We start from the raw sequence: 115343 nt of genomic DNA on the forward strand, positions 1-115343 counted from the left end.
GAATACAGCAACCCAAAACCGCTGGAGCGAACTCAAAACTGGATAAAACTTGGGGCAACGTCACGATCCCTATTGGAACTTCCGAGGGTCGCACGCGCGCAAGCTGAGGCATCAGGGCATTATGTGAGCAGTGTTTTCCTGCAGGATCAAATTGAAAGTTTTGCTCCGGTGGCGTGAACTAAGGGTCGTACTGAGACCTGATAGCGAAATCGCCCATCCGGAACGAACAATTAGTATTTTCATCAAGAAGGAAGCTACAGGGGTCGCAATCGTATTGAGTGTATGTTCCGTATGCTCAAACAGTTTCGACGGATCGCAACCTGATACGATAAGACTGGCAAATTCTTCGAGACATTCCGGTTATTCGCAGTAGCACACATTTGGCTGTCATACTTTATCAACAGAAGCTTCAACCATAGGGGCAGGCTGTTTACCTATTTCCCGCCACACCTCGGACAGATAAGCCGCGTCGACCGCATATACGAATTTACGCGCGTTACCTATTGCCAGCTTAATGAATACTCCTAGGGTTTGCCCAGTCGACCAGAAGAAAATTGATCCGGAACCCGCAGCGAACGCTCGCCCATGAGGAGCCTAATGTCAAAAATGGCTGGAGGACTTGACGGAGTTGGTTTCGCAGCATATTTATACAGAAAACAGTATAGTTATTGAGATGCGAAAAATGACAGAGAAGCTCGAATACACTAATATTTTCGAGTCGATCACGGAAGATGCTTCGCTTGCCGCTGATCTGCAGTTCAGATCTGATTTGCTAATGACCTTGATCGACTTATTCGATGATAAAGGCTGGAAACAGACTCAGATAGCGGAAGCCTTGGATATTCCCCAACCGCGTGTTAGCGAACTGTTGCGTGGAAAGATCAATTTGTTCTCATCAGACCGCTTGATTGGTTATCTGGCGAAACTTGGATACCGGCTAAGGCCATTGATGACAGCCGATCACAAAGTTATTTGTGAAGTGGAAATGGAGGCGGCTTAACTGCCTCCACGATCATTTTTTTACGCCTTTTTTTGCAGTCTTATCCGCTTCACGTATGATTTTCATCATTTCTTTGTAGCGTGCTTTCACCGTGGACATTGCGGCCCGATCGACACCATTAGTCGTTTTAGTGAAGGCATGCAGTACGTAGACGGTGTCATTGTACTTAGCGCAATACATCACTCTATAGGCCGGGGAACCATTTTCAATTAGTTCAATGACCCCCGGACCGACCGATTGCAAAGGCTTGAAATCGGATCTGGGCTCTTTTCCAGCAGCAACGAAATTCAGATCGTTGAGAAAAGCTGTTGCAATGTCTTTTGGTAGATTCTGGACTGCTTTTTTAGTTGCGTTGTTTATGTATGATATTTTTTCGTGTCATTCGCTCTCTTAATTTCTGACATAAGTCTCCTATCTCCTGCCCACCATGGACAGGACTGGTGTTTGTCGGCTTCTTTTTTCGAAGAAATCCGAACGCTAAGGGGTATAAGGCAACTCGGAGCGGTTGCAAGTCCGTTATCTTGCCCTACTACGTCGGCCGATGCGGACTTACTCTGAGTTCCAGTTTTGGGAGGGATAGCGAGGAAAGTCTTTCGTCCCCTTTGAAAAGATGTGTCCCGGGATGTGTAAGCCAAACTCAATCGCTACTTTTCTTCAAAATAGCGATTTTTTCATGAATCGGACAAATCAAACGCAACGAAATGCCCATACCAGGGCGCAGGGGGACAAACCAAGGCGGCGTTTACAATTTCCAGAAAAGCAGCGGTGCACGAATAAGTGTAATTTTTGACGTTTACGGAAACGTCAAAGTGCGCTAGTTTTGCCCCGGATTTGGGCTCTGGTCTTCAAAAAATGAGAAGCTAGATGTCTGAAAATGGCAAAAATGGCTGGTTTTTCGAGTTTTAGAACCCATTTTTGTCAGTAAGGATATGCTGTCATGCATTTGAGTGCTTCATGTGACAGACATGTCAAAACACAGGTGGGAGCCTGTTCCGCTTCGTGCGGGATTGAGCGGGTTATTGATTTGGAGGATTTCTATGCCGAGCTATCGCGCGCCAGTTGAGGATACGAATTTCGTTCTCAATGACGTTCTGAATTATCAGCGCTACAACAATCTGCCGGGCTTTGCCGACGCGTCGCCCGATGTCGTCGAGGCAATCCTGTCTGAAGGCGCGAAGCTTGCCGAGGGCACCCTGTTTCCGGTCAACCAGACCGCTGATCGCGAAGGCTGCAAGCGTCATTCGGACGGTTCGGTGACGACGCCGAAAGGCTACAAGCAGGCTTATGATCTCTATCGCGAAGGCGGCTGGCTCGGCCTCGCCGTGCCGGAGCAATATGGCGGGCAGGGACTTCCTTATCTGCTGCATACGGCTGTCGGCGAATATATGTCGTCAGCCAATATGGCGCTCACCATGTATCCGGGCCTGACGCAGGGTGCGATTGCCGCGATCCTGACCCACGGCACCGATGAGCAGAAGGACACCTATCTGCCGAAGATGGTGGAAGGCACCTGGACCGGCACGATGAACCTGACCGAGCCGCATTGCGGTACGGATCTGGGCTTGCTGCGCACCAGCGCCGCGCCGCAAAAAGACGGTTCCTATAAGATTTCCGGCCAGAAGATTTTCATCTCGGCTGGCGAACACGACATGTCGGACAACATCATCCATCTGGTGCTGGCCCGTATCGACGGCGCGCCGGAGGGCGTGAAAGGCATTTCGCTGTTCATCGTGCCGAAGTTCATTCTCGATGAAAACGGCAATCCGGGCGCGCGTAACGGTGTGTCCTGCGGTTCCATCGAAGAAAAGATGGGCATTCACGGCAATTCCACCTGCGTGATGAACTACGATGATGCGACGGGCTTCCTGATTGGCGAAGCACACAAAGGCCTGCGCGCCATGTTCACCATGATGAATGAAGCGCGTCTTGGTGTGGCTTTGCAGGGCCTTTCGATTGCCGAAACCGCTTACCAGAATGCCGCCATCTATGCGCGCGAACGTATTCAGGGTCGTGCGCTTTCGGGTGCCGCGGCACCGGACAAGAAGGCCGATCCGATCATCGTGCATCCGGATATCCGCCGCAACCTCATGAATATCCGTGCTTTCAACGAAGCCGGTCGCGCGCTTATCCTCTGGACGGCACTCAACTCCGATATCGCCCATCGTGCAGGCGATGAGGCGGAACGTCAGGCAGCAGACGATCTCGTTGGTCTTTTGACGCCGGTTCTGAAAGGCGTTCTGACCGACAAGGGATTTGAACACGCCGTCATGGCGCAGCAGGTCTTCGGCGGGCACGGCTATATCGAAGAACACGGCATGAGCCAGTATGTGCGCGATGCGCGCATCGCGATGATCTATGAAGGTGCAAACGGCATTCAGGCGCTTGACCTCGTCGGTCGCAAGCTGGCGCTTAACGGTGGCCGCGCAATCACCGCCTTCTTCAAGGAAGTGGGTGATTTCTGCGAAGCCAACCGCGAAAATGAGAAGCTTTCCTTCTTCACGAAGCATCTGAAGAAGGGCCTCAACGATCTTCAGGCCGCCACCATGTGGCTGATGCAGAATGCGATGGCCAAGCCCGACAATGCCGGTGCTGCCTCCAACGACTATATGCATCTCTTCGGACTGGTGGCGCTCGGCTTCATGTGGGCGCGCATGGCTAAGATCGCGGAAGAAAAGCTTGGCAGTGGCGAAGGCAACAAGGTGTTCCTTGAAGCCAAGCTTGTTACCGCGCGCTATTATTTCGAACGGATCATGCCGGAAAGCGCAGCACATCTCGCACGCATCCAGTCGGGCGCGGATTCGATGATGGCGCTTAACGCGGACACATTCTGAGTTAGAGATCAGGCTGAGTTAGAGATCAGGCTAAGTTTTCGAACTTGGCGGGAAGGAGCAAAAATGGCTGAGGCTTATATTTACGATCACGTGCGCACACCGCGCGGACGTGGCAAGAAGGATGGTAGCCTGCACGAAGTGCCTGCCGTTCGTCTGGGCGCGAAGGTTCTGGAATCCCTGCGCGACCGCAACGGTATCGACACGGCAAAGGTCGATGACATTATTTTCGGCTGCGTCGATCCGGTCGGCGAAGCTGGTGCGGTCATCCCACGTTCGTCGGCTTTTGAAGCCGGTTACGACTTCAAAGCGCCGGGCATCCAGATTTCGCGCTTCTGCGCTTCCGGCCTCGATGCGGTCAATCTGGCAGCAGCCAAGGTCGCCTTCGGTTCCGACGATCTGGTGATTGCCGGCGGCGTGGAAAGTATGTCGCGCGTCGGCATGGGCATGTCGGGCGGTGCCTGGTACATGGACCCATCGGTCGGCTTCCCCGGCTATTTCATGCCGCAGGGTGTTTCTGCCGATCTGATCGCCACCAAATATGGCTTCAGCCGCGATGACGTCGACGCTTATGCTGTCGAAAGCCAGAAGCGCGCTGCCAAGTCGTGGGAAAAGGGCTATTTCAAGAATTCGGTCATTTCGATCAAGGACCAGAATGGCCTGACTATTCTCGACCATGACGAGCACATGCGGCCGACGACGGATATGCAGGCGCTGGGCCAGCTCAATCCATCCTTCGTGATGCCGGGCGAAATGGGCGGCTTCAATGCGGTCGGCATTCAGGCGCATCCGGAAATCGAAACCGTCAACCATGTCCACCATGCCGGTAACTCGTCGGGCATCGTCGACGGTGCAGCTGGCGTCCTCGTCGGCTCCAGGAAGGCTGGCAAGGCATTCGACATCAAGCCGCGTGCGCGTATCCGCGCTTTCGCCAATATCGGCTCCGAACCAGCACTCATGCTGACCGGCCCGGTCGATGTGACGGAAAAGCTTCTCAAGCAGGCCAAGATGAAAATCTCGGACATCGACCTGTTCGAGCTGAATGAAGCCTTTGCTGCCGTTGTTCTGCGCTACATGCAGGCCTTCGACATTCCGCACGACAAGATCAACGTCAATGGTGGCGCCATCGCCATGGGCCATCCGCTCGGCGCAACCGGCGCAATGATCCTCGGTACGGTGCTGGATGAGCTGGAACGCCGCGATCTTAACACCGCGCTGGTGACCTTGTGCATCGGTGCCGGCATGGGCACGGCGACAATCATCGAGCGCGTGTAAGGGGAGGTTTAGACAATGGCTTATGTAAATTTCAAAGTTGAAACCGACGCCGATGGCATTGCTCTCGTCACTTGGGACATGCCTGAAAAGTCGATGAACGTCTTCACCGTCGAGGCGATGCAGGAATTGAATTCCATCATCGACGCGGTGACTGCCGACGATAAGATTAAGGGCGTTGTTATTACGTCAGGTAAGGACAGCTTCTCTGGTGGCGCCGACCTGACCATGCTGGAAGGCATGTTCAAGGAGTTCCAGAAGCAAAAGGCCAAGGACCCGCAGGGCGCGGTCCAGACCTTGTTCGACAATGTCGGCAAGATGAGCGGTCTTTTCCGCAAGCTTGAAACTTGCGGCAAGCCTTGGGTTTCGGCCATCAACGGCACCTGCATGGGCGGCGCTTTTGAAATGTCGCTCGCCTGCCATGCCCGCGTGGCATCCGATGCGCCGGGCGTGAAAATGGCCCTGCCGGAAGTGAAAGTCGGCCTGTTTCCAGGTGCTGGCGGCACGCAGCGCGTTCCGCGCCTTGCCAATCAGCAGGACGCTTTGCAGATGATGACGACGGGTTCCAGTCTGACCGCTCAGCGCGCCAAGGCAATGGGTCTCGTCACCGAGATTGCTCCGGCCAAGAAGCTGGTCGAAACCGCAAAGAAGCTCATCAAGGGCGGTCTCAAGCCGGTTCAGCCGTGGGACGAAAAGGGCTTTAGGCTGCCGGGTGGCGCGATCTACTCGGCTGCCGGTGCGAATCTTTGGCCTGCAGCAACAGCAATTCTGCGTCGCGAAACCTCTGGTAATTATCCGGCGGCCCTTGCCATCCTGAAGTCAGTTTATGAAGGCCTTCTGGTCCCGTTCGATACCGGCCTCAAGATCGAGCAGCGCTATTTCACCGAAATCCTCCAGACGACCGAAGCGGGCATGATGATCCGTTCGCTCTTCGTGTCGCTGCAGGAACTGAACAAGGGCGCACGCCGTCCGGTTGATGAAAAGCCGACCAAGCTTAAGAAGATCGGCGTTATCGGCGCTGGCTTTATGGGTGCAGGCATCGCCTATGTGACGGCCAAGGCAGGCATCCCGGTTGTGCTGATCGACCGCGATCAGGAGTCTGCCGACAAGGGCAAGGCGCACACGGCTGACCTCATCGCCAAGGAAATGCAGAAGGGCCGCGCCACCGAGGCTGACAAGGAAAAGCTCCTGTCGCTTATCACGGCAACGCCGGACTATGCAGAACTTGAAGGTGCTGATCTGGTGATCGAAGCCGTGTTCGAGGACCGCGAAGTCAAGCGCGTGGCGACTGAGAAGGCCGAGGAAGTGCTCAAGACTTCCGCAGTCTTTGCTTCCAACACCTCGACCCTGCCGATCACTGGTCTTGCGAAAGTCTCGAAACGTCCGAAGAACTTCATCGGCATCCACTTCTTCTCGCCTGTCGACAAGATGATGCTGGTGGAAGTGATCCTAGGCAAGAAGACGTCCGACAAGGCACTGGCCGTAGCCCTTGATTACGTTCGTGCGATCAAGAAGACGCCGATTGTCGTCAACGATACACGTGGCTTCTACGTCAATCGTTGCGTGCTGCGCTATATGTCGGAAGCCTACAACATGCTCGTTGAAGGTGTGCCTGCTGCGATGATCGAAAATGCCGCCCGTATGGCTGGTATGCCGGTTGGTCCGCTTGCGCTCAACGACGAAACCGCTATCGACCTGTCGCAGAAGATCCTCAAGGCAACCCTTGCCGATCTCGGTGACAAGGCTGTCGATCCGCGTCATGTGGAACTGGTGGATCGTCTCGTCAACGAGTTCGACCGCAAGGGCCGCAAGAACGGCAAGGGCTTCTACGATTATCCGGCCAAGCCTGCCAAGAAGCACCTGTGGCCGGGCCTCAAGGATCTCTATCCGCAGCAGAACCCGGACAAGATCGACGTGACGGAGCTGAAGGAACGTTTCCTCGTCACCATTGCTCTGGAAGCTGCCCGCGTGATGGAAGAAGGCATTGTCACCGATCCGCGTGAAGCCGATGTCGGCTCCATTCTGGCCTTTGGTTTCGCGCCTTATACCGGCGGTACGCTGTCTTATATCGACGGCATGGGCGCGAAGAAATTCGTCAAACTCGCCAAGGATTTGCAGAAGAAGTACGGCCAGCAGTTCAAGGCGCCTAAACTTCTGCTCGATATGGCCGAAAATGGTGAAAGCTTCTATAAGCGCTTCAATCCATATAAAAGCGAGGCCAAGAAAGCAGCTTGATCTGTTTTCTAATCAATTATTGAAAAACGCGCGGCATTTCGATGTCGCGCGTTTTTGTTTGCGAGTAAGAAAATTTTCCCTGTAAAATAGCACATCTTGCGTAAAATCAGGTTTTAAGCTAGGTTTGGCACAATATAGGATGGGTGGTTAGGTTTAAAATCCTCTTTGGCGGGTTGTGACAATGTTTTCTCATGATAGCGTATGGGCTGCGATCGATGCCTTGGCGGAGCGCAATTCTTTAAGTGCGTCCGGTCTTGCGCGCCGTGCGGGGCTTGATCCGACCACGTTTAACAAATCCAAGCGTTATGCCTCTGATGGGCGCGCGCGCTGGCCATCAACAGAATCGCTTGCCAAGGTGATGGAAGCGACGGGAGCGACGTTTGACGAATTTACCCGATTGATCCGCGGTGAAATCGGAACGCCCCACTACGGTGAATATTTGCAGGAGCCGAGCGCCATTCCTCTGCTTGGTATGGCAGAAGCAGGAACGGGCGGCTTTTTCGACGATGCCGGGTTCCCGGCCGGGCAAGGCTGGGATGTCGTTCAGTTTCCTGCTTCGCCAACGGATAATGTCTATGCGCTGGAAGTTTCAGGCGACTCCATGTTGCCGCTTTATCGTGATGGCGATACGCTGGTCGTAGCGCCCAATGCCCCGGTCCGCCGTGGCGACCGCGTGGTTGTTCGTACCAAAGACGGAGAGGTTATGGCCAAAATCCTACATCGTCAGACACCGCGCACAATTGAACTTCATTCGTTCAATCCCGAATTTCCAAACCGTTCCTTTGAGACCAAGGATGTCGAGTGGATCGCCCGTATTCTATGGGCGAGTCAGTAATGGTAAAGCAGCAGACAAAGAGCCATGCACGCATTGTTTTTGGTGTTTTTGCAGGCATAACCGGCGCCATTCTGGTGGCTGCGTTTGTTGCGCCGTTTTATGGCGTGCTTGATCGTCCGGTAACGGTGGTCGAAAGCGGTGATGGTCAAAGTAAACCGGATGCTGGTGCAGGTAATGGGATTGTTGTTGAACAATTCGATTACAACGAGCCTGATACGGGTTCTGGAGCTGATCAATCAGCATCGCAGAATGGCGTACCCGCTCAAGAAACAGCCCCGGACGATGAAAGCCGGAATACGAATAGCCAGACAGATCAGAATCCGCTTGAGCGCGAATCCGCTCGTCCGCCTTTAAGCGATCTCGGGCTTGCCTCAACGCCGAAGCCACCAGAACCTCTGGCACCGAGTGCGCCGGTCGATGAGAGCGAGCCGATGCAGTTGCTGCAGCGTCCAGTTGCTTTGGCTGCTGGAAAACTCGAAAGCCAGGGGCGTATCATCGATCTGCAGGGTATCGAGACTGTACCGCTTGAGCAAACTTGTCAGTCTTCATCAGGTGAAACATGGCCTTGTGGCATGCAGGCGCGAACCGCTTTCCGCCAATGGCTGCGTTCGCGTGCAATTATGTGTCGTCTGCCGCAAAACGACAGCGAAGCGGCTGTCGCAACCCAATGCAGTGTCGGCAATGATGATGCAGCCCTTTGGCTCGTAGCGAACGGTTGGGCGAAAGCTGCGCCCGGCGGCACCTATGTAAAGGCGGGACAGAAGGCAGAAGAGGCAAAGCTTGGTGTATATGGTGACAAGCCAGATACATCATTGCCCAATCTGGGTTCCGATATCGGAGATCCTCTGCAAAACCCTTCGTCTCTGGCTCCGGAAACTGAACCGCAACCGTCTTCACCATCGCCCCAGCAAGGAGAGTTTCCGCCGGCTCCTGCACCTATGGAGCCCATGGTGCCAGCACCCGCAAATTAGAGCATGTCTCCCAAAGGTGGGAACCGGTTTTGGGATAAAGACATGTGTTAAAACAAACAGTGAGACGCATTTCTAACGATTCATCTTAAACAGGAAAGCTCTAAGCGTTCTCTGCGAGATAACGAGCGGTTTATTCAGCCGTTCGTTCCTGGTTCTGACGGGGTGAACCGTTGCGTGGCAGTGTTATGACCACGAGACAGGAGATGATCAGCGCCACGCCTAGCCAACCCATCGGAGCGAGGTGTTCTCCTACGATGACTACGGCGAGCAGTGCCGCGACTACGGGTTCTATCAGCGTGATCGTCGTGGCCATGCTTGCTGAAATTCGTGCAAGACCTATGCCGAAGCAGAGGTAGCCGACAAACATCGGTACTATAGCCATGTAGAGACCGACGGCTGCGTTGCTCCATGAAGCTATAAAGGGGGCGCCGGTCATAAACAAAACTGGCATCAGCAACAGTCCGCCAATTCCAAATGTTGCACCCATTGCGACGGATGAGTGTATTCCGCGTAACATAAGGCTGCGTGCCGTCCAGGAATAAAAAGCGTAGGTCAAGCCTCCAAGCAGACCAAGGCAGATACCGATCAGAACCGAGTTGCCTGTCGGGGTGCCGTTATACATCGAACCCTCCGCGATGCATAACAGGATCATTCCAAACAGGCCGATAAGTGCGCCCCACAGCCATTGTTTTGACAAACGCGTTCCATCGAACAGATATTCGATAAGGGCCGATAGCAACGGCGCTGAACCAATGGTCACAACCGTTCCGATGGTGACGCCCGCCATGCGCATAGAGGCGTAAAAAGCGAGCGGATAGATAGCGACCGCCAGCCCACCCAGAACCAGATTGCGCCAATGTTTCGAGAGATGCGGCAGCGCGCGCAATATTCCACGCCCGGCCAACAGTGCTTGCAATAATCCACCAATGCCCATCGCTGCAGCACCAATTGCAATAGCGCCGACTTCCGGCGCGAAAGTGGCAGCTGTGCCAGTGGTTCCCCAGACGATGGCGGAAAAGAGAACGGCGGCGACGCCGATTGTATAATCACGGGATGAAGTGTTCACAGAAGCTCCAGCATCTCGGATGCCATAGCGCGAGCTTCCTCAACGCATCCGCTATTGCCTTCCAGCCCGGCTCTCGACATGGCGCCTTCGAGCAGAAAGGCCATGTGCTTGGCCAGCGCCGTGAGGCGGGCGGGATCATGCGGTAAAAGCTCCGTCAGGTGGGCAGCGAGCAGAGCCTCAACTTCGCGCTTATGATGCTTTACAGCTTGCCGTCCAATGTCGTCTGCTGAGAGCTCAGCCGCCGCATTCAGCAGGCCGCAACCGCGAAAACCACGCTCATATTCGTGCTCGGCATGATCCTGATAAGCATCGAAAACAGCAAGAACTTTGTCTTTAGCTGTCGACGCATGTTGCAATCGCACCCGATAGAGCTCCAGCCATTCGGCGTGGCGCGCTTCGAGATATTGATTGACCAGATCCGCCTTTGAGGCGAAGTTGTTGTAAAGGCTCTTCTTGGCAACGCCTGCTTTTTCAACAATGGCATCAATGCCGGTGCTGCCAATCCCGTTATTATAAAAGAGAGTGGCAGCGGCCTTGAGCAGCTTGTCGCGTGCGGTTTCCGAGGATGGTTGCTTGTTGTTCATCTTGAAATCTCATTAGTAGTTAGGTCGTACTACCTACTAATGAAATGGAAGTCAATTGGAAGCGTTTTAACCATGGGCGAACGTGTTGAGCGCAGTCTGCATTTCCTTCATGGAAAGCGGACCGCCGTGCCCTTCTGTTTCCATGATGCGCAACTGGCTTGCAGGCCATGCCTTATGCAGTCGCCAGGCGGTTATTGCAGGTCCGCTAAAATCGCGTCGACCACAGATCAGAACAGCCGGAATATGGGCGATCTTTTCCATGCCATTGAGGATTTCATGACCATCGTGCAAAAAGCCGTCATTTGCCCAGTAATGGGTAACGAGAGTTGCGAAAGCGAGACCAGTCATCTCGTCAAAATGGCTCTCGATTGGTGTCCAGTTGGGATCGAGTGAAATATGTGTCGTCTCCCATCGGTTCCAGTCGCGTGCTGCCTGCAGGCGATCCTCCAGACAGTCGCTTGCCAAGCGTCTGGCATAGGCTTCAACGATGCGTTCGCCGTCGCATCGCAATGAGGCCTTCTCGAACTCGTCCCATGCTTCTGGAAATAGCGATCCCACACCTTCGGTGATCCAGTTTACTTCCTCCCGACTGGTGGTTGTTACCGCGACAAGTACCATTTCGGAAACATGGTCTGGATGCGCCTGCGCATAAGCGAGCGCAAGCGTTGCGCCCCATGATGAACCTGCAATAAGCCACTGATTGATGCCCAGATGTTTGCGGACGGCTTCAATATCTTCAATCAGGGTCTGGGTCGTATTGCGATGGAGCCGGTCGAGATCATCAATCACCAGCGGACGGCTACGCCCGCAACCTCTCTGATCGATACCGATGATACAGTATTTTTCCGGATTAAAGCGCTGCCTATAGCTGCCCGTGCGCAAGCCGCTTCCCGGACCACCATGTAAGTAAAGCGCAGGCTTGCCCTCTGGATTACCCGATGCCTCCCAATAGATTTCATTGCCGTTTGATGCAGCAAGCAAGCCGTTGGCGAAGGGTTCGTATTGGGGATAAGGCATCTGTGCTCCGGTTATTACCGGGCATAAAAAAGCCTCACCCGATGGGATTCCGGGTGAGGCTTCTCATAAAAATATCAAGCGTTTATGACAGCGTTCCAGCAAGAGCTTTCTGGATCAGCGCGCGGGTTTCATCGATGCCATAGAGAGCGACGAAAGAACCAAAGCGAGGGCCGCGTTCCTGTCCAATCAGCACTTCATAAAGCATTTGGAAGAAGGAAACCGATACGCCCGGTCCACCTTCGGGGCTCTTCTTGGTGTGATCCTGATAACGCTCGATTGCGCGGGCGACATCCAGAATAGCATTCTGAATGTCGTTGCCATCGCTGCCAGCAGGCAAGGTTGCAAGCTTCTCATCCAGCGCTGCAAGTGCTGCGCGTTCCACATCGTCCGGCGCACGGAATTGTTTGGTTGGCTTGACGAAATCGTTGAAGTAACGGATCGCGTAGCCAACAAGTGCATTGAGTTCCGGGTTGTTTTCCGGCGTTACACCCGGCACATGGCGGGAGATAAAGCCCCACAGCACGCCCGGATTCTCCGCATTCGATGCGCTCACCAGATTGAGCATCAGCGCGAAGGTAATCGGCAGGTTCACCTTTGGCGGGTTACCGTAGTGGATGTGCCAGACCGGGTTATTTAGACGATCCTTCCATTCCTGACGCTCATAAGCGGAGAGATATGTGAAATACTCGTCTACAGCTTTCGGGATCACGTCGAAATAAAGCTTTTTCGCGGTCTTAGGCTTCTGGAAATTGTAGAGTGCAAGGCTTTCGGTCGGCGCATAGGCCAGCCATTCGTCAATGGCAATGCCATTGCCCTTCGACTTGGAAATCTTCTGGCCGATCTGATCGAGGAACAGTTCATAGACAAAATGTTCCGGTGCGCGACCGCCCAGAATTTCACAGATGCGGTCGTAAATGCCCGCATTGGTCTGATGATCCTTGCCGAACATTTCGAAGTCGACACCGAGAGCCGCCCAGCGCATGCCGAAGTCTGGCTTCCATTGCAGCTTCACATTGCCGCCGGTGACGGGCAGTGTGGTTTCAACGCCGTCTTCATCGTCAAACGTGATGGTGCCAGCCTTGGTATCCACGCTCTTCATAGGCACGTAAAGCACGCGACCGGACTTTGGCGAGATCGGCAGGAATGGGCTGTAGGTCGCCTGACGCTCTTCACCGAGCGTCGGCAGCATCACTTTCATGATGTCGTCATAACGTTCCACGGCCTTTAGCAGTACTGCATCGAACTTGCCGGACTTGTAATAGTCAGTCGCGCTCGCAAATTCGTAATCGAAGCCGAAAGTATCAAGGAAGCGGCAGAGCATGGCATTGTTATGTTCTGCAAAGCTTTTGTATTCGCCACCAAATGGATTTGGTACGGCGGAAAGCGGTAATTGCAGGTAAGGCTCAAGCGCTGCCTTGTCCGGAACATTGTCCGGGATCTTACGCATGCCGTCGAGATCGTCGGAGAAGCAGATGAGGCGCGTCTTGACCTTATCGTCTGTCAGGATGCGAAACGCATGGCGAACCATCGAGGTGCGAGCCACTTCGCCGAATGTGCCGATATGCGGCAGACCCGACGGGCCATAGCCGGTTTCGAAGATTACCGTTTCCGGCATGCCGGTCTTTGCATAACGCTTCAGGATTTTTTTAGCCTCTTCAAAAGGCCATGCTTTCGCTTCCGCGGCCGCCGCGGTCAGTTCCGGGGTCAGCGTAATTTCGGGAAGACGATGCGAAGTCATGGTTTTATCCTGATATCCTGTGAAGGGCTTTATTCGTTGAAAACGGTGTATGTATACACGCTTATGCTCTATGGCGCGCCCCGGCGCGCGCGTCAATCTTTGCTAACCTTATTGCGACCGAATTTCCTTGCGCAAGTGCGATAGGCTTCCTACGTTTCCTGTCGATTGATCTTCAGTTTTGATTCCGATCGCATGATGCAGGAGCATTTGATGAACAAGATTTCACCGCAGGACGCTCTCGTCTACATCATGGTGACGACATCCGCAGCCGATACGGCTATGACTGACGCAGAGCTTGCCTCTATTGGTAATGTGGTATCGCGCTTGCCCGTATTTCAGGGGTTTGATCCCAAGCGCCTGCCGAAACTGGCAAGTGATTGCTATGCGCTGCTGGCCGATGAAGACGGATTGGAAAAAATTCTCGATCTTGCGCATGATGAGCTGCCTGAGAGGCTTTACGAGACAGCCTATGCATTGGCTGTTGAAGTCGCTGCCGCCGATTTGCATGTCGAGCAGGAAGAGCTGGAGTTTCTTCAAATGCTGCGCGATCGCTGGGATCTCGACGAGTTGACGGTTGCGGCGATCGAGCGTTCGGCACGCGTTCGTTTCCGCAAGCTCTGAAGTATTCATGATTTCAAATTAGAGCGCCACGCGCCCTATTGGGCGCGCAAAGGTCGCTCTAACACTTTAAAATTAGAGCATAATTCCCTAAACTGATCCAAGTTTAAGGAATTATACTCTAGGCCGTGGTGACGATTTAACTTTTGCAGCAGTATGAGGGAAAATCGTTCGGCTTTAGGAGTAAAACCGAAGGTGGAGTATTCTCCATCGAGGTTTTACGATAACAAGATGGGCGATTTTCACCATATCCCTCAAGGGACGCGACGGATTTCCCCTCTGGCTTTGTCGAAGTTCGCTCAAGGAGGAATAACTCCTCATCGCTCACTTCTCCTCGCCAGCGTCAAAATCCCGCTCGCGCCGCTGATAAGTTAAATCGTCACCACGGCCTAAAGCGGGCGGGGTAAAACCCGCCCGCTGCATAAGTTGGACCGGATTAACCGACGGCTGGGACGCGTCGGGCTTTGCGCCATTCGATCGCTGTCCGCATCAGATGGGCAGCATCCGCGAATGTTGCATTTTCCTTCCAGCGTTCCGTGTGGATGAGATTGGACGGAACGATGTCTTTCAATGCTTCAAGCGTATGGCGAGGCACTGTGTCGGTACAGCTCCACAAGCGCCGAAAAACGACACTTATACGCGTGACCTTGCCATTGATTGCTACGACTGGTTCTGCTGATTCCAGATTCCAGTGCTCATAAGCATCCACTGCGTCCTGAAATGCATGATGCAAATAGATCGGTGCGTGACCGTCATGAAGTGGGGGCAGCAAACTGGGCATTTCTGTTTCCTCTCTTCCAATGGTGGTTCAGCTTCAGGCATTTACGGAAACTTCAATACAGGACTCCGCAAACACGGTTCAAAAAGAGCTCAGACCGGCTCCTTATGCATATGCCGTATCGATCTTATCCTCACGAAATACGACAACACATAATTAACCATGATCCATGGAAGAGTGGGTGTTTGGCAAGGAGGAAATTTCTTTAAACAGGCAAGAATGGGAAAATCAGTTCAGCTTACGCTTAGCCAACAGAACCCCTCATACCCACGTTTTTAGAGGCTTTTTGCTGCTTCCGAAATTGGGTTTACTTTGGAAAAGAGAAACAGTTTTCAATATTTATTGCCACGGTGACACAATTTGCCCTGTAATTGTTTCGACGTCGGTGTAGACAAGAAAAACGGGAATTGAATTTCAGAGGCAGTGACATGGCTCGGTTTGTTGCATCACGTAGAGCGTTTCTGGTTGGCTCGACTTCACTGGCACTTTTGCCTCTTTTGTCGCGATGGGCGATGGCGGAAGACAAGGCGCAAAAGGGTGGGCGACTGGTCATTGCGGCAGATTCTGAACCGCGCAATCTCAACCCGGCCATTGTTGCCTCCAACGGCGTCTTTTTCGTTGCAAGCAAGGTGATTGAACCGCTCGCGGAAGCTTCTTTTGATGGTGAAAATGGTCTTGAGCCGCGTCTTGCAACAAGCTGGAAAGGCTCTAATGACGGTCTGAGCGTCACCTTCCATTTACGTGAAGGTGTAAGATGGCATGATGGTACGCCGTTCACTTCAGCGGACGTGGCATTTTCTGCGATAGAAGTCTGGAAGCCATTACAAAATCTCGGACGCGTTGTGTTTAAGACGCTTGAAAAAGTTGAAACGCCTGACGAACATACGGCGGTTTTCCATTTCAGCGAGCCAACCCCGTTCCAGCTTATCCGTAATGCGCTGCCCGCGCTCACAGCTGTCCTGCCAAAGCATGTATTTGATGGCACCGATATTGCTGCCAATCCGGCCAATGAAAAGCTCATAGGAACTGGACCTTTCAAATATGCCGAACACAAGACCGGTGAATATTATCGGCTTGCGAAGAATGAGAATTACTGGGGTGAGGGCGAACCCCATCTCGACGAGATCATCTATCGTGTATTGCCGGATCGCGCTGCGGCTGCGGGCGCGTTGGAAGCCGAAGAGATTGATCTGGCCGCGTTTTCCGCCGTACCTCTGGCCGATCTCGACCGTATCTCGAAAGTACCGGGACTGACGGTTATTTCCAAGGGCTATGAGGCGTTGACTTATCAGCTGGTCGTAGAGATCAATCATCGGCGCAAGGAACTGGCAGATATCAAAGTTCGTCGGGCGATTGCACACGCCATTGACCGCGATTTCGTGGTGAAGACGATCTTCCTCGGATATGCCAAGCCTTCGACCGGACCTGTTCCGCAATATGATAGCCAATTTTATACTGGCGATGTGCCTGCCTATGCTTTCGATATAGAGAAGGCCAACGCCCTTCTGGATGAAGCCGGCTATAAACGTGGCAGTGACGGCACGCGTTTTGTGCTGAAACTGCTGCCAGCCCCTTATTTCAATGAAACCAGGCAGCTCGGCGATTATCTGCGACAAGCGCTGGCGGAAATCGGCATCGATGCGCGTATCGTCAATAATGATTCAGCAGCGCACCAAAAGGCGGTCTATACGGACCACGATTTCGATCTGGCAATCGCACCGACCGTCTATCGCGGTGATCCAGCTATTTCGACAACCATTCTGGTTGAAAGTGGAGTTCCTTCCGGTGTCCCGTTCTCCAATCAGGGCGGTTATGCCAATCCGGAACTGGATGCCTTGATTGCCAAAGCCGCGCACGAAATCGATGAGAAGAAGCGTACTGCGCTTTATCATCAGTTCCAGCAATTGGTGGAGGCCGATCTGCCGCTTGTCAATGTGGCCGAGTGGGGCTTTATAACAGTTGCTAACGAGCGTGTGAAAAATGTCTCCAACAATCCGCGCTGGGCGGTATCCAACTGGGCGGATGTCTGGATTGCGCAGTGACGAAACATCGCTTTGATTGTACGCTCAAAGCGTGGCGCAGATTCTAACTCTTTTCAGGAAACGACTGATCGGCAGCATGATCGTGCTGCTGATTGTTATTATTGGCTGTTTTCTGATGCTGGAAATGGCACCCGGAGACGCCGTGGATGCCTATGCCGTAAGTTTTGGCGGAGATGCGGCAGCCATTGCCGAAATGCGTGCGCGTTGGGGGCTGGATCAGTCAATTTGGCACAGACTTGGCGCATATCTTATCGCCCTTGTTCAAGGCAATCTTGGCTGGTCAGTTAGTTTCAACCGTCCCATTCTCGATGTCATTCTTGAACGCCTGCCTAACACACTTTTACTGATGGGTGCTGCGACCGCGCTGTCTTTTGCCTTGGGGTCAGCTTTGGGTATTGTGGCGGGTGCAAAGCCCGGCAGCTTCCGCGACCGTTTTCTGTCTGTCGCTTCGCTTGTGCTTTATGCCATTCCCGGATTCTGGCTTTCGCTTGTGTTGGTGATCCTTTTTTCGATCCAGTTGCGCTGGTTGCCGTCGAGCGGGATCGAAACCATTGCCTCTGGTAAAGAGGGGGTAGCGCGCGCTATGGACATAGCACGCCATTTAGTGCTGCCGGTTGCTTCGCTCTCGCTCGTTTATCTGGCGCTTTATCTCCGCGTTATGCGTGCTTCAATGGCTGACATATGGCGGATGGATTTTGTGCGCGCATTGAAAGCACGCGGTATCTCGTACCCGCGGATCGTGTTGCGCCATGTGGCACGCAACGCGCTTCTGCCGCTTGTGACCATGCTCGGCCTGCAAGCGGCTTCCATGCTGGGTGGTAGCGTGGTGATTGAAAGCGTCTTCGCTGTCCCCGGCCTAGGGCGGTTGGCACAGGAAGCTGTTGCAAGCCGTGACACACCTCTGCTGCTTGGGGTTATTCTCATAAGCGCCATCATGGTGATTGCAGTCAATTTCGTCGTCGACCTTCTTTATTTCTGGCTCGATCCGCGCATTGTTGCCGGAAAGGCCGGAACATGAGTGGGGTCAAACGGTATTTCGGAACTGCTGAGGGCATGGCAGGGGCAATTATTCTGCTGGTGTTGATCGCGGCAGCACTCTTTGCACCGCGGCTCTTCCCCGGCGATCCTCTGCGCCTTGTTGCGACGCCTTTGCTCGCGCCTTTCGACGATGCGTCTTTTCCGCTTGGAACGGATCGGTTGGGCCGTGATGTGCTGGCCGAGCTTTTTCACGCAAGTCGCACATCGCTGATCGTTGGGCTGGCTGCCGCTGGAGCGTCAATCCTCATAGGCAGCATTGTTGGCACGCTCGCAGGCTTTGCTGGTGGACTTGTCGATGAAATATTGATGCGGATAACGGAAGCATTTCAGACTGTGCCGGGTTTTCTTCTGGCGCTCGCCTTGGTCAGTATTGCCGGACCTTCGCTGCCGGTACTGGTTGCGGCGATTGCGCTATCAAGCTGGACGCAGGCCGCGCGTCTCACGCGTGGGCAGGTGCTTTCTATCCGCGAACGCGACTATGTCGCGTCTGCTCGCGTTATCGGTATGCATCCGCTGGAGATAGCTTTTCGGCAGATATTGCCCAATGCTTTGCCACCGGTTTTGGTTCTTGTTCCAGTGATCGTGGCTTCAGCAATCCTGATCGAAGCTGCTTTATCGTTCCTCGGATTGGGGGATCCCAATCGCGTTACATGGGGAAGTATGATTGCTGAAGGACGCACGGTCCTGCGCTTGGCTCCGTGGCTTTCAATCCTGCCGGGACTGGCGCTGGCATTCACTGTTGTTGGTGTCTATCTTGCAGGCGAGGGGATTACCAATGCGGCTGCACGACGTGAGATGCAGTCATGAAGCCACTTGTAAGTCTTGAAAACCTCAACATTCACTATGGTAGGGATGCGGCTCTCCGGGATGTTGACCTTCATATAGAGGCTGGTGAAATCTTTGCCGTTATCGGTGAAAGTGGTTCCGGAAAGAGCACGCTGGCATTGGCATTAGCCGATCTTCTGCCAGCCAATGCTACGGTTTCCGGACGTATCAATTGGCAAGAAGGGCCGCCGAAGCCAGGTCGCGATATCGGATTCGTATTTCAGGATCCAGCGTCGAGCTTCGATCCGCTTATGTGCGTTGGCGCGCAACTGGTCGAGACGATCCGTTCCCACGAAAAGATTGACAGCAAAGCTGCAAAAAGCATAGCGATCAGGCTGCTTGAACGGGTTCATATTCCTGAACCGGAAGACAGTTTCTCACGATATCCGCACCAGTTTTCTGGCGGGCAGAAACAGCGCATCGCCATAGCGCTTGCCATCGCTGCAAATCCGCGCGTGTTGATTGCCGATGAGCCAACAAGTGCGCTCGATACAATTGTGCAAAAGGAAATCGTGACGCTCCTGCGCGAACTCGTGCACACCGATGGCATGACGTTGATTTTCATCACACACGACATTGCACTGGCCTCAAACCTGGCAGATCGCATCGCCGTTTTCCGCCACGGCGAGCTTCTGGAATGCAGTGTCGCGCGTGAAATCATTGGCGATCCACAAAGTGACTATACCAAGGCTCTCATCAGTGCCGTTCCCACGCTGGAGCCAATTCATGGTTAAGGCTCTGTTGCAGGCAAACGAAGTGAGCACGCACTACGGCGACAAGCGCGCACTTGACCGGGTAAGCCTTGAAATCTTCCAAGGTGAAACGCTGGCACTTGTTGGCCCATCAGGCAGCGGAAAATCGACACTGGCGCGTGCATTGTTGCGACTACAACCACTCGATAGTGGTTCAATTCATTTCGAGGACGAGGACTGGCTGAAACCACAAGGCTCTGCCCTCCGCAAACGTCGCGCACGTATGCAAATGGTGTTTCAGGATCCGCTATCCGCTTTTAATCCGCGTGCAACTGTACATGATCTGATCAGTGAGCCGCTACGTATTCATGGGTTGAGAAGAGATATTTCGGAGCTTCTGCAAAAGGTCGGGCTTGATCCAAAGTTGGGCAAACGCGGAGTGCATGAGATTTCGGGCGGCCAGCGGCAGCGTGTAGCGATCGCCCGTGCACTTGTCACATCGCCCTCTCTCATCGTTTTGGATGAAGCTGTGTCCGCACTTGATGTGACGGTGCGTGGCGCAATTCTGAAATTGTTGCAGGAGATACAGGAGGCCGAGGGAACAGCCTATCTGTTCATCACACATGATCTGGCGGTTGCAGCGCAGATGGCTGATCATATTGCTGTGATGGAGCGAGGGCGGATTGTTGAATGCCGCCCAACACGGGAATTGATTGCAGCACCGCAAGCGCCCGTAACGAAGGCGCTTATAGATGCCGTACCGAGGGTTTTGGTTTAGGCCTTGCCAAGCTCGATAGAACGCTTGCGCGCCGCATCGACAGCTTCGGCGATCAAATTCTTCAGACGGTCTTCACCCATCAGTACATCCAGTGCTGCGGCTGTTGTGCCATTCGGGCTTGTAACCTGCTCGCGCAGCTTGGTTGGGCTGTCGCTGCTTGCTGCAGCAAGAGCGCCGGCGCCCATGACGGTCTGCATCGCAAGAAGTGCCGCGGTTTCGCGCGGAAGACCGGCAGTGACGCCTGCATCAGTCAAAGTCTCGATGAAATGGAACACATAAGCAGGGCCGGAACCGGAAACGGCGGTCACAGCATCCATCTGTACTTCATCATCAATACTCGCGACCTTGCCGGACGTTTTGAGCAAGGTCTTCACAAAAACCGCATCGTCTTCGCGTACATTGGCGTTCTTGTAGGTGACAAGCATACCCTTGCCGATTGCAGCCGGCGTATTGGGCATACAGCGCATGATCCGGGCATCGCTGCCCAAATGTTGCTCGAAAAATGAAACTGGGATGCCTGCTGCCACGCTGACGAAAGTCGCGTTAGGCGCAAACCGCTTATAAGCGGGCAACACATCGCCCATGACCTGCGGTTTGACCGCGATAAGGATCATGCGTGGGTTCAAATCGTCGGACAGGGAATCTGCACTTGAGCAGGCATTCACGCCCACACCTGCAGCTCGGCTTTGAAGCGCTTCTGATGGTTCAACAACATGCACATTCTCGGGTTGCAAAATGCCGCTGTCGAGCCAGCCTTTCAACATGGCAAAACCCATATTGCCGCAACCGACGAGAATAACCGTATCTTGCATGAGAATGTTCCGCCTTCATGAACCGAGTGTTTAAGCACTGTCGTTTGTTGCTTTCGATATAGCCTTCCATAGATATAAATCGCAAGACTGGAAGGCGAAAACACAACCGAAGATGCTGACTTGTTGTATCAAACTTGGAAGCAGTTCGCTGTTGAACAGATGCGGTTTTATAGGTAGGTCTCTTTCCGGAAATTAATTACGGCCTCATAAAATCTGTTGTAAAACATTGCTTTAAAGGTGAGCAAATGCTTGAAAAAGCTTTCCATATCGTGCGTGTCGCCGCAATCGCGGCTGGTGTTATGACTGCAGGTGCTGCAGCAGCTGAAACGCCAAATGCTCCTGATTGGGGTATCAAGGCAATCAGCAAGCTATCGGATGCTGATCTTGTTATTACGTCCCCTGCGGGTAAAGCCTTTATGGATAAGCTTGCTCCCGATCATGACAAGGCCTGTGGTAAGCCAGACGAAAACCGTCCGGATTTTGACGAGTTTTGCTCTTGGGCGTTCAATAATGATGAGGCTGACTTTGATATCCTGCTTGGCCTTAAGGACAACAAGATCGTCAGCATCGTAGCATCCGCTGTGCCTGAAAATAACGATGTCTGGGTATGTGAAAAGACACAGAAGGATATTCCAGAAAGCGATTTGCAAACCTGCAATATTCGCTCTGCCGATGAGAAAAGCCGCACCCATTGGTCGGAAAGCTGGGAAAGCTTCCTGAACTCGATCAACTAAGCTTTTTGCATTGTTAATGGTTATATTGAGCAGTGCTGTTGAAAGTTCGCACTGCTCAATTTTTATATTTTTACTGTGATTTATTGATTTCTTACTTTTCTGTTCCAAGATGTTGAGCGCATAGCATTGAGGGGAACAATGGATCCGGCATTAACGATTGGCGTGCCACCTGCGGAAGCTTTTACGCATGTTCGCATCATCATCGGCATTATTCTCGGTCTTTGCGTATCCCGCCTTCTGACGGGCTTTGCCCGTTTCATCCAGCATCCTGACAAGCAGAAAATCTATCCGGTTCATCTGGCGTGGGTGGCTTTCATTTTGCTCTCGGTCATCCATTTCTGGTGGTTCGAATTCAGCCTGAGAACCATTCATCTTTGGACATTTGAAAAGTATTTCTTCGTTATTTTCTATGCCGGGCTGTATTTCCTGCTCTGTACGCTGCTCTTTCCCGACAGCATGGGGGAGTATACGGGCTATCGGGATTATTTCATTTCTCGGCGCAAATGGTTCTTTGGTATTCTCGCGCTGGTTTATGTTGCCGATGTCATCGATACGCTTATCAAAGGCATGGAGCATTATAACCTTTACGGGATCGAGTATCCTATTCGAGTCGGTGCGCTGATCGTGGGAAGTCTTGTCGCGATGTTCACCGATAATCGGCGTTATCATGCGATCTTTGTCACCATTGCATTGCTATACGAAATAGCCTTCACACTCAGGCATTTTGCGACTTTATCCTGAAACTTGGTCATTCAGAGATTGTCATCTCCGTTGATGACGCTTATTGGCATGTTTTCAAGATCGAGGCGGTGTATCCCAAGGCATCGCTTGTTTAAAACGGAGCATTCGATATGGCCCAATTGATCGATGGCAAGAAGCTCGCCGAGGATGTGGTTTCCATGGTGAAGCGTGAGACCGAAAAGCTCGTCAATGCGACCGGGGTTGTGCCGGGCATTGCAGTGGTGATCGTTGGTGAAGATCCGGCAAGCCAGGTTTATGTGGCCTCGAAGGGCAAAAAGGCCAAGGAATGTGGCTTTGTTTCCGTTCAGCACGATTTGCCGGAAGATGCGTCGGAGCAGGAACTTCTCGACCTTATCGACAGCCTCAACAATGATCCAGCCATTCATGGCATTCTGGTGCAGTTGCCACTGCCAAAGCACATCGATTCAGGTCGCGTGATTCAGACGATTTCGCCGGAAAAAGACGTTGACGGCTTCCATTTTATCAATGTGGGCAAGCTCGGAACAGGTGAAGTCGATACAGCCTTCGTCCCTTGCACGCCGGCTGGTGCAATGATCATGATCGAGCGCGTTCATGGTCGTGATCTGTCGGGTCTTAATGCTGTTGTGATTGGTCGTTCCAACATTGTCGGCAAGCCGATGTTCAATCTTCTGCTTGCAGCAAATGCGACCGTGACCGTTGCACATAGCCGTACCAATGACCTGCCAGCGATTGCGCGCACTGCAGATATTCTGGTTGCAGCTGTCGGTCGTCCGCAGATGGTCAAGGGCGACTGGGTCAAGCCAGGTGCGACGGTGATTGATGTGGGTATCAACCGTATTCCTGCGCCCGAAAAGGGCGAAGGCAAGACACGTCTGGTTGGCGATGTTGATTTTGCGGATGCGGAAAAGGTGGCAGGTGCCATTACGCCGGTTCCGGGTGGGGTTGGTCCGATGACCATTGCCATGCTGATGGCGAACACTTTGACTGCGGCTTGCCGCAGCGCTGGCTTCGAAAAGCCAGTATTTTGAAACAATTTGGAGGCGCTTTTTGCGCCTTTTTTGTGAAGTTTCTGTCAATTTGAGAGGCAAAGCGGCGTAAAAACCGCTTTGCCTTATTTTATTGATGCCACTTATCAGAAGACTGAAGCGCCTTCATCGGCCCGTCCAGCAATCTGACGGAAGGCGCGGAAGAGTTCACGTCCCATTCCGTGTTCATTGCCTGAGAGATCCGGACGCTGTTCGATGCGTTCATCAAGAAACTCATCACTGATCAGGACGTCCAGAGTTCCGTTTACGGCATCAAGACGAACAATATCGCCATTGTGGATTTTTCCAATCGCGCCACCGTCGAGTGCCTCCGGCGTCACGTGGATGGCCGACGGGACCTTACCGGATGCGCCGGAAAGACGGCCATCGGTAACGAGTGCAACACGCTGTCCGCGATCCTGCAAAATGCCAAGCACAGTCATCAGCTTGTGCAGTTCAGGCATACCATTGGCTTTCGGCCCTTGATAGCGAACGACTGCGATAAAGTCGCCGGTGAGGTCTCCAGCCTTGAAGGCTGCCTGCAATTCGGCCTGATCGTTGAAGACTTTCGCTGGTGCTTCAATGACATGGCGGTCAGGCTTCACGGCAGAAACTTTGATGATCGCATTGCCGATATTGCCGGTCAGAACTTTAATGCCGCCTGTTGGCTGGAAGGGCGAGCCGATCTTGGCCAGAACCTTGTCGTCGCCACTCTTTTCCGGAACCGGTTCTCGAATAACAGTGCCATTCGCACCGAGTTTTGGTTCAATCGCATAAGGGCGCAAACCTTCGCCCCAGACCGTGCGGACATCCTCATGCAGAATACCGCCGTCGAGCAATTCGCGGATCAGAAAGCCCATGCCGCCTGCTGCATGGAAATGGTTCACATCGGCAAGACCGTTTGGATAAACGCGGGCCAGTAAAGGCACCACGTCTGAAATCTCCGAAATATCCTGCCACGTCAGTTTGATACCTGCGGCAGCTGCCATCGCGATCAGATGGATTGTATGGTTGGTCGAGCCGCCGGTGGCATTTAACCCAATGATACCATTGACGAAAGACCGCTCGTCGAGCATTTCGCCCACAGGTGTGTATTCATTGCCGCAAGCCGTAATCGCCAGCGCGCGCTTGGCAGCTTCTCGGGTGAGGGCATCGCGCAATGGTGTGCCGGGATTGATGAAGGATGAGCCGGGCAGATGCAGCCCCATGATTTCCATCAGCATCTGATTGGAGTTGGCAGTGCCATAGAAGGTGCAGGTGCCGGGGCCGTGATAGGATTTTGACTCGGATTCGAGCAATTCCGCGCGGCCAACCTTGCCTTCTGCGTAAAGCTGACGGGTCTTTGCTTTCTCATCATTTGGCAGACCGCTTGTCATCGGGCCGGCCGGAATGAAGACCGCTGGCAAATGTCCGAAGGTGAGGGCGCCGACGATCAGCCCCGGTACGATCTTATCGCAGACGCCGAGATAGACGGCAGCGTCGAACATATCATGCGACAGGCCGACGGCTGCTGCCATGGCAATGACTTCGCGCGAGAACAGCGAAAGCTCCATCCCGGCAAAGCCTTGCGTGACGCCATCGCACATTGCGGGCACGCCGCCTGCAACCTGTGCAACACCACCCGCTTCGCGCGCGGCTTTGCGGATCAGTTCGGGATAGGTTTCAAACGGCTGATGTGCCGAAAGCATGTCATTGTAAGCAGTAATGATGCCGAGGTTTGGCACGACGTCGGCGGTAAGAGCCGCCTTGTCATTCGGGCCGCAGGCTGCAAAACCGTGAGCGAGATTGGCGCATCCGAGGATCGACCGATGAGGTTTGCGGGAAGCCGCCTCGCGCACGCGCCCAATATAGGCTTCGCGGGTCGGTTTCGAGCGTTCAACAATACGCTCAGTGATGGCTTTGATGCGGGTATGCGCAGTCTGCGTCGTCATGGGTATCACCTGCTGAAATAATGCCAGGCTTGCCTGTGGCTCATTATAAAACCCACAGCTCCGAACGCAAACTGCGTTTTAACCGGGGCTGTTAGCTCGTCCAGTAAAGTTGTATCGGTTTGCGGGCGTGACGGAACACGGCGCGCACCGGCATTTCATTTTCGTCGTCGCTGGCCAGCGCCTTCTCAAGCGTTGCCTGCTTGGCAGCACCTTCGATATGCAGAACCAACATGTCTGCTTCCACCAGCAGCGGCAAAGTCAGTGTCAGACGCTTTTCGCCTGCACCTTCTGCATGGATCGGCAGAACGACAGCTTTGGTCTTCGGATCGATGGCCTGATCAAGCCTGTCAGCATTTGGGAAGAACGAGGCCGTGTGGCCATCGTTGCCCATGCCAAGCACCACGACGTCAAACGGACGGCGCAGTGCATCAATACGGCTGGCAGCGGCAAGCGCTGCCGTTTCAGCGGTTGCCGCCGGATTGTAGAGGCCGACGAATTTCGCAACGCCTGCATGATCGCGCAATAGGTGGTCGCGCACCAGCTTTTCGTTGGAACGCTCGTTGGTCGGTGCCACAAAACGTTCATCGACAAGGGTGATTGTGACGAGAGTCCAGTCGATCATTTTGCGAGATAGGATGTCAAACAGCTTGAGCGGCGTCGTGCCGCCGGAAACAGCGATTGTCGCTTGCCCCCGCTCAGCGATAGCGGCAGCCAGCTTGTCTGCAATCGCTTCAGAAAGCGACTGTGCCAGTTCCGTTCCGCTGGTGAAATCGTGCCGTTCGATGCTCATGCCATACCTTTCAAGTCAGGACAGTCCAGAGCGAGCGCCCCTCAAGAGGTATTCGCGCCCGCTCTTTAGTTTCTGGCACAAAGACTGATCCGGGAATGTCTGTCAACGTCTCCGGGTCTTTGCTTTATCAGCTTTCGTGCCAGGTCCGTCCGTCACGCTCGATAAGAGCGATCGAAGACGACGGACCCCATGTGCCTGACGTGTAGCCCTGAACCTGCTGGTTGTTTACATCCCAACCCTTGAGAATAGGGTCAACCCAGCGCCATGCAGCTTCAACCTCGTCGCGGCGCATGAACAGGGTCTGATTGCCACGAACCACGTCCATGATCAGGCGTTCATAAGCGTCTGGGTTACGTTCGTTGAAGGACTCGGCGAAGCTCATGTCCAGTGGAACGTGGCGAAGACGCATTCCACCCGGACCTGGGTCCTTGATCATCAGCCACTGCTTCACGCCTTCATCAGGCTGCAGACGAATGACGAGCTGGTTTGCGACGACCTTGCCAGCATTCTCACCGAAGATCGAATGCGGGATCGGCTTGAAGGTGACGACGATTTCCGAAACGCGCGATGCAAGGCGCTTGCCCGTACGCATGTAGAATGGAACGCCGGCCCAGCGCCAGTTGTCGATTTCAGCCTTGAGAGCAACGAATGTTTCGGTGTTGCTGGTGTCGCTGCCGAGGTCTTCCAGATAGCCTTTGACCGGGCCACCTGCGGATGCACCGGCGCGATACTGACCGCGCACCGTGACGTCTTCGACATTGGCCGTGGTGATTGGCTTCAGCGAACGCAGCACCTTGACCTTTTCGTCATGCACGGCATCCGCTTCGAGTGACGAAGGCGGTTCCATGGCGACGAGGCAAAGCAACTGGAGAATATGGTTCTGCACCATATCGCGCAGCGCGCCAGCGGTGTTGTAATAGCCCGCGCGGCCTTCAAGGCCGACGGCTTCGGCAACCGTGATCTGCACATGATCGATATGCGCCGAATTCCACAGCGGCTCATAAAGCGCATTGGCAAAGCGCAGAGCCATCAGGTTCTGAACGGTTTCCTTGCCCAGATAATGGTCGATACGGAAAATCTGGTCTTCGCGGAAAACGCTGCCGATGGTGTCGTTCAGCGCATTGGCGGATTCAAGATCGCGGCCAATCGGCTTTTCAACGATGATGCGCGTGTCGCGGGTGATAAGGCCATGCGACTTGAGGCGGCTTGCAATATCGCCAAACAGCGTTGGGCTCACGGCAAGATAGAAAGCGCGGATCTTCTCCGGCTTTTTGCCAATAGCTTCCTTGAGGGCGGCCCAACCATCTTCAGACTTCGCATCGACTGCGACATAGGTAAGACGCGCAATAAATGCTTCTACTTCCTTGGCGTCGACTTCAGAAGCCTTGACATGTTCGTTGATCGCATCGCGGGCGAACTTGCGATATTCCTCATCGGTCATAGTGCTACGCGAAGCACCGATGATGCGTGTCGGCTCACTGAGCTGACCGGCACGCTGGCGCTGATATAGCGCAGGAATCAGTTTGCGTTCGGCAAGATCGCCGGAACCGCCGAAAACGATACAATCGAAGGGCTCTACCGGTATTATCTGGCTGGTCATATATTGCTCTCTTCCACTTCTGACGCAAATCACTTCGCTAATAGCAGATTGCGATTTTCGCGCAGCCTTTGTCTATAATCTAATCGATTTAAATTCAACCATCCAATGTAACATTCTCGCGAATGTTGCCAATTACAGCTGTCATTGCATCTCGGTTAACCGCATATGCATAGATGACATGTTCAACATAGAGCCATATTCAAACAAGAACACAGCTGTGTTGGACTAAGTTTTTACTGATTTGACGGGCGGATCATATCTCTCGTCCGCAAAAGGAGAATGACATGAAGAGGCTGCAGGATAAGGTTGCGATTATCACAGGTGCGGGATCGGGCTTCGGTTCTGCCATAGCGCGCCGATTTGCAGCCGAAGGCGCAAAGGTCGTGCTGGCAGATGTGAATGTGAAGCGTCTGGAAGATGAGCTTGCGGATATCGGTAAGGATGCGCTGTCCGTACAGGCCGATGTGTCGCGCAAGGACGATATGGAGCGGCTGGCACGCGCGGCATTCGACAAGTTCGGTCGTATCGACATCATGGTCAACAACGCCGGTTTCACACATCGCAACATGCCTTTGACGGAGGTGGATGAGCATAGTTTTGATCTCATCAATGCGGTCAACATGAAGGCGATTTATTATTCGACATTGCTTGTCGCGCCGATCATGGAGCATCAGGGCAGCGGCGTGATCATCAATACGGCGTCGGCGATGGCCAATCGTCCGCGCAAGGGCCTCACATGGTTTGCAGCTTCCAAAGGCTGGGTTGTGAGCGCGACCAAGGCGATGGCGCTTGAGCTTGCTGACAAGAACATCCGCGTCAATTGCATCTGTCCCGCTGAAAGCGACGGCGAGGCTTTGGGGATGTTTCTTGCCGAAGACACGCCTCAGGCACGCGAGAACCTGAAAGGGACCATTCCGCTTGGCCGTTTCTCCAAGCCTGAAGATATTGCGGAAGCGGCACTGTTCCTGGCGTCAGATGCATCCTCGATGGTGACAGGAACAGCACTCAGCGTTGATGGCGGTTATTCCATCTAGAGCGCGTTTCGATCTGATTGGATCAGATCGGCGCTCTAAATATTTGTTTTAACGCGCATCTTTGTCCGAAAACCGTTTCACACTTTTCGGGATGCGCTCGAATAACCCGCTTCGTTTAGGAAGTCATTGAATATGGCTTCCAGTTTTTCGTGGCGGTCCGCTGCCATTTGGCTTCCGGTTTCAGTTTTGAAGCCGGAGGCGAGCTTGAAAAGCTTGGTGCGGAAGTGATCCAGCGCATAGATTTTATCATCCAGCGGCCGATTTTCGGCCATCGGATCGGTGCTGTCGTAAAGTGCGCTGCCCATGCGGCCTGCAATGTAAAAGCATCGCGCGGCACCAATCACGCCAATCGCATCAAGCCGGTCTGCATCCTGCAATATCTTTGCCTCAAGTGTGCGCGTCTCAATATTGGCCGAAAAGCTGTGTGCCTCGATCACATGGGCGGTGGCGGCGATGCGTTCTTCATTCCATCCAAGTTCCCGCAGGAGATTGGACGCTTTTTCTGCGGCCAATCCTGATGCGCGATGGCGATCCGGCGAGTTCTTTTCCACGCTGACGCAATCATGGAGCAGGGCTGCGGCGAAGAGTATTTCCGCGTTACCGCCTTCGGCCTTTTGAATTGCGGCTGCATTTTTCCATACGCGCGTAATGTGGGACAGATCATGTGAGCCGTCGGCTTTCGCTCCCAAAGCATGAGGCAGAAGCTGTTCTGCCAGTGCATCGAAGGGCGTGAATGGTTGGAATGTCATGTCAGGCTTTCAAAAAGGACTCAATTGCTGGGTGTACTTATTCCCGCCATACGTCAGTTCTGTGAAGCCCTGCGCAAAACCATCCAGTTATAAAACGCACCCATGGCCATTAACAGACAGGTGCCGATAAACACTGCTGGCATTCCAATACGTCCGCCGACAAAGCCACCGGCAACGGGACCGGCAACTTGTCCGACATATTGTGCGGAAACGGAAAGCCCGAGCACACTGCCTGCAACACGGTCGGGAACATTGTGCCGGATGACGCTGCTGATACAAGGTAAAAGGCCACCCAGTGCCAGCCCCATTAAGAAGCGCAGGCCGATGAGTTGCCATGCTTCAGTAACGAAGGCTTGCGGGATTAGCAGGAGTGCTGCGATCGTCAGTGCACCGATAATGACGCGTGTGTGGCCGATGCGATCTGCCAGACGGCCAAGTTTGGAGGCAGACAGTATACTGCCGAGCGCTGCCGCAGCCATCACGACACCGGAAATCAGAGTGACCTTGGTCTGGTCATCCATCAACTGCATCACATAAACGGTGATGATCGGTTCGATCGACATATTGGCGAACATCAGCAACATGCCGGTCGCAAGCATGGCAATGACGGGTCTGCGGTCGGGAACAGCTGCCCATATCGATTGCTTCTTTTGTTCTTTACTGCGCTTGGGTGGCTTGCGATCTTCGCGGATCAGAAATGTTGTTGCAAGAAAGGTGAGAAAAATCACGCTGCCAGCCAGCCAGAAGGTCGCGCGGATCCCGATCAGCGGTGGAAGCGCGCCGCCGAGCAAAGGGCCAGCCAGATTGCCGCCCATAATGCCCGCCGAAAGTGCACCCAGCGCCCAGCCGGTCTTGTCCTTTGGTGTTTGGGTAGCGACAAGGATCATCGACCCCGACGAATAGCCGCCTGCAACGCCGACGAACAGGCGGAGTGCGACCAGCTGCCAGATATTTGTGACCATGCCCATCAATGACATAGCGATGGCCATGCCGAGACTTGCGCGGATCAGCATCAGCTTGCGGCCATAACGGTCGCCAAGTTTACCCCAGAACGGGGCGACAGTCGCCGCTGCGAGAAACGTTGCACCATAGGCAATACCAGACCATTGCACGATAGCGGCATGATCGGCCACGCCGAGCTGCTCCACATAAAGCGGAAGAAACGGCAGCAGCAGCGACATGGCAACAAGCGTAGTGAACGAACCGATGAGGCAGATAAGAAGATTCTGCTTCCAGTAGCGCTCATGGGTTTCGTCTGCTTCAATCTTGGCCTTGCCGCCGCTCGTGGCGCGCTGGGTGGTCATACTGTGTTCCGTATCTTTATGCGTGATTGCTTTGTATTCCATTTTGGGATACCAAATTGGAATACACACATGCGCCTGTCGCAACGGCTTGTCAATCAGCCGCTAGCGTGGGGGATTTGAAGTTCCTACAATTTGTATTGCATTCACGTTTAGGAACTTCAAATCCGTAACCCACGCTAGATTCAAAACTTTACTAGTATGGCTTTGGGCCCGAAATTCGCTCAGGTGGCTGCGTTGCAGGGATGCGAATTTCGGGTCCGCCATACTAGCCAGAATTATTGAGGGTCCAATGTCACAGATGCGTCAAGTCGAAGAACAGCTTCGCGATATGATCCTCGGGCTTGAGTTGGGGCCGGGTGAGCGGCTGACCGAACGCTGGATCGAAGCGCAGTTTAATGCTTCGCGCACGCCGATCCGTGCAGCACTTTTGCGTCTTGAGGCCGAAGGGCTTGTCGGGCGGGAAGGGCGCGGCTGGACTGTTTCGCCGATCAATCTCGCGGAGATTGAACAGATCGGCGTTTATCGTGAGGCGCTGGAGATTGCCGCTCTCAACGTCACTTGCGCATTGGAAGATCGAAGTGGCGTCGAGGCAATTGCCGAAATGCTCAACAGTTGCGATACCACGAGTACACGCGAGGAATGGCATCGTGTGGGCATGGATTTTCACATCGAACTCGCGCGACTTTCGGGCAATGAGTTTCTGAGCCGTGGTGTTCGCGATGCCATGCAGCGGCTGTCACGGGCACGCTGGCTTGAAGTGCGCGATGCAGGGGCGCTGGCGCGCGCGTGGCAGCAGCATCGCGCAATTCTTGATGCGGTGCGAGAAGGAAACGTATCTCAGGCTACGGCTCTGATGACATCACATCTGGGAGGAAGCCGATCGCGCCTGATCGATAATCTGCGCCAGGACCGGCGGGGTTTGAAAGCGCGCGGCTTTGCGGTGGTCTGTGGCTAAAGCATTTCCAGCAAAAGTGCGAAGCGCCTCCGCAGGAAAGTCAGTTCGCCGGACTGATTTCTTTTCCTGCTGCGATGCATAGGATAATGCGTAAAAATAATAATTATTTCCATTCGGGCAGCTTATGTCCATCACGGTCAAAACGGGATGGCCGTCCTTCTTTGATGCCCACATCGCGCAGCAGATATTCCGGCGAATTTTCGCTGATGACGTAATGGCTCGGCTTCCGCTTGAACAAACGTGCAATCCAGGCACACAGGCCGGAAGCCGGTATTTTTTCAGGGCAAACAACGGCAATCGCTGATGAGTTGATCTCAACATCACGCATGGTCGGTCTCGATTTTTTCTGAGTTGACAGTCTAGTGGGAGGCTGGGCTGTCGGTTAAACTGTGCCTATAGTTATGACGGAAAAACGCGTTGTTTTCCAATTGAACGTCGATTATGATACATAAGGAGAACTTATGCATTATGACGTCATCCTTACCGCCGCTCTCAGCCATTCGCGTTTTTGAATCCGCTTCCCGTCATGCAAGCTTTACGCGTGCGGCGGAAGAGCTGGGAATGACTCAGGCTGCCGTCAGCTATCAGATAAAATTGCTGGAAGAGCGTGTCGGCGCACCGCTGTTTCTGCGCAAGCCGCGTCAGGTGGAATTGACCGAGCTGGGCAAGCGTTTGGCTCCTTCCATCAATGAAGCTTTTGAAGCCATGCGGACGGCCTTTGCATCGGCACGTGAAGACACACAGGGCGTTTTGACGATTAGCGCTGTGGTGACTTTCGCGTCAAACTGGCTCGTGCAGCGGCTGGGATCGTTTCAGATGCAACATCCGGCGCTGGCCGTGCGGTTGGATACATCGAATGATATGGTCGATTTTTCGACCTCGAATGTCGATATGGCAATCCGCAGCGGAAGTGGCGACTGGCCTGGTATGATCTCGCATGAACTCATCAAAGCGCAGTTTTCACCGATGCTCAGCCCCAAGCTTATAGAGTCGGTCGGAGGTATTAAAGAACCTGCTGATCTGTTGCGTCTTCGCGCAGTTGATCCAACCGATCCATGGTGGAGTATCTGGTACAAAGCGGCTGGAATTGAAAACCCGGAAATAAAGGGTAACGCATTCAGCCGTTATGGTGCGCAACATCTCGAAGGGCGAGCAGCCGCAGCCGGGCAGGGCGTGGGCATCCTTACACCTGCATTTCACGCGGCAGAACTGGCATCGGGGCAATTGATCCAGCCCTTCGATCTTCTTTGCGACGATGGACGAGCCTATTGGCTGGTCTATCCCAAAGCGCGAAAGAATATGCCCAAAGTCCGTGCCTTTCGCGAATGGATTTTGAGCGAGCTAAGTTAAAGCTTGAAGGCGAATGCCAAGATCTTCGATTTCCGTATCGGCGAAAACTTCGATGCCATGGCTGCGAAGAAGAGTAGCTGTGACACCGGCGCCGGAATGTTTCTGGCCAATGAATTTGCCATCATAGATCGTGCGACTGCCGCAAGACGGGCTACCATCGATTAACAGAGCAAAGCGGCAATCATTTGCTTGTGCCACGGCAAGCGCGGCCTGAGCACCGGCGACAAATTGTGCGGTTACATCGCCGCCGGTTTCTTCAATGACGCGGCCTTTTCCGCAAAGAACGGATTCACCATCGCCACCCGCCGCGATTTCTGCAGGGAGGCGCGGTACGCTGAAGCCCGCCATCAATTCGGGACAAACGGTCACGAACCGCCCTTCGGCACGCCACTGATCAACAAGTGGATGTGCAAGCGGCTTTGCCGATCCGTTGTAACGGACCGGATGACCCGCAAGGCAGGCGCTGATCAGTATTTTGCCGCTCATGGCGTCGACTTTCTTTATGGATGCGGATTGGGGAAACTGTGCCGCTCGGCAAGCACTGCGAGAATCGCATCCTTGTCGGAAACGAAAGCATTGCCTTCATTCTCACCGGTCTGGTGGACCGAGCGCTCACCCTTCGCCAAAATGAGCAAAGGCAAAGACTGGTTTTCTGCGCCCACAAGCGCAATGATTTCATGCCGCGGTCGTGGCCAGGCGATCCGTTTGATGTCTAGGTTTTTTCCGAGTTCAGGAAATGAAGCCAGAACACCTTCCATCAAGGCGCAATGCTCACAATAGAATTTTTGACCGGGATAGGCCGGGTCCTCAAAACCCGGCTGCAAAAGGTAAAGCGTATCGCGATTCATGATTTCAATTTCCATCATTGGTTTGGAACAGGACACCATAGTCATGCCTGAGGGACTCGACTGAGTTCTTCGTTCACATTAGCAGCCAGTTCGAAAAAACGCTGACGAATTTGCGGTGCAAAATCATTTGCACGTTCGATTGTATGGAAAACCTCAGGTGCATCATGGCGCACCATGCCCACCGCCTGCATGATGAGATCGAAGCTCTTTGTCGTCATGCGCGTGGGCAATGGCTCCATCTGCACCAGCACTTTTGCAATCAGATGCGTCAGCCCCTGAACCATGGCCGCATCGCGATCATGGTCTTCGGGCGTTGTCACGATGACATCAAGCGCCAGATGCTTGCGCAGGAATGCGCCTATGCGAAGCGCTTGCGTGCTACGAACCGGACAAATAGCAATCTTCAGACCAGAGATCCCGTTGCGTGCGCTTTGCGGGCCAAACAGCGGATGCGTGGCGATAATATCGACATGATCCGGCAGGCCTCTGAGCATGATATTGGCGGGGCCAACCTTCACCGATCCGACATCCATAACCAGCGCGCCGGGCCGCAGATGCGGCGCAATTGTTTCAACAACGGCTTCAAGGGTTGATACGGGTGTTGCCAGAATAACGATGTCGCAACGGGCTACATCTTCGATTGTCGCAAGTGTTACGGAAAGCGCGCCTGCAACATTATCCAGTCTGGCGACCGGATCATAAGCATACAGCCGGAAATATGGGCTCAAGTAACGGGCAATAAGCTGCCCGAATGCACCAAAGCCGATAATGCCGATTGTTTTATGCTGATGATTTTCGTCGAAAGACATAGACTGACCTCTGAATGGCTGGACCGCCAGAGGCACTGTCTTCAAACGAAACCGCTGGCAATGCAGCGGTTGAACTATGACAAAGCAAACCCGCCGCTATATGAGCGGGGTGTAATAAGACCGGGTGTTGATAAGCGCTTTAATCATGGTGCTTTGCTATTCTTGCCGGGACCCATTGTCAATGACTTGAATGCCCCCTGCGTTCAATCAATCAAAGGTTACTCACGCCTCCATCGACCTGAACTTCTGATCCGACAACGAATGTCGATTCATCTGACGCGAGAAACACTGTAGCTTTTGCAAGCTCGATGGGCTTACCCATCTGCAATAGGCCCTGCGGCGTTTAAATCGTTGCTGTCATCAAGGGGATATATTGTGGCGGCAACTAAGCCGATTGCTTAATCTCGATTAGTGCCGACGTTCTCCTGTAAACGCTTGAAATAAGGCTTGCTCTCCACCTTTAGCGGTATGAACTACGTCTATTCGTGGAGGTTTTAGAACGGATTGCTGTAATATTTTCAGTGAGTTGATCAGGTAAGATCAGATTCGTAGTCTTGGGGCGAAGCAACTGAAGCAGAAAATCCGGCAACATGGATTGAAGCTTCAATTTTTTGATTTGGTGCATCGTGCTTTGCAAAAATCCGAACTGATTTGAGCCCGATGCCTGGGATTCGAAGAGCGGAGGGATACATGTCAGCAGATAACAACTCGCACTCGCCTCGCAATCGCGCGCGACGACATTTTCTTGGGGTTACCGCAGGAATGGCTGCGAAAGCCGCAGCACTCGGTGCCTTGGCTTCGTCCCTGTCATCGCTGCCAGCACGTGCCTTGGGCACGAAATGGTGGGAGCATGGCGGCGGTTCCGGTAGCAATTGTCTCCTCAAAGGCACGCTCATCGATACACCAAAAGGACCCATACCAGTCGAAAAACTGGCTATAGGCGATCTGGTCAAAACGGTTCGCGGTGAAACGCTGCCGGTTAAATGGGTTGGGTGGCAATGTCTTGTAAGCTCCGGCGCGGAGTGGAACGAAAGCATCATGCCAATCCGTATCGAGCGTCACGCGCTGGGTGGCAAGCTTCCTCGGCGCGATCTTTATCTTTCGCCAAACCATGCGCTGTTTATCGACGGCGTTCTCATCCGCGTAAAAGATCTGGTCAACGGGCATTCGATCGCGCGCATTTCAGAAGATGACGCCATCGATTATTATAACATCGTGCTCGAGAGCCACGAAGTCGTCTTTGCAGAAGGCGTGGCGGTTGAAACATATCTGATGCGCGGCGAGAGCTATATGAGCTTCACGAACTTCACAGAATACCAGCAGCTTTATGCTGATGAACCAAGTATTATGATGAAACCTTTCGCGCCGATCATGGGCTATGAAGGCGCGCGGGAACATATGCACGCTCTGTTGTGTATGAGTGGTGTGCTGCCTATGCGCGATGTCGTCGAAGAAACCTATCAGCGACTGGCAACAGCATAGGCCCAAAAATCGATTTCGATTTTTGAAAACCACGTTGCGTAGTTCATGAAATCAGTGTGCTCGAGTAAGTGTGGTTTAGAGTATCAGAGCATGAAAAACAGCGGGCGGTGCATCTTCTGATGTTCCGCCTGCCTTATTAGAGCGTAATCCGACCGAAGTGAAACGAGGATCGATAAGATTATGATTAAAATAGAATAGGTTATAGCGCTTATCTGATCCAAAATCAGATCAAAATGCGCTCTAAATGCGATCCATCAGCGCATACCATGATAGCGCGACAAAGAGGAGGGGCGCACGGAATGTACGTCCGCCCGGAAACGCGGGAATGCGCAACTCTTCAAAGAGTTTGAGCTTTTCGCGCTTGCCGGAGATGGCTTCCGCATAGAGCCTGCCCATGTAGTTGGCGAGCATGACGCCATGGCCGGAGTAGCCGCCTGCAGAAATGACCCCCGGCATCACTTCGCGCACGAAAGGCTGGCGCGGCATGGTTATACCAACTGATCCACCCCAGGCTTGTGTAATTTCTACCTTGTCCAGCGCTGGATAGATTTCCGCGATCTGTCGGCGAATATGTTCGCTGATGTCTCGCGGATTGTCGGCCGTATAGGCCTCGCGACCGCCGAACAGCAGGCGGCCATCTTTGGATTTGCGGAAGTAGCGTACAACGAAACGCGAGTCATCAACCGATTCTCCGCCGGGAATAACCGGGCTGTCATCGCCCAAAGGCGCTGTCGCGCCAATGAATGATCGGATTGGCATGACATGGGCTGCACTTGTAGGCTCCAGATCGCCGCCGTGAGCATTTACGGCGAGAAACACGTTCTTTGCTGAAATCGTGCCTCGTGGTGTTTGCACTTCGATACGACCGCTTACCATGCTGATCTTTGTGGCCTTGGTGTTCTCAAAAATATGTGCACCGGCCTCAGTGGCAACTCTGGCCAACCCAATCAGCAATTTGAGCGGATGAATGTGACCTGTGCCGGCATCATAGACCCCGCCATAATAGCGGTTTGAGCCAAGAAGCGTGGCCATTTCCTCCTGCCCGACGTAACGAATATGCGGGTAGTTGAAGCGCGTTGCCATCAGTTCCGCATGGTCCTGATAGTGCTTGAGATAACGCGGCTTGTGCACGGCAGAGATCTGGCCGGGCACATATTCCATGTCGATATTATGTTCGCGCGCAAAGCCGAGGAGATGCGTCTTGGCCTCTTCCGCAACATCGAACAGTGCTTTCGCACGTTCAAAGCCATATTGCTTTTCGAGATCTTCAGCCCATGTCCGCTGGCCTGTACCGAACTGCCCGCCATTGCGCCCTGAAGCCCCGTCGCCAAAGCGAGCAGCTTCAATCAGAACGACGTCGGCTCCCTGTTTTGCCAGATAATAAGCCGCTGAAAGCCCCGTATAGCCGCCGCCAATGACGACGACATCTGCCTGACGGGCACCATCAAGTTCAGGATATTGAGGACGTTCTGGAACGCTCGCTTCGTACCAAGAAAAGCCGGGCGAGATTGGGGACTGATATGGCATGTGGAACCGGTCAGACGTTGAGCAGCAGGAACTCACGCTCCCACGGGCTGATGACTTCCATGAAAGTTTCGAACTCGGCACGCTTGATCGCCGCATATGTTGTGACGAATGAACTGCCGAATAGGTTTCGTAATTCCTGATCGTTTTCAAACAATTCCACCGCATCAATCAGGCCGCGTGGCAGGTCGATTTCCTTGGTGTTGACGCTGGTCGATGCCGGCTGATCTGCTTCGATCTTGTTCACCAGACCGATCAGACCACAGGCCAGTGATGCCGCAAGTGCGAGATAAGGGTTGGCATCAGACGATGGAATCCGGTTTTCGACGCGGCGACCGCCCGGCTCTGAGCGCGGTACGCGGAATGCAGTCGTGCGATTGTCATAACCCCACTTCACATTGACCGGAGCCGAAGCAGACGGTGTAAGGCGACGATAGGAATTCACATAGGGCGCGAACATGACCAGTGCGTTGGGCACATGGCGTTGCATGCCGCCGATAAAATGGCGGAAAGCTTCGCTTTCAGTGCCATCTTCGTTGGAGAAAATGTTGCGCCCAGTCTTCTTATCGACAATCGACTGGTGGATATGCATGGCAGAACCCGGCTGGCCCTGAATAGGCTTGGCCATGAATGTTGCATACATGTCGTGCTTGAGAGCTGCTTCGCGAATTGTGCGCTTGAACATGAAGACCTGATCGGCCAGTTCGACCGGATCGCCATGGCGCAGATTGATTTCGAGCTGAGCAGCACCTTCTTCGTGGATCAGCGTATCGATCTCAAGACCCTGACCTTCGGAGAAATGATAAATGTCGTCGATCAATTCGTCGAACTCGTTGACGCCCGCAATCGAATAGCCCTGACCGCCACCAATGGCGCGACCGGAACGGCCGACTGGAGGGGTCAGCGGGTAATCCGGGTCCGGGTTCTTGCGTACCAGATAGAACTCGATTTCCGGTGCCACAACTGGCTTGAGGCCGCGCTTATTATAAGCAGCGACTACCGAGCGCAGTACATTGCGCGGGGTGAACTCGACTGCACGTCCATCCTGATAAACCAGATCGCAGATAACCTGTGCTGTCGCATCGGATTCCCACGGCACTGCGGAGAGGGTTGAAAGATCGGGCAAAAGCCTGAGATCGCCGTCGTCTTCCGGATACTGGAAGCCATGACCGTCTTCCGGGTAATCTCCCGAAATCGTGGTCATGAACACGGCTGATGGCAGGGCCAGTGAGGTGTTCGACGTGAACTTCTTCGATGGCATCATCTTGCCACGGGCAACGCCAGCCTGATCGGGGGTGATGCATTCGATGTCTTCGATGTCGCGCCATGCCAGCCATTCTGTGGCTTGTTTCCAGTTCTTCACGCCGCGAAGCGATTTGACATAAACAGGCGTACGGCGACGCGGCGCACGCGTTACCTTCTTTTCCGTCGTATCAGCAGACATCCAACACCAAAAAATGATTTCGTATGTCGGTATGATAGCTGTGCGAGATCGCGTTGACAAATGAAGCTTTGCGGAAAGGAGCAAGTAAATTCGGGGATGGATTTGCCTTTGCTATCGTTTTGCCATGATTGCTAAAATAGGTTGCAGTCGGTCATTGTGAGGAGTGTTCTGATGCTGAAAAGAAGAGCCGATGCTACCCGTCTGGCGGCGGTATCGCTTGCTATTCTGCCACTTTTGGGCGTGCAAGCGCACGCCTATGAAAAGACTATGGCTTGTATGCTGGTGGTGGAGGCTGGCAGCGGTAAGGTGTTGACAAAGGAAGGTGAGGGCTGCGCAACCCGCATCAGCCCGGCTTCGACTTTCAAAGTTCCTTTGGCCGTCATGGGGTTTGAGAGCGGAATTTTGAAAGACGGGCATGATCCAGTCTGGCCCTACAAGAACGAATATAAGGCTGAGCTTGAGTTCTGGCGCCAGGATACAGATGCAACACGGTGGGAAGAAAAGTCTGTTGTGTGGTTCTCGCGTGAGCTGACGAAAAAGCTTGGAATTAAGGGCTTCCAGAAATTTACAGACAGCTTTGATTACGGCAATCGGGATTTGTCCGGTGATAAGGGCAAAAATAATGGCCTGACGCAGTCATGGATCAGTTCGTCGCTTGAAATTTCACCGGAAGAACAAGTCGCTTTCCTGCGCAAATTGCTTGCCAAACAATTACCGGTCTCGGCTCAGACTGCAGAAAAAACGATGAGCATATTGCCAATCGAGAAGCTTGATAATGGGTGGACGGTGCATGGCAAGACGGGCTCCAGTGTTGAGCGCGACGCACAGGGAAAAATCGACCGCAGCCGTCAATTTGGCTGGTATGTTGGCTGGGCCGAAAAAGATGGCAAGCAAGTGGTCTTTGCAAGGCTTAACCGGAATGCCGAACGCCAGAAAGGCGGCATGGGGGTGCCGACAAAAAATGAAACGTGGGACGCATTGGAACATTTGTTAAAGTAGGACTGGCGGACTGAAGAAAATTGGGAGTATAGGCTGTGCTCCCAATCGTCTTCTGGACAAATGCAATGATCGTTCGCCCGCGCCCGCCCTTGTGGAAGCTGTTCTTCATCCTCAAAGGTTCCATCGTCATGCGGATATTGCCGCAGATTTTTGCGGTTTTTGCGCTATCGCTTGTCGTCGTCTGGGCGCATCGCGCCTTTCCGGGTTGGGTGCCAGCATTCAATAATGGTACGGCATTCGCGCTGCTCGGTATTGCGCTTTCCATCTTCCTCGGTTTTCGCAACAATGCCTGCTACGACCGTTGGTGGGAAGCACGCAAAGTCTTTGGCAAGCTGGTTTATGTTACGCGGGGTTTTGCCCGTGAGATCTTGGTTCTCGATCACCTGCCGGGGATGGACGACACACGCGAGAAATTGCTTCGCTATGTTATAGCATTTACGCAGTCTATGGTGCCGCATCTTCGTCCCGGTGATGGGCAAACGAAGGCGCGCAAGTGGCTGACCGCTGACGAACAAGAAGCTTTTGATGCAAGCCGTAACGGACCTGATCTCATCCTGCGCAAGATTGGCGAGACGCTTGCGGAACTGCGCGGCGCAGGGCGTATTGATGTCATCGATTTTCAGACGTTTAATGCATCAGTGAATGGTCTGGCGGAAGTGCAGGCCGCCTCTGAGCGTCTGCGTTTTACGCCGGTTCCTTTTGGCTACACTTTGCTTTTGCATCGCACAGCCTATCTGTTCTGCTTTTTCATTCCCTTTGGCTTTGCCGATATGCTCGGCTGGGGGACGCCTTTTGCGACCACTCTGGTCGCCTACACCTTCTTTGGCCTAGATGCTCTGGGGGATGAACTCGAAGAGCCATTCGGTACGCTGCCCAATGATCTGCCGATTGGCGCGATCGCGGATACAATTGAGATCAATTTGCGCGAAGCTATGGGTGAAACCGATTTGCCAGACATGCCGCAGCCCAAAGATTACTTACTTATGTAAAAAAGAACCCGACTGGCAGAGCCAGCCGGGGAGGTCAATGCGGGCAGTCGAGCATGAATGAGCTGTTATATCAAGTTCTAATATATGCTCTTTGAATGAAACGACCGGAGTGTGGCTTTTCGCTTGTTTGTTTCCATCGCCGTAGTTTCGCTGAGGCGAATAACATGGCGGTGGCGACGGTGATTGTTGAGAACGTCATCCTTTTTCGTGGGTGACGATAACCGGGATCAGAAGATCGCCCCAGTTGCCGTCGCCGTTCCCGTGCTGCCGAAGGCACACAAAATGAAGGAACATGGTGGCGACGGTAATTGCTGAGTGCGTCATCCTTTTTCGTGGGTGACGATAACCGGGATCAGAAGATCGCCCCAGTTGCCGTCGCCGCCATGATGACGGGCGGAGCGGACCAGTTCCACGGAGACGCCAGCCTCGACCGCCTTCATGACGGTGTAGTTGAGGCGATGCAGATCGTTGGCGAGCATACGGATAACGGTCTGCTGATCGGTGCTCATGCTTGAAGATTGTTCTTCTGCTCTTTCCTTGACGCGTGCTGGCGAATTCATGGAACTATTCCTCCTGTTTGTCGCCGGGCTGTTATTCAGCAGCCGGTCTGAACTGTGCTGTTTCAGTCGATTCTTTCATGGCGGTGGTCGAAGACTGGCCGCCGGTGATTGCGAGCGACACGGCATCGAAATAGCCGGTGCCGACTTCACGCTGATGCTTGGTCGCGGTGTAGCCGTTGGCTTCGGCTGCGAATTCCGCCTGTTGCAGTTCGGAATAGGCTGCCATCTGCCGGTCCTTGTAACCGCGTGCCAGTTCGAACATGCCGAAGTTGAGCTGGTGGAAACCGGCCAGCGTGATGAACTGGAATTTGTAGCCCATCGCGCCCAACTCACGCTGGAACTTGGCAATAGTGGCGTCGTCGAGGTTCTTCTTCCAGTTGAACGACGGCGAGCAGTTATAAGCGAGCTTCTTGCCCGGATGTGCCTTGTGCACGGCTTCCGCGAAGCGACGAGCCTGCTCGAGATCGGGCTTGGATGTTTCCATCCAGATCAGATCGCAATAAGGCGCATAGGCAATCGCACGGGCGATGCATGGCTCGATGCCGTTCTTCACCTGATAGAAGCCTTCAGCCGTGCGGCCTGCATCGTAATCGACGAAAGGCTTGTCGCGTTCGTCGATATCCGAGGTCAGAAGCTTGGCGGCTTCCGCATCCGTGCGGGCGATAACCAGCGTTGCCGTTCCCATCACGTCTGCCGCCAGGCGCGCCGCGTTGAGGTTGCGGATATGCGCTGCCGTCGGGATCAGAACTTTGCCGCCGAGATGGCCGCACTTCTTTTCCGAAGCGAGCTGGTCTTCATAATGCACGCCAGCCGCACCTGCCTCGATGAAGGCTTTCATGATCTCGAAAGCATTCAGCGGACCACCGAAACCTGCCTCAGCATCGGCAACGATGGGGGCAAACCAGGTGTCGACCGAAAGTCCCTTGCCTTCGGCGGTTTCGATCTGGTCGGCACGCTGCAACGTCTTGTTGATGCGCTTTGCCAGTTCCGGGGCGGCATTGGCCGGATAAAGCGACTGGTCTGGATACATGCTCGATGCCGTATTCGCATCCGCTGCAACCTGCCAGCCAGAGAGGTAGATCGCCTTCAGACCGGCGCGAACCATCTGCATGGCTTGATTGCCGGAAAGCGCGCCGAGCGCATTGACGAAGTCTTCCTCATGAATCAGCTTCCAGAGGCGGTTGGCGCCCATTTCAGCGAGCGAGTACTTGATCTCCACCGAACCGCGCAGCCTTTTTACATCTTCGGCCGTATGTGCACGCTCGATGCCGTCGAAGCGACCCTTTGGTGTCGAAGGAATAAGGCTGTAAAAATCTGTCATTTCGGTGTCTCCTCACACTTTGGACTGGTTTGGGAAGAGCGATTTGTCTGTGCTCTTTCTGTGACCAGATTTACAATCGAGATTATTGAAGCGCCAGAAAAACCAATAAAAAGAGCTTATAATTGAGGTAATGCTGTCGGAGTTTTGACTGGATGGCACTGTAAATTTGTAAATCTTGTCAAAGTCGAACTTTACAGCTATTTTGTCATGAATTGTAAAATTGCTGTTATGGGACGGGAGGAACAGGTGAGCGAACGCAAGATATTTGCCGGCCCACGCATCAGGCGCATCCGCAACGAGCGGGGCTTGACCCAGACGGCAATGGCCGAGGCGCTCGGCATTTCGCCGTCTTACCTGAACCTGATTGAGCGCAATCAACGACCGCTGACGGTGCAGCTTCTGCTGAAGCTCGCCAGTGTTTACAAGCTCGATCTCGACAGTCTTCAAGCTGAAAGCGGCTCCACGATTACGGGCCTGAAGGAAGTCTTCTCCGATCCGCTTCTGACCGGTGAGCTGCCGGGCGATCAGGAGCTGGTCGAAATCGGTGAGGCCGCGCCCAATGCTGCCGTCGGCATCATGAAGCTTTACCGTGCCTACCGCGAGCAGCAGCAGCGCTTGTCTGATCTGTCGCAATTGTTGTCGCATGAGGGAAGCGGGGCTGATCTTTCCGCGACGCGCCTGCCGCTCGATGAAGTGCGCGATGTGATGGCGCGGCGCGCCAATCATTATCCGCGTATCGAGGAAGAGGCGGAGAGCTTTTACGCATTGCTTAAGCCGGAAGGTGATTTGTCGGGTGCGTTGAAAGAATGGTTACGGCGCGAACATGGCATCACGGTTCGCACGCTGCCGGTCGCCACCATGCCCAATTGGCGCAGGCGTTATGACCGGCATTCGCAGCGGCTGTTTATTTCGGAGCGTCTGTCGCCCTTCGATCAGTTGCAGGAAATTGCCATGGAAGCGGCGTTGATCCGGATGCAGGTTGTGATCGGCGCAGAGACGGAAGGCTTGAAACTGTCGTCGGGCGAGGCCAAACGCATCGCGCGGTTCGAACTGGCGCGCTATGCGGCGCAGGCTTTGATGATGCCTTATCGCCAGTTTCGCGATGCAGCTGTGCGGGCCCGTTATGATGTCGATGTGCTGCGCACGCGTTTCGGGGTTTCATTCCAGCAGGCGGCAAACCGGCTGACTACCTTGCAGCGACAGGGGGCAAGTGCGCTGCCCTTCTTCGTGATGGAAATCGATCATGCAGGCAATCGACTGCGCGTTGCAGGAGCCGAGGGCTTTCCGACCCGCTTCGGCGGACAATGCCCGAAGCTGCCGGTCTATTCAGCTTTCGCGCAGGCCGGGCAGGTGCTGGTTGAACCGGCGGAACTGCCGGGCGGCTCGGCTTTCCTGACAATTGCCCGCACGCTGGAGGGGCCGCAGGGTGCATTCAGCGAACGCCCAAGACGGACGGCGCTACTGCTCGGTTGTGCGCTGGAAGCGGGGGGCGACACGGTCTATGGCGCTTCACTTTCAAAGGCTGGCAATACGGAGATCGGCCCGGCCTGTCGTCTGTGTGAAAGACAGGGCTGCATCACCCGCGCCGAACCGCCACTTACTCGTCCATTAGGGCTTGATGAAATGGTGGCGGGACTTTCAGCTTTTGACTTCCAGTAGCGCTACAATATTTCGGCTCGAAGCGTGTGCACCACAACTTTTTATGTTCGTCTTGTCATCAGCCGGTTGACGAATGCTGCACAATCTAAAAAGGTAGCAACTGAAACAGTTTACCCACCCTTGAGCTGTGCCGGGAATGACGGTGCAGAATGGAGAACGCGATGAGGATGAAATCCTTTCTTCTGGCGACAACTATGGCGTCTTGCCTTGTGAGCGTCACCGTATTTCCCGCAAGCGCGCAGGAGCGGGTAGTCAATATCTATAACTGGTCGGATTACATCGACGACTCGATCCTTAAGGACTTCACCAAGGAAACGGGTATCAAGGTCGTTTACGACGTTTATGATTCCAACGAAATTCTCGAAACCAAGCTTCTCGCAGGTGGTAGCGGTTACGATCTCGTCGTGCCGTCAGGTGAGTTCCTTGGCCGTCAGATCCCGGCAGGCGTGTTTTTGAAACTTGATAAGGACAAACTGCCGAACCTCAAGAATATGTGGGACGAAATTTCGACCCGCGCTGCGACCTATGATCCGGGTAACGAATATTCCATCAATTACATGTGGGGTACGACCGGCATTGGCTATAACAAGGCCAAGATCAAGGAAGCGCTCGGCACCGATACGATTGACTCGTGGGATGTGCTCTTTGATCCGGAAAAGTCGGCAAAGCTAAAAGGCTGCGGTATTTACCTGCTGGATTCAGCCAGCGAAATGTTGCGTCCGGCGCTGAACTATCTGGGGCTTGATCCAAATTCACCATCATCGGAAGATCTTGAAAAGGCGCAGGAACTTTATCTCAAGATTCGTCCGAATATCCGCAAGTTCCATTCGTCGGAATATATCAATGCGCTGGCTAACGGCGATATCTGCATGGCCGTTGGCTATTCGGGCGATATCTTCCAGGCCCGCGACCGTGCTGAAAAAGCCAAGCAGGGCGTAGAGATCGGTTATTCGATTCCTAAGGAAGGCGCTCTGATGTGGTTCGACCAGATGGCGATCCCGGCAGATGCGAAGAATGTGTCTGAAGCGCTTGAATTCATGAACTATATCATGCGTCCGGAAGTGGCAGCCAAAGCGTCGAATTTCGTGTTCTATGCGAATGGCAACAAGGCTTCGCAGGAATTCATCGACAAGGAAATTCTTGAAGATCCGGCAATTTATCCGAGTGCCGAAGTGCTGAAGAAGCTGTTTGTGCCGACGCCATATGACACCAAGACCCAGCGCGTTGTTACCCGCGCTTGGACGAAGATCGTCACAGGCCAGTAACAGTCGGATAATAAGACGGCTTGGCATGAGTAACTCCGGCAAGATCTGTATTCGGGTTTTGCATCCGGAGATGCTCGCAGACAAATAGTTAGAGCGGCTCACTGTTTATGCAGGAGGGCCGCTCTCCTGCATAATTCTGTTTAAGATAGAATTATGCAGAGAACTTAAATTGACCGAGCGTCCTTTAGGCGCTTTTTGAAGCGCCCGGCGCTCTACGTCTTGATAGAGTCTTTTAGTGGCAGGCCGCGGTCTGTGGATTGGGTTCCTGGTAAGTCGATTGGGGAACGGAATGGAATCTTTTGGCAGCTTTCGCCGCAAATTCGCACCCTGGAATGATCCGGCGGCGAAGCCTTATATTTCCTTTGAAAATGTGACCAAGATTTTCGGCGATTTTACCGCTGTTGATAATCTGTCCCTCAATGTCTTTAATCGCGAGTTCTTTGCGCTGCTGGGGGCGTCAGGCTGTGGCAAGACCACATTGATGCGCATGTTGGCAGGTTTTGAAGAGCCAACTTCGGGCCGCATCACGCTTGACGGGCAGGACATGCGTGGCATCCCGCCCTATAAGCGCCCGGTAAACATGATGTTCCAGTCCTATGCGCTGTTTCCGCATATGACGGTTGAAAACAACATTGCTTTCGGTCTCAAGCAGGACGGCATGGCGAAATCGGAAATCGATGCGCGCGTTGCAGAAATGCTGAAGCTCGTAAAGCTCGAGCAATATGGCAAGCGCAAGCCGCATCAGCTTTCGGGCGGTCAGCGCCAGCGTGTAGCATTGGCCCGTGCCGTTGCCAAACGTCCGAAAGTGCTGCTGCTTGATGAGCCGCTTGGCGCGCTCGATAAGAAATTGCGTGAAGAAACCCAGTTCGAGCTGATGGATTTGCAGGTCAAGCTTGGCCTTACCTTCATGGTCGTCACCCACGATCAGGAAGAAGCCATGACCATGTCCGATCGTATCGCCGTGATGGACAAGGGCCGCATCATGCAGGTGGCAACGCCTGCCGAAGTTTATGAAGCGCCGGGCTCCAAGTTCGTGGCCGACTTCATCGGTAATGTGAACATCATCGAAGGTGAAGTGGTCAAGGCCGCGAACGGTGAAGCAGAAATCGCCACTGAGAAATTCGGCTTCCACATTCAGACCGAAACCCGCGAGCAGCTCAGCCCCGGCCAGAAGGTCTGGTATGCGGTGCGTCCTGAAAAGACACGCATCACGCGCGGAAAGCCCGAAGAAACATCTGTCAACGCCGTTGAAGGAGAGCTTTGGGATATTGCCTATTTTGGCGATATGACGGTTTTCCACGTCCGTCTCGACAATGGCCGCACCATCAAGGCCGCAAGCCTGAATGCTGTGCGTAAAACGGAAAATCCGCTGACCTATGATGAGCGCGTATGGGTTTCGTTTGATACCGATGCCGGTCTGGTGCTGACAGCCTGAGGAGGGGAGGCACATGCAAAAGCTGATCGCTTCCATTACCAGTCGCCTCGTGATCGCAGTGCCTTATCTGTGGCTGTTGATCTTCTTTCTGGTGCCGTTTTTCATCGTCTTCAAGATTTCGCTGTCTGAAGTCACGATGGCGATTCCGCCTTATCAGCCTGTCATTGATCTGACGCAGGGCTTCGGCCTTGCATGGGAGCGCGTAAAGCAGCTTTCCATCGACAATTATCTCTGGCTGATGGACGATCCGCTTTATTATATGGCGTATCTTTCCAGTGTGCGGATTGCAGCAATCTCAACGTTCCTGACGCTGCTGGTCGCCTATCCGATGGCCTATGGCATGGCGCGCGCGCCGCAAAGCCTTCGCCCGACATTGTTGATGCTGGTCATCCTGCCGTTCTGGACCTCGTTCCTTATCCGCGTTTATGCATGGATCGGCATCCTCAAGCCTGAAGGTCTGCTTAACCAGTTCCTGATGTGGCTCAATATCATCGATACGCCGCTTAACATTCTGAACACGGATACAGCCGTCTTTATCGGTATCGTCTATTCCTATCTGCCGTTCATGATCCTGCCGATTTATTCGTCACTCGAAAAGATGGACTATTCGCTGATCGAAGCGGCACAGGATCTGGGCTGCACACCGTTTTCTGCTTTCTGGAAGATCACCTTCCCGTTGTCGCTTGCAGGCGTCGTGGCGGGCTGTTTCCTTGTGTTCATCCCGGCTGTTGGTGAGTTCGTGATCCCTGATCTTCTTGGTGGATCGCAGACGTTGATGATCGGCAAAACAATCTGGAGTGAGTTCTTCTCCAATCGCGACTGGCCGGTTTCTTCGGCGGTGGCCGTGGTTCTGCTGCTTCTGTTAATCGTGCCGATTGTGATTTTCCAGCAGGCGCAGGCGCGCCAGCAGGAGAAGGGGAAATAAGATGCAGAACAACTGGTCCCGTTTTAACATCGCATCGGTCGCGCTCGGCTTTGCCTTTCTTTACCTGCCGATTGTTCTGCTGGTGATTTATTCGTTCAACGAATCCCGACTGGTCACCGTCTGGGCGGGGTTTTCTACCAAGTGGTATGTCGAGCTATTTCGCAATCAGGCTCTGATGGATGCGGCTTGGGTGACAATCCGCGTCGGCCTTCTGTCTGCAACGATTGCGACGGTTCTGGGCACGCTCGCAGCACTTGCGCTGACACGCTATACGCGCTTTCGTGGGCGCATTTTGTTTTCAGGCATGGTCTATGCGCCGCTGGTTATGCCGGATGTCATCACGGGTCTGTCCCTGCTTCTGCTCTTCGTGGCGATGAATTTCGACCGTGGTTTCTGGACGGTGACTCTCGCACACATCACCTTTTCGATGTGTTTCGTGGCGGTTGTCGTGCAGTCGCGTCTGGTGAGCTTTGATCGCTCGCTGGAAGAGGCGGCGATGGACTTGGGTGCGCCGCCGGTCACGACCTTCATGAAGATCACCCTGCCGGTGATCCTGCCTGCAGTGGTTTCTGGCTGGATGCTGGCCTTCACGCTCTCGCTCGATGATCTGGTGATTGCAAGCTTCACGTCCGGACCGGGTGCAACCACGCTGCCGATGAAAATCTACAGCCAGGTTCGCCTTGGGGTTACGCCTGAAATCAATGCGGTCTGTACGATCCTGATCGCTCTGGTGACAACGGGTGTTATCATCGCTTCGGTTGTTAACAAACGCCGCGAAGTGCAGCGCCGCCGCGATGAGCAAGCTGCATTCAGGCTGGGATAACTCTTCAGCGTAATGGGGCGGTTTACTGCCCCGTTGCACTTCCTGTCGATGATGGGGAGATAAATGGCCTATCCCATGAGCCGCCGACAAAGAAATGCAACGGTGGCTTGGTGGGCGTCGCGCCGACCTGTTGGCCGTCGGTGTTTTCTTGCTGTTGCTGCGGTTGGCTTTCAGGGAAGATCACTTCGCCGCTAAGTGCCAGACTGCGATCAACAAACGGAACAATACCAGCAAGATTAAGTGTGCCGTCGGTCGTTCCAAGGCGGGCATTTTCGAGTGTCGCTACGCCGTCCGAAAGATTAGCCTTAAGGTCAAGACGATTGAAGGCAAGCGAAACATTCTCCTGCCGTTCAAGGGCGAAGAAACCCTGACTCTGAGCCTTGGTCAAAAAATCCTGTACCGAGAAGCCTTGCATCTGACCGTTGTTGAGTTGCACAGAAACATTGCCTTGCGCGCCGGTCAACAGAGCAGACCAACGATTTGCCGGGCCTTTCATGAACAGTGAGACATTGCCTTTGCCATTGACGAACGGTTTGTCGAAGCCGAGTGCGGCGAAGAGCTGAGAACTATCAATATCAGACGCATTGAAACGGAGTTCGCCGGTAGCGGTTTTGAGGTCGCGAACGATCTGCAGATTGGCTTGAAGGATTCCGTTGAAAGCCTTGGCATCGCCAATGTCAAACATCGCGCGGCCACCTCTGATCTGCACAGCCGCCGCTACGCCGGTCATAGATATGGGACCAGCAGTGGCAGTTTGGGCTGAAAGGCGCAGGTCAAGTTCAGCGCGATCAATAAAGCTTGTATCGATATTGTCTTGCCCGCTTTGATCGCGCTCATTCGGCGAACGAGGCCGGTTGTCAGGCAACGGCACGAAGATGGAAAATAGTCGGCGCAGATCAAGCTTATCAAATGCAAGCGTGCCGGTTACAGCAGGCGGATCTTGCTCAAATCCGATTTCAATGACACCTTTAGCCGGGCTCTCATCTGTAGTCATTTCTACATTGTCGAATTTCAATCGACGAGGTGTGGAGGTGATCGTCGAATCGAGCGAGAAGACGCCAACTTCCGTGCTACCCGCGACAGGAGGCAGTCCAAGCCAGCGAACCGCATTGCTCAGGGAAGGGGTTTTTGCACTCAGCGCGCCTTCGAAGAAGCGATCGTTGGAGATGTTGGCCTTACCATCAAAAGTAATGTTGACCGGGGTGGACGTGAAACTCGCCGTAACATCAGACGTACCGCCGGCAAGGAGTGGCAAAGCCTGCGATGCAGTCACGTTGAACTGGGTGTTTTCCCCGCGCCATAGCGCGCTGCCACGGAGTGTTGCCGCGCTCGAAGTGCGGGGCCATTCCAGAGTAGCGTTCAGTTTGGTAATCTGTTGATCTTCCTTCGGTTCTTCGTCGGAATCTGGACGATTGAATGAGACCGTACCATCCCGGATTACAACGCGGCCGAAAGGCTGTGAAGCTTGCTGTGTAGCAAGTGTTTTGTCGTTCTCTCCATTCTGCTGCAATGCACGTTGAGCGCGGATCGCTGTACCAAGACGTCCGTTGGAATTTGCAATCGCATCAAGCAGGCCGGAGAAGTTATCGACTGGACCGCCGATGTTGAAATGCGGTCTCACAATCTGTGTTTCTGAGAATGACAAACGGCCCATCAGTGCATCAAGGGGCGATAGTTCGACCTCTATCCGGTTGGCGCTCATAAATGGCTTGGCACCTTGCCCGGAAAGCTTGCTGAGTGTCACGCCTTCAAGCGAGGCACGCAAAACTGGGAACACGCGCAGACGTGGCGCTTCACGCAGCTCGACACTATAGCCGGTCCACGCACTGATTTCCTGCGCCACTCGAATACGGATTGAATCTGTAGAGACAATAAAGGGTATAATGGCCAGCAGCGTTGCCACGGCTGCCGCGCTAAGAATGATGATCGCAACAATAAGGCGCGTAAATCTGGGCCAGCGCATCAACCATCCTATCAGTGAGACATGTTCTGTAATCTAAACCAGCACTGTGGCAAAGCAAAGCCATCCACGCTGATTCTGACATATGGTTAAACAATTGCTTTCAGGAAATTAACCCCGATTTTACAGGAGTTTCCAATGTATAAATTCCAAACGTTGATTTTAACAGACGATTAACCGGCTATGCGTCATAAAAAGTGCAACACTGGGTAATGATCGAGCTGCCATCAGGCCTCATTCGCAATTGCTCTTGTGTCTCTTTGTCTCTGATATTCTCCAACGCTGGTTTTTACCGGCGTTTTTTTTTGATTAGAGCGCCGTGTGTCCTATCGGGTGCACAAATATCGTTCTGACGGCCAAAATTATGCAGAAGTATAAAAAAGCCCTCCATGGGAGGGCTAAAATTTATTAATCCGCGAGAACACGGGTCGGCGGGAAGATGATTTCCACCACGGTGCCGCGTCCGGGCGTCGAATCTATCGCAAACTGAGCACGGTTCGCTTCGACCATCGCTTTTGTAAGCGGCAGGCCTAAGCCTGTACCTTCATTACGCCAGTCTTTTGCGCTTTCTGTTTGCCTGCGCTGCATGGCATTGACCTGACGGAAGGGCTTCAGTGCCTGTTCAACTTCGGCCTTTGTCATACCTACGCCCGTATCTCGCACGCGCATGACGACATCGCCGTTCAGTTCATAATTGGTCGAGACGATCACCTGTCCGCCGGTCGCAGTGAAGCGAACCGCATTGGATAGCAGGTTGAGAGCTACCTGTTTGATCGAACGTGCATCGGCGACGATGTCAGGCAGGTTCGACTGGAAGCTTGAACGGATAATCACACGTTCTCGGTTTGCCTGTGGCTGCATCAGAGCAATGGCTTCGCCGATGGCATCATTGAGCGAAACCGCTTCAAATTGCATATCGAGTGCACCGGCTTCGATTTTGGAAATATCGAGCAAGTCATTGACCAGCGCCAGCACATGATTACCAGAACGGTTGATGTCGCGCAGATAATCGCGGTAGCGATCATTGCCGATTGAGCCGAACTTCTCGTCGGCCATCAATTCGGAAAAACCGATGATCGCGTTAAGTGGCGTACGAATCTCGTGGCTGATACGGGCCAGGAAGTCAGTCTTCTGGTTGGATGCGCGCTCGGCTTCCTTGCGCGCATTCGTCAGCTCTTCTTCTGTACGCTTCCATTGCGTGATGTCGCGCAATACGGCGCAGAAACCGCTCGTGTGCGGAAGCTTGCCCATGGTCATGAAGAGGGGGATGAACCCACCCTGAGCTTCGCGACCGATCACTTCTCTGCCGTCGTTTAAGACGCTGAGGACACCATTTTCGGATAGCCCGTGCAGATAATCCATTGCTGCGCGCTGGCTCTCGATTGCAAACAGCATCGAGAAGAATTTGCCTTCGGTATCGGTTCGGTCATAACCGAAAAGAGCGGCGGCCGAATGATTCATTGAGCGAATGCGGCCTTCCGGATCAATCAGTACAACGCCATCTGTGGCAGTGTCGAGAATGATCTTGAGTTCTTCAACCTGTGCTTTAAGCGCCTGCTTTTCAGTATGCTCTTCGTCTGCGATCTCGGCTTTTTCAGAAGCCACAACCTCAATGGAAGCGGGAGCAGCGGGCATGAGACTCAGCATAAGCGCACGACCGTTTTGCCAGCCAATGGCGTTCAGATGTGCGTCTACAGGTTCTTCGCTGCCGTCTGCCCGACGCAGCACCATACCTTGAGGATTGTTGCTCTCATCACTGTCACTGTTGAATAATGCATCGACGCCACCCGCATCATGTATGTCTGTGAGCGTTTCATAACCTGTAAGGTCGAGAAGTGCCTGATTGACATAATGAATCTCATCACCCGAATGGATGATGACCGGAATAGGAAGATTGGCGAGAAGTGCCGTCTCATCGACACGATGTTTCTGGTCTGGCTTATCTTCCGCCGCAGGCAAATTTTCAGATATGATTGCAACGGGCGCGTTGCGCTCTGCTGCGGGTTGCGGCTGTTCAATTTTTTCTGCTGGCTTTTCGAGAGATGCATCGCCGTCCTGACGAGAAGTGGCCAGTCCTTGCTTACGCAGGCGGTCCGCAATCTCCCGAAATGCATTGCGTTCGGTCGCGGTCAACCCGCCTTCGGGACGCTGTTCTCTGCCCTGTTCTTTGGCCTTGAACTGCTTTGCCCGATCCGCTTCCACCTTTTCACGCGCCGCGGTATTCAAAAGCTCAATGACCTTGTCTGACTCGCGACGGCCTGGGTTGGGCGTCAGTTCGAAAGGCAGCATCGGTGCTGCTTTGGTCTGATGCTGTATATTTGGACGATCATCATTGGCTACTTCTTCAGAAAGCGCCAGAACATCGTCGTCGCCATCGGTGCTCGACATTTCCTTTGTTGAGGGGGCTGTTTCGCGTTTCGGCGGAATGCCGCCAGCGAGCACAAGGCCGATTGTCTCGGGGTCTTCTTCCGCATCTTCAGGACGCACGAGGCCGAACCCGCGGAAGCCGATGAATTCACGATCACGCGAATATACCGGCAGGGCGGCAAGCTCAACCGGTACACGAAGATTGGTGCCCTCCACAGGCCAGAGCAGCTTTTTGCCAGACCAGGTGTCGCGCTTCTCCAGAAGCGAGCCGATGCTGCCATCCGTATCGAAGGCAAAAACATTGGCGACTTCCGCAAAGCGTCTGCCAATGACATCAGCCGCGTTTGGGCCGATGATGCCGCCAAGTTCCGGTGAAACTTCAGTAAACGATCCAGCCGCGTCGGTTTTCCAGATGAAGCGGGCAGGTGGGCCGTTGCGATCAAAGACAAAGCTTTTCGGCTTGATTTCCTTTGCCGCAATCTCATCCTCATGCATAACTGCGTCGTTATCTGTCGCAGCTGTTGCTTCCGCGTCATCGGCCTTTTGAGGTGTAGTGACTGCTTCTTCGACAATGCAGATAAGATGCATGGCCGGGTTGTCGGTAAGCCGTGCAATTGCGCCCGGAACGGAACTCTTACCTGCACGAATGCGGCGTTTCACGATACGGTCGCCAGCATCTCGGACTTCAACGATAAGATCTTCAAGTGTTGATGCAGAAATATCGAGGGCTGCGAAGCGTGAACTCGATGCGACGACCTTTGCCTGAGTATCGATCAGCGCGACATGCGTCGCGTTATCTCCGAGGCCGGAAATAATGACATCAGGGGCTGTGTTCTGTTTCTCGACAGCGAGCAGCAGAGCTTCGATCCCGTCAGGCATTGTGAGCTGGGAAACTTGAAGGCGAGTGAGTTCTGAACGCATGCCAGCACCAAGACGCACTGCAACAATGCGCGGTGCGATGTCGGCTTCGTTGCTCGAACTCATGATCTGGCGGCGGGTTGCAACTGGCAGATCGAGTTCTTCACCGATGACGTCTTCGATCCGTTCATAACCGAACAATTTGGCACCTGGGCCATTGATCCACAGAACGGTCGAAAGGTCGCGCGTCAGCACGAGCTGTGCATCGCCCTTGGCAAAGCCTTCGCGGATATGATCCAGCGCGGCAATGTCGATGAAGGGGTATGATCCTGACATACCGGTCCTTTACCTGTTCTTCCAACCACCCAAGATGCCCATTAACGACCTGTTAATAAGCTTCTTGCGGGTTCGGGTCCATATTCCCATTCGATATGGACCTCATTTTCTGTTCCATTAGTTAATGAGGGTGCGGCAATTTTATGTGTCGCGGCATTATCCAGCTTTGTGCACAGGCATGCATAAAACATGGTAATCAAAACCCATCCAATTTTAACGATTGGGTCGCTTTGGCTAACAAACGTGGATTTCTTCAAAAAAGATCATTGTAATCACTTGCAATGTGGATCGATTCTCCGTATGTGACCCCCTATCGACGGACACCACAAGCGAGTTCGTTGAGATTTAGGTACGCGGTCGTAGCTCAGTTGGTTAGAGCGCAGGATTGTGGCTCCTGAGGTCGGTGGTTCGAATCCACCCGTCCGTACCATCTAATTTTCCCTAAGTGATTGATATTTATGCGCAAAAGAGATTTGCACAAAGCACATATCGTGCAAAGTCTTATTTTTGTGCCACATTTTGCGCCACACGCATCAAAAGCTGCTTATCAATTTGCAAATCCCCTCAGGTGCTTGCTCTTAAAAATGACAAAGGCGCGAAATGGGATTTCTGGCGGTGGCTTCACGTTTCGAGAGAACAATTCCTTTCTCTTCGAAACTGCTTTTACCCGTCACACCCGGTTGAGGCGATCGCAACCGGTGTGGACATGTGGTTTGCTGCAGCCAGCGGCTTCAGGCTTTGGCATATTGCAATCATGGCGACAGTCATTTCCGTCGCCATGTTGATCCTTGTTGGCAAACTGGAGCAAAAAGTTCCTTCGGACAAGAGCGAGCCGTGTTGGACACTTTGCTTATAAGAAACGGCTCAAAGCGGAGACAGAGCCTGTTCGATTGTGTCCTTCAGCGCGAGCCTTTGTTTGCGCAAGTTCGTTTCCTCTTCCTGGCTGACAGGTGCGATTTTGGTTTCCGCGCGGTGAATACGGTCATTTACTGAATCGTACTCTTCAAGGATGCGGGCAAAACGCGGATCGGCTGCCTTCAGCGCATGAATAGTCACAAGTTTACCCGGAAACTCCTCACCGAGAGTGTGTGGTGTGTTGGACATGTTGTTCTCCTTCCTTTGATAGGAAGCAGGTTGGCAGTTGTTCGACGAAGTCTCATTGATCCCGATCAATAGGGAAGTATATCAGCACATGCATATAGCGCACGGCTGGCATGCAAAGTCTGCTGTTCAAACTGGGGTTGAACAGCACCATTTTTAGGGAGCGGACCAATGGAATGTCCGCGATGGAGATGAAAATGTTTGCCCGTTTTAATAACCGTTTCGGTCGTGCTTTTGCGCAATTCGGCAGTGCCGTCCGCGCGTCTGCTGCCCTGCGTGTCGGTCATCAACCGATGGCAAAAGACCTTGAGACGCTCGGCATCGATGTGGCTCAGTTCCGTAAAATTCATGACTAAGCTAATAATTGCTTATTGAGGTAAAGCCCCGGTTTCCCCGGGGCTTTTTGCTTTTTAGTCTTCGTCGGTTGCCATCTGCTTGAGCAATTCGCCCTTGCCACGTTGACGCATAATCATGGGCACGACCACCGCAGCTATTGCCAGTGCGATCAATGTCACTGATACCCATGAGTTTACCAGCGTCATCGGATTTCCCTGACTGATCTGCAGTGCTTGACGGAGACTTTTCTCTGCCATCGGTCCGAGGATCAGTCCTACAACAACCGGAGCGATTGGATAGGAAAAGCGGCGCAGCACATAACCGAGCAGGCCGAACGCCAGAAGCAGGCCGAGCTCGAACGATACCGGAAGGCCGAACAGTATCGATGTTGATGCATTGGCCCCGATTGTGCCGAGTGTGGCGAAGACCAGAATGCCCGCATAGAGCCAGTGGCGCGGGATGGTGAGCATCTTCACCCAGAGTCCGATAAGTGGCAGGTTCAGAACCAGCAACATCAGATTGGCGACCAGAAGACTTGCGACAAGCCCCCAAACCATCGGGGCATTGGTTACAAAGAGCAGTGGTCCCGGCTGCAACCCGAATTGCTGAAAGCCAGCAAGCATGATTGCCGCCGTCGCTGTCGTTGGCAGGCCGAGGGTCAGCAGTGGAACAAGCGTGCCAGCCGCTGATGCATTATTCGCCGCTTCCGGCCCTGCAACACCTTCAATAGCACCTTTACCGAACTCTTCCGGATGTTTGGAGAATTGTCGTTCCGCCGAATAGGAAAGGAAGCTCGACACATCAGCGCCGCCTGCTGGCATGGCGCCGATTGGAAAGCCTATTGCCGTTCCCCGCAACCATGGCATCCACGAGCGTTTCCAGTCGTTCCTGGTCATCCAGACAGAGCCTTTGATGGCAATGACTTCATCGTCAGGGCTCAATTTCTTGGAAACCACGGCCAATGTCTCACCAATAGCAAACAGCGCCACTGCAAGCGTGGTGACATTGATACCGTCAAGAAAGTTCGGCGTGCCCATGACAAGACGTGCCTGTCCGGTCAGCTGGTCAATGCCGATAAGGCCGAGCGTCAGGCCGATGAAGAGCGAGGTGAGGCCACGCAATGTGGAATCGCCAAATGCTGCCGAGACCGTCATGAAAGCGAGTAGCATCAACGCAAAATACTCGGATGGACCGAAGGAGAGCGCAAACTTCACCACCCATGGAGCAACGAATGCGAGTGCCAGAGTGGCGATAAGTCCTGCAATAAAGGAGCCGATTGCTGCAGTTGCCAGTGCTGGCCCGCCACGCCCAGCTCTTGCCATTTTGTTGCCCTCCAGAGCCGTGACGATGGAAGCACTTTCTCCGGGCGTGTTGAGCAGGATTGACGTGGTTGAACCGCCATACATCCCACCGTAATAGATGCCCGCGAACATGATCAGTGAACCGGCAGGATCGAGCTTATAGGTAACAGGTAGAAGCAATGCCACAGTGAGTGCCGGGCCTATGCCCGGAAGCACGCCAACAGCCGTACCAAGTGTGACGCCAATCAGCGCATAAATAAGGTTCGACGGTTCAAGCGCCACCAAGAGTCCGTTGGCGAGAAGAGTGACAGTATCCATTGTTAACTCGCTCTAAATCAGATGCTCAAGCCAGCCTGACGGCAGCGAAAGCTGCAAGCCGCGCGCAAAAATGAACCAGATGACGAATGCAAAGACGATGCCGACAGGGACGCTGATCCAGAGTTTGCGATAACCAAATCCGCGCGCCGTTGCCGCAAAAAGCAGCCCGGTTGCAATGGAAAAGCCCAAAGTTTTCATTGTCAGCATTTGGATGATCAGGCCGCCAACGATCCAGGCCATTGGAGCAATCTCCTGATGCTCGCGCTCTGGAAAATCGCCTTTAAAAGCACTGATTACCGTCCATATAGACAGGATGAACAGTCCGGCTGCGATGATGTAGGGTACAGTTTTTGGCCCAACGGGCGAATAGGAAAGAACGTTGTTGCCATAGGCCGTTGACCAGGTAATGGCGATAGCGACCGCCCCCAGAATGAAGGCGATCACAAGAGCTGCGAAATCCGGCGCCGTTCCGATGGAACGGCGCTCTTCCTGCTGTTCAGAACCTGTCATTTGACGAGGCCGATTTCCTTGAGGATAGTTCCAGTGGACGCGACATCTTTGACAAGCTGTTCCTTGAACGCGTCACCTGCCAGATAGGTGTCAGCCCAGCCTTTATCCTTAAGTGCCTTCTGCCAGGATTCCGATTTCACCATCTTTTCAATATCGGCATTGATGGCGGCTACTTGTTCCGCTGTGATATCGGGAGCAGCACCGATCATGCGCCAGTTCTGGATCGAAACATCAACGCCGCTTTCCTTGAACGTCGGAGCATTGATGCCTTCGATGCGCTCGTCACTGGAAATACCGATGATGCGAAGCGTACCAGCCTTGATCTGCGGATCAAACTCACCGTAGCCGGAAATACCCACAGTCACCTGATTGCCAAGGATCGCTGCAAGTGCCTCGCCGCCACCGGAAAAGGCAATGTAATTGACTTTGGTCGGGTCAACGCCGATGGCTTTGGCGAAAAGTCCAGCGGTGATGTGATCCGTGCCGCCAGCAGAGCCGCCGCCCCACGAGACAGAACCTGGGTCGGCTTTTAGTTTGGTGACGAGATCGCCAAGATTTTGAATGTCGGATGATGCAGGAACGACGATGGCTTCATATTCGCCGGTGAGGCGAGCAATCGGGGTAATCGCATCAAGATTTACCGGCGAATTGTTGGTCAGGATTGCGCCGACCATAACATAGCCGCCGACAATAAGCTGACTCGGATCGCCTTTATTTTGATTGACGAACTGCGCGAGACCAATAGTGCCACCTGCGCCCGGAACATTGATAACCTGAACATTGCCGGAAATTTTTTCATCCTGAAGCACGCTCTGCATGGTGCGCGCCGTCTGATCCCAGCCGCCACCGGGTGCTGCTGGTGCCAGTACTTTATAATCTTCAGCCGAAGCCGCACCTGTTACTACAAGCGCTGCCACAGACGAAATGGCTAGAATCCATTTACGCATAAGTCCTCCCATAATGCACTTTGCGTGCATTGTACTGCTGTCTTTTCGACAGTCCTCCTCAAAAAACTCTGCTTCCCAAACAGAGACTCTTAGTCTGGAGACTACAACAGGGAAATGCAATATACCAGCAAGCAATGCCGCTAGTTTTACTTGTAAGGTCGTATTAGAAAAAAGTCTTAAATGGTGCTTTTATATAGCCGAATGAGCCTTTGGCATCGCTTGACGTGTTTGAAGGTGCGATGTAACACAGTTACGACGGTTCCCCGACCGAGAGTGAAGGGGATTAATAGGGAACACGGTGAGGACGACCCAAAAGGGACCAAGACCGTGGCTGCCCCCGCAACTGTAAGCGGATTGCCGTTCATCCTTGTGATGCCTCAAAAGCGTCATGTCACTGAGTTTGTTTCAGGCAGCTCGGGAAGGCAGATGAACAGCGAATATCCGTGAGCCAGGAGACCTGCCGTCTAACGTAGTCCATTGTCACGGGCGGGGATGCCCGGAGCAGGAGTTGGTTATGACAGCTTTCAACGTCGCAAGACGTCATCTCTTATTGTCATTCATATCCCCGGATATGTCCGTTCTCTTTAAGCGCCGGATCGTTTCCGCCGTTTGATGCGGCTTTTTCTCATGTCATTTCGGGGATTTAAATGAAATTTTCAGGCCAAGTGCGGTTTGGCGCACTGCTGGGCGCAGTCGCTCTTTTCGCAACCGGTTTCGCGGCGCAGGCAGCAGAAACCCAATATCCGCTGACGCTGAAAAACTGCGGTCGCGATGTAACCTTCAAACATGCGCCGGAGCGGGCAGTCGCCGTCGGTCAGAGCAGCACTGAGATCCTCTACAGCCTTGGCCTCGGCGACAAGGTTGTGGGTACGGCTGTTTGGTTCGGCCCGGTCCTCAAAGGCTTTGAGGAGGTGAATGCCAAGGTGAAGCGCCTGGCTGATAACGATCCGAGTTTTGAAAGCGTACTTACGCAAAAGCCAGACATTGTTACGGCGGATTTCCAGTGGCACGTTGGGCCAATGGGCATTGTCGCAAAGCCGGAACAATTCGAAGAATTGGGTATTCCTGCCTACACATCGCCTTCCGATTGCGTTGGCAAGGATAATTCTGGGGGCGGTGATGGTGTCCGCACAGCGCCATTCACGATGAATATCGTCTATCAGGAGATTGGCGAACTGGCTCAGATCTTCAATGTGCAGGATCGTGGTGAAAAGCTGATCGCAGAACTCAAGGCACGCGAAGATGCTGCCCGCCAAAAGATCGGCTCCTCAGATGGCAAGTTTTCGGCTGTTGCGTGGTTTTCCAGCACACAAGTTGATGCTGATCCTTATGTTGCCGGTAAGTTCGGCGCTCCTGCCTATATCCTTTCTGCCCTTGGCATCAGGAATGTGATTGAGAGTGAAGAAGAATGGCCAGCTGTGGGTTGGGAAACAATCGCCAAGGCGGGCCCGTCGATGATTGTTGCAGCGAAGCTGGATCGTCGTCGCTATCCTGCAGATGATATTGCGGTCAAACATCAGTTTCTCAAAGCTGATCCAGTGACGAAACTGATGCCTGCTGTTGAAGGCGGATATGTTTTCGATATCGACGCGCAATCGATGAGCACGTCGTTGAGAGTGATCGAGGGCATTGAAACGCTTGCTGCCGATATTGCAGCGTCGGATCTGAACAAGTGAAGTCAGGGGCAGTCGCAGCAGGCATTGCATTGAAAAGCGCGGTGAGTTCCCGTGTACTCCTGGGCGCGCTGGCTCTTGTCGTGCTTTTCGTTGCTTTGTGGCTGGGCGCTGCCATTGGTGAAACTGCCATACCTCTGGACGTGGTAGCGAAAACAATTGCCAATCGCGTCTGGAATGCCGGTTATCCTATTGCGCCGATTGATGAGGGCATTGTGTGGAGCTATCGGTTGAGTCGGGCTGTTATCGCGGCTTGCTGTGGTGCGGCGCTGGCCTTGTCGGGCGTAGTTCTGCAATCGCTTCTCCGCAACTCGTTGGCTGATCCCTATATACTCGGTATTTCTGCGGGGGCTTCTACCGGGGCTGTCGGTGTTGCCATTCTGGGTATCGGTGCCGGTGTGCTCTCACTGTCAGTGGGAGCATTTATCGGTGCTATTGTCGCGTTCGTTCTCGTTTCGCTGCTTGCGCTGCGAGCAGGGCGCGGCAACAGTGCGATCATTCTGGCCGGTATTGCCGGTTCGCAGCTTTTTAACGCGCTCACATCTCTCATTGTCACGAAGGCTGCAAATGCCGAGCAGGCTCGTGGCATCATGTTCTGGCTTCTTGGCAATCTTTCAGGCGTACGTTGGCCGGATGTTGCGCTCGCCTTGCCCGCCTGCGTGGTGGGGCTTCTTATCTGTCTTTGGCATGCGCGTGCGTTAGATGCTTTCACCTTCGGTTCGGAGTCTGCCGCTTCGCTTGGTATTCCAGTGCGACGCGTCTATGCCGTTCTGATTGGTGTCAGCGCCATGATGACGGCCGTGATGGTTTCGATTGTTGGTTCCATCGGCTTCATTGGTCTGGTCATTCCTCATGCTGCGCGCATGCTGGTCGGTGTACGTCACGGCAGGTTGTTGCCAGCGGCAGCACTTATCGGTGCAATCTTCATGATCCTGGCCGATATTGTGTCTCGCATTATTATTCCCGGTCAGGTTTTGCCTATCGGAGTCATCACGGCATTGGTCGGTGCCCCAGCATTTGCGCTGCTGCTTGGACAGAGAAGGGGGCAACCATGATGCTTTCTACACGCAATGTTTGCTGGTCGGCAGGAGGCGTTGAAATCCTGCGTAATGTTTCGCTTGATGTGAAAGAGGGAGAATTCCTCGGCATCATCGGGCCAAATGGCTCAGGCAAAACAAGTTTTCTGTCTCTGCTTTCGGGTGTACGACGCAGCCGTTCGGGAGAAGTAAAACTTTGCGGCAAGTCGATCCAGAAGTTCAACCGGCGTGAGATTGCGCGCAAGCTGGCACTTGTTGAACAACAGGCAGGTACAACAGATCGGATCACGGCCCGGCAGGCAGTGGAGTTGGGGCGCACGCCATATCTTGGCGCTTTCTCTCCTTGGTCAGAACAAGACGATGCCGTTGTTGATCGCGCCTTGCATAACGTCGATATGGCACATCTGGCAGATCGTTACTGGCAAACGCTTTCAGGTGGAGAGCGTCAGCGCGTGCATATTGCCCGTGCTTTAGCGCAAGACCCGCAGATATTGCTTCTGGACGAGCCGACAAATCATCTCGATATCGGTCATCAAATCGGATTGCTCGATCTTGTCAGGCGTCAGAAATTGACCGTCGTTGCCGCGCTGCATGACTTGAACCATGCGGCCATGTTCTGCGACCGCATCGCCATAATGAACAAGGGACGGATTGTAGAATTAGGGACACCGCGCGAGGTTTTACGCGCCGAATGTATTCGCCGTGTCTTCGGTGTTGAGGTGGATGTCGAATATCATGGTGTGCATGGATGTCATATTCGCTACCGCGTGCCGGGTTATGCGGCGCTAGAACTTAAGCAATCGGCATAGAGACACGGAGGTAATTTATTCGATTTTGGTAATATTTATCAATTCAGATAGAAATAAATAGGCATTCTATAAAGTAATTTCTAATATATATAATGATTGTTTTCTACTAATTTCGTGAAAAGCTTCATCTTTTTCTTAGGTTTATCACGTCGTTGTGAGTGTTTTTGTTGACAAACTGTTTCCATTTCATTGACGGTTTGTTTATATGGGCACATGTCGCATTTGGAAAAGTGCTCTCTCGATTGTAAAAGGTCGAGGTCGTGTCACCGAAGTGATCGGTGTAACCATATTGCGGGTGCATCGCAATTTCGGGTTCCAGATGTGTGAACCTAAATCGATTTCCATGGTCGATTTTGTGGAGCGATGATGGTTCAGATTTGAACAAGGTATAGATATTGGCATGCCTGTCTTGCGGGGGCAGAACCAAAAGCGGGTATGTGGCGAATGTAATTTTTCAAATAATTAGTGTAAGCTTTAATTAACGGCGACCATCCTTTTCGGATGGTCGCCGTACTTTATTCAGGGATGCTGTGCACCGGTAACCGCGAGATAAACCGCATAGAGTGATTTGGTTGCAGTGATGAACAGACGATTACGGCGAGGGCCCCCAAAGGTCACATTTGCCACCGTTTGCGGCGTCTTGATCTTGCCGAGCAGTTGGCCTTCCGGTGAGAAACAATGCACGCCATCGCCAGCGCTCGTCCACAGATTGCCATTCGTGTCAAAACGGAAACCATCGGGCAGACCACTATCGATGGTGCAGAAAATCTCGCCACCGGTTACGCGCTTGCCGCTGTCAACAACGTCGAAAACGCGGATATGACGCGGTGCTTTTTCGTCGTGGCTATAGGCGCTGTCGGCAACAAAAAGCTTGGTTTCATCTGGTGAAAAGGCGAGGCCGTTTGGCTGTACAAAGTCTGTGATGACGGCAGTAAGCTCACCGCTTTTCGGATCTAATCGATAGACATTGCGCGTTGGCTGTTCGGGATCGGCTTTATAGCCTTCATAATCTGCCAAAATGCCGTAGGTCGGATCGGTAAACCAAATGGTGCCGTCAGAACGCACAACGACGTCATTGGGTGCGTTGAGCTTCTTGCCCTGATAGTTGTCCGCAAGCACTGTGATGCTGCCGTCGAGTTCGGTGCGCGTGACCCGGCGTCCGCCATGTTCACAGGAGATAAGCCGTCCTTCGCGGTCACGCGTATTGCCATTGGCAAAATTGGAGGGCTGGCGGAAAACAGAAACGCCGCCTTCCGGCACCCAGCGTAAAATACGCTGGTTTGGAATGTCGCTCCAAAGCAGGCAGTTTAGATCGCCAAACCAGACCGGGCCTTCGGCCCAGCGGCAATCGCTGTAAAGTTCATCGAGATCGGCGCTCGATACGATCATCTGCTTGAAGCGTTCGTCGTGAATTTCGTAAATCGAATGATTTTGAGACAAGAAAATTACTCCGGGGATGCTGTTTAACGCTCGGGTCTGCGACTGCTGGCCAAGAAGATCACCGCAATGATGGTGAGGCCCGTCAGGACCAGACGCACACCGGCACCGAAACCATAGGTGTTGAGCATTGAGACTATGAGGAACATGAAGAGTGCGGCACCCCAAATACCGGGGATGTTGGAATCGCCGCCCGCGACCGCTGTACCACCGATGATGACGACTGCTATCGACATCAGAAGATACTCGGCGCCCATATTGAGTGCCGCGCCACCTGAGAAACAGGCAAGCAGGAAGCCACAGAGCGAAGCCAGAACCGCACAGAGCAGATAAGTGACGAAGCGTGTTCCATCGACCGGGACACCTGCCATACGTGCGGCAAACGGGTTTTGCCCGATGGCTGAGATCCAGCGACCATAAATGCTTTTCTTAAGAAGCACCCAGCCTAAGACTGACAAGAGCAACGCCACGATGGCAACATTCGGAATGCCAAAAACAGACGAGGTGGTGAACTGTGCCAGAACTTCAGGCGGCTTCACCCGCAGGCCGCGATTACTCCAGATGGCTGTCGACTGGATCAGAAAGCTCATCGACAGGGTCGCAATGATGGGCGGGATACGCAGCAGCTTGATCAGCGCATAGTTGCAGATACCAATGCAAAGGCCGATCAGGAGTGCGACAGCGAGTCCTGCCAGCACCATACTGTCCTGCGAATCCATCAGCTTGAGGGCCAATGTTGCAGCCAACGTCATGGTTGCAGGAACCGACAGATCAATATTGCCGGGGCCGAGCGTGATGACAAACATCTGCCCGAGGCCGACAATCACCGAGAAGGATGCGAAGGTGAAGGCCGCGTGAGAAAGTCCTGCAGCGCCTGCGCCGCCCGTAAACAATACGGTGATGATCCAGACGGCAATGGTTGCGATGAACGACCAAATCCATGGACGGCTTGTGAGAACGGAGACAGCGCTCATTGCTTTTTCCCCTTGCGGTCGAGGCGATTAAGGAAGAGGCGAAGCGCCAGCACGACGATGAGAATTCCACCCTGAGCACCAATCTGCCAGTCGGGTGAAATACGCATGAAAGAAAGGAAAGAGCCCGCAAGGGTGAGTGTCAGCGCGCCGATGACTGCGCCAACGGGAGAGATACGACCGCCTACGAATTCGCCACCACCCAGAATGACACCTGCAATGGAGAGCAACGTATAGCGCAGCGCAATATTGGCATCTGCCGAGGTGGTCAGCCCCACAAGTGCGATACCGGCAAGTACCGCAAAAAAAGCCGCAAGTGCATAGGTGCCGGCGCGGATTGCGGTGATCGACCAGCCGGTACGCTCAATGGAGCGGGCATTGCCGCCTGCGCCACGCATCAGCACACCGAAGGTTGTGCGCATGACGATGAAATGCGTGACAATGGCAATCAGAATGCTTGCGACAATCGCCATCGGCACAAATGGCGGCTTGGTGGTCATGATCCAGCGTGCCCAGTCAGGCGCTTGACCGCCGGGAGATGGCAAGAGCAGAACGGCCAGTCCACCCCAGACAAAACTCATACCAAGTGTTACGACAATGGACGGCAGATTGCGCAGATGGATGATGGCACCGAGTGCCGCATAGGCTGCAATGGCTGCGGCAAGGATCAGAACACCGATGACGGGAGCCGTGTTGAGATAGGTTGCAGCTACACAGACCACGAAACTTACAAAGGTTCCCATCGAGAGATCAAGATCATTGACCGCCATGATGAGCATCTGCGCGATTGTTGCGAGTGCTATCGGCACTGCCAGATTGAACAACAGGTTGAGGCCGGTATAGCTCATGGCACGCGGCTGCATGTAGAAAACAGCGGCCAGCAGCAAAGCGAGCGAGAAAACCGGCGTCAGCAGGCGGAGAGATGAAGTGGAGAGACGCATTATTCGTGTCCTCCCTCAAAGGATGCAGCAAGCACGTTTTTTTCCGTGATTTCGTCGCCGACGAGTTCTGTCACGATTGCACCGTCGCGGAAGACATAGACGCGATCGCACAATTCGATCTCGTCCATTTCGGTGGAATACCAGACAAAGGTACGGCCATTTTCTGCTTCATGGCGCAGTATTTCATAGACTTCTTGCTTGGTGCCGACATCCACGCCGCGCATGGGGTCATCCATCAGAATGGCATCGGCAGTGGTGGCAAGTGCGCGGGCAAAAAGCACTTTCTGCTGATTGCCGCCGGAAAGCGAAAGAATGCGATTGCCCATATCCGGTGTGCGGATCTGGATTTTGTCTTTCCATTGCGCGCCGAGCTGATCTTCGCGCGTCTGATCGACAAGCTTCAATGATGAGAGGCGATCCAGCGAACCAATGGTGAGATTGTGCAGGATGCTCCAAAGCGGAAATGTACCGTTAAGGCTGCGATCACCCGCCACGAAGGCGATTTCGCAATTGCGTGCGGGCAACCAGTTTGGGCGACGGGCAGAATAAAGATCGAGCAGCATCTTTGTCTGGCCATGCCCGGCAAGACCAGCAAACCCGATAACCTCGCCTTTGAAAGCCTGAAACGGCTTGATGTCATTGGCACGCTTTTTCGCAGAGAGAACGGCTTTGCCAGTCGTGTCGGCTTGTGCCGCGCGGCGTGTCGCTTTTTCACGTTCGACACTGCCCATGGCTTCGACAAGGCTGCGGTTTGTGAAATCGCCTGCTGTGCGATTGGCGACAACCTTGCCGTCCTTCATCACGACAATGCGGTCGGATGTTGAGAGGATTTCGCCAAGCATATGCGAAATAAGGATCACCGAACCACCTGTGCCGACAAAGCGACGGACATAGGCCATTAGCTGTGCAGCAATGCCCGCATCAAGCGAAGAGGTCGGTTCATCGAGAATAACCAGCTTTGGCGGCGTGCCTGGTGCGGTGAAGTTGATGGCGATCTCGACCATCTGCCGTTCGGCAATGGACAGCTCGTCGACGGTGGCCGAGCAATCGATCTTGTGGTCGGGGAAAATCTCACTGAGCTTTTTTGCAATGAGATCAACAGCCTTGCCGCGCCAGTTCGCGCCCGTAAGGTCGCGCTGCATGATGCGGACATTTTCGGCAATTGTCAGATTGGGGAAGAGCGACAGCTCCTGAAAGACACAGCGAATGCCGTGCTTACGGGCGGTCGCCACGCCATGGCCTGCCTCACCGTGATAGGAGAGGCTGCCTTCATGCGGGGTAAGGCCGCCATTGATGACATTGACGATGGTGGATTTTCCCGCGCCATTATGGCCGACAAGTCCCACGCATTCGCCTTCATGAATCACGAGTTCAGCACCATCCAGTGCCTTTACCGCACCGAACTGCACGCGGATATTGCGTGCGGCGACGACCTCGCCTTTGTCGATTGTCTCAGACATGCACCCGGACTGTATTAGAGCATTTCCAGCAAAAGTGCGAAGCGGCTTTGCGTCGGATAATGCGAAAAAACAAAGAGATAGAGCATTTCTAATGTTTCAAGAAAAATAGGAAATACTCTAGAGGTGAGGGAAGAGGAGTGGGCATCGGAAATGCCCACTCCCTGGGAGAAACGCGTTATTTCGCTTCTGCGATGACCTTCTGTGCGTCTTCGAGCGAATATTCGACATTCGCAACGCCACCCTTCTGGGTATTGCCGAGGTCCTTATCGAGAGATTCCTGGCTGACGCTCAGAAACGGAACGACGAGATCTTTCTTGACTTCCTTGCCGTCGAGGATCTGCTGCGCGACCCAGAAAGCGAGCGTTGAAACGCCAGGCGCAATCGAAACCGACATGGTTTGATAACCGTTGGCGTCCTTTTGGCTCTTCCACCACTGCAGCTCGTCTTCGCGGTTGCCCATGATGATGATCGGCGTTTCGCGCTTGGCAACGGCGAAGGCCTGCGCTGCGCCGTAGCCGTCGCCGCCCTGCGTTACAACGGCATCGATCTTAGGCAGGCTTGGCAGCACGCCTGCGACTGCGCGCTGTGCAACATCAGCTGCCCAATCGCCATGGACCGAGCCAACGATCTTGAAGTTCGGATGCTTCTTCACGCCGTCTTGAATGCCAGCATGGATCTGGTCATCGACCGAAACACCCGCAAGGCCACGGATTTCAAGCAGATTGCCGCCGTCTGGCAGGCGCTTTGCGAGATAATCAACCTGACCTTCGCCCATAGCCTTGAAGTCAACCGCAATGCGCCATGCGCAAGGCTCGGTGACGATACCGTCGAACGAAACGACGGTGATGCCCGCATCACAGGCTTCCTTGACGGCCCCGTTAAGAGCGGTTGGCGATGCGGCATTGATGACGATGGCATCATAGCCTTGCAAAATCATGTTCTGGATTTGCGCTGCCTGCTCGGTGGCCTGATTTTCAGCGGTGGTGAACGCATCGGCTGCAGAAACTGCACCTGTGCTGACGGCTTCCTTCGTCACCTTGTCCCAGCTCTGTAACATGGCCTGACGCCACGAGTTGCCAGCATAATTGTTCGAGAAGGCGATCTTTTTCGATGATGTATCGGCAAATGCGCTACCGCTCGCCATCAATGCGGCGAGTGCGGCGGATGCCAAAAGAATTTTGCCAAGCTTCATTTCATTCCTCCCAGTTACAAATTTGCAGCACCGCAGCGTTCTCAACGTTTCGGTCCGTTTGAATCCTTTTTGTGCGAAGCCTCCCGCACGACCGCTCCTCAACGGTCCCAGTTTTTTCGCATCACATTACCTATTGTCTTGCGGGCAGTTTTCTGGTGAAGCGAGAATGAAATAAATGCGTTGCGCTGTGAAGGCCGATCGAAGCAACCGTGCTGCGGATTTACGCAGCAAAATTGCGGGAACCCGCAAGACGCGCCGATGGGGGTGCGGCGTATTATAAGAGCAAAGCAATCTGTCTTTGGGAGGAGAGTCGCTTGCTGGAACTACCGCCTGCGCGCCTGCTGGACCGCTATCTGAATATCTCCAGATTGCTGGCAGGGCAGCTCGATTTCGATTCCATCATTCAGGCTGTTGCCGCAGAGATTAATCACATCCTGCCTTATGATCATCTCGATGTCTGTATCAAGATGGTCGATGGTAAGTTTCACATCGCTTATGAAAGTGGGATAGAGACGGCTTGGAGCCGTAACCCGCCTGCGCTTTTATCAGGAAGCCCAATTCGCACGCTCCTGTCCGGAGAGGTTGAACATCTGCTAACAGATGATGCACGTACCGACCCCCGCTTTCATTTCGAGGGATCATTCTCAACGCCGATTATCGAACATGATCTCAAGGCTCGCCTCCATGTGCCGCTGAAAGCGCAGGGCGATATTATCGGAGCGTTGAGCTGCTCCAGTTTGCAATCGGGCTGCTATTCGGCGCGCGACGTGGAAAATGCCCAATCGATTGCCGATCTTCTGGCTCCCTATTTCTTCGCAATCCGTGCTGCTGAACAGGCCAAGCGCTCGGCAATTGTCGAGACAGAAGCGCGGGCGCGCGAAGAGGGCTTGCGCTTTGGTGCCCTCAAACTCACTGAGGCTCTGGAGATTGAACGGCATCGTATCGGCATGGATTTGCACGATCAAACCTTGGCTGATCTCACACGTCTCGCCCGCCATGTGGAGCAGCTGACACGCGCGCCCGACCTTTCCGGTGAACAGCTTGAGCCGCTGTTCCGTGGCTTGCAGCACTGCATGCAGGATTTGCGTCAAATCATTGAAGAAGCAAAGCCTTCCGTACTTCAACTTTTCGGTTTTGCGCAGGCGACAGAGAACCATCTGGATCGCTCCATCCGCGAAAGCGGCGCTGCGATTGAATGGTTTCTGGAAGACCAGAGCGACGGCATGACCGACAGGCTTGAAGAGACGGTCGCGACCTCGCTTTTCCGCATTGTGCAGGAAGCAATCAACAATGCCATTCGTCACGCTCTCGCCGGAAAAATTCACGTTCGTCTCCGCGATAAGGGTGGTCGGCTTCTCGTTGAAGTTATGGATGACGGCATTGGCATGGATCGTCAGGCGCAGCGTATTGGTCATGGCATCGATAATATGCGCACGCGGGCGCGGCTGATTTCGGCAAGCTTCGCCATCAGGAAAAATACGGAGGGCAGCGGCACATGCGTGACGATCCATCTGCCGCCGGAAATGTGTGAGCCAAATGGAGGGTAAGATGCAGGTTCTGATCGTGGAGGATGATCCGTTGCATCGCACCTATTTAGGCGAGGCAATTCGGGCCGCATTGCCCGAATGCGGTGATGTGCTGGAAGCGGATAATGGTTCGGCGGGTGAGAAACTGGCACGGATGCATCGCTCTGCCCATATTGTGATGGATTTACAAATGAGCGGACGAAATGGCATCGAGGCAGCCCGCACAATCTGGAAGGAAAACCCTGAAACGCGCATTTTGTTCTGGTCGAATTATGCCGACGAAGCCTATGTGCGGGGCGTCTCGCGCATCGTGCCGGAAGGGGCGGCCTATGGCTATGTGCTGAAATCGGCTTCCGACGACAAGCTGCGCTTGGCACTCCGCAGCATTTTTGTCGAAGCGCAATGTGTGATCGACCGCGAAGTGCGCGGCTTGCAGCAAAAAAGCCTCGGTCACGCGAGCGGGTTCAGTGAAAGCGAATATGAAATTCTGATCGATATAGCACTTGGCCTGACGGATCGTGTCATCGCGCGTCGCCGTAACCTGTCGCTGAGAAGCGTTCAGAACAGATTGCAGCAACTCTATGAAAAGCTTGGTGTCTATCAGGAAAAAGGCGAGCCGGAGGAGGGGCGGTTCAACCTCCGTGCTCGTGCTGTGACGATTGCGCTTTTGCGTAAGCTTTTAAATTACAGTGCGTTGGAACGCGCCGAAATTGAGCTAAATGACTGGATCAGCCGACAGCCGCCTTCAGGCGACGCTGCTCCAGATCGAGGCCGAGTTCCTTCGCGCGAGCAATGATGGGCGCAAAGCGGCGCTGCTTCTTTTCTGCGTGATTTGAAGCAATGTCTGCGATGCGGTGCTTCAGGAACGGGTTGAGAAAGCGCTCGCGAACGGAAACAACATAAGCTTCTGCCTGTTCGCTGAGACCATCAGCGGCAAAGACCGGCAGAACTTCTTCGCGCCAAAGCGCTTCAAGTTCATTGCGGATCGTTTCATCCTGCATGGCTTCCAGCACGATTTCATTCTTCGGACGATTGCCGTTCAGCCATTGTTCGGCAATGAAACTATGGCCGAGATTAAGCAGATAGAGCTTGAGCCGCTCATAAAGTGCAAGATTGTCCGTCACGACGATGTCGGGATGCGTGCAGGGAAGTGTGAGCCTGTCAGCCTGTTCGATGGCCCAGATCGCATAGGGTTCAGCAATTGCACCGACCGGATTGATCGGTTCTGATACGATGCGGTCAACGAGGCTGTTGGCAAAAACACAATTGCTTTCAATCCATTGCGTGAACGCTTTCGGCAGGCTCCAGCTTTCTGCAAGATCAAGCACAATCGAGCGCAGCTTGTCGCCATTGCGCGAGATCAGCTCGCAAGGGAAAATCGACAGTGATGCATCGGGATTGACCTGCCAGCGATGGTGCAACAACACAAGCAGCTTCGCAGGGAAGCTTTTCGGCAGGCGGTCGGTCTCGGTGAGCAGAGAAACATCATCGCCGGCGTCGAGCTCAAAACCTTTGTCGCCGGTATTGGACAGGATCACCTGAACCTGTGCAGCAAGGTCGCGGATCGTCTGCCAATCGGCATGAGCGGAATAGGCGGCACTTACGCTTTTGGCCTGATGATTTTCATCAACCGGCTTGCCGTCGCGTAAGCCGCGAATAATGACTGGATAGCCTTCGCCACTATTAAGCGCTGTGATGCGTCGCGCGCTTTCTGGATTGGAAGTGGTCTGGACGATTGCGACCGTGCCGATGGCATCGCCTTTCGCCAGCGCTTCCGAGATGAAGAAATCCGCATGTCCGAGCAGAAAGCGGCTCGTTCCGAACTGTAGAATCGTTGGCTGATCGGTCATGAAACCCTCCCTTGAATACGCTGGAATAGCTATTGCAGTGGGTAAAATTGGTCAAGCCACTCTTTAAAAATGACCTAAAGCGAACTGCGACAAAACTGACGAAATTATCAATATATAGCAATAACAATGACATAGATAATATTGCACTTTCGGTCTCTTCAAAATATGGTAAGGCCAATTTGGGAGAGAGCATGAGTGAGCATATTGGCTCCGTGGAACCACGGAGGCTTTACCAACAGATTGCCGACCGGGTCCGTCATCTGATCCGCGAAGGCCATTTTCCGGCTGGAAGCAGGCTTCCCGCTGAACGCGAACTCGCGCATCAGCTGGGCGTGTCGCGCCCGTCATTGCGTGAAGCACTCATCGCACTTGAAATTGCAGGTAATGTCGAAATTCGCATGGGTTCCGGCATCTATGTTGCTGCCGAAGAAACGCGGCTTCCGGCACAAGGCGGCTCAATTGGCGAAAGCCCGCTCGAAATCATGCAGGCGCGCTCGCTTGTTGAGGGCAGTGCGGTGATTATGGCTTGCAGCCAGATTACTCAGGAAGTGCTGGAGCGTCTGCGCAGTAATCTCGATGCCATGCGGTTGCAGATCGACGCTGAGCGCAAGCCGATTGAGCTGGATCGTCAGTTCCATCTTATTATTGCCGAACAGTCAGGTAATTCAGTCGTGACGCGTATTGTACGCGACTTGTTTGACGAGCGGCATAGTCCGCTCACGGCACAGATGCGTACGCGTTACGAGAATGCCGAAACATGGACATATGCTTTGGCTGAACATGAAAAGATTTTTGCAGCACTGGAGGCGAGGGATCCGCTTCTGGCGCAGGCAGCGATGCGCACGCATTTGGATACATCAAAGCAGCGATGGATGGAAAACGAGCCTAGATAAAGTATTTCCAGCAAAAAGTGCGAAGCGGTTTTGCGTTGGATAATGCGTAAAAACAAATAGTTACAGCGGTTCCAACGGTTCAGTCTTAACTGGAGCTGCTGAAATGAGGCTCATATTGATCGCCGTGGCGGTTTTGGGAGTGAGGTCAGAACAATGAACGACAAGGCTGTCTCGGCTGTGACGCCGGTAATCCTTTTGCATCCCTCCGACGATGTGGCGGTTGCGCGTATTTCGGTTCGCGCAGGCGATCCGATCGGACTTGGTGACGTCATCGCGCGCGATCTGATCGGGCGTGGTCACAAGGTGGCTCTGCATGATATTCCGCAAGGCAAAGAAGTGCTCAAATACGGGCAGGTGATTGGCGTTGCCACGCAGGACATCGCGGTTGGCGAGCATGTGCATCTGCATAACCTCGCAATGCTGCCTTCCGAACATGAGCATCAGTTTTCGGTCGATATTGAAGAACGCGGTATGCTGCCGGAAGCGGAGCGCCGCCAGTTCATGGGCTATGATCGCGGTTTCGGTGGCGTCGGTACGCGCAACTATATCGGTGTCATTTCATCGGTAAACTGCTCTGCAACCGTGTCTCGCTACATTGCGGATTATTTCAACCGCATGGGCGGTCTCGACGGCTTTGAGAACGTCGATGGCGTGGTAGCGCTAACCCATGGCAGCGGCTGCGCGCTCAACACCAAGTCGGAAGGCTATCGCCTTTTGACCCGCACCATTCAGGGCTATGCGAAGCATCCGAATTTCGGTGGCATTTTGCTGATCGGTCTTGGCTGCGAAACCAACCAGATTGCGCCGATCATGGAACATTATCGCATGGAAGAAGGCGCACGCCTGCGCACCATGACGATCCAGCAGCATGGCGGTACGCGCAAGACAATCGATCATGCGATTGCCGAGATCAAGGAAATGCTGCCGCTGGTGAATTCTGCCAAGCGCACGCCACAGCCTTTGTCGAAGCTCAAGGTTGCACTCGAATGCGGTGGTTCTGACGGCTATTCCGGCATTTCGGCCAATCCGGCATTGGGCTATGCCTCGGACCTTATCGTGCGCAATGGTGGTACGACCGTTCTTTCGGAAACGCCGGAAATCTATGGCGCGGAACATCTTTTGACACGCCGCGCAGTCACGCCTGCTGTCGCGGAAAAGCTGTTACAGCGCATCGACTGGTGGCGCGATTATACGGCCCGCAATGGCGACGAGCTGAACAATAATCCATCGCATGGAAACAAGCTCGGTGGCCTGACTACCATTCTTGAAAAGTCGCTGGGTGCTGTTGCCAAGGGCGGCTCAATGCCTCTCAAGGCTGTCTATGAATTTGCTGAAACCGTAACCGAACAGGGTTTCACTTTCATGGATACGCCGGGCTACGACCCGGTTGCCGTGACCGGACAGGTGGCCGGTGGTTGTAACGTCATCTGCTTTACCACAGGACGCGGATCAGTGTCGGGTTTCAAGCCTGCGCCTTGCATCAAGATCGCAACCAATTCCGAAATGTACGAACACATGAAGGAAGACATGGACTTCAATTGCGGTGGCATCGTCACAGGTGATGAAACCATCGAAGAGTCCGGCACGCGCATTTTCGAGCACATTATCGCAGTGGCTTCCGGTGAGCAGACGCTGAGTGAAATCTACGACTATGGCGATAACGAATTCGTACCGTGGCAGGTCGGCGCCGTAACCTGATCCGCTCCATGCAATAAAAATGACAGGAATATTCTGATGGTCAAAGCTCTGCGTATCGAGAGCGAGAACGTAACTCGTTTTGCTGAAATTCCGGAAGCGCCACTTTTGCCTGGCCATGTCCGGGTGAGCGTGAAGCATGTGGGGCTTTGCGGCAGCGATCTGAATACGTTCAAGGGGCTTAATCCGCTGGTGGAACTGCCACGCATTCCCGGCCATGAAATCGGCGGCGAAATCATCGAGGCGGGTGAGGGTGTGAGCGCGGCCTATGCCAAGGGTAAACGCGTTATCGTGTTGCCTTACACCAATTGCGGTAAGTGCTCGTCGTGTCGGAAAGGCCGATTGAATGCCTGTCGTTACAACAAGACTCTCGGTGTTCAGCAAAATGGCGGACTGGCAGAGCAGATTGTGCTGCCAGCCGAAAAGCTGATCCTGAATGATACGCTTGCGCCGCGTCATCTCGCACTGGTCGAGCCGCTTTCGGTCGGTTTTCATGCGGTTGAACGCGGACGCGTTCAGGCTGGTGATACGGTAGCGGTTCTCGGCTGCGGCATGATCGGCATGGGCGTGCTGATTGGTGCCGTTGCGCGTGGTGCCAAGGTGATCGCCATCGATCCAAGTGCGGAAAAGCGTGAACTGGCTCTGAAGTTAGGCGCAATACATGCACTGCCGGGCGGCGAAGATGTCGTCGCAAAGGTGCAAGAGCTAACCAACGATGATGGTGTTGATGTGGCCTTTGAAGCGGTCGGTCTACCGATCACTTTCACGCAGGCAGTTGATCTCGCAGGCTTTGCCGGTCGTGTGGTCTATGTCGGCTATTCCAAATCGCCGGTGACCTATCAGACCCAGTTCTTCAATCTCAAAGAACTGGACATCATGGGATCGCGCAATGCGACACTCACTGATTTCGAGGCCGTCATTGCACATCTGGAAAAGCTGGGGGCGAATGCCGACAAGCTGATCTCGAAGGTATTTCCGTTCGATGAAGCTGAAACGGCACTTCCCTACTGGGACGGCGACCGCAACGTTTTGAAGATCATCATCGAACGCGACTGAAATCGAAGCGCATCTCCGTGCCAGGGAAGGAATGGCATGGAGATGATGCGGAGGAAACCGGCCTTATGGCCATAAAACAAGGACCCTAACGGGAGGATACAAATGAAGAAGTTTGTTACCGGTGCGCTCGCGGCTGGCATGTTGCTGGCTGGAAGCATCGCGGCCTATGCTGCCAATGTTTCGATCAAGGTTGCCTATGAAAACAATCCCGGCGAGCCTTTTGATCAGGTTATGCACTACTGGAAAGATGATCTTGCCAAGCGCAGCAATGGCGAAATCACGCTTGAGCTTTACCCTAGCTCACAGCTCGGCTCCAAGAAAGATGTGACCGAGCAGGCCATGATGGGCCTCAATGTCGTGACCATTTCCGACGTTGGCTTTCTGGCGGAATATGATCCGGACCTCGGCGTGCTTTATGGCCCGTTCCTGACCGATGATCCGGCACAGCTTTTCAAAGTTTATGATGGTCCCTGGTTCAAAGAAAAGAGCGAAGAGCTGAAGAAGAAGGGCATTCATATCGTAATGCCGAATTATCTCTACGGCATTCGTCAGATCATTTCCAAGAAGCCGATCCGCACACCGGAAGACCTGAAGGGGATGAAAATCCGCGTGCCGAACAACGTCATGCAGATCAAGACCTTTGAGGCCATGGGCGCAACGCCGACCCCGATGCCGCTGGGCGAAACCTTCCCGGCACTGGCGCAGGGTGTGATCGATGGCGTTGAGAACCCGATTTCGGTTCTTTACGGCCAGAAGTTCCAGGAAGAAGCCAAATATCTGAGCAAGGTCGGCTATCTGACCAACGTGGCGCTCATCGTCGGCGGTGAGGCTTTCTTCTCAACGCTGCCAGAAGAACAGCTCAAGATGATCCATGAGTCCGCCTATGATGCAGGCCTCTACAGCCAGAAGCTGACGATCGAAAAAGACAATGAAATGATCGGGAAGATGAAGGAAGCCGGCGTCGAGATCATCGATGTCGACCGCGCTCCTTTCAAGGCGCTTGCTGAAAAGGTCTACACGCAGTTCCCGGAATGGTCGCCAGGTCTTTACGAAAAGATCAAAGAAGAACTGAAGAACTGATCCATCTCAATTCGGATATTGCCATGTCGCAGTTCTACTGCGGCATGGCATCTGTATGGAATTTAATCCGATGAAACTTTTTGAAAAACTGATCGACTGGCTTGCAGCTGCTCCGCTGTTCATTCTGCTCGCGCTGTTCAATGTGGCGGTGGTGATGCGCTATTGGTTGCACCAGCCGCTGCAATGGACGGAAGAAATTTCTGGCTTGTTGATGATCTGGATCATCATGCTTGGCAGTGTTGCAGCGGAACGTGACAACCAGCATCTTGCTATTCCAATGCTTGTAGAGATTTTGCCCGAAAAGATCCGCGATGTGATTAATTCAATCATCTCGATCCTTTCCGGACTGTTTCTGCTCTATGTGTCCTATGCCGGATACAAGCTGTCGGTTGCGGCTCAGTTCAAGGTGACTGACGTCTTGCGGATTTCCTATTACTGGATCGATATCGCAGTACCTGTCGGTTTCGTCATCATCGCTCTTTATATGTTTACTGGCGCTTTCAAATCCTTGCGCGCCGCTTTTGCGGGAGGCAAGGCATGAACCTGACCACCATCGTTCTCATCATGCTGGCGCTGATCGCGCTCAACATGCGCCTTTATGTGGCCATTCTGATTGCGGTCTTTACCTATTTTATTTTCTTTAATCAGATGCCGATTGCAATCGCAGTTCAGCGGTTCATCAGCCCTGCACAGAATACATCGCTGCTAGCCATTCCGTTCTTCATCATGCTTGGTACGGTGATGTCACATACCGGCATTGCGGAACGTCTGATCAAAGTTGCAGATATTCTGGTTGGCCGTATGCGTGGCGGTATGGCGCTCACCAACGTCATGGTCTCCACTCTGATGGGCGGTGTCAGTGCGTCCAATCTGGCTGATAGCGCCATGTTGACCCGCATGATGGTGCCGGAAATGGTCAAGCGTGGCTATGATAAAGCATTCTCATGCGCGGTCACAGCAGCCGGTTCACTGATTACGCCGATCATTCCTCCGGGTATCGCGCTGATCATTTATGGCCTGATTGCGGACGTTTCCATTGGCAAGATGTTCATGGCGGGTGTGATTCCGGGCATCATGGGGGCGGTTATCCTGATGATCGCGGCCTATATCACATCGGTAAAACGTGGCTATAAGCCAAGCCGCGAGACGCGAATGAGCGGTGCCGAAGTAGCATCCACACTTGCCTCTGCCTGGCCTGCTGTCGTGCTTTTGCTTGCAATCATTGGCGGTATTCGCCTCAATATCTTCACGCCGACAGAAGCCGGTGCCGTAGCGGTTACGCTGGTGCTGATTATCGGTTTTGTGATCTATCGCGAAATGCGTGTATCGCATGTGGTGGACTCCCTGATCGAAACCGCCAAGTCCACAGCTTCTGTCATGCTGGTTATCATGGCGTCGTCAGCACTTGCCTGGGTGTTTTCGTTGGAGCAGGCCGGCCAGTCGCTGATGCAGCTGATCTCGTCTTTCACCAGCAATCCTTATGCATTTTTGCTTGCGGTCAACGTCATCCTGCTTGTGCTTGGTGCGCTGATTGAGGGTACGGCGCTGATGATTGTCCTGGTGCCACTCCTGATGCCGACGGTAAAGGCTCTGGGTATCGATCCGGTGCATTTCGGTATCATCGTCATCGTAAATCTGTCGATCGGTACGCTGACACCACCGGTTGGTACGGTCATGTTAATGGTGTGTAATATTGCCAAGGTCAGAGTGGGCGACTTCACCCGTCAGGCGTTCAGCATGTACCTCGCACTGTTCATCATGCTGGCTCTGATCACCTATGTGCCGATTATTTCGACCTATCTGGCCCACTAAAAAATAAAGCGCGGGAAATTTCCCGCGCTTTCTAGAGCATTTCCTGTTTTTCTTGAATCATTGGAAATGCTCTATCTCTTTGTTTTTTCGCATTATCCGACGCAAAACCGCTTCGCACTTTTGCTGGAACTGCTCTAATTCTATTACCAAGGGTTATCGACACGCGGCCATATTGGCCGCGTCATTTTTTGGTAATTCGTCGCGCGCGGATTGACCGGATAAGAGCTTGGTGCATCGACATAAATGATCTCAGCCGCAATTGGCGCAAAGCCTGCATGAAAATGATTGGTCGATTTGACGACCAGAATGTCTTTTAGCATCGGATCAATGCCGTTATTGGAGAAAACATCCGGTTCGAATGTTTGTGTGCGGTTGGTGTTGAGAATGACATCTATTTCTGTCCCCTCAATTCGCACCACTGCCGAAGGTCCGAGCGTGACACGACTAAGGCCAAAGCTCTGCCAGCCTTCGGGCAAAACTTTCATCACGGTCACGCGCGCATCAATCGGCTCTCCGGCTAGTGGACCAGATTTTCCGCCGATACGCAGATCAATCACTGCGCCTTCGCCTGCCGCATGGCAAAAAGTGACGCCTAGCGTATCCCAAATAGTCGCAACAGCGGCTTTCTGGATGTTGCGCTCTATCAGCCTGCGCAGAATATGCGTGCCGTCGCCCGCAACACCACCACCTGGATTATCCCATACATCGGCAATCACGGCAGGCTTTGTCGGATTGGCGGCATGTGCAGCAATCGCGCGGTCGATGCCGTCATCGATGTTGTACATCGTCATCAATGTCTGCTCACGCATACCGATAAGCTCACGTCCCAGCTTCTCTGCGAGCGCATCGCCTTTTGCACGGTCGTTGTCAGTCACGACAAGAATGCGCGTCCCCATTTCCGGGACATCTGCCGCCATGAAGCCATGAATGACAGAGATGGAAAGTATGCCGTCCTTGCCGTGCATGGCCTTTATGCGATCGATAAATGAACGCATTGGTTCTTTGCTTGTCGGGAAAACCCCGATCATGCGGCAGTCGAAGGTGGAAATGACAGGCTTGATTTTGCCCTTCAATGTATCAAGCGCCATCGACACGACATGTTCGCCGCGTTCATAAAAATCCGTGTGAGGAAATTCGAGAAAGGCAGCATAAATATTCAGATTTTCGACCCGCTTTTGCGTAAGATGGCTATGCGGATCGAACTCGCTGGCAACCAGAATATCTGGCCCCACGATTGCACGCACACGCTCCAACAGATCCCCCTCACAATCGTCATAGCCTTGCGCAACCATGGCTCCATGCAGGCCAAGCACCACGGCATCGACCGGCATTGCAGTTTTTAACTGATCGAGGATTTCATCACGCAGTTCTTCAAAGGCCTGCTTCTGCAGCAAGCCACCGGGTTCGGCCCATGTGGCGGTGCCTTCGATAACTGTCAACCCTTCCGCAGCCGCTCGCTTGCGCAATGCGACGATTGGCGATGAACACAGCGTCGGCGTATCAGGGTGTTTGCCTGGTGCTGCATAGAAAGCCATTTCAAACGACGCGCGGTCAGTTGGTACGGGCGAAAAAGTATTGGTTTCAGTAGCAAGCGACGCAGTGAAAATACGCATATGGTTTGCCCGGGCTATTTTTGCGGTGCGTAGGCGATGGCTTCGATCTCTATCTTGATGTCAATCATCAGACGGGATTCGACCGTGGTGCGTGCCGGAGGGTCTTTCGGGAAATAGGCCCCGTAAACCGCATTCATACGCCCGAAATCGCGTGCATCTTCGAGCCAGATCGTCGTTTTGACGACGTCTTCCATGCTTGCCCCGGCGAGGGCCAGTGCTGCCTTGATGTTCTCAAGAACCTGCTTGGTCTGGGCTTCGATGTTGCCTTCAACGATCTTGCCATCAGCGCCCATTGGCACCTGACCCGAAATATAGACGGTGTCGCCAGCACGCACGGCGGGGGAAAGCGGCACATGTGATGCGCCGAATGCCTGTTTCTTGGACATGTTGAACTCCGCTTATTTTACAGCGCCGAGCGAAAGACCTTTGATGAGGTAACGCTGCAGCCATATGAATAGGATCGCGACGGGTAGAGTGGCGACGAGTGTTGCGGCCATGACGTAATGCCATTCAACGGTGTAACGGCCCGCCACTAACGAGAAAACCTGGATTGGAAGCGTATAGCTGCTCTGACTGCGCAACATGGTAAGCGCCACCACGAATTCGTTCCATGCATTGATGAAAGTGAAGATCGCGGTTACGGCGATGGCAGGTATGCAGAGCGGCAGGAACACTTTGACGAGCGTTTTGAAGCGGCCAGCTCCTTCCATCCATGACGCTTCTTCAAGGTCTTTTGGAATGGTGTCAAAATAGCTCTGTAGCATCCAGACAGTGAAGGCGATGTTGAAGGCCATGTAAATCGCGCCAACCGCCGTAACACTCTCGATCAATCCGTAAGCTGCAAGCAGGCGGAACAGGCCAAGCACCAGCACGATCGGCGATATCATCTGGGAAACGAGCAGGAACTGACGGAATGCACCATGGCCTACAAAGCGAAAGCGTGACATGGCGTAGGCCGCCGGAATGGACACGATGATCGCTCCAACGGAAGCGATGATCGAGACATAGAACGAGTTCAGCAATGCATTGCCAAAGCCGGTTCGCACCCACATTTCAGAGAAATTCTGCCAGCGGAATTCGCTTGGCCACCATGTTGGCGACAGGACTTCCTGCGGTGGCTTAACTGCGGTCAAGAACATGACCGCAAAAGGAAACAGCGTCAGCACGATCAGCGGAGCGAGAATGATCCAGGCAAGGATGGTGCGTTTGATTTTGGGTGCGATCATGTGCGTTCGCTCCGCATGGACAGCCGGATATAGAAGGCTGTGAAAACCAGAAGGATGGCGAGCATGATCAGCGAGACTGCCGAGGCTTCACCGAGTTTTCCAAGCCTGAAAGCCAGCTTGTAAAGGTGGGTCACAAGAATATCGGTCGTGTTTGCCGGTCCGCCCTGTGTCATTACCCAAATGATCGGGAACGAATTGAACACATAGATCGTGTTGAGCACGATTGCGATGTTCACGAATGGCTTGAGTAGCGGCAAGGTGATTTCACGAAACTGCTGCCAGAGACTGGCACCTTCCAAGGAAGAAGCTTCGTAAAGATCGTCTGGAATGGAAGAGAGGCCACCGAGAAAGATCGTGGTTGTGAATGGCACTGTTACCAAGATGCCCACGAGAACCTGCATTGGAAAGGCGGTCGTGGCGCTGGCCAGCCACTGAATATTGCTGTCGATAATGCCGAGATTGCGCAGTGCGGAGTTGAGCATTCCGCTTTCGCCGTTCAGCGCCCAGCGCCAGACGATTGCCGTCATGGTCAAAGAGACTGCCCATGGAAGCATAACGATGACGCGTGCGACGGATCGACCGTAAAAATCCATATTCAGGATGATCGCAACCGGTATCGATACGACAAGTGCGCCGCCGACAACGGCGACCGTCCATACGGCTGTTCGCCACAATGCATTCAGAAAATCGGGTGATGCGAAAAGGGCAGTGAAGTTTGCACCGTCGTTGAAATCGCGCAATTGCCCGAAACGGTTCACATCATGGGTGGCGATCTCAAAGAGATGCACGACCGGCCAGAAGATCACTACCGCAGCCAGCAGCAGGCTTGGCAAGATCAGAAAATAGGGCAGGGTGCGATTTTGCATCGGCCAAAAAATCCACGGAATAAAAGGGACCCGGCAGCAGAACAGGTTCAACTGTCTTGAGTTTTGACTGCTGCCGGGGTGACGGGATTACTTCTTCAGGATTGCATCCGCTTTGGCGGCGGCTTCCTTAAGAACAGCTTCCGGTTCGCCCTGACCAAGATAGATGCTCTGCATCGCATTGGACGTGATATCGGCGATTTCTTCCCAGCCCGGAATGATTGGCGCAAAGCGCGCATCAGGGAGCAGGGCAGTGAAAGCAGCGAGATCGGCATTATTGACGTAATAATCCATCTTCGCTTCTTCCTTGTTTACAGGTAGGAAGCCTTCTCCTTGCGTAAACTTGGCGCGCCATTCCGTCTGGAACAGGAAGTCGAGAACCTTCCAGGCCTCTTCCTTGTTCTTGGAATTCTGGAACATGATAACGGAGTCCGTTACGCCATAAGTGCCGCGAGCGCCCGTTGGACCGGCAGGAATTGCAGTCACACCATATTTCAGATTTGGTGCTTCTTCCTTGATCTGGTTCGACAGGAACGGCGCGGTGATCATCATGCCGACTTTGCCCTGCTTGAAGAGGTTCTGCACATCTTCACGCGCGTAGGAGGTAACGCCCGGCTGTGTCAGGCCGCCATCAATCATCGACTTGTAAAGTTTTGCGGCTTCAAGCGCACCCGGCGTGCTCAGGCCTGAAGTGCCATCCTTGTTGAGGATTTCGGCACCATAAGACCACATGCCATAATAGAAGTAGACGTCGGTTTCGATTTCCTTGCCCTGCAAGCCGAAACCATAGTTTTCACCACCAAGCGCCTTGATCTTCTCCGCGGCAGCTTTGACTTCATCCCAGTTTGCAGGAGGATTAGCAACGCCAGCTTTTTCCAAGAGATCCTTGTTATAGTACATGGCGCGAGCGGATGCCGCGATCGGCAGGCCGTAAGTTTTACCTTCCAGTACCGAAGGCGACAGGAAAGTTTCGATGAAGCGTCCCTTGAATGCATCGTCCATATAGCCGTCAAGCGGTTCTGCGATGCCCTGCTGTACGAAGTCGATCAGCCAGCGCGTACCGATGATCGAAAGATCGGCATTGGTGCCAGCTGAAATGTCGGTGGTCAGTTTCTGCAGAAGTACGTCCCATGGCACGACTTCAAAATTAAGCGTGATGCCGGGGTTTGCGGCTTCAAAGGCCTTCTTAACTTCCTCAAAATATGGGCCGGTCTTCGAGCTGTACTCAGCGACCGTCATACGCACTTCGCCAGCCTGTGCAGCTGAACCAAATGCCAGAATGCTCAATCCAGCCAAAAGGCCGGCCTTCCATTTATTGATAGACATTTTCCCGTTCCCTTGTTTGCCCATGCTTCATGTGAAGACGTCTTGATTTTTGTTATTTTCTTACATTATCGGCAAATTTTGCGCTTTCAAGTAAAAAGTTTTGTTGCAAACTTACATTTTCACTTTTAGGCTGGCCTGAATAAGTATGCGCGAAAAGTGCTTTTAAAGGGGAAGAGAGTGGAGCATTCAGGCGAATTTGCCGGAAAATCCGTATTGATTACCGGTGCCGGGGGCGGTGTCGGCACAGCGCTTGTGAAAATGTTTTCATCGCGCGGAGCGAAAATTATTGGCTGTGATTCCAGTCTGGAGGTTATGCAGGCCGATAATTTTTACAGTCGTCATGCATTTGACCTGCTTGACCGCAACGCGCTGCAGTCTGCCGTAAACACCATTACAGATGCCGACGGCGTGCCTGATATTGTTATCAACAATGCCGGATGGACCCGGGCTGAATCATTTGAAGAGCTTGATCAGGCGCGAATCAATCAGGAGATTGATCTCAATCTCACCGGGGTTTGTTCGTTTTCTGCAGCGCTTGCACAGAAGATGGCGGCCAATGGCCGTGGTGCTTTTGTCTTTATATCTTCTGTTAACGCGCTTTCGCACTTCGGCAATCCAGCCTATGCGGCGGCCAAGGCAGGTATCAACGCTTTCGCCCGTGCTCTTGCAGTTGAATATGGGCAACGGGGATTGCGTGCCAATGTTGTGTGCCCGGGTTCAATCCATACACCGGCATGGGATCATCGCATCGAGAATGACCCTGCTATTTTCGATAAGCTCAAGCGCCTTTATCCGCTGGGCCGTATTGTCAACGTTAATGAGGTGGCCGAAGCGGTTGCCTTTCTCGCATCTGACCGGGCGTCCGGCATAACCGGCACAATTCTGCCCGTTGATGCCGGACTGATGGCCGGTTGCAGGCCATTTATTGAAGATATCTTAGGTGGGAACTGAGTGATGAAAAATGTTTCCCTGCGTGGAATTACCAAATCTTTCGGACAGATGAATGTTCTGGATCGCGTTGATCTGGAGATTGAGGATGGCGAGTTTCTCGTCCTCGTTGGTCCGTCCGGCTGTGGTAAGTCCACACTTTTACGTATGGTCGCGGGACTGGAGCCGATTTCCGGTGGCGATCTGATCATTGGCGGCGAGCGCGCCAATGAATTGCCACCGCAAAAGCGCAATATCGCGATGGTGTTCCAGTCTTATGCGTTGTTTCCGCATATGACGGCACGAGAGAATATCGGTTTTGGCCCACGCATTCGGGGGGAGGATAGCGCGACCACAGCGACAAAGGTGGACAAAGCCGCATCGATTCTCAATTTACATTCTTATCTCGACCGCTATCCGCGCCAGCTTTCCGGCGGTCAGCGTCAGCGTGTTGCGATGGGCCGGGCAATTGTACGCGAACCGTCAGTGTTCCTGTTCGATGAACCCCTGTCCAATCTGGATGCTCAGCTTCGAGTACAGATGCGCACTGAAATCAAGGCGCTGCATCATCGGCTGAAATCAACTGTAATCTATGTGACGCACGATCAGATCGAAGCCATGACCATGGCCGACCGCATCGTGGTTATGAATCAGGGCAAGATTCAGCAGATCGGTGCACCGCTTGAACTGTATGATCGACCTGCCAACAAGTTTGTGGCCGGGTTCATCGGGTCACCTTCAATGAGCTTCATTCCGGGTGCTGTGATCGAGGGTGGCAAGTTCCGCACAACTGACGGCGAAGAGATTTCTACGCCGGGACGCAAGATATCGGAGCGTGGCGCGGAACTCGGCATCAGGCCGGAAAATTTCATTATCGCGAAAGACGGTGAGGGGCTTACGCTTGCTATTGAGGTTGTCGAACCAACAGGGCCGGAAACCCATGTTTATGGGAAAATTGCCGGTGAAGCTGTGCGGGCCGTATTCCGTGAACGCATTCACCTTGCACCGGGAGAGCGAGTTCCTGTAACGGCAAAGCCCGAACACATCCATCTCTTTGATAAGGAAAGCGGTTTGCCGCTGTAGAACTCGCATGAGCAAGGTTGCAGACATCATCACAAAGCTTCATGCCGCAGCACAGGAGGGGTCGAAATCCGACCGTCGACTGGCTGCACTGGTGTTGTCTGATCCTGATTATGCATCCAAGGCGGCCATATCTGAAATCGCGGCTCGTGCTGAAGTAAGTGAACCAACAGTCACACGGTTCTGTCGTGGGCTGGGTTGCGACGGTGTGCGCGATTTCAAGTTTTTTCTGGCACAGGCGTTGGCAATCGGTGGTCAATATCTGACGGCGGAAGCGCCCGCCCGTGATATTCGCGAGGCGCGTATCGCTGCGGCAGTTACAGATGCGGCAGTTGCCGCTATTCATCGCGCCAGCGATAATCTCGACATGTCTGTCGTCATGAAAATTGCTGAACGGATAGCTGTTTCCGGCTCGGTCCTTTGCTTAGGCTCGGGCGGCATTTCTTCCATGATGGCGACAGAGTTGCAAAATCGACTGTTTCGACTGGGTATTCCTGTTCTGGCGCAGGTGGATGGGCAGTTGCAGCGCATGTATGCGGCGGTCGCGACACGTGAGACGACAGTAGTTGCATTCTCGGTCTCGGGTTATGCCCGCTCTGTGGTCGAAGCGATTTTGGTCGCCCGACAATATGGTGCGGAAACTGTGGCAATCACCGCTCAAGGATCTGATCTCGCAAAGGCAGCCAATACGGTTATTCCGTTTCAAGCCGATGAAGACGGTAATTTGTATAAGCCGACATCGTCGCGGTTTGCTTTGATGGCAATACTCGACATGATCGCGACTGCAACGGCTGAAGTTCATGGGCCGAAAGTGCTTGAGAGCCTGCGTCGCATCAAGCACAGTTTGAACACACTCAAGATAGACGATCCGCGCTTGCCCCTGGGTGACTGATGGGAGACTGACCAATGACACGGCCTAAAACTGTCCACGAAATCGATACGCCTGCTATTCTGATTGATGTTAATCGTGTCCAGGCCAACATTAAAAAGGCGCAGGCTCATGCCGATGCGATTGGCGTAAAGCTTCGCCCACACATCAAAACGCATAAACTGCCGTTCTTTGCGCGCCGCCAGCTTGAAGCGGGTGCTGTGGGGATCACTTGCCAGAAACTTGGCGAGGCCGAGGTTATGGCAGATGCGGGAATTATCGATATTTTCCTGCCCTATAATATTCTGGGTAAGGAAAAGCTCGACAGGCTCTATGCTCTTCATCAGCGCATCACAATCTCCGTCACGGTCGATAACTCCACGAGCCTCGAAGGACTCGTATCGCGGTTTAACAATGAAGGGCGCTCGCTCACTGTATTGGTCGAATGCGATACCGGCATGGGGCGCTGCGGTGTTCAAACACCAGAAGAGGCGCTGGAACTTGCGCGTCAGATCGAGCAGAGTAAGGGGCTCAGGTTTGGTGGGTTGATGACTTATCCGGCGACGGGCAAAGCTGAACAAGCTGAACAATGGCTTGTTCAGGCACGTGATCTCCTCGCTGCGAACAACATCCAATGTGAGACCATTTCAAGCGGCGGCACGCCGGATATGTGGCGTTCTCCAAAGGAGAGTGTGATCACGGAATATCGACCCGGCACTTATATTTATTTCGACCGCTATCAAGTCGCAAAAGGAGCGGCAACGCTCGATGACTGCGCATTGACCGTGCTGTCAACAATCGTCAGTCATCCGACACCCGATCGTGCGATTATCGATGCTGGTTCCAAGGCGCTCTCAAGCGACACTCTGGGCCTCGTTGATTTCGGAGAGGTGGCTGGGAGATTCGATGCTCGTGTCACAGGTCTGAGTGAAGAACATGGTACGCTTAAGGGCGATATTACCGGGTTGAAAGTGGGTGACAAGGTGCGGGTTATTCCTGACCATGTCTGTGTGGTGTCCAATCTCTTTGACGAAGTGCACCTCATATCTGGCGACGATGTTATCGACATCTTGCCAGTGGCTGCACGTGGAAAGCTGAAATAAAAAGGGGGCCAATATGAAGGAAGCTATCAATCCATTTGCGGGCGACAAGGATCGTGAGCAGATTTGGGAAATGCTCGTGCGCCGCGATATCGAGGCATTTGTAGGCCAAAACTGGGCGCTTGTTGCCGATGATTTTGATGAGGCGCGGTTCTTGGGTATTCATGCGCATGGAGAGGCTAATCCTGATAAGTGGGATGCGGCTTTTCCAACCTTGACCGCCTATCGCGATGAATGGTTACGCCAGGCTGCCGAGAGTGCGGCCACTGAATATGCCGAATCTCTGGCTGACGGCGTGTTCCGCGCAACGAATCTTGGCGTCATTGACATCAATGGCGACGTTGCTGTCGCGCGCAAAAAATTCGATGGCACGATCAAAAAAGCAGATGGAACCCATGATCGGCTAAATTGGCAGACGCTTTATTTTTGCCGCCGACACGGTGAACGCTGGCGTATTACGGGCTTCATTGGATATATGGTTAATAGCTAATTCAGCCCGGTTTGAACGGGAGGATTTTATGGGCGCGGATCGCTTGATCTGTGCCCATTTTTCTGGCAAATGGCGCCAGATGAGGCAAAAGTATAATCATACAAATTTACTGCAATTAAGCGAAATTATATTCTACGAATACTAAATTGCCTCATGTCGCAGCTAATTGCATATTTGTCGCAGCCCGCTCGTGTGCAGCGCTTTCACAGGATTACTATTATTGGCAGGATGGCCGATTATTTCTGATAACCGGATACGTCGGTTAGTCCGTATATTTCGTCGCGCAACCCTTCAAAAACAATCAAGGGGACGGGCTGCGCAGAGATGAATCCATGACTGTGGGTGGACATGTCGGGAAATGGCCTATATGAATACATCACATCAATCGCCAATCATTCTATGTGGGCTGTCCGTTGCTCGCAGATTGCGCATGTCCAATTCGCGCAAGAATGAAGAAATAATGACGTTAAAAAGGAGATTAAACCCGCCTGCACAGCGGGGTTAGACATAATGCATGGTATTTTATACAAGGAAGATAGTATGAAGTCGCCTGCTAAGACAAAGATAAGCTTGAACGGCGTGTTTAAAGTCTTCGGCGACGATCCGGAGCGCGCAATGCAGGAATTGCGTGCAGGCAAATCAAAGGCCCAGATTCATAGCGATCATGGTGCTACAATCGGCGTAGATGACGCGACCTTCGATATTAAAGAGGGTGAAGTATTCGTCATCATGGGCCTCTCAGGCTCAGGTAAATCCACACTTCTGCGCCTGCTCAATCGTCTTATCGAACCGACTGAAGGTTCCATCGAAGTTGATGGTCGTGACATTGTCAAAATGTCGAAGCGCGAGCTGATCGATCTTCGCCGCCGCGACATGAGCATGGTGTTTCAGTCTTTTGCGCTGCTTCCCAATCGTACGGTGCTGAACAACGCTTCTTTCGGCCTCGAAGTGGCCGGAATGGGTGAAGCCGAGCGCCACGAGAAAGCACTAAAAGCGCTGGCGGCTGTGGGGCTCGAACCCTATGCCAATAGTATGCCTGATCAGCTTTCGGGCGGTATGAAGCAACGTGTCGGCCTTGCGAGAGCGCTGGCGAGTGAACCAACAATCCTTCTCATGGATGAAGCTTTCTCTGCGCTCGATCCTTTGATCCGCACGGAAATGCAGGATGAACTGAAAATGCTTCAAGCCGAGCATAGCCGCACGATTATCTTCGTGAGTCATGATCTCGATGAAGCCATGCGCATTGGTGATCGTATCTGCATAATGCAGCACGGCAAAGTCGTGCAGGTTGGAACGCCAAACGAAATCGTTTCCTCGCCTGCCAATGATTACGTCCGCTCATTCTTCCGTAATGTTGATGTTTCGCGTGTTTTCAAAGCATCCGATGTCGCGCGGGATGACGAACTGATCATGTTCGATCCAGCACAGATGGCCTCCGCCCTCGAGCGTCTTGACGCGAGCGGGCAGACTTATGGCGTTTTGCTTGACGCTGACAGGATTTATCGCGGTGTCGTTACGCGTGATGCTCTTGCCAGTGGCAGTTTCAAACTGGGTGATGATCAACTCGACAGCGCCGCTGCTATACAGGCCGACGCGCCACTTTCCGGACTTTTGACGCGTGTTGCTGAAAGCCCATGGCCCGTGCCGGTGACAGATCGGAACAACCGATATCTAGGGGCCATCAGCAAATCGGCACTCCTTGAAACACTCGGCCGGGCTGGCTGACTTTTATACGCATATGCCTGCCGGGCAAAAGCCCGGCATTTTACAGGATTGGTCCAATCCAGAGGCAACAAAATCTGAAATGGACGGTAAAATATGGATTTGAATTTTAGTATTGGCGGATGGGCAGACGTGGTGGTCAACTACATTCTCGACCACTTTACGCCAGCGCTCGATATGATCGCCGCCACAATCGGTTTCGTCACAGACGGAATTCAGAATGCACTTCTTTCCATCCCACCTGTGGCGGGTATCGGAATTCTCACTTTGCTTGCGCTTTGGCGCGTGAGCTGGAAGTTTGCAATTTTCACTGCACTTGCACTGGCACTCATTATTCATATGGGGCTGTGGAGTGGTACGATGGAAAGCTTGTCGCTGGTACTGGCGTCCACAATCATTGCGGTGGTGATTGGCATTCCGCTTGGTATCGCCATGGCCCGCAGCGATGCGGTGGCTTCCATCGTTCGCCCTGTGCTTGATCTCATGCAGACCATGCCTGCTTTCGTATATCTCATTCCGGCCGCAATGTTTTTCGGTCTCGGTGCTGTACCAGGTACGATTGCGACCGTCATCTTTGCGATGCCACCTGTCGTGCGTCTCACCAATCTTGGCATTCGTCAGGTTCATGCCGAGTTCATTGAAGCAGGGCTGGCATTTGGCTGCACCTCGCGGCAGCTGCTGTTCAAGGTTCAGCTTCCCAATGCCATGCCATCCATCATGGCAGGCATGAACCAGACGATCATGCTGTCGCTTTCGATGGTGGTTATCGCCTCGATGATTGGCGCCGGTGGTCTTGGGAACACTGTTCTTACGGGTATTCAGCGTCTCGATGTAGGTAAAGGCTTTGAGGGTGGTCTCGCCGTGGTCATTCTGGCTGTCATTCTTGACCGCATTACACAAAGCTTTGGCAAAGGAAATTCTGGGGGCTTGTTGGGCTTCTTCAAAAGGCTGTCCTTTAAGGAAAAGACGGCGGGTGAGCAGTCCTCATCTTCGCTCCGCAAGCAGGAAGTGTGAATAACATTAGAGCATTTCCAGCAAAAGTGCGAAGCGGTTTTGCGTCGGATAATGCGAAAAGACAAATATTTGGAGCGCCGATCTGATCCAATCAGATCGAAACGCGCTCGAAACGGGAACGACAGTTAATCGGAAAAGGAGAAGCCATGTTAGGAAAGCTGACAAAATTCGGTCTCGCAGCAGTCGTTGCAGGCAGCATGACTGCCGGAGCGGCTTTTGCGCAAGACGGCAAAACAGTCAAAATCGGCTGGGCTCCGTGGTCTGACGCGGAATTTGTGACCAAGCTTGCTGCAAAGCTTATCGAAGATAAACTGGGTCAGAAAGTTGAACTGGTACAGACCGATGTTGCGCCGCTTTACCAGGGCGTTAGTCGCGGCGATATCGACGCGATGATGATGGCTTGGTTGCCAGAAACCCATGCGGATTATTACAAGCGCGTCAAGGACAAGGTCGAAGATCTCGGTCCGCTATACGAAGGCGCAAAGCTCGGTTGGATCGTACCCGATTATATTCCCGAAAGCGAAATCAGCTCGATTGAAGACCTGAAAAAACCTGAAGTTCGCGAGAAACTGAAGGGTGAAATTCAGGGCATCGATCCAGGCGCAGGGTTGACCCGTCTGTCGGATGAAGCAATCAAGAAATACGGGCTGGACTACAAGCTCAATATTTCCAGTGAAGCCGCGATGTTGACGACCGTCGATCGCGCGACCCGTTCCGATGGCTGGTTTGTTGCCACGTCGTGGAGCCCGCATTGGATGTTCGGCAAATATAAGCTGCGTTATATTGCTGATCCGGAAGGTGCACTGGGTGGCGCAGAACATGTCGACGCAATTGCACGTAAGGGCTTCAAGGAAGATAACCCGAAGGTTGCTGCTTTCCTTACCAAGATGAGCATTCCGATCAACGAGCTTGAAACTGCAATGTTTGAGGCGCAGGAAACCTCTTATGAAAAGGCTGTCGACAAGTATATTGCCGAACATCCTGATCGGATCAAGGAATGGCTGGCTGAATAAACAAATCGGTCGGCAATGAATAGAATAAAGCCCCGGTATTCGCCGGGGCTTTTTGCATTTGTGATGTTCAGTAAAATGAAAAGGAGCAGGCTCCTCCCCAAGAACCTGCTCCTTAATGCATCGCCCCCCGCCAGGGGTTGGTCGATGCTTGACGTAATACTATCAAGATTAGGACTAACTCATTGAGGTCGCTAAATCTTGTGTGGGCAACACTAACGCACGTTTTGTTATGGATGCAACCAGATTCTGGCTCATCTTACATCAAATTTGACATTTTTAGGCTTTACCGGAGAAGCTGATATTTTTACGGGGGTTTTACTCAAGTCCGCAAGCGCGCAAAAAAAGCGTCGAAACTTCTTTTTCAATGCGATCAAGATCGAGTGGCTCGTCGTTGCTCAGTTCCATCATACTGCGGACCTGCGTTTCAAAATCTGCATAGTGCTGGGTGACAGCCCATATATGCATTTGAAACAGCAGCGGATCGACCGGCTTGATACGGCCATCATCTACCCATGACTGGATGAGCTTTACCGCGTTGTGCGTTGCATTGACATGCTTTGCCCAGTGACGGCGGAGATAGGGTGCGCCGTTGGCAATTTCGGTGGTGAAGAGGCGCGAGGCCTTGGGGTTATTCTGACTGTATACGAGCTTTGCGCGAATATATTGCCGGATCACCTTTGCTGGGTCTTCCTCGGAGCTGGCACCGAGGAAGATATCTTCCCACTCATCGAGGATGAAGATGATGATATCTTCGTAGAGCTCTTCCTTACTGGAAATATAGTAATGAAGCTGCGGCTTGGTCAGGCCTGCGCGATGTGCGATGCCTTGCGTTGATGCGCCTACCAGTCCTTTTTCCGCAAATTCATCGATAGCGGCTGTGCGAATAGCACCCTGAATGCGACGCCTGCGCTTGTCTCGTCCGGTGAGTTCGTTATCGTCATTCTCGTTGTCGGTTGTCATATCCGCCAGCCAGGATCGGAAGGGAAGCCGCCTTGGCGACTCCCCGATTTAGTTGGAGGCGCTTATTGGCCCAGTTGCTTCTTGATGTCGAGACCTGCACCCTTATTAACAAAGGCGTCGGTGGCAACCTTGGTCATATCCAGCTCATCGCCGCTGACAATGCCGGACTTGCGAGCCAGCTCATAGAACTCCTTCACCCGGTTCATGTCGATGGCACCAATGCCCTTTTCCAGCGTGTCACCGCTGTCGATAAGCTTTAGGTCCTTGAGACGTGCAAGTTCCGCATCCAGCGTTTCCTTGCTCATATCCGCATTGTCTTTGAGGATCAGCTCATAAGCTTTGCTGTTGTCGCCATAGAGGAAGTTGGTCCAGCCTTCGATGGAAGCGGTCACAAAACGCTGCACGAGATCTGGGTTCTTTTCGACCAGATCCTGACGCGTTTCGATGGTGTTGGCATAGGTGCTGTAGCCCTGATCAGCGAGCAGGAAGGTTGTGACCTTTGCGCCTTCTTTCTCAGCATAGATCGGTTCTGCAGTCGCATAGGCTTGCTGGACGGTTTTCTTGTCGCTGAGGAACTGGGCGAGGCTATAGCCATATGGACGAAGCTGCTCATCCTTGAAGCCGAAATCCTTAACCAGCCATGGCCAGAACGAGAACTGACCGTCCTTGGAGATCAGAATTGTCTGCGCAGTCGCGAGGTCTTTGAAGTCCTTATATTCGCCCTCATGCGCCATCAGCGCCTGCGGATCTTTCTGATAGAATGCCGCAACAACGGTGGTCGGTACGCCGTTGGCAACGTTGTTGAACGACAAAAGCAGATTGCCGGTTAGCAAAAAGTCGAGACGACCGGCGGCAAGCATCGGACGGTTGTTGACCTGTGGTCCGCCCATTTCGATCTTCACGTCGAGACCGTATTTTTCATAAGTGCCATCGGCGAGAGCCTGATAGAAGCCGCCATGACCGGCCTGTGCCAACCAGTTGGTGCCGAGCGTCACCTTGTCGAGCGCATAGGCCATTTGCGCGGAAAGGCCCATGGAGAGCGCAGCAAGAGCTGCAACGAGTGTCTTTTTCATTTTGGTTCCCCTTGTTTTAGTTCTTCAATGCCATGTCGGCTGTCCAGCCGCGGGTTTTGCCTGGATTAAGCAGGCCATAAGGATCGGCCTGCTTCTTGAATTCGATCTGTACGCTGTCGATTTCCTTCATGCCACCGTCTTCAATTGTGTAGGCGTGTGGATCGTAGATGTCGCAGCCGTCGACCTGTTCCAGCTCTTCGATCAGGCGATACATCTCATCACGGCCTTCAAAGCGCACAAGCGGAAGCGCAAAAATCTGTACTTCACCTTCAAGGCGCGCCATTTCGTGATGCATATATTGCGTCTCGCCATAACGTTCGATCTGGCGATTGACCAGTGCCACATCAAACGGACGAGGGTAGGCAACCTGCAGATAGGTCCAGCCCGGTTCAGCCTTGAGAGCTTGAAGAGTGGTGTGGTTCCACCCGCATTCATAAGCAGGCTGTAGACCAGCCTTGTGCAATTCATCCAGCGTCATCGAGAAGGAAATCTTGCCGCCGAATTCAGCGGCGAGCGTCTCAAAACGTGCCTGTTCTTCCGGTGCAATCATCGCAAAAACCGCATCCTTGTCGGATGGGAAAAGATCACCAAACTTGGTGTAGAAGCGCGCGAAGCGGCGATCTACCGTCGTCAGAAGATAACAGTCGAGGTTTTCTTCAAGCGCTTTGAGGCAGAAATTGAGTGTTGCCTCATAAGTATCGAATAATGCTGCGGTATGCACCCATTCCGTTGCCTTCGTCAGGCCAATTTCAAGCTCAAGAATGATGCCATTGGTGCCATAGGCGTGCTGCACCTTATGGATGTCACGGCCTGTCAGCTCGATGATTTTGGGTTCGGGCTCTACGGTCAGAACCTTGACCGAATAGACGTTGCCATCGTCACGCAACATGCCGTGGCGCAGCGAACCGATGCCGCCCGAACCGCCTGAGAAAAAGCCGCCAATGGTGGCGATGCGACGTGTCGACGGATACATCAGCAGTTCCTGACCCGTTTCTCGCACAGCATCGTCGAGGCGCGAAATACGTGCGCCGCCTTCAACGCGAACCTTGCCCGGTTCGATTGCAATGATGCGGTCGATCTTGGTCATATCGAGAATGATGCCGCCTTCAAGCGGAACGCATTGGCCGTAATTGCCGGTGCCGCCACCGCGAACGGTGATCGGAATGCGAAGCTTGGCGGCAGCGGCTGCCACACGGCGCACTTCATCCTGATCTTTCGGGATAACGACGAGATCGCCGAGATAATGACCGATATCTTCGGTCAGGATCGGGCTGTACCAGAAATAATCGCGGGACCGCAGTTCGACCTGCTTAGGGTCATCATAGATGCGAATGCCTTCGATTTCGGCGCGAAATGCTGCCCAGTCATAGATGCGCTGTGGTGCGACAGAATTCATGGGGTTCTCCGATTAAATTTTTGTACCATCGCGCCAGACGACGCGACGCGCCTGCGGACGGCTGATGAGGTCGTTAATGTCTGTGGCGTCACGCCAGATAAAATTCGCAGTCCCACCTGCCGACAACTCCTGTACGCGGTCGCTTCCAATGAAACGCGCGGGCAGGGTGGTGATGCTGTCGAGCCATTCATCCGGCTCAAGATGGCAGACCGGGGCTGCGAGGCGCAGAACCGAAAGCGGATCGTAATCGCCATAAGGATAGAAAGCGTCGCGCACATTGTCGGAGCCGAGCATGGCGTCCATGCCCGCCCGACGCGCTTCTTTAAGTGGTGCGACGCCGCGAAGACGTGGCGATTTTCCGCCAAGCCTGTCTTGCAGATAGAGATTGGATGTCGGCAGCGATACAAGCGCGGTCCCGGCATCCGCAGCAGCATCGAGAATGCGGCTCAGTTCTTCGGGTGAACGCAGCGAAAGCGAACAGGCATGACCGCAAAGGACGCGGCCGGCCATGTTGTGGCGCTTGGTTGCAGCAACGATCAGTGAGAAGCCGTCAGCCTCCGGTTCAAGCCCTTCATCGACGTGAAAGTCGAGCTTGAGATCATGCTGCACGGCGAGACGAAACATCTCTTCGATTTTGGCTTCAAGATCAGCATTGCGATAGAAGAAAGCGCCAAGGACGCCGCCATCTTTTGCCACGCGCTGGGCAACTGCAGCACCGCTATCAAGCACGATGTCGCCATGGATAAGTGCTGCAAGCTCCAGATCAATGCGGTCTTTCCAGTCCTCGCGCAGTCCATTGAGAACGGGCCAGGCGGTCGGTACATCAGGTGTGGTCCAATCGACATGGGTTCGCATGGCGCCGACGCCCTGCGCATAAGCTGCTTCAAGACCGCGCGTGGCGCGCGCGCGAATATCGTCAGCGTTCCAATTCTGGCGATCGATGTTCATCAGCTCAATGGCATCGAACAGGCACTCGACTTTGGCGCTGCCGCGCTCGGCTATACGGCCAATGGTGAAGGTCTTGTCGAGATGCACATGCACATCTGCGAAAAGCGGCGTGATAAAGCCGCCGCCTTTTGCTTGCGAAGGCGTCAACGATGCAATGCGTCCGCCATCGATGCCGATGTCGTAGTGACCGCTGAGCCCTGCAACAGTGATGCCTTTCAGCATGTCAGCGCTCACGGCGGATCTCGCTTTCATGCCAGCGTCCAAGAACAAGGCGCGACAGCCAGCTTGTGATGAGGAAGATCACGATACCGAGCAGCGAAACGAGAAAAAGTGCAGCAAACATGCGCGGGATTTCGTTGCGGAAGCTCGATTCCAGAATACGTGACGCGAGGCCTGTGCTTTGACCTGCGCTGCCTGCAACAAATTCAGCCACCACAGCGCCGATCAGCGAAAGGCCACCGGCGATTTTGAGCGCTGCCATGAAATAAGGCAGGGCACTTGGCGCGAGCAGATAACGCAAGCGTTGCCATGGCGAAGCGCGATAGAGTTTGAACAGATCGCGCAGATTGTGATCCGCACTGCGCAGGCCGATGACTGTGTTTGACAGGATCGGGAAGAAGGCCACGATCCACGCGCAGATCAGTAGCGCCGAAAAAGTATCGCGCACATAGATCAGGATCAGCGGCGCAATAGCGATAACCGGCGTTACCTGAAGAATAACGGCGAACGGGAAGAATGCCATTTCGATCGGGCGGGACAGGGCGAAGATCATGCCGAGCAGTACGCCGCCGACAATTGCGCAGAGCAACGAAATCAACGTCAGCTTGATCGTGAACCACATGGACGTCATCAGCGACGGCCCATCTTTTATCAGTGTTTCACCGATGAGCGATGGAGCCGGGATCAGGTAATGCGGTACTTCATAAAAGCGTACCAGACCTTCCCAGATACCGAGAGCGATGATGATCGCAAGCGTCGGCATGATGATCCGCAAGTTGCGATCTCTGCGGGCGAGGCGATGTTGTTCGGAATTTAGAACAGGCAGTTCGGTTTGCATCTGGTTCATTTTCCCGTCCCGTTTTTTCTGTGCATTGTCCTACGCAAAACCGCTTCGCACTTTTGCTGGAAATGCATTAGTGATCGATATCTTGAGACGAAAGCGTAGCCGTCAGTGCATCGGAAACGCGCGCGCAATCCTTTGCGTAGGCTTCCGTGGTACGGAAGTTTTCAGCGCGGGGATAGCTGCCCTCAATCGCGATATCGGCAACCACACGTCCGGGACGTGCGGCCATGACAATGACGCGGTTTGAAAGATAGACCGATTCATAAACGCTGTGCGTGACGAAGATCACGGTGAGACCGTGTTCCTGCCAAAGCCGCAACACATCGTTATTGAGCTTGAAGCGTGTCATTTCATCGAGCGCCGCAAAAGGCTCATCCATCAACAAAAGACGAGGACGTGTGACCAGTGCGCGGGCAATAGACACGCGCATTTTCATGCCGCCGGAAAGTTCGCGTGGATAGGCATTGGCAAAACGGGATAGGCCAACCTGTGTCAGCACTTCTTCCACGCGTGGCGTGGCTTCTTTGCGTGACATGCCGGAAAGACGGAGCGGTAAATAGACATTGTCGAAAACGCTGGCCCACGGCATCAGGGTTGGTTCCTGAAACACAAAGCCGATGTCCTGCGCACCAATGGGGCCTTTGCCCGGTGCGTGGCCGTTGACGTGAATGTCGCCTGCCGAAATGGATTCAAGGCCAGCGATCATGCGCAGAGCCGTACTCTTGCCGCAGCCCGATGGGCCAAGAAAGCTTACGAACTGACCTTGTTCGATCTTGAGCGACATATCGCTGACCGCAATGATGCCTGTGCCATATTGCTTATAGACACCGTTGATATCGATCAGGGAAGATGGGGTTTGCGAGTTGGGGGCCACGCTCATCGTCCTTACCAGGCGGGTTGGTTATCGAGCCACGAGAGCGGCGCTCGTTCGATCTCAGCCAGCACTTCGACCAGCCTGTCGGCGGCAAAGTCGATAGTTTTGCGGCCTTTCTCAGCGGTGGCGAGCGTCGCGTCGCCCGCCGCACCATAAGGATTGATGTCCTGTATCTGCCAGGCGGGCTTTGCGCCACCACTCAGCGAAAGATGCTTGTATTCGCTTGCAAATGTTTCCGTAAGGGTTCGGAAATCCTGCGCTTTCGACATGTCGACCAGATCCGGGTGCAGTTCCAGCATCACCGATGTTTCCATGTCGCCGGCATGAATGCCGTGCTTGAGATCGTGTTCGCTATAGATGCCTTCAGGCATGCCGAGCGCAAACCAGTTAACACTCACCACCATCATGTTGTGTTTGATACGCAGCTCGCGTGCGACGATATCCATCACGCTGATCTGGCCGCCATGGCTGTTGAGCAGCACCATCTTGCGCACGCCGCTTGCGGCTACACAATCGCCAATTTCGCACCACATGCGGATGATTGTTTCAGCAGAGAAAGTCAGTGTGCCGGGATAGCGGCTATGCTCATTGCTCTTGCCAATGGCCTGCGTGGGGAGAAACAGCGCATGGCTTTCATCAGGCAGGCGCGCGATCGTTTCCTTCACCATGCCGTCCACGATCGCCGTGTCGACAGCGACCGGCAGATGTGGTCCGTGCTGTTCGATTGCGCCAACAGGCAGAACTGCCACGATTTTATCGCGGTTCAGACGGGAGAATGCCTCGCTCGTATATTCTGACCAATATCGTTTCAAGTGGAGGCTCCTGGCTGGCTGCTGGGGGTAGGCTGCGTGCTGAAGCAAAGAACTTACTAAACAATCTGACCGATCGGTCAAACTAAATGTTTAAAAAAATAGGGAGGCGTGCAATTAAGGTGTGAATCCGTGACGAATTCGCCACGCGACAGCCGCCACATGATTATGATGCGCGGGAATTTTCCGGAGGTCCTATGGACAACAGATGCATTATTATTGGTGCGGGCCATGCTGGTTCGCAGGCTGCAGTCAGCCTGAGGCAGGAAGGCTATGCAGGCGAAATCGTGCTTATCAACGATGAACTGGATATTCCCTATCACAAGCCGCCTTTATCCAAATCCTATCTAAAAGCTCCTGAAAGCGGTGTTCTGGTGCTTCGCCCGGAAAACACCTATCGCGATAATAACATCGAGATGCTTTTCGGCCGTCGCGTGGATAGTGTTTCGATGGCTGCCAAGACCGTCACTCTTGACGATGGAAACATTCTTACCTGGTCGGAACTGGTATTCGCCACAGGTGCACGCGCGCGGATTCCCGATGTTCCGGGCGTCGATCTTGACGGAGTCGTCACGCTCCGCCGTCTGGATGATGCGCGCCGCATTGCCGATATGATGCCGCGTGTTGAAAACGTGGTGATTATCGGCGGTGGCTTTATCGGCCTTGAAATGGCACATAGCGCTATAGCACTTGGTAAGAAGACTGTGTTGATTGAGGCGGCTCCACGTGTCCTTGGGCGTTCAGTTGCAACGCATATTTCTGCCCATGTCGAGGCACGCAGCCGCGCTGCCGATATTACGCTTTTAACCGGACTCGGCGTCACCTCCATTGAAGGTGAAAATGGGCGTGTGACGGGCGTGGCGGCGACAGATGGCACAGTCTTTGCTGCGGATATGGTTGTGCTGGGCACCGGTGCTGTTCCAAACGTTGAGCTGGCAACGCAAGCCGGACTTGCTATCGATAATGGCATTGTAGTCGATGAATATATGCGCACCTCACGCGAGCATGTTTATGCGATAGGCGATTGTGTCAGCTATGATCATTTCCATGCTGGACGCCGCGTGCGTCTGGAATCGGTGCAGAACGCAACCGATCAGGCCAAGCATGTTGCGCGTTCAATTGTGGGGCGTGGCACGCCATTTCGCGATGTTGCGTGGTTCTGGTCTGATCAGGGCGATATGAAATTGCAGACGGCTGGACTGTCCTTTGATGCCGACCGTCATATTCTGTCAGGCAATCTTGAAGATAATGCTTTCTCGGTATTCCATTTCGCTGGCGATAAACTGATTGCGGTCGACTCTGTCAATCGTCCGGCGGATCACATGATTGCGCGGCGGCTTCTGGCGGCGAGCATCAGTCCTACCGAGGACGACATCACGGCGGGTGCTGCGCGTCTCAAAGAATTGCTGGCGTCTGCACCAAAAGCTTGAGGACAAAAAATGACTGTTTTGAAACATCTGTTGCCTGCCGACATGGCGGCACCCTTTGCCGCCTATAGCCATGGTGTGAAGGTAAGCACTGGTGCAGAACTGGTTTTCTGCTCCGGCCAACTTGGTATTGCGTCGGATGGAGCTGTTCCGGAAGATGCCGGTGCACAGGCCGAGCTTTGTTTTGAGAATATCCGACGCATCTTGCGCGATGGCGGCATGGAACTGTCCGACGTCGTGCGCATCAATGCCTATGTGACGGATCGCGCCTATATGCGTGCCTATATGGATGTGCGTGACCGGCTGTTTCCACAGCCTGCACCGGCCTCGACGCTGATGATTGTTTCCGGTTTTACACGGGAAGAATTCAAGGTCGAAATCGAGGCTGTTGCAGCGCGCTGACACGATACCGCATCACAACAATGCGTATCGCCTTTGCCTGAAAGGAATGGTAGGGTTGTCCGACATCCTCCACTCCCTTCAGGCTCATTCATGTCTCAGTTAAAGTCCTCCGCTGCGCTGCGGGAAACATCGCCGCGTGCATCCGCAAGGCTGGCAGAACTTGCACTCGCCATCGGCGGCTTCGGTATTGGTACCGGAGAGTTCGCGATCATGGCGCTTTTGCCCGATATCGCACGCGATTTAAATGTGACTATTCCGAGTGCCGGACATCTTATCAGCTCTTATGCTTTGGGCGTATTGATTGGCGCGCCTGTGTTGGCCGTTCTTGGTGCAAAACTTGATCGCCGTAAGTTGCTGTTTTTGCTGATGGGGCTTTTTGCTTTCGGCAATCTCGCCAGTGCATTTATGCATGACTATACTGGTCTTTATATAATGCGTTTTGTTGCGGGCTTTCCACACGGTGCTTATTTCGGCGTAGCCTCGCTGGTTGCGGCATCATTGGCGGAGCCTGGCAAGCGCGCGCAAGCGGTCGGTCGTGTTATGATGGGCCTTACCATTGCAACATTGTGCGGTACGCCATTGGCGACATGGCTGGGACAAGTTGCCGGTTGGCGCGCGATGTTTGCAGCCGTCGGGCTGATTGCCATTCTTACAATGGTGCTGGTCATGATTTATGTGCCGAAGCAACCTGCTGATGAAGGTGCATCTCCATTGCGGGAACTGGGCGCATTTCGCCGCAAACAGGTTTGGCTGACGCTCGGTATCGGCGCTATTGGTACGGGTGGTCTGTTCTCCGTCTTTACCTATATTGCGGCTACTGTGACGGAAGTCTCCCATATCGATGTAAAGTGGATGCCGGTTGTGTTTGCCACATTCGGTCTTGGCATGGTGCTCGGAAACATCGTCGGCTCAAAACTGACCGACCGTTCTGTTATGGGAACGGTGGGAATGGTGCTGCTCTACGATATGGCTGTCATGCTGGTCTTTCCGTTTCTGATGCAACATCCAGCCACGGCATTTTTAAATATCCTGCTTGTTGGCGGTGGGTTTGCGCTTGTTCCAGCTCTTCAGACACGCTTGATGGATGTGGCCGCTGACGCACAGACACTGGCGGCAGCACTCAATCATTCCGCACTCAATCTCGCCAATGCAATTGGCGCATGGCTTGGCGGGTTAGCGGTTGCGTGGGGCTTTGGCTGGACATCGACGGGAACCGTCGGTGCATTCCTGGCTGTTGCAGGCCTTGCCGTGTTTGCATTGTCGATTGTATTGGATCGCGCAGGGCGGGAAAAGGCTGCACTAGCAGCGTAATTAAGCGCGTAAAAAACGACACCCGTCGCAGGGGAGGCGACGGGTGTCGTTTTAGGGTAAGACCGGCTTGGGAGGAGGAGTTCCGGTCTTTATAATCACCGAGGGTAAATGGGAGGAGGAGAAAACACCCCGGCGATATCTGGAAAACTGTGAGGACCGCACGGTTTGCGGGCGCGGTCCCAAAAAGGCTTTTATATGAAGCCTTGTATCTGGCACTTGCCTTCCGAACTAAACGTAGCTTGTTCTAAAACCGCTTTACGCTTTTCGGAGTTCGCTATTAGCGGGCAGCAGCCTTGCGTGCGACGAACGGAATTTCCGAAGGCATGATGCCGAGGTCGTTCAGTTCACGTGGGCTCAGGCGGCTCAGTTCGTTTACAGTGTTACGGTAACGGCGCCAGTTGTTGTACGAGCGGATCAGGTTCATTTCTCTCACCTAGTGAAAAAATCAAATCTCTTTGTTGCCAACAGCATATAGGTGGGTTGCTCTGAAAGTTGCAGAGACAGATTTGCATAGCTGCTGTGCAATTTAGCCTGTCGATTGCACGTCTTTTGCGCAGCTTGGTCATTATGTGATCACAATTGTCGATCCACATGGGCAAATCACCATATTTGCGGAATTTCACGGCGCCAATCTTTAATAATTCATTAATAAATGGTTGGGCCTGCTATAATCAGCATTTCGAACAGAGAGTTCCGTTTCTCAGCGAGAAGAAGCAAAGATTTTGTCGCAAAAGTTCGGGAATTTGTCGGCTGAAGACAATAATCCACATGACACCCAAATCGTATTGCTTTAAAGGGTGACATGTCGTGTGCAGGCGTGTGACTCTTAGACAATCACATTCTTGTACTGTCTGTCTGCGGGAGAGCGCTTTTAAAGCCGCCGAAGGGGAAATCGCCCGAAATCTCTCAGGTACAAGGAACCGCAGACGGGTAAGGCAACTCTGGAAAGTCGGAGGAAACTCCGCGCCGAAGGTGTAAGTATGGCTTTCTATATAGCCATGCGAGTCTCTCAGGCTTGAGACAGAGGGGCACGAAGCAACCGCATTTCGCGGAGGCACACGTGCGACTCTGGAGTTGTTATGGGCGATACCGCACATTTGAATACCCTGCCTTTGCAGGATCTGCATGAAGAAGCTGGCGCGCGCTTTGGCGGTTTTGCTGGCTGGAACATGCCGATCACTTATCCGCTCGGCGTGATGAAGGAGCATCTTCATACGCGTGAGCACGTCGGCCTTTTCGATATTTCGCATATGAAGCTGATAGAAGTTTCGGGCGCAGATGCAATTGCTCTTCTGAGCGAGACCTGTCCGCTTGATCCGTCGGTTCTGAAAACCGGCCAGTCGAAATACACTTTCTTTCTCAATGACCAAGGCGGTGTTCTTGATGATTTGATCGTCACGCGCCTTGGTGAAGATCGTTTCATGGTCGTTGCCAATGCGGGCAACGCCGATGCCGATATTGAGCATCTCAATGAAGCGGCATCCGGTAAAGACGTAAGCGTCAATCCTCTGGATCGCGTTTTTCTAGCTGTCCAAGGCCCAGAAGCCGAAAGCGTCATTAATGATGCAGGTCTTAAAGGTGCAGAACTTGCTTTCATGAGCGGGTTTGAACCCAAGGCTGGCTGGTTCATGACCCGTTCGGGCTATACCGGCGAAGATGGTTTTGAAATTGGCTTGCCTACGGATGAGGCGCGCGCGCTTGCAACCAAGCTTCTGGCCGACGAACGCGTCGAATGGATCGGTCTTGCTGCTCGCGATAGCCTGCGCCTTGAAGCCGGTCTTTGCCTGCATGGTCAGGACATTACGCCGGAAACCGATCCGGTCTCTGCTGGTCTCACATGGGCAATCACCAAGTCAGTGCGTGAAAAGGCTGCCTTCAATGGTGCCAAAGCCGTTCTGGACGCGATTGCCAAGGGTGCAACCGCCAAGCGCGTTGGCCTCAAGCCGGAAGGCCGCCAGCCGGTCCGTGGCGGCGCAGAACTTTTCGACGAATCCGGTTTTCAGATCGGCACCGTCACATCGGGCGGCTTCGGCCCATCCGCAGGTTTCCCGGTTGCCATGGGTTATGTAGAGGCAAGCCTCGCAGTCCCAGGCACTCGCATTTTCGCAGACGTCCGCGGTAACAAGGTTCCCGTTGATGTTCATGCACTTCCCTTCACACCGCATCGCTATCGCAAAGGATGATTTCCATGGCCAATATCCTGTTCACCGAAGATCATGAGTGGATCAGCGTCGAAGGTGGCGTTGCCACTGTCGGCATCACGATCCACGCACAGGAACAGCTGGGCGACCTCGTATTCGTAGATCTGCCGGAAGTCGGTCGCACCGTTTCCAAGGGCGAAGGCATTGTCGTTGTTGAATCGGTCAAGGCCGCGTCCGACGTTTATGCTCCGGTCGATGGCGAAGTGGTTGAAGTTAATGACGCCGTTTCGAGCGATCCGGCTCTCATCAATCAGGCTGCAGAAGGCGAAGGCTGGCTGTTCAAGCTCAAGCTTTCCGATGAAGGCCAGCTCACCGGCCTGCTCGACAAGGCTGGTTACGACAAACTCGTAGGATAAAGAAATGACGCAACAGGTTCTTCCCTTTGTTGCCCGTCATATCGGGCCAAGACTGGAAGACGAGCGCGCAATGCTTGCAGCGCTCGGCCTTCCTTCCATGGAAACTCTTATCACCCAGGCGGTTCCAGCATCCATTCGTTTGAATCGCGCGCTCGATTTGCCAGCCGCTTTGAGCGAACATGCAGCGCTTGCGGAGCTCAATGAAATCATGGCCCGCAATGTGGTGAAGAAGAGCTTCATCGGCGCGGGCTATCATGGTGTGGAAACGCCACCCGTCATTCAGCGCAACCTGTTTGAAAATCCAGCCTGGTACACGGCTTACACGCCTTACCAGTCGGAAATCAGCCAGGGCCGTCTGGAGCTTCTGTTCCACTTCCAAACGCTCGTTGCCGAGCTTTCCGGTCTGCCGGTTGCCTGTGCATCGCTGCTGGATGAAGCAACTGCCGTTGCTGAAGCTGTGGGCGTTGCTGTTCGTCATCACCGCGATAAGCGCTCGCGCATTCTGCTTGCAGGCGATCTGCATCCGCAGAGCGTGGATGTGATCAACACTCGCGCAGAGCCGCTTGGCTGGCAGGTTGAAGCGGGAAGTGCTGTTGACGACAACACCGCTGCCGTCATCGTGCCATGGCCGGATACGCGCGGCGTTTATGGTGACTTCACCGCTGTCATCGCCGATGCAAAGGCCAAGGGCGCTCTGGTGATCGCTGTTGCTGATCCGCTGGCGCTGACCATTCTGGAAGCACCTGCCAAGTGGGGCGCTGATATGGCTGTCGGCTCCATGCAACGCTATGGCGTTCCAATGGGCTTTGGTGGTCCACATGCTGCATATCTCGCAGTATCCGAGCCTCTGACGCGCATCATTCCGGGCCGTATCGTTGGCCAGTCGGTCGATGCACATGGCCGTGCCGCCTACCGTCTGGCTCTTCAGACGCGTGAGCAGCATATCCGCCGCGACAAGGCGACATCCAATATCTGCACCGCGCAGGCACTGCTTGCCAATATGGCTGCATCCTTTGCCATCTGGCATGGCCCGGCAGGCCTTCAAGCTATTGCAACGCGTGTTGCCGGTCTTGCATCTCGCTTCGCAACGGGCCTCAAGGCTGCTGGCGTCGAAATCGCGGGCGATAGCCTGTTCGACACAGTGAGCATCAAGGTTTCCGGCAAGGCGCAGGCCATTGCAGATGAAGCCGATAAGGGCGGTCGTCTGCTCCGCATCATTGATGCGGATACAGTTGGCGTTACCTTTGACGAAACCTCGACGGAAGACGATCTTGCAGCACTTGCCGTTCTGTTTGGTGCAAAGCCAGTCGGAAACGACGATCTGCTGGTTCCGGGCAAAGGACGTGGTGAAGGCTTCCTGACACAGGACGTGTTCCATTCTCACCGTTCGGAAACCGAGATGATGCGCTTCCTGCGTCGTCTGGCGGACAAGGACTTGGCGCTTGATCGTGCGATGATCCCGCTTGGCTCCTGCACGATGAAGCTCAATGCGGCAGCAGAAATGATGCCGGTGAGCTGGAACACGGTTGCCAATCTGCATCCGTTTGCGCCTGCCGCACAGACGACTGGCTATGCCAAGATGACCTCGGACGTCGAAGCATGGCTTTGCGAAGTCACCGGCTTTGCAGGTGTATCGTTGCAGCCAAATGCTGGTAGTCAGGGCGAATATGCGGGTCTTCTCGCAATCCGTCACTATCACCAGTCACGCGGCGAAGGTCATCGCAACATCTGCCTTATTCCATCCTCTGCACATGGCACCAATCCTGCCAGCGCATCGATGGCAGGCATGAGCGTTGTCGTGGTCAATTGCCGTCCCGATGGCGATATCGACATCGATGATCTGAAAGCCAAGGCTGAGAAGCATCGCGATAATCTTGCGGCGTTCATGATCACCTATCCGTCGACCTATGGCGTTTTTGAGGAAGGCATCAAGGCTTTCTGCGAGATCGTCCATGATAATGGCGGTCAGGTCTATTTCGATGGCGCGAACCTCAATGCGCTCGTTGGTCTTGCTCGTCCTTGCGATATTGGTGCTGACGTTTGCCACATGAACCTGCACAAGACCTTCTGCATTCCACATGGCGGCGGCGGTCCGGGTGTTGGTCCGATTGGTGTGGCCAAGCATCTGGTGCCATATCTGCCGGGTCATGTTGATCTCGGTTCCAAGCACGCTGTTTCGGCAGCACCGTTCGGCAGTGCATCCATTCTGGTCATTACGTGGATGTATATCCGCATGATGGGCGGCGCGGGTCTCAAGAAGGCAACCGAGGCTGCAATCCTCAACGCCAACTATATCGCGCATCGTCTGAAGGACGCTTATTCGATCCTTTACACCGGCGCACATGATCGTGTGGCGCATGAGTGCATCGTGGATACGCGTGTTCTCAAGGATAGCGCAGGCATCACCGTAGAAGATGTGGCCAAGCGCCTCATCGACTATGGCTTCCATGCGCCGACCATGTCATGGCCGGTTGCCGGAACGCTGATGATTGAGCCAACCGAGTCTGAGCCTAAGTCGGAAATCGACCGTCTTTGCGATGCGATGATTGCCATTGCAGGCGAAGCATCGAGGGTTGCCGATGGCGTCTGGCCTGCGGATGACAATCCACTTGCCAATGCGCCGCACACGGCAGGCGATACGCTGGCAACAGAATGGACACATCCTTACACGCGTGAGGAAGCAGTGTTTCCTGGAATCGCGTTGAGCGGTGATTTTGACATGACGGCGAAATATTGGCCGCCGGTCAGCCGCGTCGACAATGTAGGTGGTGACAGAAACCTTATCTGTTCTTGCCCGCCGGTTGCATCTTACGGCTGATACAGCTCATCGGTCGTATTTTAACGCTTTGTAAAGCGACAGGTCGGAGCGGTACTCTATCGCTCCGACAGAAATAAAATTACCACGTCCAAATGCCGATTTGTTTGTCGGCGAAAGAATTGGGAATGCCTTTTTACGGCTGGAATGATGTTGAGAACCGTGTTCTCTGACAGTCATTTCCAACGAGAAATATGCATTGTTTTTGAAGGCGCTGCGGTAACGCGGCGCTTTTTGCTTTCGTTCTAACTTATTGAAATTCAGGCAAAAAAAGAGCCGGACTAAAAAGTCCGGCTAAGTTATGAAGGTGCCATAAAGGCAAACCTCCAGAGGGGAACACTTACCGCGCGCAATGGGAGGAGGCGCAAGCGGTAAGCACTTGTCATATGGACCGGTTGCAACCATTCTTCAACCCCTGAAATACGAAATTTTTGACCATTTCGGAAAATTCTGAAACTTTTCGGAATTTTGACTGTTTCAGGAAGCTTATTGGTCAATGTTTGTGTCCGTCCGAGCTTTCAGAGTGCTCCAAATCGAAACAATCTCTTGTTGCAATGCCGAGACGGTTGCGACTCGAAAATCGGATCCCAAATTTTTGGGATGTATTCGCGCTGGCTGATGGCTAGGATGCTGGCGGGAAAATACTGGCATCGCTGCGAATGGGAGAGTTCATGGATTTGCGGCTGCTTCTGCTTATGGTTATCGCCGGGATAGGTTTCGGCGTTCTGGCAATTCATTTTCTGGGTGGGGGAATAAAGCGCAGCATTCTTTCTGACGACGAAACGGTCAAAGAGCGCTTTTTTGTCGACTACCCGGAAATCGAGATTGGTGAGATTTGTTATACGAATGATCGTCGTACGGCATTTTTCCCGTTGAGTGAGGCCGAAACGGGGATAGTTCATAGCATTGGGGATCGGTTTCTCACGCGTTGCGTGGCTTCGTCAGATATTCTTGCTCTTGAGGAGAAGGGCGATACCGAACTCATGTTGCGCATGCAGGATTTTACCTGGCCCAAGGCGAGACTTGTTTTCAGCAATGCTGCAGATCGGAAGAGAGTGATAAACTGGCTTTCAGGCTCAAATGGGGAGAGGAGCCAACATGGATAGCAATCCGGTATTCTTCGATGTGACGCGCGTTGCAATTCCGCTTTATGTGCTGGGAATTTTGATTGAACTGGTTGCAATCCGCTACTGGCAACGCAAAGGCGAATTTGAAACACGTGACGCTCTGACGAGCCTGCTGATGGGCGCGGGGAATGTCGCGGCCGGTCTGCTGCTCGGTTTCGTTTCTGTCGTCGCGCTATTGTGGGTATGGCAGTTCAGGTTTTTCGATCTGGGGCTGCATTGGTGGGTTTTTGTGACTGCCTTCATCTTCGATGACCTGCGTTACTACTGGTATCACCGGATTGCGCATCGCGTTCGCTGGGTTTGGGCGGAGCATGTCAATCATCACTCCAGCCAGCACTATAATCTCACCACAGCTTTGCGTCAGTCGTGGACCGGACAGATGACGGGCATGTTCGTGTTGCAAATCCCATTGGTTTTGCTTGGGTTTCATCCGGCGGTGATTGCCTTCGTTTATGGCTTCAATCTGATTTATCAGTTCTGGATTCATACCGAAGCTATCAATAAACTACCGCGACCGATTGAATATATTTTCAATACGCCATCGCATCATCGTGTACATCATGCCACGAATCCGCGCTACCTTGATGCCAATTATGCGGGCACCCTCATCATATGGGATCGGATGTTCGGCACGTTTGTCGAAGAATTACCGGAAGACATGCCGCGCTATGGTATTGTGAAGAACGTTGGCACATTTAATCCCGTGCGCGTGGCCTTCCATGAATGGTTCGGCATGTTGAAAGATGTTTTCTCGCCGGGTCTGTCCTTGCGTCAGCGCCTTCTATATATGATCGCGCCGCCCGGCTGGAGTCATGATGGAAGCCGTAAAACATCCGAAGATTTGAAGGCAGATTATGTAAGGCTCAATCCTTCTGAAGCTGGTAAACCCGGACTTCCGGAAAAGTATACCGGATGAGAATATACGGCCTGCGATAGCATATTGGTGATGTCCTTTTATCGTTGTGGTTTATGAGAACGGTCGCCAACCGCTTGTTTTTGTGAACTTCTTGAAGATGTATTTCATTGATTTTAAACGTGGCAGTAATTGATTATCGTCACATAAAGAGTTTTCTAAGCGCATGAAATAATTAGAATAATTCTAAAACATTCCTATCGTTGTCAACTTCATTTTGCTTGCAGCGGCAGCCGTGTGGCTATAGAAAGATGACTAAATTAGGAAGGCTTGCGCCGATTATGAAGAGAGTCAATCAAGGGGCGGATTGATGATCTCCGTCTTTTGGATGAAATTGAATGCTCGTACCATTTCTTATAATGTTTCGCGAAGGCGTGGAAGCTGCGCTGATTGTTGGTATCATTGCGAGCTATCTTCATCAGACTGGACGCAGTGCCTGGATGCCCGTTATTTGGATCGGCATTCTGCTGGCGTTGGCCATGTCGCTCGCAGTCGGCGCTATCCTGCAATTGTTGAGCGCCGAATTTCCTCAAAAAGCGCAGGAACTGTTTGAGGCGATCATCGGTCTCATTGCTGTCTTCGTGTTGACTTCCATGGTTTTCTGGATGCGTAAGGCCGCGCGTTCCATCAAGGCCGAGCTTCATCATTCAATCGATTCGGCTTTTGAAACGCCCACGCACAAAGGCTTGGGACTTATCCTGATGGTGTTCTTTGCCGTGTCGCGTGAAGGGCTTGAGTCGGTCTTCTTCCTGCTCGCCGCTTTTCAGCAGAGCGAGGGTGCTGCAGCTCCGCTCGGTGCTTTGCTTGGTGTGGTTCTGGCGGCGGCCGTCGGCTACGGTATCTATCGTGGCGGTTTGAAACTCAATTTGCGTCGTTTCTTCCGTTGGACAGGTGTTTTCATTCTGATCATCGCTGCGGGCATTCTCGCGAATTCTGTCATGGCATTGCATGAAGCCGGTATCTGGAACCATTTCCAGACGGTCGTCTTCGATACCAGTGAAATTCTGCCGCTCGATAGCACGCTTGGCTCGGTTCTAGCTGGTATCTTCGGCTATATCGCCACGCCAACGATTAGCGAAGTTGTCGCCTATCTGGGTTTTCTGGTGCCTGCACTCATTCTTTTCCTGATGCCGCCATCTGCGCCTGCTCAGAGCGCTCAGGTAAAGCACACCGTTTAATCAAAGAGATTTTTCATGGCCAAGCCGCAAAGCCCAAAACCAACCGCACCATTTTCCCGCAATCTTGTCCGCGCAGTTTTGGTTCTGACCATCCTGCTGGTTCTGGCGGCGGGTGCCGCGTTCTATTACGCCTCGCGCGTTTCAGATAAATCACGTCATGCAGATGGCGATGGCAAGATGCAGATCGTGATCAATGCCAAGAGCTGTGATCCGAATGAATTAACAGTTCCGGCTGGACGTACCGTCTTTGAAATAGTCAACAAGTCTGACCGTTCCGTTGAATGGGAAATTCTCGACGGCGTGATGGTTCTTGAAGAGCGGGAGAATATTGCGCCGGGCTTCAAGCAGACAATTACCGCAAAGCTTTTGCCGGGTGAATATCAGATCACTTGTGGCCTTCTTTCCAATCCGCGCGGCAAGCTGATCGTAACTCCATCGGCGAGCAGTGAAGCCGCAAAAGGCAAACTGCCTCTGACCGCCTTCCTCGGTGCACTGGCTGAGTATCAAATCTATCTCGCAACTGAAGTGGCTGAGTTCCAGAAGGCTGTTGCAACGCTTTCGGATGCCGTTTCAAGCGGCAATATCGAAGCCGCACAGGCCGCTTACGCGCCAGCGCGTGAAGCTTATGCACGTATCGCACCGGTTTCGGAAGCCTTCTCCGATCTCGATACGGCAATCAATGCGCGCGCCGATGTTTTTGAAAAGCGTGAACAAGACCCTGCATTTGGCGGCCTTCACCGCATTGAATATGGGCTGTTCGAACAGAAGTCACTGGATGGTCTGCAGCCCGTTGCAGGCAAACTGGTACAGGACGCGGCTGGCCTGAAAGATCGTATCCGTGCCTTGCGTATTTCGCCTGACCGGATGCTGGCAGGTACATCGTCGGCGCTCAATCGATTTGCGTCAACCGCTGCTGATACAGGCGATGATCGCTACGCACATACAGATTTGCAGGTATTTGCAGGCCTTGTTGAAGGTTCGGCAAAGACGGCGGATGTGTTGCGTCCGATCGTTATCAAGGTTGATCCCAAGGCTTTTGAAGGGGTTGATGCTCAGGTGTCAGCCGTGAAGGCGCTGCTTGGCGCCCAGAATGGCAAGGCATACGATACACTTTCTGCTGATGAGAAGGCACAAATCAAGGACGGCGCGGCTGCTCTTGCCGACCAGTTTTCAAAACTCCGCGATCAACTTGGAATGGATTAATGACCATAAAATTTTTCAGAAATGATCGTACTGATAAAGATCAGCCAGCGTCTTCGGCACGCCGCGCTCTTTTGCTGGGTGCGGGCGCAACAGGGGTCGCAAGCGTGTTTGCACCTCAGGCGGCGAATGCGCTTTCAAATGCGGGTGCACTCTCTTCTGAAAGTGTGACCAACGCACCGGAAAGCGACAAGCTGCAAGAGAGCCAGCCATTTTATGGTGTGCATCAGCCGGGTATTGTAACACCGCGTCCAGCTGCAGGCTTGGTAGCTTCGTTCGACGTACTGGCGCGCGACCGTGCGGGTCTGGAACGCATGTTCAGACTTCTGACGGAACGTGCAGCCTTTCTCATGAAGGGTGGTGAGCCACCAGAACTTGATCCGAAGTTTCCACCGTCGGACTCAGGGATTTTAGGGCCGACTGTTGCGCCTGACAATCTGACGATTACAGTAGGATTGGGTAACTCGCTATTTGATGATCGCTTTGGACTGAAGCCGTTCAAGCCAAAGCAGTTGCAACGTATGACGGGTTTCCCCAACGATGCACTGCAAAAGGATCTGTGTCACGGAGATCTGGTAATCCAGTTCTGCTCGAATACAGCAGATACCAATATCCATGCGCTGCGCGATATCATGAAGAACATGCCGGATCTTCTGATGGTGCGCTGGAAGCAGGAAGGTTCAGTGCCGGTACAGCCGCCGCATTCGCCAAAAGCCAAGGAAAGTGCGCGCAATTTCCTCGGGTTCCGCGATGGTTCAGCTAATCCTGATGCTGCTGACAAAGCCTTGATGGACCGCGTCATCTGGATTCAGCCCGGCAAAGATGAGCCAGAATGGGCTTCTCACGGCAATTATATGGCCGTTCGTCTCATCCGCAATTTTGTTGAGCGCTGGGATCGCACGCCGTTGCAGGAGCAGCAGACCATTTTCGGGCGTCACAAAGATAGCGGTGCGCCATTTGATGGCAAAACTGAAGCTGATGTGCCTGACTATTCAAAAGATCCAGAAGGCAAGGTTACGCGAATGGATTCTCATATTCGGCTGGCCAATCCACGCGATGCCAATGCCGAACAGCATTTGATTTTGCGCCGTCCGTTCAACTATTCCAATGGGGTCACGAAGTCCGGTCAGCTCGATATGGGGCTGCTGTTCATCGCTTATCAGGCCGATCTGGAAAAGGGCTTTATTACTGTTCAGAAGCGCCTCGATGGCGAACCTCTGGAAGAGTATATCAAGCCAATCGGCGGCGGTTATTTCTTCACGCTACCCGGCGTGAAAAATCAGGATGACTTTTACGCAAGTGCACTCCTGCAGGCGAGTGGAGCGAGTTTGACGTTTGATAAAAGCTGACTGCAAATGCTGGTTCAAACGTCAAATTCAAAAGCTCCACTCGTTTTAAAAGTTGGCCGTGGCCCATTCGATCCTGACATTTGCACTGCGGTTATCCCAGCGATAGGCAAATGTCAGGATCGGGCCACTGGCGGGCCGCAGAATGCGCGTGGGTGAAGGTCTTATCATTACGGAGAGGTAAACATGAAATATCGTCTGCCATTGCTCGCGTCGGCTTGCGCCGTTGCCCTTTCACTCAGCTTCGGTGCTGCAGAGGCTGAAGTCTCCCCACTTGATCTGGTTCAGCCTATTGCCGACTACAAGATCTATATTCAGGACAATCTTGATATCCTTGTAAAGGATACGAAGGCTTTTACCGATGCTATCAAGGCTGGCGAACTTGAGAAAGCGAAAGAGCTTTATCCATCTTCGCGCGTTTCCTATGAAAAGATCGAACCGATTGCAGAGCTTTTTGCGGACCTCGATGCTTCTATCGATAGCCGTGCTGACGATCATGAAGATGCAGAAAAGTCGGAAGACTTTACCGGCTTCCATCGCCTCGAATACGGCCTGTTCGCACAGAATTCGACCGAAGGTCTCGATAAATATGCTGACAAGCTCTACGCAGATGTTGTTGAGCTGCAGAAGCGCATCAAGGACATGACCTTCCCACCTGAAAAGGTTGTTGGTGGTGCAGCAGCCCTTATGGAAGAAGTGGCCGCAACCAAGATTTCTGGTGAAGAAGATCGTTATAGCCACACCGACATCTGGGACTTCCAGGCCAATGTAGATGGCTCGCAGAAGATCGTCGAACTCTTCCGTCCGCTGATCGAAAAAGAAAATCCTGAGCTTCTTAAGAAGTCGGATGCCAACTTCAAAACCGTCAACGACATTCTTGCGAAGTACAAGAAGGGCGACGGCTATGAATTATACGATAAGCTGACCGACGAAGATCGCAAGGTCATGGCTGGCGCGATCACGACGCTGGCAGAAGATCTTTCGACGTTGCGCGGCACATTAGGCCTGAACTAAGGCTGTTAAATTGCATGGAAAATGGCGGGCTTTGCCCGCCATTTTCATTTGTAATGAACGATACTTGTAAAGGGATATTGCCCCCTGGGATATCAAGTCATAGGCTGGATTGTCAGGATTCAACGAGGAGGATTTTAGGTCATGACCAAGCTGTCGCGCGCAACGCTCAAGAGCTTCAACAAAGTTCATAAGCCTGGTTATGATCTGGAGGCGCTGACACCGGGGATTGTGCATTTTGGTGTGGGTAATTTTCATCGCGCGCATCAAGCGGTTTATCTTGATGATTTGTTCGGGCTTGGGCTCGATCATGATTGGGCTTTGGTTGGCGCAGGCGTGCGGGCCAGCGACGATGCCATGCGCGATACGCTGAAAGCTCAGGATTGGCTGACCACAGTTGTTGAGCAGGAAGCGGAACATTCGGAAGCGCGCATCATCGCCTCGATGGTCGATTACGTGACGATTTCTACCGACGAGGGGTGCAAGGCGCTGATGGCCTATCTTACGTCACCGGATATCCGCATTGTTTCGATGACGATCACCGAAGGCGGCTATTACATCAATCCGGCAAGCCAGCATTTTGATCCGGCGCATCCCGATATTGTCTATGACAGTGTTCATACGGACAAGCCAAATACGGTCTTTGGTCTCATCGTGCAGGCGCTGAAACTGCGCAAGGCCGCCGAAGTCGAGCCGTTCACGGTCATGTCCTGCGATAATATTCCCGGTAATGGCCACGTTACCGAAGATGCTGTCGTTGGCCTCGCCAAGCTCAGCGATCCGGAATTTGCTGACTGGATTGCGGCCAATGTGGCTTT

106 protein-coding genes, 1 tRNA gene, 1 pseudogene and 2 riboswitches (1 of these 110 running past the window's edge) are annotated in these 115343 nt (G+C 53.4%); of the genes and pseudogenes, 62 read left to right on the forward strand and 46 right to left on the reverse strand.

What is annotated here, in order from left to right; all coding sequences use genetic code 11:
- Positions 1 to 255: 255 nt before the first annotated feature.
- A pseudogene (locus CEV33_RS24850) lies at positions 256 to 408 on the forward strand (IS5 family transposase); the annotation flags it as partial.
- A gap of 274 nt (positions 409 to 682) precedes the next feature.
- Complete coding sequence (locus tag CEV33_RS03120; RefSeq protein ID WP_094539232.1) at positions 683 to 1000, forward strand: helix-turn-helix domain-containing protein; 318 nt, start codon at positions 683 to 685, stop codon at positions 998 to 1000.
- Positions 1001 to 1012: 12 nt separating this feature from the next.
- Here the strand turns inward: CEV33_RS03120 and CEV33_RS03125 are convergent, their stop codons facing one another.
- Entirely contained in the window at positions 1013 to 1369 is a 357-nt protein-coding gene (locus CEV33_RS03125) for a type II toxin-antitoxin system RelE/ParE family toxin (RefSeq protein ID WP_094539005.1), read from the reverse strand.
- Positions 1370 to 2037: 668 nt separating this feature from the next.
- Between CEV33_RS03125 and CEV33_RS03130 the strand changes: the two genes are divergently transcribed.
- From CEV33_RS03130 to CEV33_RS03150, 5 genes are all read left to right on the forward strand, one after another.
- Positions 2038 to 3831, forward strand: coding sequence for an acyl-CoA dehydrogenase C-terminal domain-containing protein (locus CEV33_RS03130; protein ID WP_094539006.1), 1794 nt, complete (start codon positions 2038 to 2040; stop codon positions 3829 to 3831).
- A gap of 63 nt (positions 3832 to 3894) precedes the next feature.
- Complete coding sequence (locus tag CEV33_RS03135) at positions 3895 to 5103, forward strand: acetyl-CoA C-acetyltransferase (RefSeq protein ID WP_094539007.1); 1209 nt, start codon at positions 3895 to 3897, stop codon at positions 5101 to 5103.
- 15 nt (positions 5104 to 5118) lie between these two features.
- Entirely contained in the window at positions 5119 to 7335 is a 2217-nt protein-coding gene (locus tag CEV33_RS03140) for an FAD-dependent oxidoreductase (RefSeq protein WP_094539008.1), read from the forward strand.
- Between the two features lie 181 nt (positions 7336 to 7516).
- Complete coding sequence (locus CEV33_RS03145) at positions 7517 to 8170, forward strand: S24 family peptidase (protein WP_094539009.1); 654 nt, start codon at positions 7517 to 7519, stop codon at positions 8168 to 8170.
- Positions 8170 to 9141, forward strand: coding sequence for a thermonuclease family protein (locus CEV33_RS03150; protein ID WP_094539010.1), 972 nt, complete (start codon positions 8170 to 8172; stop codon positions 9139 to 9141). The genes CEV33_RS03145 and CEV33_RS03150 overlap by 1 nt, the downstream gene beginning before the upstream one ends.
- A gap of 130 nt (positions 9142 to 9271) precedes the next feature.
- On the opposite strand, the gene CEV33_RS03155 is transcribed toward CEV33_RS03150, so the two are convergent.
- From CEV33_RS03155 to CEV33_RS03170, 4 genes are all read right to left on the reverse strand, one after another.
- Positions 9272 to 10207 carry a DMT family transporter gene (locus tag CEV33_RS03155; protein ID WP_094539011.1) on the reverse strand — a complete coding sequence of 312 codons (936 nt, stop codon included), beginning with the start codon at positions 10205 to 10207 and terminating at the stop codon, positions 9272 to 9274.
- Complete coding sequence (locus tag CEV33_RS03160) at positions 10204 to 10791, reverse strand: TetR/AcrR family transcriptional regulator (protein ID WP_094539012.1); 588 nt, start codon at positions 10789 to 10791, stop codon at positions 10204 to 10206. The genes CEV33_RS03155 and CEV33_RS03160 overlap by 4 nt, the downstream gene beginning before the upstream one ends.
- A 66-nt stretch (positions 10792 to 10857) precedes the next feature.
- On the reverse strand, positions 10858 to 11808 hold the full coding sequence (gene pip, locus CEV33_RS03165) for a prolyl aminopeptidase (protein ID WP_094539013.1): 951 nt from the start codon (positions 11806 to 11808) through the stop codon (positions 10858 to 10860).
- Between the two features lie 82 nt (positions 11809 to 11890).
- Entirely contained in the window at positions 11891 to 13546 is a 1656-nt protein-coding gene (locus CEV33_RS03170; protein WP_094539014.1) for a lysine--tRNA ligase, read from the reverse strand.
- A gap of 210 nt (positions 13547 to 13756) precedes the next feature.
- Between CEV33_RS03170 and CEV33_RS03175 the strand changes: the two genes are divergently transcribed.
- Positions 13757 to 14167 carry a tellurite resistance TerB family protein gene (locus CEV33_RS03175; RefSeq protein ID WP_094539233.1) on the forward strand — a complete coding sequence of 137 codons (411 nt, stop codon included), beginning with the start codon at positions 13757 to 13759 and terminating at the stop codon, positions 14165 to 14167.
- Between the two features lie 433 nt (positions 14168 to 14600).
- Here CEV33_RS03175 and CEV33_RS03180 read toward each other — a convergent pair whose 3' ends face one another.
- Entirely contained in the window at positions 14601 to 14945 is a 345-nt protein-coding gene (locus tag CEV33_RS03180) for a BRA0787 family protein (RefSeq protein WP_094539015.1), read from the reverse strand.
- A gap of 425 nt (positions 14946 to 15370) precedes the next feature.
- Here CEV33_RS03180 and CEV33_RS03185 point away from each other — a divergent pair, with 425 nt between their 5' ends.
- The 5 genes from CEV33_RS03185 to CEV33_RS03205 are packed head-to-tail and all read left to right on the forward strand — an operon-like array spanning position 15371 to position 20317.
- Positions 15371 to 16984: an ABC transporter substrate-binding protein gene (locus CEV33_RS03185; RefSeq protein ID WP_094539016.1), complete on the forward strand. Its 1614-nt coding sequence runs from the start codon at positions 15371 to 15373 to the stop codon at positions 16982 to 16984.
- Positions 16985 to 17015: 31 nt separating this feature from the next.
- Positions 17016 to 18002, forward strand: a complete 987-nt coding sequence (locus CEV33_RS03190) for an ABC transporter permease (RefSeq protein WP_374816949.1) — start codon at positions 17016 to 17018, stop codon at positions 18000 to 18002.
- Positions 17999 to 18829, forward strand: a complete 831-nt coding sequence (locus CEV33_RS03195) for an ABC transporter permease (RefSeq protein ID WP_094539018.1) — start codon at positions 17999 to 18001, stop codon at positions 18827 to 18829. Before CEV33_RS03190 ends, CEV33_RS03195 begins: the two co-directional genes overlap by 4 nt.
- Positions 18826 to 19581 carry an ATP-binding cassette domain-containing protein gene (locus CEV33_RS03200; RefSeq protein ID WP_094539019.1) on the forward strand — a complete coding sequence of 252 codons (756 nt, stop codon included), beginning with the start codon at positions 18826 to 18828 and terminating at the stop codon, positions 19579 to 19581. The genes CEV33_RS03195 and CEV33_RS03200 overlap by 4 nt, the downstream gene beginning before the upstream one ends.
- Positions 19574 to 20317, forward strand: coding sequence for an ABC transporter ATP-binding protein (locus CEV33_RS03205; RefSeq protein WP_094539020.1), 744 nt, complete (start codon positions 19574 to 19576; stop codon positions 20315 to 20317). Before CEV33_RS03200 ends, CEV33_RS03205 begins: the two co-directional genes overlap by 8 nt.
- Here CEV33_RS03205 and proC read toward each other — a convergent pair.
- A complete protein-coding gene (proC, locus tag CEV33_RS03210) occupies positions 20314 to 21129 on the reverse strand; it encodes a pyrroline-5-carboxylate reductase (RefSeq protein ID WP_094539021.1) in 816 nt (271 codons plus the stop codon). The genes CEV33_RS03205 and proC overlap by 4 nt on opposite strands.
- A 245-nt stretch (positions 21130 to 21374) precedes the next feature.
- Between proC and CEV33_RS03215 the strand changes: the two genes are divergently transcribed.
- The 3 genes from CEV33_RS03215 (at position 21375) to folD (ending at position 23614) form a co-directional block, all read left to right on the forward strand.
- Positions 21375 to 21863: a hypothetical protein gene (locus CEV33_RS03215; protein WP_094539022.1), complete on the forward strand. Its 489-nt coding sequence runs from the start codon at positions 21375 to 21377 to the stop codon at positions 21861 to 21863.
- 138 nt (positions 21864 to 22001) lie between these two features.
- The gene (locus CEV33_RS03220) at positions 22002 to 22604 is read left to right on the forward strand and encodes a hypothetical protein (RefSeq protein WP_094539023.1); all 603 of its coding nucleotides are present in this window, start codon (positions 22002 to 22004) and stop codon (positions 22602 to 22604) included.
- Between the two features lie 110 nt (positions 22605 to 22714).
- Positions 22715 to 23614: a bifunctional methylenetetrahydrofolate dehydrogenase/methenyltetrahydrofolate cyclohydrolase FolD gene (folD, locus tag CEV33_RS03225; protein WP_094539024.1), complete on the forward strand. Its 900-nt coding sequence runs from the start codon at positions 22715 to 22717 to the stop codon at positions 23612 to 23614.
- 104 nt (positions 23615 to 23718) lie between these two features.
- Here folD and edd read toward each other — a convergent pair whose 3' ends face one another.
- From edd to zwf, 3 genes are all read right to left on the reverse strand, one after another.
- Positions 23719 to 25542 (reverse strand): phosphogluconate dehydratase, encoded by a 1824-nt coding sequence (gene edd / locus CEV33_RS03230; RefSeq protein ID WP_094539025.1) that lies wholly within the window; start codon positions 25540 to 25542, stop codon positions 23719 to 23721.
- A 91-nt stretch (positions 25543 to 25633) separates the two neighbouring features.
- Positions 25634 to 26332 (reverse strand): 6-phosphogluconolactonase, encoded by a 699-nt coding sequence (gene pgl, locus CEV33_RS03235; protein ID WP_094539026.1) that lies wholly within the window; start codon positions 26330 to 26332, stop codon positions 25634 to 25636.
- A gap of 127 nt (positions 26333 to 26459) precedes the next feature.
- Entirely contained in the window at positions 26460 to 27932 is a 1473-nt protein-coding gene (zwf, locus tag CEV33_RS03240; protein ID WP_094539027.1) for a glucose-6-phosphate dehydrogenase, read from the reverse strand.
- Between the two features lie 284 nt (positions 27933 to 28216).
- Here zwf and CEV33_RS03245 point away from each other — a divergent pair, with 284 nt between their 5' ends.
- Entirely contained in the window at positions 28217 to 28966 is a 750-nt protein-coding gene (locus CEV33_RS03245) for a glucose 1-dehydrogenase (protein WP_094539028.1), read from the forward strand.
- A gap of 77 nt (positions 28967 to 29043) precedes the next feature.
- Here the strand turns inward: CEV33_RS03245 and CEV33_RS03250 are convergent, their stop codons facing one another.
- Complete coding sequence (locus CEV33_RS03250; RefSeq protein WP_094539029.1) at positions 29044 to 29715, reverse strand: HD domain-containing protein; 672 nt, start codon at positions 29713 to 29715, stop codon at positions 29044 to 29046.
- A gap of 53 nt (positions 29716 to 29768) precedes the next feature.
- Positions 29769 to 31019 carry a multidrug efflux MFS transporter gene (locus CEV33_RS03255; RefSeq protein WP_094539030.1) on the reverse strand — a complete coding sequence of 417 codons (1251 nt, stop codon included), beginning with the start codon at positions 31017 to 31019 and terminating at the stop codon, positions 29769 to 29771.
- A 289-nt stretch (positions 31020 to 31308) separates the two neighbouring features.
- Between CEV33_RS03255 and CEV33_RS03260 the strand changes: the two genes are divergently transcribed.
- The gene (locus CEV33_RS03260; protein WP_094539031.1) at positions 31309 to 31974 is read left to right on the forward strand and encodes a GntR family transcriptional regulator; all 666 of its coding nucleotides are present in this window, start codon (positions 31309 to 31311) and stop codon (positions 31972 to 31974) included.
- A 103-nt stretch (positions 31975 to 32077) separates the two neighbouring features.
- Here the strand turns inward: CEV33_RS03260 and CEV33_RS03265 are convergent, their stop codons facing one another.
- Entirely contained in the window at positions 32078 to 32302 is a 225-nt protein-coding gene (locus CEV33_RS03265; protein ID WP_094539032.1) for a hypothetical protein, read from the reverse strand.
- A gap of 140 nt (positions 32303 to 32442) precedes the next feature.
- Here CEV33_RS03265 and CEV33_RS03270 point away from each other — a divergent pair, with 140 nt between their 5' ends.
- Positions 32443 to 33324: a LysR substrate-binding domain-containing protein gene (locus CEV33_RS03270; RefSeq protein ID WP_094539033.1), complete on the forward strand. Its 882-nt coding sequence runs from the start codon at positions 32443 to 32445 to the stop codon at positions 33322 to 33324.
- Here the strand turns inward: CEV33_RS03270 and CEV33_RS03275 are convergent.
- From CEV33_RS03275 to CEV33_RS24595, 4 genes are all read right to left on the reverse strand, one after another.
- Positions 33316 to 33810 (reverse strand): DUF523 domain-containing protein, encoded by a 495-nt coding sequence (locus CEV33_RS03275; RefSeq protein WP_094539034.1) that lies wholly within the window; start codon positions 33808 to 33810, stop codon positions 33316 to 33318. The two genes, CEV33_RS03270 and CEV33_RS03275, sit on opposite strands and share 9 nt — an antisense overlap.
- 14 nt (positions 33811 to 33824) lie before the next feature.
- Positions 33825 to 34172 carry a DUF3088 domain-containing protein gene (locus CEV33_RS03280; protein ID WP_094539234.1) on the reverse strand — a complete coding sequence of 116 codons (348 nt, stop codon included), beginning with the start codon at positions 34170 to 34172 and terminating at the stop codon, positions 33825 to 33827.
- Positions 34173 to 34213: 41 nt separating this feature from the next.
- Positions 34214 to 34981, reverse strand: a complete 768-nt coding sequence (locus CEV33_RS03285) for a prephenate dehydrogenase/arogenate dehydrogenase family protein (protein WP_094539035.1) — start codon at positions 34979 to 34981, stop codon at positions 34214 to 34216.
- A 211-nt stretch (positions 34982 to 35192) separates the two neighbouring features.
- Entirely contained in the window at positions 35193 to 35303 is a 111-nt protein-coding gene (locus CEV33_RS24595; protein WP_268875795.1) for an SDR family oxidoreductase, read from the reverse strand.
- A 368-nt stretch (positions 35304 to 35671) separates the two neighbouring features.
- Between CEV33_RS24595 and CEV33_RS03295 the strand changes: the two genes are divergently transcribed.
- The gene (locus CEV33_RS03295; protein ID WP_094539036.1) at positions 35672 to 36463 is read left to right on the forward strand and encodes a Hint domain-containing protein; all 792 of its coding nucleotides are present in this window, start codon (positions 35672 to 35674) and stop codon (positions 36461 to 36463) included.
- Between the two features lie 240 nt (positions 36464 to 36703).
- Here CEV33_RS03295 and CEV33_RS03300 read toward each other — a convergent pair whose 3' ends face one another.
- Together CEV33_RS03300 and CEV33_RS03305 are read right to left on the reverse strand one after the other, a co-directional pair.
- On the reverse strand, positions 36704 to 37990 hold the full coding sequence (locus CEV33_RS03300; protein WP_094539037.1) for an NAD(P)/FAD-dependent oxidoreductase: 1287 nt from the start codon (positions 37988 to 37990) through the stop codon (positions 36704 to 36706).
- Between the two features lie 10 nt (positions 37991 to 38000).
- Positions 38001 to 39431, reverse strand: a complete 1431-nt coding sequence (locus CEV33_RS03305; protein ID WP_094539038.1) for a glutamine synthetase family protein — start codon at positions 39429 to 39431, stop codon at positions 38001 to 38003.
- 171 nt (positions 39432 to 39602) lie between these two features.
- On the opposite strand from CEV33_RS03305, the gene blaOXA reads away from it, so the two are divergent.
- Together blaOXA and CEV33_RS03315 are read left to right on the forward strand one after the other, a co-directional pair.
- Entirely contained in the window at positions 39603 to 40430 is an 828-nt protein-coding gene (gene blaOXA, locus CEV33_RS03310) for a class D beta-lactamase (RefSeq protein ID WP_094539039.1), read from the forward strand.
- Positions 40431 to 40495: 65 nt separating this feature from the next.
- Entirely contained in the window at positions 40496 to 41419 is a 924-nt protein-coding gene (locus CEV33_RS03315) for a bestrophin family protein (protein ID WP_094539235.1), read from the forward strand.
- A gap of 320 nt (positions 41420 to 41739) precedes the next feature.
- Here CEV33_RS03315 and CEV33_RS03320 read toward each other — a convergent pair whose 3' ends face one another.
- Positions 41740 to 41979 carry an SMc00767 family acetate metabolism repressor gene (locus CEV33_RS03320; RefSeq protein WP_094539040.1) on the reverse strand — a complete coding sequence of 80 codons (240 nt, stop codon included), beginning with the start codon at positions 41977 to 41979 and terminating at the stop codon, positions 41740 to 41742.
- Between the two features lie 31 nt (positions 41980 to 42010).
- Positions 42011 to 43300 (reverse strand): isocitrate lyase, encoded by a 1290-nt coding sequence (gene aceA, locus CEV33_RS03325; RefSeq protein WP_094539041.1) that lies wholly within the window; start codon positions 43298 to 43300, stop codon positions 42011 to 42013.
- Between the two features lie 246 nt (positions 43301 to 43546).
- On the opposite strand from aceA, the gene CEV33_RS03330 reads away from it, so the two are divergent.
- The 5 genes from CEV33_RS03330 to CEV33_RS03350 all read left to right on the forward strand — a co-directional run bounded on the left by CEV33_RS03330 (position 43547) and on the right by CEV33_RS03350 (position 49407).
- On the forward strand, positions 43547 to 44959 hold the full coding sequence (locus CEV33_RS03330) for a helix-turn-helix domain-containing protein (RefSeq protein ID WP_094539042.1): 1413 nt from the start codon (positions 43547 to 43549) through the stop codon (positions 44957 to 44959).
- 161 nt (positions 44960 to 45120) lie between these two features.
- The gene (locus CEV33_RS03335) at positions 45121 to 46224 is read left to right on the forward strand and encodes a polyamine ABC transporter substrate-binding protein (RefSeq protein ID WP_094539043.1); all 1104 of its coding nucleotides are present in this window, start codon (positions 45121 to 45123) and stop codon (positions 46222 to 46224) included.
- Positions 46225 to 46513: 289 nt separating this feature from the next.
- On the forward strand, positions 46514 to 47659 hold the full coding sequence (locus CEV33_RS03340; RefSeq protein ID WP_094539044.1) for an ABC transporter ATP-binding protein: 1146 nt from the start codon (positions 46514 to 46516) through the stop codon (positions 47657 to 47659).
- A gap of 13 nt (positions 47660 to 47672) precedes the next feature.
- Positions 47673 to 48584 (forward strand): ABC transporter permease subunit, encoded by a 912-nt coding sequence (locus CEV33_RS03345; protein ID WP_094539045.1) that lies wholly within the window; start codon positions 47673 to 47675, stop codon positions 48582 to 48584.
- Between the two features lies 1 nt (position 48585).
- Positions 48586 to 49407 (forward strand): ABC transporter permease, encoded by an 822-nt coding sequence (locus tag CEV33_RS03350; protein ID WP_094539046.1) that lies wholly within the window; start codon positions 48586 to 48588, stop codon positions 49405 to 49407.
- Between the two features lie 22 nt (positions 49408 to 49429).
- Here CEV33_RS03350 and CEV33_RS03355 read toward each other — a convergent pair whose 3' ends face one another.
- Positions 49430 to 51370, reverse strand: coding sequence for an AsmA family protein (locus CEV33_RS03355; RefSeq protein ID WP_094539047.1), 1941 nt, complete (start codon positions 51368 to 51370; stop codon positions 49430 to 49432).
- 405 nt (positions 51371 to 51775) lie between these two features.
- On the reverse strand, positions 51776 to 54928 hold the full coding sequence (gene pdhS, locus CEV33_RS03360; RefSeq protein ID WP_094539048.1) for a cell-division control histidine kinase PdhS: 3153 nt from the start codon (positions 54926 to 54928) through the stop codon (positions 51776 to 51778).
- A gap of 353 nt (positions 54929 to 55281) precedes the next feature.
- Here pdhS and CEV33_RS03365 point away from each other — a divergent pair.
- A tRNA-His gene (locus CEV33_RS03365) sits at positions 55282 to 55358 on the forward strand.
- 15 nt (positions 55359 to 55373) lie between these two features.
- Positions 55374 to 55784, forward strand: coding sequence for a hypothetical protein (locus tag CEV33_RS03370; protein ID WP_141211559.1), 411 nt, complete (start codon positions 55374 to 55376; stop codon positions 55782 to 55784).
- 8 nt (positions 55785 to 55792) lie between these two features.
- Here CEV33_RS03370 and CEV33_RS03375 read toward each other — a convergent pair whose 3' ends face one another.
- A complete protein-coding gene (locus tag CEV33_RS03375) occupies positions 55793 to 56032 on the reverse strand; it encodes a YdcH family protein (protein WP_094539050.1) in 240 nt (79 codons plus the stop codon).
- A 110-nt stretch (positions 56033 to 56142) separates the two neighbouring features.
- On the opposite strand from CEV33_RS03375, the gene CEV33_RS03380 reads away from it, so the two are divergent.
- The gene (locus CEV33_RS03380; protein ID WP_141211560.1) at positions 56143 to 56385 is read left to right on the forward strand and encodes a hypothetical protein; all 243 of its coding nucleotides are present in this window, start codon (positions 56143 to 56145) and stop codon (positions 56383 to 56385) included.
- Between the two features lie 54 nt (positions 56386 to 56439).
- On the opposite strand, the gene CEV33_RS03385 is transcribed toward CEV33_RS03380, so the two are convergent.
- The 3 genes from CEV33_RS03385 to CEV33_RS03395 are packed head-to-tail and all read right to left on the reverse strand — an operon-like array spanning position 56440 to position 59441.
- A complete protein-coding gene (locus CEV33_RS03385) occupies positions 56440 to 57984 on the reverse strand; it encodes a tripartite tricarboxylate transporter permease (protein WP_094539052.1) in 1545 nt (514 codons plus the stop codon).
- A gap of 12 nt (positions 57985 to 57996) precedes the next feature.
- Positions 57997 to 58494 (reverse strand): tripartite tricarboxylate transporter TctB family protein, encoded by a 498-nt coding sequence (locus tag CEV33_RS03390; protein WP_094539053.1) that lies wholly within the window; start codon positions 58492 to 58494, stop codon positions 57997 to 57999.
- Positions 58491 to 59441, reverse strand: a complete 951-nt coding sequence (locus CEV33_RS03395; RefSeq protein WP_094539054.1) for a Bug family tripartite tricarboxylate transporter substrate binding protein — start codon at positions 59439 to 59441, stop codon at positions 58491 to 58493. Before CEV33_RS03395 ends, CEV33_RS03390 begins: the two co-directional genes overlap by 4 nt.
- A 239-nt stretch (positions 59442 to 59680) precedes the next feature.
- Positions 59681 to 59920: riboswitch (cobalamin riboswitch) on the forward strand.
- Between the two features lie 168 nt (positions 59921 to 60088).
- Between CEV33_RS03395 and CEV33_RS03400 the strand changes: the two genes are divergently transcribed.
- From CEV33_RS03400 to CEV33_RS03410, 3 genes are read left to right on the forward strand one after another with little or no spacing between them, the layout of a single operon-like run.
- Positions 60089 to 61117: an ABC transporter substrate-binding protein gene (locus CEV33_RS03400; RefSeq protein ID WP_094539055.1), complete on the forward strand. Its 1029-nt coding sequence runs from the start codon at positions 60089 to 60091 to the stop codon at positions 61115 to 61117.
- A 23-nt stretch (positions 61118 to 61140) separates the two neighbouring features.
- On the forward strand, positions 61141 to 62169 hold the full coding sequence (locus tag CEV33_RS03405; protein WP_094539236.1) for a FecCD family ABC transporter permease: 1029 nt from the start codon (positions 61141 to 61143) through the stop codon (positions 62167 to 62169).
- Complete coding sequence (locus CEV33_RS03410; RefSeq protein ID WP_094539056.1) at positions 62166 to 62960, forward strand: ABC transporter ATP-binding protein; 795 nt, start codon at positions 62166 to 62168, stop codon at positions 62958 to 62960. Before CEV33_RS03405 ends, CEV33_RS03410 begins: the two co-directional genes overlap by 4 nt.
- A gap of 519 nt (positions 62961 to 63479) precedes the next feature.
- Here the strand turns inward: CEV33_RS03410 and CEV33_RS03415 are convergent.
- From CEV33_RS03415 to CEV33_RS03435, 5 genes are all read right to left on the reverse strand, one after another.
- On the reverse strand, positions 63480 to 64349 hold the full coding sequence (locus CEV33_RS03415; RefSeq protein WP_094539237.1) for an SMP-30/gluconolactonase/LRE family protein: 870 nt from the start codon (positions 64347 to 64349) through the stop codon (positions 63480 to 63482).
- A 74-nt stretch (positions 64350 to 64423) separates the two neighbouring features.
- On the reverse strand, positions 64424 to 65371 hold the full coding sequence (locus CEV33_RS03420; RefSeq protein WP_094539057.1) for an ABC transporter permease: 948 nt from the start codon (positions 65369 to 65371) through the stop codon (positions 64424 to 64426).
- A complete protein-coding gene (locus CEV33_RS03425) occupies positions 65368 to 66309 on the reverse strand; it encodes an ABC transporter permease (RefSeq protein ID WP_094539058.1) in 942 nt (313 codons plus the stop codon). The genes CEV33_RS03420 and CEV33_RS03425 overlap by 4 nt, the downstream gene beginning before the upstream one ends.
- Positions 66309 to 67769: an ATP-binding cassette domain-containing protein gene (locus CEV33_RS03430; RefSeq protein ID WP_094539059.1), complete on the reverse strand. Its 1461-nt coding sequence runs from the start codon at positions 67767 to 67769 to the stop codon at positions 66309 to 66311. Before CEV33_RS03430 ends, CEV33_RS03425 begins: the two co-directional genes overlap by 1 nt.
- Positions 67770 to 67944: 175 nt before the next feature.
- Complete coding sequence (locus CEV33_RS03435; RefSeq protein WP_094539060.1) at positions 67945 to 68961, reverse strand: ABC transporter substrate-binding protein; 1017 nt, start codon at positions 68959 to 68961, stop codon at positions 67945 to 67947.
- A gap of 314 nt (positions 68962 to 69275) precedes the next feature.
- Here CEV33_RS03435 and CEV33_RS03440 point away from each other — a divergent pair, with 314 nt between their 5' ends.
- Entirely contained in the window at positions 69276 to 70508 is a 1233-nt protein-coding gene (locus tag CEV33_RS03440; RefSeq protein WP_094539061.1) for a GAF domain-containing sensor histidine kinase, read from the forward strand.
- A 1-nt stretch (position 70509) separates the two neighbouring features.
- Positions 70510 to 71283: a response regulator transcription factor gene (locus CEV33_RS03445; RefSeq protein ID WP_094539062.1), complete on the forward strand. Its 774-nt coding sequence runs from the start codon at positions 70510 to 70512 to the stop codon at positions 71281 to 71283.
- Here the strand turns inward: CEV33_RS03445 and CEV33_RS03450 are convergent.
- Positions 71216 to 72337, reverse strand: coding sequence for a mannitol dehydrogenase family protein (locus CEV33_RS03450; RefSeq protein WP_094539063.1), 1122 nt, complete (start codon positions 72335 to 72337; stop codon positions 71216 to 71218). The genes CEV33_RS03445 and CEV33_RS03450 overlap by 68 nt on opposite strands.
- Positions 72338 to 72528: 191 nt before the next feature.
- Here CEV33_RS03450 and CEV33_RS03455 point away from each other — a divergent pair, with 191 nt between their 5' ends.
- From CEV33_RS03455 to CEV33_RS03480, 6 genes are all read left to right on the forward strand, one after another.
- Positions 72529 to 73230 carry a FadR/GntR family transcriptional regulator gene (locus CEV33_RS03455; RefSeq protein ID WP_094539064.1) on the forward strand — a complete coding sequence of 234 codons (702 nt, stop codon included), beginning with the start codon at positions 72529 to 72531 and terminating at the stop codon, positions 73228 to 73230.
- Between the two features lie 153 nt (positions 73231 to 73383).
- A complete protein-coding gene (locus CEV33_RS03460; RefSeq protein WP_094539065.1) occupies positions 73384 to 74928 on the forward strand; it encodes a UxaA family hydrolase in 1545 nt (514 codons plus the stop codon).
- Positions 74929 to 74964: 36 nt separating this feature from the next.
- Positions 74965 to 75981: a zinc-binding alcohol dehydrogenase family protein gene (locus tag CEV33_RS03465; RefSeq protein ID WP_094539066.1), complete on the forward strand. Its 1017-nt coding sequence runs from the start codon at positions 74965 to 74967 to the stop codon at positions 75979 to 75981.
- Between the two features lie 102 nt (positions 75982 to 76083).
- The gene (locus CEV33_RS03470) at positions 76084 to 77061 is read left to right on the forward strand and encodes a C4-dicarboxylate TRAP transporter substrate-binding protein (RefSeq protein ID WP_094539067.1); all 978 of its coding nucleotides are present in this window, start codon (positions 76084 to 76086) and stop codon (positions 77059 to 77061) included.
- A 70-nt stretch (positions 77062 to 77131) separates the two neighbouring features.
- Positions 77132 to 77602: a TRAP transporter small permease gene (locus CEV33_RS03475; protein WP_094539068.1), complete on the forward strand. Its 471-nt coding sequence runs from the start codon at positions 77132 to 77134 to the stop codon at positions 77600 to 77602.
- Positions 77599 to 78873, forward strand: a complete 1275-nt coding sequence (locus CEV33_RS03480) for a TRAP transporter large permease (RefSeq protein WP_094539069.1) — start codon at positions 77599 to 77601, stop codon at positions 78871 to 78873. Before CEV33_RS03475 ends, CEV33_RS03480 begins: the two co-directional genes overlap by 4 nt.
- A gap of 143 nt (positions 78874 to 79016) precedes the next feature.
- On the opposite strand, the gene CEV33_RS03485 is transcribed toward CEV33_RS03480, so the two are convergent.
- The 5 genes from CEV33_RS03485 to CEV33_RS03505 all read right to left on the reverse strand — a co-directional run bounded on the left by CEV33_RS03485 (position 79017) and on the right by CEV33_RS03505 (position 83901).
- Positions 79017 to 80486 (reverse strand): M81 family metallopeptidase, encoded by a 1470-nt coding sequence (locus CEV33_RS03485; RefSeq protein WP_094539070.1) that lies wholly within the window; start codon positions 80484 to 80486, stop codon positions 79017 to 79019.
- Positions 80487 to 80500: 14 nt separating this feature from the next.
- The gene (locus CEV33_RS03490) at positions 80501 to 80872 is read right to left on the reverse strand and encodes a RidA family protein (RefSeq protein WP_094539071.1); all 372 of its coding nucleotides are present in this window, start codon (positions 80870 to 80872) and stop codon (positions 80501 to 80503) included.
- A gap of 12 nt (positions 80873 to 80884) precedes the next feature.
- Positions 80885 to 81712 carry a carbohydrate ABC transporter permease gene (locus tag CEV33_RS03495; RefSeq protein ID WP_167388114.1) on the reverse strand — a complete coding sequence of 276 codons (828 nt, stop codon included), beginning with the start codon at positions 81710 to 81712 and terminating at the stop codon, positions 80885 to 80887.
- Entirely contained in the window at positions 81709 to 82578 is an 870-nt protein-coding gene (locus CEV33_RS03500) for a carbohydrate ABC transporter permease (RefSeq protein WP_024896373.1), read from the reverse strand. The genes CEV33_RS03495 and CEV33_RS03500 overlap by 4 nt, the downstream gene beginning before the upstream one ends.
- An 87-nt stretch (positions 82579 to 82665) precedes the next feature.
- Positions 82666 to 83901 carry an ABC transporter substrate-binding protein gene (locus CEV33_RS03505; RefSeq protein WP_094539072.1) on the reverse strand — a complete coding sequence of 412 codons (1236 nt, stop codon included), beginning with the start codon at positions 83899 to 83901 and terminating at the stop codon, positions 82666 to 82668.
- Between the two features lie 177 nt (positions 83902 to 84078).
- On the opposite strand from CEV33_RS03505, the gene CEV33_RS03510 reads away from it, so the two are divergent.
- From CEV33_RS03510 to CEV33_RS03545, 8 genes are all read left to right on the forward strand, one after another.
- A complete protein-coding gene (locus CEV33_RS03510) occupies positions 84079 to 84852 on the forward strand; it encodes an SDR family oxidoreductase (protein WP_094539073.1) in 774 nt (257 codons plus the stop codon).
- Between the two features lie 3 nt (positions 84853 to 84855).
- Positions 84856 to 85911: an ABC transporter ATP-binding protein gene (locus CEV33_RS03515; RefSeq protein ID WP_094539074.1), complete on the forward strand. Its 1056-nt coding sequence runs from the start codon at positions 84856 to 84858 to the stop codon at positions 85909 to 85911.
- Positions 85912 to 85918: 7 nt separating this feature from the next.
- The gene (locus CEV33_RS03520) at positions 85919 to 86800 is read left to right on the forward strand and encodes a MurR/RpiR family transcriptional regulator (RefSeq protein ID WP_094539075.1); all 882 of its coding nucleotides are present in this window, start codon (positions 85919 to 85921) and stop codon (positions 86798 to 86800) included.
- Positions 86801 to 86814: 14 nt separating this feature from the next.
- Entirely contained in the window at positions 86815 to 87879 is a 1065-nt protein-coding gene (locus CEV33_RS03525; RefSeq protein WP_094539076.1) for a D-TA family PLP-dependent enzyme, read from the forward strand.
- Between the two features lie 13 nt (positions 87880 to 87892).
- Positions 87893 to 88366, forward strand: coding sequence for a hypothetical protein (locus tag CEV33_RS03530; RefSeq protein WP_094539077.1), 474 nt, complete (start codon positions 87893 to 87895; stop codon positions 88364 to 88366).
- A gap of 540 nt (positions 88367 to 88906) precedes the next feature.
- Positions 88907 to 90091 carry a glycine betaine/L-proline ABC transporter ATP-binding protein ProV gene (gene proV / locus CEV33_RS03535; protein ID WP_094539078.1) on the forward strand — a complete coding sequence of 395 codons (1185 nt, stop codon included), beginning with the start codon at positions 88907 to 88909 and terminating at the stop codon, positions 90089 to 90091.
- Between the two features lie 93 nt (positions 90092 to 90184).
- Positions 90185 to 91102 carry an ABC transporter permease gene (locus tag CEV33_RS03540; protein ID WP_094539079.1) on the forward strand — a complete coding sequence of 306 codons (918 nt, stop codon included), beginning with the start codon at positions 90185 to 90187 and terminating at the stop codon, positions 91100 to 91102.
- Between the two features lie 146 nt (positions 91103 to 91248).
- Entirely contained in the window at positions 91249 to 92115 is an 867-nt protein-coding gene (locus tag CEV33_RS03545) for a glycine betaine ABC transporter substrate-binding protein (RefSeq protein ID WP_094539080.1), read from the forward strand.
- A 315-nt stretch (positions 92116 to 92430) separates the two neighbouring features.
- Here the strand turns inward: CEV33_RS03545 and CEV33_RS03550 are convergent, their stop codons facing one another.
- The 7 genes from CEV33_RS03550 to CEV33_RS03580 all read right to left on the reverse strand — a co-directional run bounded on the left by CEV33_RS03550 (position 92431) and on the right by CEV33_RS03580 (position 99241).
- Positions 92431 to 93075 carry a TetR family transcriptional regulator C-terminal domain-containing protein gene (locus tag CEV33_RS03550; RefSeq protein WP_094539081.1) on the reverse strand — a complete coding sequence of 215 codons (645 nt, stop codon included), beginning with the start codon at positions 93073 to 93075 and terminating at the stop codon, positions 92431 to 92433.
- Positions 93076 to 93137: 62 nt separating this feature from the next.
- Positions 93138 to 94148, reverse strand: coding sequence for an ABC transporter substrate-binding protein (locus tag CEV33_RS03555; protein ID WP_094539082.1), 1011 nt, complete (start codon positions 94146 to 94148; stop codon positions 93138 to 93140).
- A gap of 16 nt (positions 94149 to 94164) precedes the next feature.
- A complete protein-coding gene (locus CEV33_RS03560) occupies positions 94165 to 95544 on the reverse strand; it encodes an FAD-binding oxidoreductase (RefSeq protein ID WP_094539083.1) in 1380 nt (459 codons plus the stop codon).
- Positions 95545 to 95556: 12 nt separating this feature from the next.
- Positions 95557 to 96744 (reverse strand): amidohydrolase family protein, encoded by a 1188-nt coding sequence (locus CEV33_RS03565; RefSeq protein WP_235818354.1) that lies wholly within the window; start codon positions 96742 to 96744, stop codon positions 95557 to 95559.
- A complete protein-coding gene (locus CEV33_RS03570; RefSeq protein ID WP_208620153.1) occupies positions 96716 to 97558 on the reverse strand; it encodes an ABC transporter permease in 843 nt (280 codons plus the stop codon). Before CEV33_RS03570 ends, CEV33_RS03565 begins: the two co-directional genes overlap by 29 nt.
- 67 nt (positions 97559 to 97625) lie before the next feature.
- Positions 97626 to 98435 carry an ABC transporter ATP-binding protein gene (locus CEV33_RS03575; RefSeq protein ID WP_094539086.1) on the reverse strand — a complete coding sequence of 270 codons (810 nt, stop codon included), beginning with the start codon at positions 98433 to 98435 and terminating at the stop codon, positions 97626 to 97628.
- Positions 98436 to 98440: 5 nt separating this feature from the next.
- Positions 98441 to 99241 carry a creatininase family protein gene (locus CEV33_RS03580; RefSeq protein ID WP_094539087.1) on the reverse strand — a complete coding sequence of 267 codons (801 nt, stop codon included), beginning with the start codon at positions 99239 to 99241 and terminating at the stop codon, positions 98441 to 98443.
- 194 nt (positions 99242 to 99435) lie between these two features.
- On the opposite strand from CEV33_RS03580, the gene CEV33_RS03585 reads away from it, so the two are divergent.
- From CEV33_RS03585 to CEV33_RS03595, 3 genes are all read left to right on the forward strand, one after another.
- Positions 99436 to 100668, forward strand: coding sequence for an NAD(P)/FAD-dependent oxidoreductase (locus CEV33_RS03585; RefSeq protein ID WP_094539088.1), 1233 nt, complete (start codon positions 99436 to 99438; stop codon positions 100666 to 100668).
- Positions 100669 to 100677: 9 nt separating this feature from the next.
- Entirely contained in the window at positions 100678 to 101067 is a 390-nt protein-coding gene (locus CEV33_RS03590) for a RidA family protein (protein WP_094539089.1), read from the forward strand.
- Between the two features lie 90 nt (positions 101068 to 101157).
- Positions 101158 to 102378 (forward strand): MFS transporter, encoded by a 1221-nt coding sequence (locus tag CEV33_RS03595; RefSeq protein ID WP_094539090.1) that lies wholly within the window; start codon positions 101158 to 101160, stop codon positions 102376 to 102378.
- 277 nt (positions 102379 to 102655) lie between these two features.
- Here CEV33_RS03595 and CEV33_RS03600 read toward each other — a convergent pair whose 3' ends face one another.
- A complete protein-coding gene (locus CEV33_RS03600; protein ID WP_084486680.1) occupies positions 102656 to 102802 on the reverse strand; it encodes a DUF1127 domain-containing protein in 147 nt (48 codons plus the stop codon).
- Between the two features lie 424 nt (positions 102803 to 103226).
- A riboswitch (glycine riboswitch) is annotated at positions 103227 to 103311 on the forward strand.
- 146 nt (positions 103312 to 103457) lie between these two features.
- Here CEV33_RS03600 and gcvT point away from each other — a divergent pair.
- From gcvT to CEV33_RS03650, 10 genes are all read left to right on the forward strand, one after another.
- On the forward strand, positions 103458 to 104561 hold the full coding sequence (gene gcvT / locus CEV33_RS03605; RefSeq protein WP_094539091.1) for a glycine cleavage system aminomethyltransferase GcvT: 1104 nt from the start codon (positions 103458 to 103460) through the stop codon (positions 104559 to 104561).
- Positions 104562 to 104566: 5 nt separating this feature from the next.
- Entirely contained in the window at positions 104567 to 104935 is a 369-nt protein-coding gene (gene gcvH / locus CEV33_RS03610) for a glycine cleavage system protein GcvH (RefSeq protein WP_024896352.1), read from the forward strand.
- 4 nt (positions 104936 to 104939) lie between these two features.
- The gene (gene gcvP / locus CEV33_RS03615) at positions 104940 to 107753 is read left to right on the forward strand and encodes an aminomethyl-transferring glycine dehydrogenase (RefSeq protein ID WP_094539092.1); all 2814 of its coding nucleotides are present in this window, start codon (positions 104940 to 104942) and stop codon (positions 107751 to 107753) included.
- Positions 107754 to 108421: 668 nt separating this feature from the next.
- Complete coding sequence (locus CEV33_RS03620; RefSeq protein WP_094539239.1) at positions 108422 to 108856, forward strand: hypothetical protein; 435 nt, start codon at positions 108422 to 108424, stop codon at positions 108854 to 108856.
- Positions 108849 to 109793, forward strand: a complete 945-nt coding sequence (locus tag CEV33_RS03625; protein ID WP_094539093.1) for a sterol desaturase family protein — start codon at positions 108849 to 108851, stop codon at positions 109791 to 109793. Before CEV33_RS03620 ends, CEV33_RS03625 begins: the two co-directional genes overlap by 8 nt.
- 335 nt (positions 109794 to 110128) lie before the next feature.
- Entirely contained in the window at positions 110129 to 110968 is an 840-nt protein-coding gene (gene efeU / locus CEV33_RS03630; RefSeq protein ID WP_094539094.1) for an iron uptake transporter permease EfeU, read from the forward strand.
- A 15-nt stretch (positions 110969 to 110983) separates the two neighbouring features.
- Complete coding sequence (gene efeO / locus CEV33_RS03635) at positions 110984 to 112171, forward strand: iron uptake system protein EfeO (protein ID WP_094539095.1); 1188 nt, start codon at positions 110984 to 110986, stop codon at positions 112169 to 112171.
- Positions 112171 to 113517 carry an iron uptake transporter deferrochelatase/peroxidase subunit gene (gene efeB / locus CEV33_RS03640; RefSeq protein ID WP_094539096.1) on the forward strand — a complete coding sequence of 449 codons (1347 nt, stop codon included), beginning with the start codon at positions 112171 to 112173 and terminating at the stop codon, positions 113515 to 113517. Before efeO (CEV33_RS03635) ends, efeB begins: the two co-directional genes overlap by 1 nt.
- Positions 113518 to 113700: 183 nt before the next feature.
- Positions 113701 to 114528 carry an iron uptake system protein EfeO gene (gene efeO / locus CEV33_RS03645; protein ID WP_094539097.1) on the forward strand — a complete coding sequence of 276 codons (828 nt, stop codon included), beginning with the start codon at positions 113701 to 113703 and terminating at the stop codon, positions 114526 to 114528.
- 141 nt (positions 114529 to 114669) lie between these two features.
- Positions 114670 to 115343: the 5' end (the start) of a mannitol dehydrogenase family protein gene (locus tag CEV33_RS03650; protein ID WP_094539098.1), read on the forward strand. The gene runs 811 nt beyond the window's last position; 674 of the gene's 1485 nt are visible here — the first part of the coding sequence; its start codon is at positions 114670 to 114672; the stop codon falls past the right edge of the window.

Source organism: Brucella grignonensis (assembly GCF_002252505.1).
Classification (GTDB): Bacteria; Pseudomonadota; Alphaproteobacteria; order Rhizobiales; family Rhizobiaceae; genus Brucella; species Brucella grignonensis.

Coding starts and splice junctions, on each gene's coding strand:
- CEV33_RS03120 (WP_094539232.1), top strand. CDS start 683: ATGACAGAGAAGCTCGAATACACTAATATTTTCGAGTCGATCACGGAA.
- CEV33_RS03130 (WP_094539006.1), top strand. CDS start 2,038: ATGCCGAGCTATCGCGCGCCAGTTGAGGATACGAATTTCGTTCTCAAT.
- CEV33_RS03135 (WP_094539007.1), top strand. CDS start 3,895: ATGGCTGAGGCTTATATTTACGATCACGTGCGCACACCGCGCGGACGT.
- CEV33_RS03140 (WP_094539008.1), top strand. CDS start 5,119: ATGGCTTATGTAAATTTCAAAGTTGAAACCGACGCCGATGGCATTGCT.
- CEV33_RS03145 (WP_094539009.1), top strand. CDS start 7,517: ATGTTTTCTCATGATAGCGTATGGGCTGCGATCGATGCCTTGGCGGAG.
- CEV33_RS03150 (WP_094539010.1), top strand. CDS start 8,170: ATGGTAAAGCAGCAGACAAAGAGCCATGCACGCATTGTTTTTGGTGTT.
- CEV33_RS03160 (WP_094539012.1), bottom strand. CDS start 10,791: ATGAACAACAAGCAACCATCCTCGGAAACCGCACGCGACAAGCTGCTC.
- pip (WP_094539013.1), bottom strand. CDS start 11,808: ATGCCTTATCCCCAATACGAACCCTTCGCCAACGGCTTGCTTGCTGCA.
- CEV33_RS03170 (WP_094539014.1), bottom strand. CDS start 13,546: ATGACTTCGCATCGTCTTCCCGAAATTACGCTGACCCCGGAACTGACC.
- CEV33_RS03175 (WP_094539233.1), top strand. CDS start 13,757: ATGAACAAGATTTCACCGCAGGACGCTCTCGTCTACATCATGGTGACG.
- CEV33_RS03180 (WP_094539015.1), bottom strand. CDS start 14,945: ATGCCCAGTTTGCTGCCCCCACTTCATGACGGTCACGCACCGATCTAT.
- CEV33_RS03185 (WP_094539016.1), top strand. CDS start 15,371: ATGGCTCGGTTTGTTGCATCACGTAGAGCGTTTCTGGTTGGCTCGACT.
- CEV33_RS03195 (WP_094539018.1), top strand. CDS start 17,999: ATGAGTGGGGTCAAACGGTATTTCGGAACTGCTGAGGGCATGGCAGGG.
- CEV33_RS03200 (WP_094539019.1), top strand. CDS start 18,826: ATGAAGCCACTTGTAAGTCTTGAAAACCTCAACATTCACTATGGTAGG.
- CEV33_RS03205 (WP_094539020.1), top strand. CDS start 19,574: ATGGTTAAGGCTCTGTTGCAGGCAAACGAAGTGAGCACGCACTACGGC.
- proC (WP_094539021.1), bottom strand. CDS start 21,129: ATGCAAGATACGGTTATTCTCGTCGGTTGCGGCAATATGGGTTTTGCC.
- CEV33_RS03215 (WP_094539022.1), top strand. CDS start 21,375: ATGCTTGAAAAAGCTTTCCATATCGTGCGTGTCGCCGCAATCGCGGCT.
- CEV33_RS03220 (WP_094539023.1), top strand. CDS start 22,002: ATGGATCCGGCATTAACGATTGGCGTGCCACCTGCGGAAGCTTTTACG.
- folD (WP_094539024.1), top strand. CDS start 22,715: ATGGCCCAATTGATCGATGGCAAGAAGCTCGCCGAGGATGTGGTTTCC.
- edd (WP_094539025.1), bottom strand. CDS start 25,542: ATGACGACGCAGACTGCGCATACCCGCATCAAAGCCATCACTGAGCGT.
- pgl (WP_094539026.1), bottom strand. CDS start 26,332: ATGAGCATCGAACGGCACGATTTCACCAGCGGAACGGAACTGGCACAG.
- zwf (WP_094539027.1), bottom strand. CDS start 27,932: ATGACCAGCCAGATAATACCGGTAGAGCCCTTCGATTGTATCGTTTTC.
- CEV33_RS03245 (WP_094539028.1), top strand. CDS start 28,217: ATGAAGAGGCTGCAGGATAAGGTTGCGATTATCACAGGTGCGGGATCG.
- CEV33_RS03250 (WP_094539029.1), bottom strand. CDS start 29,715: ATGACATTCCAACCATTCACGCCCTTCGATGCACTGGCAGAACAGCTT.
- CEV33_RS03255 (WP_094539030.1), bottom strand. CDS start 31,019: ATGACCACCCAGCGCGCCACGAGCGGCGGCAAGGCCAAGATTGAAGCA.
- CEV33_RS03260 (WP_094539031.1), top strand. CDS start 31,309: ATGTCACAGATGCGTCAAGTCGAAGAACAGCTTCGCGATATGATCCTC.
- CEV33_RS03265 (WP_094539032.1), bottom strand. CDS start 32,302: ATGCGTGATGTTGAGATCAACTCATCAGCGATTGCCGTTGTTTGCCCT.
- CEV33_RS03270 (WP_094539033.1), top strand. CDS start 32,443: ATGACGTCATCCTTACCGCCGCTCTCAGCCATTCGCGTTTTTGAATCC.
- CEV33_RS03275 (WP_094539034.1), bottom strand. CDS start 33,810: ATGAGCGGCAAAATACTGATCAGCGCCTGCCTTGCGGGTCATCCGGTC.
- CEV33_RS03280 (WP_094539234.1), bottom strand. CDS start 34,172: ATGAATCGCGATACGCTTTACCTTTTGCAGCCGGGTTTTGAGGACCCG.
- CEV33_RS03285 (WP_094539035.1), bottom strand. CDS start 34,981: ATGTCTTTCGACGAAAATCATCAGCATAAAACAATCGGCATTATCGGC.
- CEV33_RS24595 (WP_268875795.1), bottom strand. CDS start 35,303: ATGGGTAAGCCCATCGAGCTTGCAAAAGCTACAGTGTTTCTCGCGTCA.
- CEV33_RS03295 (WP_094539036.1), top strand. CDS start 35,672: ATGTCAGCAGATAACAACTCGCACTCGCCTCGCAATCGCGCGCGACGA.
- CEV33_RS03300 (WP_094539037.1), bottom strand. CDS start 37,990: ATGCCATATCAGTCCCCAATCTCGCCCGGCTTTTCTTGGTACGAAGCG.
- CEV33_RS03305 (WP_094539038.1), bottom strand. CDS start 39,431: ATGTCTGCTGATACGACGGAAAAGAAGGTAACGCGTGCGCCGCGTCGC.
- blaOXA (WP_094539039.1), top strand. CDS start 39,603: ATGCTGAAAAGAAGAGCCGATGCTACCCGTCTGGCGGCGGTATCGCTT.
- CEV33_RS03315 (WP_094539235.1), top strand. CDS start 40,496: ATGATCGTTCGCCCGCGCCCGCCCTTGTGGAAGCTGTTCTTCATCCTC.
- CEV33_RS03320 (WP_094539040.1), bottom strand. CDS start 41,979: ATGAATTCGCCAGCACGCGTCAAGGAAAGAGCAGAAGAACAATCTTCA.
- aceA (WP_094539041.1), bottom strand. CDS start 43,300: ATGACAGATTTTTACAGCCTTATTCCTTCGACACCAAAGGGTCGCTTC.
- CEV33_RS03335 (WP_094539043.1), top strand. CDS start 45,121: ATGAGGATGAAATCCTTTCTTCTGGCGACAACTATGGCGTCTTGCCTT.
- CEV33_RS03340 (WP_094539044.1), top strand. CDS start 46,514: ATGGAATCTTTTGGCAGCTTTCGCCGCAAATTCGCACCCTGGAATGAT.
- CEV33_RS03345 (WP_094539045.1), top strand. CDS start 47,673: ATGCAAAAGCTGATCGCTTCCATTACCAGTCGCCTCGTGATCGCAGTG.
- CEV33_RS03350 (WP_094539046.1), top strand. CDS start 48,586: ATGCAGAACAACTGGTCCCGTTTTAACATCGCATCGGTCGCGCTCGGC.
- CEV33_RS03355 (WP_094539047.1), bottom strand. CDS start 51,370: ATGCGCTGGCCCAGATTTACGCGCCTTATTGTTGCGATCATCATTCTT.
- pdhS (WP_094539048.1), bottom strand. CDS start 54,928: ATGTCAGGATCATACCCCTTCATCGACATTGCCGCGCTGGATCATATC.
- CEV33_RS03375 (WP_094539050.1), bottom strand. CDS start 56,032: ATGTCCAACACACCACACACTCTCGGTGAGGAGTTTCCGGGTAAACTT.
- CEV33_RS03380 (WP_141211560.1), top strand. CDS start 56,143: ATGCAAAGTCTGCTGTTCAAACTGGGGTTGAACAGCACCATTTTTAGG.
- CEV33_RS03385 (WP_094539052.1), bottom strand. CDS start 57,984: ATGGATACTGTCACTCTTCTCGCCAACGGACTCTTGGTGGCGCTTGAA.
- CEV33_RS03390 (WP_094539053.1), bottom strand. CDS start 58,494: ATGACAGGTTCTGAACAGCAGGAAGAGCGCCGTTCCATCGGAACGGCG.
- CEV33_RS03395 (WP_094539054.1), bottom strand. CDS start 59,441: ATGCGTAAATGGATTCTAGCCATTTCGTCTGTGGCAGCGCTTGTAGTA.
- CEV33_RS03400 (WP_094539055.1), top strand. CDS start 60,089: ATGAAATTTTCAGGCCAAGTGCGGTTTGGCGCACTGCTGGGCGCAGTC.
- CEV33_RS03410 (WP_094539056.1), top strand. CDS start 62,166: ATGATGCTTTCTACACGCAATGTTTGCTGGTCGGCAGGAGGCGTTGAA.
- CEV33_RS03415 (WP_094539237.1), bottom strand. CDS start 64,349: ATGATCGTATCGAGCGCCGATCTCGATGAACTTTACAGCGATTGCCGC.
- CEV33_RS03420 (WP_094539057.1), bottom strand. CDS start 65,371: ATGAGCGCTGTCTCCGTTCTCACAAGCCGTCCATGGATTTGGTCGTTC.
- CEV33_RS03425 (WP_094539058.1), bottom strand. CDS start 66,309: ATGCGTCTCTCCACTTCATCTCTCCGCCTGCTGACGCCGGTTTTCTCG.
- CEV33_RS03430 (WP_094539059.1), bottom strand. CDS start 67,769: ATGTCTGAGACAATCGACAAAGGCGAGGTCGTCGCCGCACGCAATATC.
- CEV33_RS03435 (WP_094539060.1), bottom strand. CDS start 68,961: ATGAAGCTTGGCAAAATTCTTTTGGCATCCGCCGCACTCGCCGCATTG.
- CEV33_RS03445 (WP_094539062.1), top strand. CDS start 70,510: ATGCAGGTTCTGATCGTGGAGGATGATCCGTTGCATCGCACCTATTTA.
- CEV33_RS03450 (WP_094539063.1), bottom strand. CDS start 72,337: ATGACCGATCAGCCAACGATTCTACAGTTCGGAACGAGCCGCTTTCTG.
- CEV33_RS03455 (WP_094539064.1), top strand. CDS start 72,529: ATGAGTGAGCATATTGGCTCCGTGGAACCACGGAGGCTTTACCAACAG.
- CEV33_RS03460 (WP_094539065.1), top strand. CDS start 73,384: ATGAACGACAAGGCTGTCTCGGCTGTGACGCCGGTAATCCTTTTGCAT.
- CEV33_RS03465 (WP_094539066.1), top strand. CDS start 74,965: ATGGTCAAAGCTCTGCGTATCGAGAGCGAGAACGTAACTCGTTTTGCT.
- CEV33_RS03470 (WP_094539067.1), top strand. CDS start 76,084: ATGAAGAAGTTTGTTACCGGTGCGCTCGCGGCTGGCATGTTGCTGGCT.
- CEV33_RS03475 (WP_094539068.1), top strand. CDS start 77,132: ATGAAACTTTTTGAAAAACTGATCGACTGGCTTGCAGCTGCTCCGCTG.
- CEV33_RS03480 (WP_094539069.1), top strand. CDS start 77,599: ATGAACCTGACCACCATCGTTCTCATCATGCTGGCGCTGATCGCGCTC.
- CEV33_RS03485 (WP_094539070.1), bottom strand. CDS start 80,486: ATGCGTATTTTCACTGCGTCGCTTGCTACTGAAACCAATACTTTTTCG.
- CEV33_RS03490 (WP_094539071.1), bottom strand. CDS start 80,872: ATGTCCAAGAAACAGGCATTCGGCGCATCACATGTGCCGCTTTCCCCC.
- CEV33_RS03495 (WP_167388114.1), bottom strand. CDS start 81,712: ATGATCGCACCCAAAATCAAACGCACCATCCTTGCCTGGATCATTCTC.
- CEV33_RS03500 (WP_024896373.1), bottom strand. CDS start 82,578: ATGCAAAATCGCACCCTGCCCTATTTTCTGATCTTGCCAAGCCTGCTG.
- CEV33_RS03505 (WP_094539072.1), bottom strand. CDS start 83,901: ATGTCTATCAATAAATGGAAGGCCGGCCTTTTGGCTGGATTGAGCATT.
- CEV33_RS03515 (WP_094539074.1), top strand. CDS start 84,856: ATGAAAAATGTTTCCCTGCGTGGAATTACCAAATCTTTCGGACAGATG.
- CEV33_RS03520 (WP_094539075.1), top strand. CDS start 85,919: ATGAGCAAGGTTGCAGACATCATCACAAAGCTTCATGCCGCAGCACAG.
- CEV33_RS03525 (WP_094539076.1), top strand. CDS start 86,815: ATGACACGGCCTAAAACTGTCCACGAAATCGATACGCCTGCTATTCTG.
- CEV33_RS03530 (WP_094539077.1), top strand. CDS start 87,893: ATGAAGGAAGCTATCAATCCATTTGCGGGCGACAAGGATCGTGAGCAG.
- proV (WP_094539078.1), top strand. CDS start 88,907: ATGAAGTCGCCTGCTAAGACAAAGATAAGCTTGAACGGCGTGTTTAAA.
- CEV33_RS03540 (WP_094539079.1), top strand. CDS start 90,185: ATGGATTTGAATTTTAGTATTGGCGGATGGGCAGACGTGGTGGTCAAC.
- CEV33_RS03545 (WP_094539080.1), top strand. CDS start 91,249: ATGTTAGGAAAGCTGACAAAATTCGGTCTCGCAGCAGTCGTTGCAGGC.
- CEV33_RS03550 (WP_094539081.1), bottom strand. CDS start 93,075: ATGACAACCGACAACGAGAATGACGATAACGAACTCACCGGACGAGAC.
- CEV33_RS03555 (WP_094539082.1), bottom strand. CDS start 94,148: ATGAAAAAGACACTCGTTGCAGCTCTTGCTGCGCTCTCCATGGGCCTT.
- CEV33_RS03560 (WP_094539083.1), bottom strand. CDS start 95,544: ATGAATTCTGTCGCACCACAGCGCATCTATGACTGGGCAGCATTTCGC.
- CEV33_RS03565 (WP_235818354.1), bottom strand. CDS start 96,744: ATGAAAGCGAGATCCGCCGTGAGCGCTGACATGCTGAAAGGCATCACT.
- CEV33_RS03570 (WP_208620153.1), bottom strand. CDS start 97,558: ATGAACCAGATGCAAACCGAACTGCCTGTTCTAAATTCCGAACAACAT.
- CEV33_RS03575 (WP_094539086.1), bottom strand. CDS start 98,435: ATGAGCGTGGCCCCCAACTCGCAAACCCCATCTTCCCTGATCGATATC.
- CEV33_RS03585 (WP_094539088.1), top strand. CDS start 99,436: ATGGACAACAGATGCATTATTATTGGTGCGGGCCATGCTGGTTCGCAG.
- CEV33_RS03590 (WP_094539089.1), top strand. CDS start 100,678: ATGACTGTTTTGAAACATCTGTTGCCTGCCGACATGGCGGCACCCTTT.
- CEV33_RS03595 (WP_094539090.1), top strand. CDS start 101,158: ATGTCTCAGTTAAAGTCCTCCGCTGCGCTGCGGGAAACATCGCCGCGT.
- CEV33_RS03600 (WP_084486680.1), bottom strand. CDS start 102,802: ATGAACCTGATCCGCTCGTACAACAACTGGCGCCGTTACCGTAACACT.
- gcvT (WP_094539091.1), top strand. CDS start 103,458: ATGGGCGATACCGCACATTTGAATACCCTGCCTTTGCAGGATCTGCAT.
- gcvH (WP_024896352.1), top strand. CDS start 104,567: ATGGCCAATATCCTGTTCACCGAAGATCATGAGTGGATCAGCGTCGAA.
- gcvP (WP_094539092.1), top strand. CDS start 104,940: ATGACGCAACAGGTTCTTCCCTTTGTTGCCCGTCATATCGGGCCAAGA.
- CEV33_RS03620 (WP_094539239.1), top strand. CDS start 108,422: ATGGATTTGCGGCTGCTTCTGCTTATGGTTATCGCCGGGATAGGTTTC.
- CEV33_RS03625 (WP_094539093.1), top strand. CDS start 108,849: ATGGATAGCAATCCGGTATTCTTCGATGTGACGCGCGTTGCAATTCCG.
- efeU (WP_094539094.1), top strand. CDS start 110,129: ATGCTCGTACCATTTCTTATAATGTTTCGCGAAGGCGTGGAAGCTGCG.
- efeO (WP_094539095.1), top strand. CDS start 110,984: ATGGCCAAGCCGCAAAGCCCAAAACCAACCGCACCATTTTCCCGCAAT.
- efeB (WP_094539096.1), top strand. CDS start 112,171: ATGACCATAAAATTTTTCAGAAATGATCGTACTGATAAAGATCAGCCA.
- efeO (WP_094539097.1), top strand. CDS start 113,701: ATGAAATATCGTCTGCCATTGCTCGCGTCGGCTTGCGCCGTTGCCCTT.